Source organism: Bradyrhizobium sp. IC4059, assembly GCF_020193615.1.
GTDB lineage: Bacteria > Pseudomonadota > Alphaproteobacteria > Rhizobiales > Xanthobacteraceae > Bradyrhizobium > Bradyrhizobium yuanmingense.
The window spans coordinates 1-115343 of the sequence record NZ_JADYVH010000008.1; the positions used below are offsets into that span (position 1 = coordinate 1).

The window sequence follows — 115343 nt, forward strand, 5'->3', positions numbered from 1 at the left end:
CACGTCGCTGGGCCAGGCCCGAGTCGAACTCGGACATTGGCGGGCCGACTACAACGATACGCGACCTCACTCGCAACTCGGATGGAAAACACCATCGGAGTTCGCCTTCACCTGCAACCCGCGACGGAATCTGGCGCTGCGCTATGCCGATGGCTCCGCGCCAGCTCCCGTCGCTACCACCGCCCAACCGGGCCAATCCAACAGCCGGAGCGAACTCAGGACTGGATAAAACTTGGGGGCAAGGTCAAAGGTTATAGTTTCAGAACTAGGCGCAGACATAGAAGCTCACATCGGCTCATAGACTCCGCAACCCATAGCCGATCGATCGCCCACTCCGCCAGGTCGGATCTCTTTGCCGCTTACAGTGATTCGCGGCGAGATCAGATTGCTTCATAGGCGTGGTTCCTCGGGGCATTGATCCGTCTGCATGTCCTTTCTAATCGGAACGGCAGTTGTTTTCCTGCCACGCCTCCCCATAACCGGGCAGAAAGCAGCTTATTACTTGTTGTCTACGCATGATTTTTCAAAGTAGATGGGAAGCAGCCTCGGGTTAGCGACGGGTAGAACCAAGACGAGCCTTTGCTACCGACCTGGGCTTATGGAGCCGAGGGTGGAGAAGGTCTCCGCCCGGCCGGTCTCGCCGGGATCACGCCACCCCATTCGACTAGGTGCTTGCGAGGTCAACCTGCGACAGGAACATCAGACTCACGCAGCCGCTCGGAGCGTCGGCGCAGAAGTTCGACCGTGGTTAGCACGATTATCGAAATCAAGGTCAGTACCGTGGCGGCAGCCATGATTGTTGGACTAATCTCCTCGCGGATGCCGGAGAACATGACTCTCGGCAACGTACGTTGCTCGGCACCGGCCACAAAAAGTGCGATCACCACTTCATCAAATGAGGTAAGAAAGGCAAAGAGCGCACCCGAAATCATGCCTGGCAGAATGAGCGGCAGGACTATCTTGAAGAAGACAGTTATCGGGGGCGCTCCGAGTCCGGCAGCCGCCCGAGTCAGTGAGAGGTCAAAACCTGTCAAGGTAGCCGTCACAATAATGACGACGAATGGCGTAGCTACTGCCGTGTGCGCCAGGATAAGGCCCGTATAGCTGTTTAGCAGCCCGAGATCGGCATAGAAGAAATTCAATTTCGTCATCGTCGCGGGATTGTTTCACTTGCCATACCCATGTCGATTCTGATCCTGATCGGAGCGATACAAAACCTCAACCGCGCTTGACTGAAGCGGCTCGGTCACTTGGTGCCTCGGCGCTAATATCTCATCTCAAGGGAACAATACCTCTGTGCATCCGCGGAGTTGTCTCTGCGTTCTTGATTTCGATGACCCTTGGCGTAAGCGCCTTTGTGATACCTTGGGTCTTGGGGCGAGGACGCGTGCTATTCATTTCGAATCTCATCAACAGTCGATTTAGCGAAATCGCCAATTATCCAAGCGGCGCGGCGATTTCGATCGTCATGATGGCCCTTTCATTACTTCTGATTTTCGTCATGTCCAGACTGGCGACGTCACTTGAACGAGCGTCAGAATAAGATTCTCAACAGCAACGAAACGATCAGCGCGAAAACGGCGTTCGGGAAGAAAGACGTTGCGCGCTCGAAAGCGGTGCTTCGCAAGCGAACCCGCTGATGCCATTCTTGCCATCGGCGTAGCCGCCATCATCGTCATAACAGCACTTTTCTTGTTGTTCCCGGTGATTGCAACCATCTTCATGGCTTTCGAAGCGCGCGACTATATTGGCCCTTTCCCTCCGACAGAGCTGTCGACGCAATGGTTCGTCCAGCTGTTCGAAAACAACTATCTGTGGCGAGCATTCAATACGAGCCTGCTACTGGCAGCTACAACGACCGTCGCCGCAACTGTAATCGGAGCGTTGGCAAGCTCTCGCGATCAGCTGGATGTCTCCACGATGGCGCGACCTAGTGACGACTACGTTTCTCTCACCTCTCGTTCTGCCGGGAGTCATCATTGGCTTTGGCCTGCTCATGTTGCTTTCGCGCTTCGATCTGCTTCCGGTCTTTAAGAATGACGCTGGTTGGCCTTCCGGGCTTAGTGAGACGCTTCGTGAGGCACGCATTATCCCTTGGTGCGAACGAGCGTCAAGTGTTCTTCACAGTCACTTTGCCGCTCGCCAAGAACGGCATTGCCGCTGGTGCAATTTTTGCCTTTGCGACATCGATGGAGACGTGGCGATCAGCTTATTCCTGAGTGACTTCAACACGTACACGCTGCCCGTTGCGCTCACGAGTTTGATCAGATCTAGCTTTGATCTCACGATCGCAACGGCCGCCGTGGCGCTGATGGGCCTTACGCTTGTTCTGCTGATCGTGCTGGACCGCGTCCTCGGGCTCGAGCGAACAATTGGATATGGAACCTATCGGTCTCGGTGATGAATGTTCTTGAATTGAAAGACGTCCGGCGGTTTCACCGCGGTTGACGATGTGTCTCTGAATATCGAGCAAGGAAAGGTCCTTTCTCTTCTGGGGCCAAGCGGCTGCAGCAAGACAACGACCCTGCGCATCATTGCCGGTTTCACCGCGCCAGATGGCGGGACCGTCCGAATCGCGGGCGAGGACGTTGGGCAGTTGAGGCCTTATGAGCGGAATGTAGGGCTGCTGTTTCAGGATTATGCACTTTTTCCTCACATGGTGGTTCAGAACGTCGCCTACGGATTGCGGTACCGAGGATCTTCGGCTGCGGCAATACCGTCTCGTGTCAGGCAGATGTTGTCGCTTGTACAACTGTCCGGTATGGAGACCAGATATCCCAATCAGCTAAGCGGCGGACAGCAGCAGCGTGTTGCGCTCACCCGAGCGCTCGCAACGGATCCTAAAATTGTTCTTCTCGACGAACCCTTATCCGCACTCGATGCCAAGCTTCGTCTCGAACTGCGCATCGAGCTGGAGGAGATTCTCAGATCTGTCGGCGCCACCACCATCGTTGTCACGCACGATCAAGAAGAAGCCCTGAGCTTGGGCGACGAAGTTATCGTCATGCATTCGGGCAGGATCATTCAGCGTGGGACGCCGACGCAGATTTACGAGAGCCCGGCCGACAAATTTGTCGCCGAGTTAGTAGGAAGGTCAAACTGGTTCAATGGAGCGCGAACCGGCCGTTCGAATGAGGGCCTCAGCGTCTTCGTCACCAATGGTGGCGTTGAGATTCGACCACGATCGTCCCAATCGGACCACCACAGCACTGCCGATCTCTGCGTGCGACCGGAGAATATTGAGTTATTGGAGGACGCCGCACCAGAGCCGCCTCAAGACGCAGAGCACAACGTTTTGAGAGGTGTGGTGCTCGATGTGGCGCGTCTTGGAGCCGACGTGCATGTCGTGGTCGAGCTGCCCGACAAAGGCAGGCTGCTGGCGATCCGCAAGAATGCCGCGAGAACGCCGGGAGTTGCGCCTGGGCAACCGGTGTGTGCACGCTTTTCGGTGTCGGACGTTCTTGTCTTTTAGGGTGGATGGTCCTAACGGCGGCCACGGTCGCCACAGAAGCGCCGGCAGAGCCTTGGATGGGCCGGCCGCCTGCTGATTCAGGTGTCATTGTGGAATAAGGCGCCAGAGATATCTTGATCGTACAGATGCTACCGAGAATTAGTCATCCAGGTTGACAATGCGCAATGTGGGCGGATCCTGCAGGGTTTAGTTCGCACTTGAGGGAAATCTCTTCTGCATGAGCTTTCACAAGGTCGAAGCACGGTACGCCTACGAGGAATGCCGCCAGATTGACGCGTGCACGGCGAGCTGTATGTGATGGCGTTGGGTGAAGATCAGGCTGCTTGCTGATCGTCGGATTTGGCGGCTTGGCGCAGAAGCTTCCATCCCAGGGCAGCAGTTCATGCAGCCGTGATGTAGGAAGATCGGCGATACGGGCGAGGACGTCGGGAAGCCATGCCTTTGGGTCGACGTCATTGAGACGACACGTCGTGATCATCGTCAGCATGATGGCGGCACGGTCGGCACCACGCAGGCTGCCAGCGAAGGTACAGTTGCGCCTTCCCAAGGCGATGCCTCTCAATGCGCGTCAGCGCAATTATTGGTCAAGCAGATCCTGCCATCGTCGAGGAAGCGGGCGAAGCCCTCCCAACGCCTGAGTATGTAGTAGATATGTTTCAGGACTTGGGACGAGCGCGAGAGGGTTTCGCGCTCGCGCAGCAGCCAGGCGTGCATGTCTTCAAGAAGCGGTTTGCTCCGTTCCTGGCGGAGGGCGCGCCGGTCCTCAGCGTCACAGCCGTTGATGGCACGCTCGATCTCGAACAACGCGTCCAGCCGCCTGACCGCCTCCAGTGCGATCGGGGAGACCGGCTTTCCCTTCTTGTCTTCCCGAGCATTTTTCTCGATGTCGGCCAGCTCGAAGAAGCCTCGCCGGGCGTGGGCAAAGCAATACGCCGGTGTAATGGGCACTGTCTTCTTGTGCGGGTCGAAACCGTTGTAGCAATCGGGTTGCAGGATGCCGGCAAAGACCGCCAGATGCTTCTGAGGATGCTCGCCTCGTCGGTCGCTCGAGGCGTAATAGATCGCTGCCGGCGGCGCGGGCCCGGCGAACGGCCGGTCATCCCGCACATAAGTCCAGATCCGGCCGCTCGTGCACTTGCCCTTCGCCAGGATGCGGATGGTGGTATCGTCGCCATGAAGGCGCTCGGCCGCAAGCACATGACGCTCGATCATGTGGAAGAGCGGCATGACCGCAAAAGTTCCGTGGCCGATCTGGTCGGCCAGCGTCCATAGCGGCAAAGCGATTCTCTTGGCCTTAAAGCGCACGCTGTGGCGGTTGAGCGGGATATACCTGCCGAACTTGTCGAGCAGGATTGTCGCCAACAATTGTGGGCCGATGAAGCCACTCGGCGTGGCATGGAACGGCGCAGGCGACTGGCTGATCTTCTCGCAATCACGGCAGGTGAACTTCTCGCGTATCGTCTCGATGACCTTGAAGCGGCGCGGAATCTCCTCCAGCGTCTTGGTCACATCCTCGCCGACCTTCACCAGCCCCGATCCACCGTAGCAGGTGCAGGTCTTTGGAGCTTCAACGACGACGCGCTCGTGTTCGATATCATTCGGCCACGGCTTGCGCACCGGCCGCTTACGCATGAAGGGACGGACGTTCTGCGTCTTCGCCGCCGCCGCCTGTGCGGCAAGCTCATCCTCGCTCTCCGAGGTGACGAGTTCCTCGAGCTCATCTCCAACTGCTTGAGCGCCGTGCCGAGCGCTCGGATCGCTGCCAGTGCAGTTCGCGTTTGAGCTTCTCAATTCGCAGCTCAAGATGCGCGATAATCGCCGCGTTGTCCGACAGCTCCTCCCAGCGCGCTGGCAGCCATCGCCTCAGCTCGCAGCCCGGCCTCACGCTCGGCTTGCAGCGCCGCCAAGGCACTGACAAGATCGACGGAAGGTCGTCCGGATTCGATATCATGAAGCCATTGAATCAGATCAAGCAGCAGATTCAAACCAAAAACGGCTGTCCGACACGCGTCGGACGATGATTTTCTTGCGGGTTGCGCCAATCGATTCCGGACAACAGGTAGCTCATCTGAGCCGACGAGATCGTCACAGCTTCGCCCGCAACCGATGGCCAGACGAACCGTCCTCTCCCGAGTCTCTTAGTGAACAGGCATGCCCCAGGCCATCGTGCCAGATCATCTTCACCAGATTGCTGCGCCGACCACGGAAGACGAACAGATGACCGCTGAGCGGGTCCTTGTGCAGCACCTCCTGCGTTCGGAGCGCCAACGACGGAAAGCCTCGGCGCATATCCGTGTGGCCTGTCGCCAGCCACACTCGCGCGCCCGTCGGAACCGGGATCATCGGTGCACTAAAGCATCAAGAATACGACGGAGCGCGTCGCATCAACGTCGCCATCCACCCGGATGCGGTGCCCGGTACCAAGATTAATCTCGATGATGCCTTGGCTTTTCCCTCGATGCCCCGATGTCGTCGCCAATGGTGCTTCGGCTACCTCCCGCCGCGGCACAGACGGCCCAATCTCGACCGGCACGAAGGGCGCTATACTCGCTTCAGCGTGCTTGCAAAGCTCTTTGCGCCACCTGAACAGCTGGATGACATGCAGGCCAGCCACGCGAGCTAGCTCGGAAACACTCGCTCCGGGCTCCAGCGATGCTGCAACGAGCCGTTCCTTCTCCTCCTGCGACCACCGACGCCGCCGTTCGACCGATGGGATTACCTCCGCCCTCGAAATCGTCATAGCGCTTCTCCTAGGATTACACCTAGGACCTGAAGCGATCCCGCTCATCAGGCAAGGCGGCCCTCAATGGAGGGATACGAAGCATCGACGCGCAACAACTCGTCGCTCCCTTAGCGTCCGGTCTTCGCGATCAACGTCGCAATCAAAAGACAATGCTGAGGCCCATTTGGTCGCACACTTAGTCTATCGATACGGTCGCATATTCTTCAGCAATTCAAGCCGCAGCTTCAGCCGTATAAGGCAAGAAGGGGAGCCAAGCTATGCTACGATCCTCTTCCTTGCGCGCTTGATCGTGCCAGAGAAGGTAAACAAGGCCCGTCTTCTCCAACCGTCAGTTGATCGCGCACGAAGATCAACGAGCGGCCGGCTCGCGTGACTTCACCGGTACCGAGATGAGGTCGCCTTCCTGTCCGGGTCCAGAAACTGACAGGCGAAATCGACTGTTACGCCCGTCCCATGAAGCACGGGCGCGGCGACCGCAAAGAGGCAGTAGTCAGCGAACGTCATAACACAGCCGCTGCTAGAGGAGTTCAGATGCTTCTTCTGGGCCCAAAAGGCGCATCGAATTGAGCCGTCCGACTCGCTCCGATGCCAGAACGGGCCGCTCTGCATTTCGAAGGTGTCGTCGCTCCAGGTTCGCCACCCTGCGAATTCACCCTCAAAGCCGCTTAGATCAGGGGAACGATCATCTGTCCTGGCCGTGTGCAAGAATGTACACCTTCAAATTATGCTTCACTAGATTCGCGACCGACCTCTGTAAGCAATTTGCGGCTTAAACAGCTCGCATTCGAATGCGCCCCGTCACCCGAAAGCAGGCGAGACGTTTTGCCGCCTCGCATGGAGCAACTTTCTAAGGAAGGTAGCTTGCCCATCGCGGCGGCGCCAGAAGGCACACTTCTGCACTCACGAGACTTCCTATTTGTGAGCCAGCTCGTCCATCACCTGTTTGGTTGCTTGATAGGCCACCTCAACAATCTCATCAATCTCCGCCTCGGAAACAACCAGGGGCGGTGCAAAGCCAAGAATGTCTCCATGCGGCATCGCTCGTGCAATAAGCCCGCGATCGCGAGCCGCCTTCGAGATGCGGGCACCGACCTTCAGCTCCGGATCGAATCGCCGCTTCGTCTGACGATCGGCAACATACTCGATTGCACCGAGTAAGCCCACGCCGCGAACTTCTCCGACGATTTCCAATTGTGCGAAACGCTCTTTGAGCCGCTGCTGAAAGTGCGCGCCGACGGTTCTTGCGCGGTCGCTCAGTCGCTCCTTCTCGACGATATCGAGAACGGCATTGGCCGCGGCTGCCGCGATTGGATGGCCGGAGTAGGTATATCCATGCGAGAATGCTCCGACGCGATCGGCCGCCTCCTCCATCACCTTGTAGACTTTTTTGCCAACGATAGCTCCGGAGAGCGGCATGTACCCAGACGTCAGCCCTTTGGCAACTGTCACAAGATCTGGCTTGATCCCGTAGAGCGTGCTTCCGAAGTCCGCGCCGGTACGGCCGAAACCACAAATTACCTCATCGGCGATTAAAAGAACGTCGTATCGATTCAGGACGGCCTGAATCTCGCGCCAGTAGCCCGCAGGCGGCGGCGTGATACCGCCTGTGCCAAGCACCGGCTCGGCGATGAAGGCACCGACCGTTTCGGGCCCCTCCCTCACAATCAGCTCTTCGAGCTCGCTGGCGCGCCGCCGAGAAAAATCCTCTTCTGTTTCGGCCGCTTCAGCCCCCCAATAGTGATGAGGCGTGCCTGTTTGCAGAATGCCAGGGAAAGGAAGGTCCATGTGATCATGGTAGAACGACATGCCGGTCATCGAGCCGGAAATCACTGAACAGCCATGGTAGCCTCGCTCGCGCGAAATAATCTTCTTCCTCTTAGGCTGACCACGTAGGTTGTTGTAGTACCAGACGAGCTTGGCTTGAGTCTCGTTGGCGTCCGATCCGGACGACCCGAAGAACACTTTGCTTGCCTTACCAGGAGCCATTCGTACAAGGCGATCCGAAAGCGTAGCTAGTTCTTCGGTCGTGTGCGCCGCGTATGTGTGGTAATATGCCAGGTTGTAAGCTTGACGCGCGATGGCTTCGGCTACCTCGGTACGGCCGTAACCGATGTTTACACAATAAAGGCCGGCAAAGGCGTCGATATAGCTGCGGCCTTCTGCGTCCTTGATGCGAATGCCTTTTCCGCCAGTGACGATCGTCGGATCGCCGATTTTACCGGTGGCAAAGTCCTTGAGCTGAGTGAAGGGATGCAGGACGCTAGAGCGATCCCGTTCGGCAATGGTCTTGATGTCGGTCATCTTTTTTTCTCCTAAGCCGCCAGATCGCCGAAGCAAACGTATTTAAGTTCCATGTATTCCGCTAAGCCGTGACGAGAGCCTTCTCGACCAAGCCCCGACTGCTTCCAGCCACCGAAAGGAATAGGCGGCCCAGTGAATGAGGCTGTATTGATGCCGAGCATGCCGCATTCGATTCGCTCAGAAAGCCGCAGCGCTCGGCGCAGGCTGTCCGTGTAGACGTATCCTGCCAGTCCCATCTCATTTTCGTTGGCTCGGGTAATCGCCTCTTCTTCGGAATCAAAGGGAAGTACTGCTGCGACAGGCCCAAAAGTTTCTTCGCGAGCGATCAGCATGTCCTCCGTGACTTCGCTGAGCAGCGTTGGAGCAACGAAGTTTTGGCCTAGGCTTGAGTCATGTTTCGTCGCGAAAACTCGCGCCCCCTTCTTCATCGCATCATTGATTTGGGACCTGCATTTTCCGGCGACCGATAACTTCGTCATCGGTCCAATGTCCGTTGTGGACTCCAAACCATGCCCAACTCTGAGTTGGGCCATAGCAGCCGCAAATGTGTGAACGAAGGCCCCATAGATGCCTCTTTGCACATAGATGCGGTTGGCAGCCAAACAATCCTGGCCCGACGTTGCAAACTTCGCCGCTATTGCGCCCTGGACAGCCTTTTGAAGATCGACGTCATCAAAGACCAGAAAAGGGGCGTGGCCACCTAATTCTAGAGATACTTTCTTGACGCTATCGGCGGCTCCCTTCAGGAGCAGACGACCGATTTCCGTAGAACCTGTAAATGATAGAGCGCGTACCCTCGTATCGTCCAAGAGCGAGGCCGAAAGCTCTACCGGATCACCGACGAGCACCTGGAGCACGCCGGGCGGAAATCCAGCCTGTTCGGCCAATCTTGCGAGGGCCAGCGCAGAGAGTGGCGTTTCGGGAGCAGGCTTCACGATAATCGGACAACCGGCAGCAAGAGCCGCCCCCGCCTTTCGCGTGATCATGGCAATAGGAAAATTCCACGGTGTGATTGCCGCCGCGACACCTATCGGCTGCATTCGCACTTGAAGCAAACTTCCTGCCTTGTGGCTAGGAATCGTCTCCCCGTAGGCGCGCTCCCCCTCTGCTGCGAACCATTCAAGAAAGCTAGCGCCATACGTAATTTCTTGGCGCGCCTCGGCGAGGGGCTTCCCCTGTTCGCTTGTCACCAAGATTGCGAGCTCTTCGGCGTGCTCGAGCATCAATGAAGCCCAAGACCTAAGAAACGTCCCTCTTCTTGCCGGCAACAATGCTCGCCAGGCGGGAAACGACCGCTCAGCCGCGGCAATTGCCATCTCCATCTCTGCGGCACCGCAACGAGCAACATGCGCGATCTCCTCCCCGGTCGCGGGGTCGATCACAGGATCTCGTTGTCCTTCGGCTTGCCATTGGCCCTCGACAAATGCCGCCCCTGCGAGGAAGTCGCGCCGGCGCAGGTTTTTCAGATACCGAGTAGCAAGACCGGCCGACTGAGGGCTTTTGTGCCGAGTCGTTTGAAGCGTCATTTGTGGGTCCCGCACGGTCAAATGTTGAAATCGTCCATGCAATCAGGATACTGATAGTCTACAGAGATTTACGTCGCATTTCCCCGCGGCTCGGAGGATTTCCTGCGGCACTCACGCATCTTGCGACGGAATGCACCTGGAGGCTGGAGCACATCATGCAATACGACCGGATCGACGCTCGCATTCTTGAGATCGTACAGAAGAACAACCGTCTGACATCGGAGGTTATCGGCGAAATGGCTGGGCTTTCTGCTACGGCGTGTCAGCGCCGGCTAAAGCGACTCCGCTCGGACGGAATAATCGAAGCCGACGTATCGATCGTTTCAGCGAGAGCGGTGGGAAGGCCTATCCAGATGCTTGTGCTGGTGAGCCTCGAGCGAGAGCGTTCGGACATCATCGACAGGTTCAAGAAGGCCATCAAATCGTCGGCTGAAGTCGTCAACGGATTCTACGTCACCGGCGATGCCGATTTTGTTCTCTACATAACCGCCCGTACCATGGAGGATTATGAGCAGTTCACACGCCGATTCTTCTATGAGAACTCGGATATCAAAGGTTTCAAAACGATGGTCATCATGGATCGTGTGAAGACAGGTTTTGCCATTCCGATTGAGTCTCCGTCCAACGATTGACCCGACGCGTTCGTCCGCCTTGTGTTTAGACCAACGCGGTTTTTCATCGTTCACTCCCAGATAACGCCAAAAACAATCGCCGCGATGCTTTACCTTATTTGGTCACCCGCTCTCTTGGCCGGCTCCCTTTCGGATCGATCTTTCGAAGCAATCCAGCTCGATCAAGTGGCTTGCCAAGCGATCGCATGAGCCATTCACTGTAACGAGACGATGCAAAATACAAGAACTTGGCGGAAATTCCTTTTCGGTTCCCTGCACAAAGTGGCTCGACTTGCTCCGGCAGACCGTGGCGGCGGGGCGCATGCCCCCTGCTCGCCGACGCTATCAATGACTACGTCAGGATCGCGGCGACTGGACTATACCGCCACTGACGTGGGTCAGCTTACCGAGAGCGTGCCACATCGCTGCCTCACAGCTCTGTCAGGGGCATTGACAGCCAAGTGGCGCAGCTCGTTGGCGCTTACCCTCAAGTGGCGGCCGACGAGCTCCCGTGCACGAGGGGGGCGGGATCGTGATCCACGGCTATTTCAGTCGGCGTTGGCTGTTGCCTTGCGGCCTTCGTAGTCGAGATAAGCAAATCAGATCACGTGTCTGGCCGTTCGCCAGCGAAGCCTTTGTCCCGTTAACGGCTGGGTCGATCCTTCCGATGCGAAGCAGGGGCCGAGATGACGAATTCCTCCAAGCCGAAGACGTTTAGTGCTGATGGCATCACCGCGCCGCTTCGCTTTCCGACCTTTCGGCGCATCTGGCTGGCGAGCGTGCTCGCAAATCTCGGCGCTCTCATTCGGAGTGTCGGTGCTGCTTGGGCAATGACGCAGATGACATCGTCGGCCGACAAGGTCGCGTTAGTGCAGACAGCTCTGATGCTGCCGGTCATGCTGATCTCTATGCCCGCCGGGGCGATTGCCGACATGCACGACCGGCGGACGGTTGCGCTGGTCTCGGGCGGTATCGCGCTCGCCGGCGCGTCCGCACTGACAGCACTCGCTTGCCTCGACTTGATCACGCCGAATTTGTTACTGGCATTGTGCTTCGTAGTCGGCACCGGCATGGCCCTGATGGATCCGGCCTGGCAATCCTCGGTCAGCGAGCAAGTGCCCTTCGAAACGCTTCCAGCAGCAGTGGCGCTGAACAGCATCAGCTACAATATTGCAAGAAGCGTTGGGCCCGCCATAGGCGGCATCGTCGTTGCAACCGCGGGTGCGGTCGCTGCATTCGCGCTCAATGCCTTGCTTTATCTTCCATTGATCGTCGCGCTGTTCCTATGGAAGCGCACCGCTGCGCCGAGTCGTTTGCCGCCCGAGAGGCTTAGCCGCGCCATTGTTTCAGGTATGCGCTATATTATTAATTCGCCGTCGATCACGATCGTGATGATTCGCTCGATGGTGATGGCCGTGATCGGCGGCGGGGTTATCGCGCTCATGCCCCTTGTCGCTCGCGACCTGCTGCACGGTGGCGTTCAAACGTATGGCACCATGCTTAGCGCCTTTGGTCTCGGCGCGGTGCTTGGAGCACTCAACATCACGGAGCTGCGCAAGCGCATGGGTGGCGAGGCGGCAATCCGCGCCTGTGCGCTTTCGATGGGCGGGGCGATTACAGCAGTAGCCCTGAGCGGCGTGCCAGTGTTGACGGCGGTGGCGCTTTTCCTTGCTGGCGCCGTGTGGATGATCGCGTGGGCGCTGTTTAACATTGGGCTGCAGTTGGCGGCGCCGCGTTGGGTCGCTGGTCGATCGCTCGCGGCCTACCAGGCGGCAGGATCCGGCGGAATTGCCGTCGGCAGCTGGGCATGGGGCTATCTAGCCGATGTCACGGGGGTACAGACGACCCTCCTTATTTCGGCTGCTTTAATGCTGGTAACTCCGATCTTGGGCCTCTGGCTGCCCATGCCACGCATCAGAGCTCGTCAGCAAGAAGCCGAAATGTTGGCCGATCCCGAAGTGAAGCTCGAACTTTCCGGGCGCAGCGGCCCGCTTGTGGTCGAGATTGAATACCGCGTTTCGCGAGAGAATGCGCGGGTGTTTCACAGTGTGATGCAGGACGTACAGCTAGTGCGTCAGCGCACCGGCGCCTATGGCTGGTCTATTGCGCGCGATATCGCCGACCCCGAGCTTTGGACTGAGCGTTATCACTGTCCAACATGGCTAGATTATCTACGACAGCGCAATCGCCCGACGCAGTCGGAGCGTGCCCTAGATGGACAGGCAGCGGCCTTCCACGTTGGTCCCGAACCCATACGCGTCCGCCGCATGCTCGAGCGCCCGTTCGGATCGGTGCGCCGAAACGAAGATGAGCCTGATCGCGCTGCGAAGGAATTGGTGCGCGGCCAAGGGCTGATCGGAGTTGACGAGTTGGCCGAAGCGGACCCCGCGAGGAGCAAGTTTGAGCAAAAGCAAAGAACGCCGTAATCGGCGTGGTGGTCGGTCATCACTAATGGGCGGATTGCACCTCATGGGGAGGCCGACGAGCACGTCAGGAAGCCATAGTCTTTCTTGGCGTTCGAACTGTTGGCGTTAGAGTTAGAGAACCAGTTGAATACGGAACAAGTGGCGGTCGGCACGAGGTCTTTTCGGAATCAAGGGATCATCTCAAAGTTGGACCTGAGGATTTGGCACACGCCGGCGCGCCTCGAAATCGATGACGCGACCGCTCAAATGAGCGGGCCCCCTACTCGCATTGTGTCTTCACCGAGGTCCTTTGCGACCTGGGTGATGGTGGTGACGTGATGGAGTTTGTTGACGTGGGTGGTCATGCCGCTCGAGCGGAGAACGCATATGCCGGCGTCCAATTCCAGGGCAGAAGTTCGTCCAGCCGATGAGCCGGATGGGCGGCGATGCGGGCAAGGATATCCGTAAGCCATGCCTGCGGGTCGATGCCGTTCATCTTTGCCGTGACGATAAGGCTGTACATAGCTGCGGCGCGCCGCCCTCCGCGATCAGAGCTGCAGAACAGCCAGGACTTCCGTCCAAGAGCGATGCCTCGCAAGCCCCTTTCGGCGGCATTGTTGGAGAGGCACACGCGGCCATCCTGAAGGAACAGCGTAAAGCTCGCCCATCGCTTCAGGATATAGTTGAACGCCTTGGCCAGGTCGTGCCCCCGAGACAGCTTGGCAAGCTGCTCCCGCATATAGCCCTGGAGGTCCTCGACCACGGGCCGGCTCAGCGTCTGCCGCACCTCGAGGCGCTCCTCGGCACTCTTGCCGTTGATGGAGCGCTCGATCTCCAACAGTGCATCGATCCTCCGCACGACCTCGATCGCTATCGGAGAGAGCGGGATTTCCTTCTTGCCGCCGGCCTTGCGCCGGGCATTCTCTTCGATGTCGGCCATAGCAAAGAACGGGCGCCGTCCATGCGACCAGCAGGCAGCCCCCCGGATTGGGCCTGGCTGGCGTCCCGCCAAATAGAGCTGGTTATACCCGTCATGGGCGTCGGCCTGCAGGATGCCGGCATACCCCGCCAAATGCCCCTGAGGATGCTCGCCCTTGCGGTCGCGTGAGGAATAGAATATCGCCGCCGGCGGATCCGTGCCCCCAAATGGCCGGTCATCCCGGACGATCCAGCATCGTCCCGTATCGGTTTTGCCCTTGGCCAGCACCGGCACGGTCATATCATCGGCATGAAGGCGCTTGGCCCTCATAACATGGGCTTCCAGCAGGTGCAGCAGGGGATCCAGCGAGGCACAGACTGCGCCTACGGCATCTGCCATGGTCGACAGTGCGATCGGCACGCCTTCCAGCACGTAGCGCTCGGCCTGGCGGTTCAAGGGCTGATGCTGACCGAACTTCTCGAACATGATCATGGCCAACAGGCTCGGCCAGCCCATCCCCGGGGACGGCATGGAACGGTGCCGGCGCCTGGGTGATCTTCTCGCAGTTGCGACAGGAGAACTTCTCTCGGACCGTCTCGATCACCTTCCACTGGCGCGGCGCCTCTTCCAGCGTCACGTTCTCGCCGAGCTTGCTCGGGCGGCTGCTGCCGCAACATTCACAAGCCGAAGGTCCATCGATTACCACGCGTTCCCGGGGAAGGTGCTCGGGGAAGGTCTGGCGCTCGGCCCGCTTACGTGTAAATCCCCGCACCGTCGTCGTTCTGGCCACCGCCCGTTCCGCCGCAAGCTCGTCCTCGGTGGCGTCGACTTCCAGCTCCTCGAACGTCAGCGCCAACTGCTCGATCAGGCGCGACGAAGGCTCCGACCGCTGGCCGTAGATCTGATGCCTTAGCTTGGCAATCTGCAGCTTCTGCTGCGCGATCAGCGCTTCATCTTCCGACGCTTTCGCGCGGGCGACCGCAAGTTCAGCGGCGATCTCCAGACCCTTCGCGCGCCCGACTGCCAGCGCCTTCTTCAGGGCGGCAACGTCATCCGGAGCAGCGTCGCGGTCGGCATCCATGAGACGCAGTGAATCACAGATTGGACGCGATGGGACTCCCTAAAATGCAAGAAGCTTCAGATTCTGCGCTTAGCCAGCGCTTTGCGGCCGCCCGGTCAATTGCGGATTCCGCCAGTCGATCCGTCCGACGCCGACGGCCAGATGAACTTGCCGCGATCCAGGCGCTTGGCGTAGAGCGACATGCCAAGCCGGTCATGCCAGAGGATCTTGAGCAAATCGCCGCGGCGCCCCCCGGAAGATGTAGAGATCGCCAGCATGAGGATCGCGCTTCAAGCTCTCCTGGACCGCAAGCGGTAGGCTTTGCATTCCGCGGCGCATGTCGGTGTGGCCGGTGCCGATCCAGACCCTGACGCCGCTCGGGATCGGGATCATCGCCGTCTCAGAATCTCAAGAACCCGCTGCAGCGCCTCAACATCGACGTCGCGGTCAACGCGAACACGACAGCCGCCAAGCTCGATCTCGACAATGCCGCCCTTGCACGGTGCGCAGGCGGTGAAGACATTGGTTGTGGCGCGCCACTCGAGATCGGAGCCGCCGTAGGCGTGATCTCAACCGGAACAAGCACCGGCGCGGCATGGCCGCTCAACTTGCCTTCGCGCGCCAACCGGCGCCACGTGAACAATTGGCTTGTCGACAGCCCGTTACGTCGCGCAGTCACCGACACCAGACGCGACCCGCCATAGCTCTCGGTGAGGATCCGCTGCTTTTCTTCCAATGTCCAACGGCGCCGTGCCCCTGTCGAGACGACTTCAAGTCGGGAAACCTTCGGCATAGGCATATGGTCAGTCATACGCCTATGTCTTCATCCTCCATCAAACAGCGCAAGGCGGTCCTCGCCGGAGCGATACCTAGCAACTGACGCCGCCACCCAAACAACTGCTGCGGCGACAATCCCTGCCGTCGAGCCACGGAACCATCGAGTCGCCACTCGCCACGATCTGCCGAGCCTTGTCGCTCCACTTTCGCCGACGGCCGGCTCCGGTGAAGACCTCAAGCCGCCGCACCGGCTCCGTGATAGCAGTATGCACTGTGTCCATTCTAAACCTAACGGCGGAAACCGGACGGCAGACTCGCAGATCGTCGCGTCATCCGGCAAGTGGCCGCTGAACAGCGCCTACCATCTGGGTCTATGGCGTCGGAGAAGACGGCGTCTCGGCGTTCACCGACTTCGGCATCGACACCCTGATCGAGCTCACCAAGTTCTACAGTTCTACAAACAAAACCCTGAACTGCTCAGGCGGTGACGCTGCGGCCTACGCCGAACGGATACGGCCGTAATTCCCCTCTGTGATGGTTTAAGCTTATCTAAGGCAGGCAGGGCCAGCGCTATTCGCAAGAATGATGACCTTGACGATCGGTCCTCGCCGCGCCCGATCGCTCCTGATGCTGCCGCACTCGATCCTGCGATCGGGCGGGCGAACATCGCCGGAACAAGCGCACGGACCGATCGGATTCATGAGCAAGCCAATTGCACTCGGAAGAGCGGAAGAGCCCTCGCGGTCCGCTGATCAACAGACACTCCCGACCTTCAAGCAGCTTGTCAACTGACGGCCAGGTGATGCGGCAACCTCGGACGTGTCGACTTCATTTCCAGCCAACTATTGATCATTTAGGTCGACACACCTACGAATGTAGCCGCGACATGGCAATAAGACCACCGTCAGTCCAAGCCTGATCGCGCGCAAGCGTCCAATAAAGCTCGCGCAGATCTGGCAGCCATTACTCAATGTGCCGAGTTTGTGAGCAACGCCGCTCTTGGCAAATTGGGATGTTCAGAAGGTGTGCGCATGGGAATCCTGGCATGACCCCAAGTCATTCCAGTCATCATTTCGCGAGGATATTCGTTGCATCTTGTACTCAGCCTCAGGCTTACGCGTTCACGCACCCCCGGCTAAATTGCCCCCGCTTGCTTCAGCTTTGCAATTTTGGCATCATCATAACCAAGCTTGTCCGCCAGGACTTCCAGCGTGTTCTCTCCGAGCAGCGGTGGGACGCGGTACTCTGTGATAGGCGTCTCTGAGAAGGTCAGCGCATTGCGGACCAGCGACAGATCGGGCTCGAAGGGATGGTTCACCTTGACCCGCATGCCGCGCGACTGGACGTGCGGATCGGAAAACACCTGCTCGAAATCGTTGATCGGCCCCGAGGGCACGCCGGCCTCCTCCAGCTTCTCCAACCAGTAGGACACCTTTTGCTTCAGGAACAGGCCGGCGAAGATCGCCATGATCTCCTTGCCGTGCACGACGCGGTCGTTGTTCTTGACGAAGCGCGGATCGCTTGCGAGCTCGGGCGCGCCGAGCACGGCGCAGGTGCGCTGAAACTGGCCGTCATTGCCGACCACCAGCATCAGCTCGCCGTCGGCGCAGCGGAACACGCCGGCGGGCATGCCGCCATTGCCCCAGGTGCCGCGGCGCGGCGGCGTCTTGCCGTTGACGAGGTAGATCTGCAGCCAGTGCGACAGCGAAGCGATCACGGTGTCGAACAGGCAGACGTCGATGTGCTGTCCCTGCCCGCCATTGGCATCGCGATGGTAGAGCGCCGAGAGAATGCCGATCGAGGCGTTCATGCCGGTCATGTAGTCGACGATCGAGGGGCCGACCTTCATCGGGCCCTCGCCGGGCTCGCCGTCGATATGGCCGGTGACGCTCATCAGGCCGCCCATCGCCTGCAGGATGGCGTCGTAGCCGGCGCGCGGCGCGTAAGGTCCGGTCTGGCCGAAGCCGGTCACGGAGCAATAGATGATGCCGGGATTGATCGCCTTGATGGTCTCGTAGTCGAGACCGTAGCGCTTGAGATCGCCGACCTTGTAGTTCTCCATGAAGACGTGGGCGTCCTTGGCGAGCTCGCGGACGATCGCCTGCCCTTCCGGCTTGGCGATATTGACGGTGACCGACTTCTTGTTGCGGTTGGCGCAGAGATAGAACGAATTGTTGTTGTTGGCCTTGCCCTCGGGGTCGGCCAGGTAAGGCGGACCGAAAGCGCGCGCGTCGTCGCCCGTGCCGGGCCGCTCGATCTTGATCACCTCCGCACCGAGATCGCCCAGCATCTGGGCCGACAAGGGCCCAGCAAGCACGCGGGTGAGGTCAAGGATCTTGATGCCAGAAAGTGGCAGAACAGACATAAAAGGTGTCTCCCTAGAATTCTCCGCGGCGTTGCCCCGCCGATTCGTGCACTCTGATCGTATTTGGATCGGAGTGACAGCGAGTGTCCTCTAATTTGATTGCATCGTGAAGATCGCTTGAGCCAGTAAATACAGCCTAATTCGTGGTGTCGGCGCTCTTGGTTGTGGCATTCCGCAACACTACGAGTGCATCCACCGCCACCCCATTCTTGGTGCTGAGTAGAAATGGGTTGACGTCGGTTGAGTCGATGCGACCATCCGCATCGACGATCAGATTCGGAAGGCCAACGAGCGTTTTGATCACAGGCGTCTCATTCAACGCCGGCTTGCCGCTGTTGCCCTTCATTTTCGAGGCGGCTTTGGTGCGATTGATCAGTCTTCATGGTTCGAAGCTCGCGCTCAGGCCGGCTAGCAGCCGGCACCTCACGCGCTCATCTTATTGCAAGCTGAGGCGACGATGCCTGATAATCAAGAGCCCCTCGTTCACACACGCCGGACGGCAAACCGACTCTGCCGCCAAATCGGAGCCTTGCTTCCAACATCAGGCGCGGTAAAGGGCATGCGTTGTCTTGCTGAGCGGTGTGGCGCCACGTTCAGTCACGACGAGTGTTTCGCTGCACCCAAAGAGATACCCACTCTCACTGAACAAAATGATTGGCATGTGAAACGTCATTCCGGTCTCGACGACTTCGGTTGCGCCAGGCTCCAGACTGAGATTGCCCCGCTCGTTCCAAGGCGCGCCGATCTGATAACCCGTGCGATGCCGGAACGTTTCCGGGCGGCCGGACCGCGCGACGACTTTTCGCACAGCCGCATCGACCTCCCCCAAGGTCATGCCAGGCGTCGCCGCCCGCGATCCCGGCTTCGAGGGCTTCCTCCGCCAAAGCGTGCAAAGCTTCGGTTTCCGGATGTCTGCCAAGGACAGCGCTGCGAACCAAAGCGGCGGCGTAGAAATCCTTGTAGCATCCGACCTCGATCATCGCCGGCTGGTTGTTGCTTAAGCGGTGGCTAGAGGGTTTCCCGTGCTGCAGCTTGTTTCGATCGCCAAACCCCAACGAAACCACGTTGACGGGCGCCCCGCCAGCGACCCTCACCGCCTCTTGGACCGCCTCAGCCACTTCAATTTCTGTGATTCCGCTATGCAGTGCCTGCTGGAACGTACGGGCCGCCAAGTCCGTCATCGCCATAGCATCGCGCATGGCTAGCAACTCCAACTCGCTCTCGACCGTCGCGACAGCGGAGACGATCTTGCTTGGGTCGACGATCTCCAATTCAGGAAGTTCCGCTTGGAGCGCAATGACGTCGCTTGGCGCGAGATTCCAACAACCTAGCTCTAATCCCACCCTCTTGTTATGCAGTCCGTGCTTCCGCAGCACGTCGGCACAAACTTTTCTGAACTCACGCAGGTGCGTGTAGCCAACGACTGTCTTTACGCAGCCTTCGTCACGGACAGACTGGACTTCGTACTCTCGCACAACATACGTAGCAGGTAACCCCGGCGCTAAAATTAACGGGAACGGCCCAAAGTACCCACCGTAGCCGCTGTACCCGCTGAGGTAGCGAAGGTGCCCGTGCGCCGTGACCAGAATCGCGTCAAGGCCCGCTGCGGCCACCGCGTTCAGCACCCGCTGCTGGCGCCCCTCGTATTCCGACACTGGAAACGGAAGATTAGCTTGGGGAATCGCTGATACCTGCACGGTCACACCTTGCCTCCGAGAATCGTCAACATTTTGTCCCCACCGCTTGGGAGGCGAGTCGGCCGCCTACTGCACAAGCCTTTGCTCTGCCGCCTCATCTCACAGACGCGAGCATCAAACGACAGAGGTACGTGATGTCATAGACGGGCAATCTCTCCTCTCGGCGAAGGGAGGGCGCGGTTAACGGAAAGCTGGCGCATTCCAGCAAAATCGCCCCGATCTCCTGGTGCTCCGCGCGAAGGCTCCTAACTCGCGCAAGAACATCCCGCTCAATGTCCCGATCATCGGTTAGAGGTGGAGGGCGCCGCATCTCGTTCTGCCAAAAAATGCCCCCCTCGATACCTCCGATCACAATTCTATTGAGATCCTGCGGATCGTCTAGTCCAAGCAAATCCTTCCCGCAATGAGAAGAATCATAGGTCATTACAAGAATCTTGCCCCGCCGAGGCACAAGCCTCACCAAGCTGGGTAGCAGCAAGAGGCTCGACATCCCGACTGGCACATTGACGGAAGCCGCCACCGCCGGTTGATGCCGAACTGAGAAACCGCAGTTGGAACTGATCGCGACCGCACCGCGCTGCACGAGCCGTCGGGCAGCTGCAACGTAGGACGCCTCCAGGGCGGGATCCCCTCGAACTACGTTGTCAACCCACGCGCCAACGGCCGTTTCAATAATCACTGGAAAATCATAAGTGCTCGGGCTTGAGAGCGCCCCCGCCGGACGACGAGGCGAAGGAGCATCTGCTGACGCTCCACGCTCGAGACTGAGAATTCCGAGGCTAGGTGAGTTTTCTGATTTCATTAGTATACAGATAGGTTGGCGTTAAACCCACCATCCTCACGCCATTTCGCACATTTTTTCGACACTCTAAGGCCAAACACGACGAAATCCAGCGGCTGATTCATGCCTCCTCGGGCTAGAGCATCGGAGTACACCTCTCCCGAGGCGCGCTGGTCGGAAGGGTTCGCCGATTGGATCCCGTTGCAGTCAATGCCTGGGGCACGATCGACCGCCTAGAACGTGAGGGGACCACAACCGACGTAGCTCCCGCCGACAGCTGCGCCTCCTGCTCCGCCGTCCAGGTGCCCTAGCCTCGTGTCCGGTGAAATCCTCCAAAAGCGAGCGCACCGACTCGGGCTTAGATTTGCGCAAAAGCTCAGTGTCGGGGACGGCCTCTAACTGTTCGACTCAGCGGTCGGACTCCGAACGGCACTGAACGTGGGATCTAAGCGCCGCTGACGTTAAGGTAGTGCGACTTCAGATGGAGCTCGCGATACATTGCCTTATTCACAATCGCCACTGCGCGACTACCACGTCGAAAGCGTTCGCTGCCTGTTACTACCACAAAGAACAGCGGGATCGCTTTCGGTAAAAGTGCAGTGAGGACAATAGATTTTCAAACCGAGACAAACGCGCTCAATACAGGCGCGCACTGGGCCGGACTTAAAGTGCCGCCGAAGTAGAACATTGGGTGGCATTGGGCCTTGTTCGCGATGCGGCGTCAAGGACGGGAGTACGGGGCAAACAATTGCAATGTGACGCTTCTCAATGATCAGGAACTGATCCCCTATCGTCGCGTTCTTCAGAATCTCATTCTGTCATGTGATAGAGCGTGTGTAGATTGGTCACAGATGCGATGGTGTGCGCGAACTCACGCAAGACGCCCGTATCACCTTGATCGGTCGCCACGATAGCGGCTCTAGCCGACAGCGCAGGCAAGTTTGACCGGCGGCGTTCAGCCTCTTTCTAGTTCAAGGGCAGTCGCCTTCGCCAGTTAGTCGACCAGTCGAACCCTACATCGGTGCGGCAGTCCACTGGTGGCACGGGCACGTCCGCCTGTCTTAGCCGTTACGCGGTGCAACTCTCGACCGCTTAGCCGGCGTGCTCCCGAATGCCATGGTGATTTCGGCAGTCTGGACATACGCCACGTTACGCTGGCATGAAAGCCGCGTTTGGTTAAGCCTCACCCTGCGGAGTCGCGCCAGGAGCGACCTCACCGTCCCCGTTCTTCACGAGCGGTCACCATGGCGCCATGGACATCAGCAAGCCCTCAAATCCGGTACGCAGCGGACATGAATTCTTGATTCTTGCGAAGGCTTCCGCTCGCAACCCAGACACACCAATCGCGTACCCGTCAATAAAACGGCTTTGATGATTCGCGTTCCTCATGCATCTGCCTGCCTCTGCAACGCACATCATCTGTGCCGGGCAGAATGATCACATACCGCAATCCCGTTACAACTGAGCCAGCTCATGCCGTGAGTATGGAGAGAATTACGAGAGCCGCTCGAAATGGCTGCAAAAACCGCGTCTCACGCAGATTTTCTACGCGAGCACCTGAACGAAAAGAAACTATGCGTTCTCAGGAGGACATTGGTGTCCATCTCGGCCGGAGTTATCCTCCAGATGTAAGCGCCTCCATTGCCAGTCGATGCACTTGGTGCGATCTCCAGATAACCATCTCCTTCCAGTCTGGCCTCTGCGGATAAAAGTGCAGCTTGGTAGCATGGCGAAACTTGCGGCCCAGTTCGGAATCAGCGTCTTCGGGTCGATGCATGAAGAGCCAGTGGTCATTGCGCAGCACCTCCGGTTTGGGAGCGTAAGTTCCGAACTCGAGGCCAATATAGGTGTGACGATCGCCTAAACTGCGCTGCCAGAATTCGTCTTGCGAACCGAAGATAACTACCGAGGAAGAGGTCCCAAGATCGGGTGACGTAACTGAGGGTCCAAAAATATTCGATGCTCGCTCGTATCCACGCATCCCGGAGGGCTGCTCGCATTGCAGTTCGCCATAGCCGTAAGGCCCAAGTCCGGTGTGGTAGTCCACAATGATGACGTTATCGCGGGCGACGACATCGAACTCCGTAACTATTCGCTCGAGGGTTCGCCTAGCTTCACTGGGTCCCTTACCCCCGTAGAACAGACCGCCAGGCCTTGTGTACTGTCCCGAGGACCGCGCTATGCGCAGTTTCAGCTCACCGTGCGCTGACCGATACGCAGCGATCGCAGCTTCAGCACGCCGAAGTCCCTCAGGGGTAATGTCCGCCGGGACAAAATGTTCGGCCATCTCCTCATAGCCGGGGTTTGGAGGCAAGGGCTTAGAGAAATCGACGAAGTTGCGATTAAGATCGCATCCCTCGGCAGTCACACGGCGATCCCAAGCGAAACCGTAGCAATTCAGCGCGTGGATACAGAGCACCGCCGTGGAAGGTGGAAGCCCTTCGTGGAATCTCGCTTGCAAAAATGCAAGCTGTCCTGCGGACCCACAGTAACCTTCTGGACCGTGCGTACCGGAGACCAAAATCAAAAGCCTTTTCGCATTTGGGCGGCCGTAATATGCGGCATCTGTAAAGAGAGCCTCACCTGAAGGCCCATCTGTACTGCACTGGTATGCCCTCGAACTCGGCGCTGCCGCCAAAAACTTCTGCCTGGCTTCTATGTAACTATCAGAGAAAACGCTGGAAGAAAGTTGGTTTGCGCTCTCAAGATCCATGTTGCTGCGCCTTCTAGCTGATCATTTACACGCGTGATTTGTCTTTAGTAGGGTGACTTCGTCGCTGGACCACCGGCGAGCCGGAAATCGATCATCCATGTTTACCCCTCGCGCCGAATTGAATTTCAATCCTGCTAACGTCCTCGACTGTTGTCGAGCCTCGTTGAATCTTTTCAGATTCCATGCATCTTTTTCCCAAATTTACTCGATGCCTTGTGCCGAAAATCTGCGTGTAAGGTATTGCGGCCGCGCGATTTGCGCGTGCAGCTGGCGTTGGCCCAATATGATGCAAGGAGGCCGCAGCGGCTCATCCGACATCGACAATTTTCGAGACGATAGCCTCGCAATTTGAAAACTTGCGTGGGCTACTCGCGGAGATAAACCGCATCCCACGATTTAGTCCGCTTAAGGAGGCTGCCGATGATATTCTCGTGCCTAGCCAAGCGTACCAGCAGATCACGCCAATGCCATTTCTACCGCGGCTTGCACGTGCAACGCCATCGTGTCGAACAACGGTATCGATGGCCGATCGGCTTGTTTGACCAACAGCGGAATCTCGGTGCAGCCAAGAATGATCCCTTGCGCGCCCTGGGTGTGCATTCCGTCAATAATGTCCAGAAACACTGCCTTGGAGCGCTCCGTCAAAACGCCTTGATCCAGCTCATCGAAGATGATGCCGTCGATAGTCCTCATCTCGTTTACAGCCGGCACCAACACGTGAAGGCCATGCTGGCTCTCGAAACGACCGCGCATGAAATCGGATGACATCGTCGGCAAGGTCCCGAGTAGTGCTACCCGCGTCAACCCGGCGTTCCTGATAGCGGATGCCGTCGGGTCCGCAATGTGAAGAAAGGGAAGCTTCGTCGCGGCGGTGAATCTCGGCGCTGTGCAGTGCAAAGTGTTGGAAACGCAGAGATAGAAGTCGGCGCCAGCCAATTCAAGCGCCTTGGCTCGATTGGCCAGATACTCCCCCAGTTCGTCCCACTTCTCATTGCGCACGCAATATTCGCTGATGGCAAAGTTCATGGACGTTATCACCAGCTCCGCAGTATTGAACCCACCGAGGCGCTGTTTGACGAGCAAATTCAGCTGTCTATAGTAATCGGCGGTCGCTTGGTCGCTGGAACCGCCGAGTAACCCGATGCACTTCATTCTCCCGCTCATTGACACGGATTTTTCCTGTGAGACACGAGCCCCGGTATGGCCGCTGCCGTCGACGTAAAGGCGAGTGAAAACGTCAACCGGCAAGCACCGTTTCAACCAAGTTCACCCAATAGCCGATGCCATAAGAGAGGGCCTCGTCGTTGAAATCGTACGCCGGGTGGTGCAGGCCGGCCGTCGGTCCATTGCCGAGAAAAATATAAGCTCCCGGTCGCGCCTCAAGCATATAAGCGAAGTCCTCAGAGCCCATCCGCGGTTTGGTCTTGTCGTCCACGGACGCTGCACCTACGAGATTGCGGGCTGCCTTGATCGCCAGATTGGTTGCTTCTGTGCTATTGAAAGTAACAGGATCGTGTCGGCGGTACTTAAACTCGACATCCGCACCAAAACCACGCGCAATGCCTTGAGCGGCAGCGAGGATTTGTCGCTCGGCCAAATCCCGCAGGTCAGATTGCAGAGTCCTGACAGTGCCGCCCATTTCAACGTGATCGGGAATGATGTTGTAGGCCTGCGCCGCATTAAACTTCGTGACAGAGACCACGAGCGACTCAATTGGGCTCGTGTTGCGCGAGACCAAAGTCTGCAGACCAACGATGATCTGCGCAGCAATGACGACGGGATCGACGGTCCGCTGTGGCGCAGCTGCATGCCCGCCCCTGCCCTTCACGATGATATCGAACTCGTCAAGTGCAGCCATGATCGGGCCATGGCAGATGGCAAATTTGCCGACTTCCATGCCGGGCGAATTGTGCATGCCGAACACCTGGGAAATACCGAAACGGTTCATGATCCCTTCTTGGACCATCTTCAGACCGCCCAACGCCCCTTCTTCCGCTGGCTGAAAGATCAAGGCAACGGAACCCTTGAAGTTGCGGGTATTCGCAAGATACTTCGCGGCGCCCAGTAGCATGGCTGTATGCCCATCATGGCCGCACGCGTGCATCTGGCCGGGTACTCTCGACGACCAGAGTTTGTTTGACGCTTCGACTATTGGCAAGGCGTCCATGTCCGCCCTCAATCCGATCGTCGGCCCGTCTCCACCCTGGCCTTGAACCAATGCAACGATTCCCGTTTCAGCTATCCCGGTTTCGATATGATTGATACCGAACGACGCCAGCTTCTCGGCCACAAATTTCGCCGTATTGTGTAATCGATAATCGAGCTCTGGATTTTCATGCAGGTAGCGGCGCCACTCTGTTGCCTCGCTCTGCAGATCCCGAAACGTTTCCACGTTATGCATGTTGCTCCAACGTTATGTCCGAAGGGAGTATGCGATGGGCGGTTGAGTGCTTCCATGCCCTGCTCGCTCACCAGCTAATGCTCGCCCCCAAATAGGTCACTTGAAGCCTCTGCTCATGCCGGCGCTCGTGTTCGATCCTGGGAAACGGAGCACCGGCCAGAGGAATTGCTGCGAAAGTCATGGCAATACTCTTCGTTTCCAAGACATTAGACTAGCCTGGGCGCGCGCATGCTGCACATCTCGGGCAACTCCCGCAGTATTGCTGCAATCTGGCGGACGCGGCGCCGAGAATCGGCGACATCGATTGCCAACGGGTGTCAGAGGGCCGTCTCTTGCTTAAAGGAATGTGTTTTCGCAAATACCCGCGGTCCTATTGCAAGTTCGATTCCTAACCGCCAAACTGCTCAGCATTCAAACGACGATCCGACCCCTACGGCACCTGCTTGTGCAAAGGCAAGCGAGGCGATTGCAGTGTCTTGGATACCGGTGCCGGTGAGATCGGCTATTGTGATTTGCTTCTCGCTCGAGCGGCCTGTTTTCGTACCGGCGACGATCTCGCCTAGCTCCGAGAAGCTTGCCTCGGCCGCGACCGTTCTCGCTGCAATAGCATGATGCAATTCGCCAAGACTGCGCGCCTGCGCAATGCGGTCGGGAACATAGAGATCCGCCTGAGCGATCGCGTACGGGTCAATTTCGTTCTTGTGTTGGGCGTCAGATCCCATAGCTGTAACATGCTGTCCGGGTTCCAGCCACGCAGCACTCAAGATAGGTTTATCAGCAGGCGTCGTCGTGACGACGATATCCGATCCGGCCACAGCCTCCATCGGTTCCGCATGTGCGGTTATCGGAAATCCCAATTGCTGGGATAGGTCCTTCGCGACTGCTTCGGCTTTATGCGCATTGCGCCCCCAAATACGAGCCTGACGAATAGGCCGGACCAGCGTCAGCGCTTGGAGTTGCATTCTAGCTTGAATTCCAGCACCCAAAATTGCAGCAACGGAAGCGTCCTTGCGCGCGAGAAACTTTGCTGCGACCGCACCTGCGGCAGCCGTGCGCACGTTGGTCAAATAGCCATTATCTAACAATAACGCCTGCACCAACCCCGTATTGGAGGAAAGCAGCACCATCAAGCCATTTGTACTCGGAAGACCTATTTTTGGATTATCGAAGAAGCCGGGGCTGATCTTCACGGCAAAGCCGTCAACCCCCGGAACATAGGCGGTCTTGACGTCGACTTCGCCCCGATACTCACTAATATCAAGGCGCAGAATAGGCGGCATAGCCACTTTCTTCGTGGCGAGCGAATGGAATGCATGCTCGACACATTGCACTGCCACAAGATCGAGGGGCACGAGTTCTCGAAGCTCGCGTTCGGCGAGAATCTTGATTATTGGCATCAGACGTCTCCCCGAAGCGGATCGCTCAGTCCATTTACGACACGGCGATGCATTTCCATATCGACATTGCGGCCAGACAGCACAAGCGCGACCGGCCCCCGCAATCCCGCGATTTTATCGGCGAGCAGCGCTGCGATACCAACTGCACCAGCGCCTTCAACGATTTCGCCTTCTTTTTCGTACGCATGCCGAATGCCGGCCGCGATCTCGCTCTCGGTTACCAACAATAAATCATCCAGTAGACTTTGACACATTCCGAACGTCAGCTTGTTGTGAAGACCAATGCCGCCGCCCAACGCATCAGCGAAGCTTCGAACTTCCTCAACCTGGACAGGTCGACCAGCGTCGAGGCTCGCCTTCATAGCCGCGCCACGCTGCATGCTAACTCCTATGATTCTCACATGTGGCCGCATAGCCTTGATGGCCGCGGCGATTCCAGCGGCCAGGCCACCTCCGGAAACCGGCACGAGCACAGTGGCAACGTCAGGCATCACTTCAAGGATCTCGAGACCGATCGTCCCCTGCCCAGCAATAATATCCGGATGATCGAACGGCGGCAGCAACAAGAGCCCATCTTCATCTACCAGCCGATCGACCTCTTTCTCCGCCTCGTCCTGCGAATCGCCAATGATCCTAACGTCCGCACCAAGGCGCCGTATTTCCGAGACTTTGTTCTCTGGCACCAGCCGCGACATGCAGATCGTCGCAGATGAACCCACCGCGCGGGCTGCATAAGATAATGCGCGCCCATGATTACCGGTCGAGACGGCGACAACTCCTCGCGCCCGCTCGGCTTCCGTGAGTTTCAGAATAGCATTGGTTGCACCGCGAATCTTGAAGCTACCTGTCGTTTGATGGTGCTCGAGCTTCAGAGCTACCGGTACTCTGCAGATATCTGATAATATCGGCGAGGGCACGGTTGGCGTCGAGAGAATGTGCCCTCCGATACGACCGCGCGCATCCTGAATAACACCCAGATCAATCATAGATAGCTTCCTTCAAGTAGGCGACCCGATCGCCCATTCCCATCGACCGGCGATAAGGTATCGACCTGAGTGGGGACGGCGCGCTCGGTAGGCTTGCACAATCGAAAGACGGGCCGCGACTTGGGTCAAGCCGCTCTTGAGTTGACTGCTTGGTCTCAACCACGAGACTCTTACCATAGGTCCCCTGTATCTTTAGGAGATCACGCTCCTGTTCACCTCTTGGTAATGCCGTCGTCTGATGATCGCGACCGCAAAGAGGGGGCCTCACGGTTCCCGCTCGCGAATATGGGAAGGGTATCGCGGCGCGTTACCTGATTGCGGCGAAAAACGCTTTGAGGCGGAGGAATTCTGCATCGAAGCAGAAGTTATGCCGGTTCTTGCACATCTTGCGCGAATTTTCGGCACATCAAGCCACAGAGAACGGCACCTCGCGTCGATAGCCTGCAGTCCCTGCAAGCCATCATTTACGATGAGCTGCTGCGCTCGAAATTAGATTTCGAATATTACCCGTGGCAGCTTGGAGAACGTTTCGGCACCCACATCGGTAACGCGGAACGTTTCGCTGATTACATACCCAAAGTCTTCGTCGATCCAGTTTCCGAGCATTAAGTGGAAAGTCATGTTCGGCTTTAAGACAGTCCAATCACCTTCCTTGAGACTGGCCGTCGGTTCTGTCCAATCTATTCCGATGGCGTAACCGCACCGCGACTCTTTCTCTAAATCATGCTTCTTCATTGCGGCATTGAATGCCGCGGCGACATCGCCACAGAGGGCGCCGGGCTTGACGGCAGTGAGTGCAGCCTCCAAACCGGCCACTTCACCGTCATGGACTCTACGCAGCCGGTCTGATGGCTTACCGATTGAAAAACGTCCGCATGAGCGCCGAGGTATAGCCGTGACGCACCCCTCCAAATTCAAGGTTGATCTGGGAGCCCTGCCAGAAAACATCCTCGCTCCACCGGATATGGGCTGTGGCCGAGCGCTGTGAGGCGCACAAGAAAAATCCCGAAAGATCAGTGCTCGGCTTCCCATCGACGCCACGGATCAGCGCCGCGATTATCTCGGCGGCCGCATCGGCTTCTTTCACGCCCGGACGGATAACCTCTCTCGCCCGCGTCATGCCTGCATCAGCATTCGCGGCCCAGCCTCTCGCATGAGGGCGATTTCGAGATCGGATTTGATTCCCAGGATCTGGTGGACACCATTGGCGAAATCAACGATCTTTGCGTTGACCATTCTGGCCCTGAATTTTTCCGCCGTTTGAGCCGAGATGGACTTTATCTCGACCCCGACTCCCCCGCCAGCAAGACCGTTGTCATGCAAAAAGTCGATTATCGGGTCAAAACCGTCCCTGTCCGGATTGACGATGAGATCTTCCGCATAGCCAATGACCCGACTGGTATCGATGAACATTTGATGCATCGCCGCGGGCGCATCCATGCGCCGCGTAAAGAAGGTTGGCTCTTCCTGCTTTAAGGAAACGATCAGGCCTTGCGGGACATATGCAGATTTGCTGGTGTAACCTGAAAGATAGGTGACATTGGACGGACTTGTGACCACCAGGACATCGATCCCGCTTCGCTCCGTTTCCCCTTTAACGACCGTGAGCGCGCTGATACTCGGTTCGCGGAACGCCTGCGGTGCTTTTGGCATTGCCATGACTTAACTCCTCTGTTGGACTACTTACGTTCTTGCAGTTGCCGTTTGCTTCAATCCACTGAAGCGCTGCAATGCTAAGGATGGCAGGAGAAGTGCACTTAGCGCTGTGCTTCGCCTCGCAAGCTGCGGCAAGAGCTGCTCATTCCCGGGGTGACGGTGCATTAAAAGCAGGCCTGTCGGAGGATCGCGCGGACGGAAGCGTGTTCGCAACTTGCGCGAAAGGCACCAGACCTAAAAGGCGACTGCCGGCATCATCGCAGGTCATTGTCGCGAATACCGATGGCCCACTGAAAGAGAAGATGTAAAGCTGTCCCCCTCAACTCGACCAATGAGCTCCGATGGTCGACTACCTTTGAGGATTGTTAACTTTTGCTCATCCATTGATTTTCCTCAACCACTTCGATCAGAGCAGTCGATCGATTTGAGCGCTTGCCTTGCTGCCTTAAACTCATAAGGAAATCGGATCAGCGGGATCCGGCGCAGCAACAATCAGTCACCCTCTATGGCGCACTCATTCGTTTCAGAATACCGGTGTCGCAAACATGTTTACGTCGTATTTCGCTTGTGGCAGTCGAATTGCTGCACCACAGTCGCTCCGAAACAAATCGCCTCCCTGCTCGGGACGAGGAACAGCACGAGCTTAGATCCTGCAAAAATGAAAGTGAGCCAGGCGAGAGTCAGCTTGAGGTGAGTTGCTGGAATCGTCGTGCTGACTTCGGCTCGGATATGCGGATATCCGGGCTGCCTACCGCGGAACTTCTGAACAGCGGAGTCCAAATGTAGGTCCAGGCTCCGCTCGCCCTTGCGAAGCTCAGGGCGCCGCAAATAGCGCCTCCCGGGATGCTCGGATCACGACTAAAACCTTCGCTTTTCGCGCAATGGGCGCCGAATTTCAGCTATTCTACGCTCTATTACAGAGAAATCCCCTCCAGCGGAGGGTGCTATGCTGCTGGACAACTCAGCTATGCGCCTCTTCACAACGGAGAAACGAGCATGTTCACATCGCGCCGCGAATTTCTGAAAAGTGCTGCCTCAGCTGCGGCTCTTGGCACTGGGATGTCGTTAGCAGGCACTGTCGGAGCCCGTGCCGAAGAGACAATTACTGCCGTCGAGTGGGGTGGTAACTACGCCAACGAAATGAAGAAGCTTGCAGCCAAGCAGTCGGATGTCAAAATCAACTGGCAGCTGCATGCAGGCGGCGCCATGGCCATTCTGCCGAAGATCAAGTCGAAATGGCCCAAACCTGGCATAGATCTTCTAACTGGATGGGAGCCGTCCTGGCAAACAATTGCGCGGGAGGGCTGGGCAGAGCCAGTGACACTGGAGAAGGTTCCCAATCTAGCAGACATTCCGCAGAAACTGCTGGTCAAAGACAGCTCCGGAAATATCATAAATATTCCCCGTACAATTACAGCGGCAATCTGGTTTTATCGGGAAGACAAGGTCCCATTTCAGATCACAAATGTCGATGATCTCTTGGACCCCCGGCTGAAGGGTAAGATCTGTTTCCCCGTTCCCACCTTAAATTCCAATCTCCAAATGTTGATGCTGGCGCTGGATAAAGGCGGGGACGAGAGAAATATGGAGCCGGCATGGGAGTTCATGAAAAAGCTGGCACGAAGCGGAAATATCGGGCGTGTCGCCAACGCAGACACCGACGTCACCACTTCGATCACTTCCGGCGAGACCTGTATAACCACGCAGGGCGGCGCCGGTCCTATCAATCTGGCGCGCCAGTTTAAGATCCAATACCTGAGCAAAATGGACAAAGCATCAGGTTTCCGTACCTTCGTTTTTCACGAAGGATGGTGCGTCCTGAAAGGTGGTCGCGCGGACGCAGCATTCAAATTCGCGGACTTTGCAATCAATCCGGGAAACAACGCGGAGTTCAACGAAGCCATCCACGCCGTGCCCGCTAATGGGAAGTCGAAGATCGCGGACGAAATCAAGCCCATCTCGTTCAACAACGAGGAGATGGATAAATATGTCTATATTCCGGACTGGGCATATCTGTCCACGCAGACCGACGCCTGGATGAAGCGATGGGAGCAGGAAATTGCACCGCTGCTTTAGGCGGGCGCACTACTGGCTGGAGAGAACGAATGAAGGCTACAAGATCTAAACTCCTGCTCCTGCTTCCGGCAGTGACAGTATTCGTCCTCTTCTTGCTGGCGCCGATCTTGATGGTGCTAAATGAGAGTATCCGCACATTCGACCCTGGTCGAATTGGATCAGTCGCAGGAGCTCCGCTCACTTTTGCAAACTATGCAGAGCTCTTTCTACCGGTCTATTTGCAGTACTTCGCTCAGACGTATTTCTTGGCGTTCTGCGCATCACTCATTGCGGTCGTATTTGCGTTCCCAATTGCGTATTGTATTGCCAGGAGCGACTCTCCATGGGCTCGTAAAGCTTCGATTTCCGCTATCGTCGGGCTTATGTTCCTAAGCGCCCTCGTTCGGGTGTATGCGCTGGAGCTGACCCTCGGCGCCGCTGGTGTTCTCGCTCCGATCATGTCTAGCGTTGGCATTAACACCAACGGGCGCTCGTATATTGATTTCGTTATCGTCGCGGGCTTGCTTCACTATGCGATACCGATGTCGATCCTGATCCTGATCGGAGCGATACAAAACCTGAACCCACGATTGACGGAGGCAGCTCAGTCTCTGGGCGCGTCTGCGCTAACGGCTCATCGCACCGTAACCATACCCTTATGCATCCGCGGAATTGTGTCCGCGTTCTTAGTCTCGATCACGCTTGGCGTAAGCGCCTTTGTTATACCTTGGGTCCTTGGGCGTGGTCGGGTGCAGTTCATCTCGAATCTTATCTACAGCCGGTTTAGCGAGGTCGCCAATTATCCAAGCGGTGCGGCAATTTCGATTGTCATGATGGCACTCTCGTTGCTCCTGATCTTCATCATGTCCAGACTGGCGACATCCCTTGAACGGACTTGAGAATAAGATGCTCATCAAAAAAGAGACACTCAACGTAATAATGACGCCCGGCGCGAAGGCGGTCGCCGACGCAAAACCGGTGTTCCGCAAGCGAACGGCAGATGCCGTCCTTTTCTTTGGCACGACTGCTATCATTGCAGCAACAACGGTCTTCCTGCTCTTTCCGGTGATTGTAACCGTGTTCATGGCATTTGATGCCCGAGACTATATCGGTCCATTCCCTCCAACCGAGCTATCGATGCAATGGTTCGTCCAGCTCTATGAGAGTGACTATTTGTGGTCGGCATTCAATACTAGCCTACTGCTGGCGACGGCTACGACGATCGCTGCGACCGCGATCGGAGCATTAGCCGCGCTAGCGATTAGCTGGATGTCTCCGCGATGGCGCGATCTTGTCACCACGACGTTTCTATCACCGCTCGTTCTGCCGGGAGTAATCATTGGCTTTGGCCTGCTCATGTTCCTTTCGATTTTCGACTGGCTGCCGGTCTTTCCAAAACTATTTGCCGGACACCTGATCATCACGCTTCCCTTCACGATCAGGATGGCCCTGGTTGGACTTTCCGGAATCAGCGAAGCTCTTCGTGAGGCAGCACTGTCGCTTGGTGCGAACGAGCGCCAGGTCTTCTTCACGATCACCTTGCCGCTCGCCAAGAATGGTATTGCTGCTGGTGCAGTTTTCGCGTTCGCGACTTCGATGGACGATGTGGCGATTAGCCTTTTCCTGAGCGACTTCAACACCTATACGCTCCCCGTCGCGCTAACGAGCTTGATCAAGTCCAGCTTTGATCTGACGATCGCTACAGCCGCCGTGGCACTGATGGGCCTTACGCTAGTGCTGCTGATTGTGCTGGACCGCGTGCTAGGGATCGAGCGAGCAATTGGACATGGAACCTATAGGACTCGGTAGATGAATGTTCTTGAACTGAAAGACGTCACGAAGAAGTACGGCGGCTTCACTGCGGTTGATGGTGTGTCTCTGGAGATCGAGCAAGGAAAGGTCCTCTCTCTTCTGGGGCCAAGCGGCTGCGGTAAGACGACTACATTGCGCATCATCGCGGGCTTCGCCTCGCCAGATGGGGGGATCGTTCGTATCGCGGGGGAGGATGTCAGCCAGCTGAAGCCTTATGAGCGCAATGTCGGACTGCTATTCCAGGATTACGCGCTCTTCCCTCACATGACAGTGACCCAGAATGTCGCATACGGAATGCGGTTCCGGGGATCGCCAGCAGCGACTGTTCTTTCTCGGGTTGAGCGGATGTTGTCGCTTGTACAACTGTCGGGATTGGAGGACAGATGTCCCCATCAACTAAGCGGTGGGCAGCAGCAGCGTGTTGCACTTGCGCGGGCGCTCGCAACAGATCCCAAGATTGTCCTTCTCGACGAGCCTTTGTCAGCACTTGACGCTAAGCTTCGTCTCGAATTGCGCATCGAGCTGAAGGAGATTCTCAGATCGGTCGGCGCAACTACCATCGTTGTCACACACGATCAAGAGGAAGCTTTAAGCTTGGGCGACGAAGTCGTGGTCATGCATGCAGGTAAGATCGTTCAGCGTGGAACTCCGTCGGAGATTTATAAAGCGCCCGCCCACAAGTTCGTTGCCGAATTTGTGGGACGATCAAATTGGTTTCATGCAACGCGTAGTGGTCGATCGACTGTGGGCATCAGCTCCTTCGTTACGAACGATGGGGTTGAGATCCGCGCGAGATCGCCGCAATCCGATCATAACGACAGCGCTGATCTTTGCGTGCGGCCGGAACACATTGAACTCGCGGATAGCGCCGCTCCTGAGCCGGCTCAAGACGCCGAACACAATGTCCTGACGGGTGTCGTGCTCGACGTGGCGTCTCTTGGCTCTGATATACATGTTGTTGTGGAGCTTCCCGGAAAAGCTCGGCTGCTGGCGATCCGTAAGAATGCCGGGAGGATGCCAGGACTTGCCCCTGGACAACATGTGCGCGCAATCTTTTCGGCCTCGGACGTCCTCGTATTTGAGGTCGATTGACCCGCGGGGCAACGGTTGTCTGAAACAGACGGCAACGGAAGCCAGAGCAAGTCTTAGTCGGTTAGCGACTGCTGATGGTGCTCCATTAGACAAGCCGAGAACTTTTTGGATTCGTGCAGATCCGATCGGGAAGGAAGATCCACGATCCCACCAGAAGGGCCCAAGTTCCATATGTGCGCGAGCTTCGTTGCGATCCACGATGTCTTCATGCACGAAAGTCTTTGCGGCCGCGGCAACAACCAGTACGTTCGAATGGAGCCGGTTTGGACGCTGAGATCAGTCGCCGCGCCTCGATATGCGGCCGAACATCAGCGGTCGAGGCTTGTTTTGGCCATCAGACCAACCATGCTGCAAAGCTGCGGCCCCTATGAGGTTGAGCTAACCGGACCGACGCCCGACGCACTCATCAGGCGACGACAGCGAGCATCTTGATCGGCGAGTTCGTCGACTTCCTTCGTGATGGTCGCGACGCCGACGAGATACTACCACCCTTCGGCTCGGTCTTAGGTCCTCAATCATCCGAACCACTTGAGGCGACATGACAGATTTCACGAAACCTTGGGGGTGCGGGTTGGTTGGGAACTTGCGCTCGCGTCGGCCCTACGCAGCTCGGCATAGAACAATCGGATCCTGCAACCGGACGCGCGACTCGGTGAGCCGCTCAGGCCGAACATCAGGAGCGTGCCTAGTCGGGCGCGCCATCGGAACGGCGTCCTGACACGAGCATCACGGGAAGCGCATCGACCTACCTGGCTTTAAGCTCAGAAAGGACTTCATGGACAGATGGAGCTGGCGAGGCCGCGACCTCGAACGTGTCCGGCACATGCCCGACCCCAATAAATGTAACAATCACTTCGTTGTCAGGGATATTAAACTCTGTTCGGAATTTCTGGTCGTGCTTGTAATCTACAGACCAATTTAGCATGCAAGTTCCCAGCCGCGCGGAGTGTAAGGCGTATACGAGCGACATTGCGAACAGACCACCGTCGATCCACGCTTGATTGCGTTCAGCGATTTCGTAGAGCTCGCGTATATCCGCCGTTACAATGAGAAGCGCACCAAGGCAATCGCCAAATCCCCTGTTGCCATAGTGAAGATTTAGAACGCGATGACGGAGAATTGGCTCGTATACAACATAGACGCGTCGCATTTCCCTATTGCAGGTCCTGGGGGTCTTCATCGCGAGACCGACAGCTTGCCGAACCGCATCCGGCGAGACCCTTTCGCCGGTGAAATGGCGCACACTGTAGCGCGTGCCGACGAACTGCGCGTAATCGAAGTTGGTCGCTTCTTCGATTGCCCTTCGGGTCAACGTAATCGATCCGCCAAGGGCCGGCTTATTGTTTGCTTCAGCCGCAAAGACACGCAAGTCCATCTCGAATTGCGCCGGGAGAGGGAATCCGCGCGAATCGTGATAGCGTACGTAAGCTGCCAAGCAGCCTCGAGCCCCCTGTGTCGCGAAGCGCGCGTGTCCACAGTGCTCCAACTCCGCGATACCCGCCAGAACGATCGGAATGTAACGTTGTCCGAAGCCCGCGTACGGCTCCGCCATCGCTAATCCCTTTTCGAGAGCATGATATGCGGAGGTCAGGAACGATTCCACCACAACTGGATCAGGACGAATGCCGCCTGTGCTAGAGTACTTCAGGAACCGGTCCAGATCGTAGTCGTAGTTCCGCTTTGCCTCCTCATAGTCTGCTGTCGGAATAAAACGGTTGGCTCGGATGATGTCAAGGGCGGACGAAGAGGACATACGTGGGACCTTTCCTGTCACCTTATCGCTGGTTCAGGGGAAGCGATGTTGGAACGTTTGCCGGAATCCGTGGCTGCATGCCGTGGGCGCCATACCACGCTGTCGTTGAGAGCCGGGCTTCTCATCCACGCGGAGCCGGGCTCGATCATCGCCGCCCCTCCTGACGAGGGTTGGCCGCTTGGTGGCTATGACACTTCCGAGCGGGCGACGAGGGCCATATCGTCGTCGAAGCACTTCGTTGACGACCGAGATCATCGGCACCAGGCCGGAGACTCGGGCGTAGGGTTTTGAAGGTCTTGGTTTTTGCTTGTGGTAGTTGCGTCGCCCCCTGCGTCCGGCACCACCCATGTAGTCGCAAGGCCTCAACTCAGCACGCGACCACCGCTCGTTTAAGAGGTGGGCGTTGATATTGCGCGCATGTGTGGCGACGCCGTTGGCGGGCGCGACTCTACGCAGCTCGTCGATCGAGTGGCGTTGAAGCTGTCGAACGACGATAAGCGGCCGGTACATGTTAAACGACCCTGAATCCACGAATCGTGCGATGTCTTCGCGCGGCATATTGTAGCCTGTAGCATGGCGGCGCGCCGCGGCTTCGGGGCGACTTTCGTGGAGCGTCGGCGCTTGGCGCTCGATGCCTTTGCGCAGATCGTCGTCCATGTGATCCAGGTCTACGGTCTGCACGACGGTCGCCAAGCCGCAGGCTACACCCGCCTCCTGGACGAAGAACAGCGGAAAGTCGTCGCGCACTTCATCGCCGGACTGCATGGTCACGGCGCGGATAATCCCCGGCATGAGATGCCGCAATGACGTGCTCCATCTTAGTGGCTTAGACGACAACGACCTGCGCTTCTTCCAGCGCTTCATCGCCTTTGGAGATGCGTTGACCTTTGACGACTGCGCTTGGACCGGCGAAGCTCACCCAAGTTTCTCGAGCTTCGCAGTCTTTGGTGCGGCCAATAAGCTTCAGCGTCCCGTACACTTGAAAGGGGACTACCGCGGATTAAAAGGTGAGATTCTTCGATCTTCGAGCTAACATTGAGTATCTGCCGCAAATTACCCTACTAAGAGGAGAAATTCCTGCATGAACGCTCATTTCTGCGGAACAGTGAGGCGTTTCGAACAACAGCCAATCGCCGGCGAGCTCGGGTGCCTTGCCTCTCGATTGCAGACCTGAGAGCGGGAGACGGTTTTCACGGTGACGCAGGCGAGCGTCCGAGTGCGACCGCGGAGAATGCTGAAGCCAGGTCGCGGCCCCCATCTCCTCGCGACGGCGCATGCACGCCGACCTCCCCGGCTCGGCTATCGGCGGCGGGCGATCGACCGCAATGCGGAGAAGGCCCTTCGCCCTTGGCCAAACCGACGCCGTCCACGGATCGACATCGGCTTTCACGATGATCGAGATGCATTGTTTTCAACGCGTCGGGTAAGTCTCGGAAATGGTGACGCCTTGACGACCGACGACAGCTTTTGCAACGTCGTGGGCATCCTCCGCTCTCGGCACATGCCCCGAAGGCCTCCACGTCGTGGTCGCGCTCAACGGGATCAGCTACAACACAGCGCGCGGTTTCGGACCTACAATCGGGGGATGTGGCTGCGATCTCTATCGCCCTAGGGGCGTTTACGCTGAACGCCGTGCTCTAACTACGGTTGATGGGCATTGCTTCTTTGGAGCCGAGTGGCCGCACGCGCCACCTTTCGTGCGAACAGCTGATCCGGGCGATGATCCCGGATTTACTTCACTTCGGCCTGCACGCGGCATACTTGACCGAGGCGTACTGGGCCGTTTCGGGGCGGCAGACCAGCTCCTAGCGCAGCAATTCTATAAGCCACAGGAATAATCGAGAAAATCCGGCGCCGTTTCCAAGGCATGATGCTGGCATGTCGACCAAACCTGACGCCTCTATTGGCATCCTCTGCCTTGAACGTGGTCCGTCCGCGGACACCGAACTTCCGCCCCCTGCGCCGGGATCGCTCCGTCGAGCGGATACATTCGGGCTGCCCGTCATTTTCGAAACCGCCGAGGGCGCCTGGGGTGAAAATGTTGCTCGCGGTGATCCGTCACTTGAGCTTTCCTATGTCGCCGCCGCTCGTCGACTCGAGGCTAGAGGCCCGATCGCCATTAGTTCCAACTGCGGGTTTACCGTTCGGTACCAGGACGCCGTGTCTGCTGCAGTGGACGTTCCAGTCGGCATGTCCAGCCTTCTCCTGCTACCGACGTTGCTGCGCATAGTGAATACATCGAAGAAAATTGCTGTGCTTACTTTCGATTCTCGGATCTGCCGCGAAGACTTGCTTGGAATTTCAAACCCTCGCGAGCGGGTAAGAATTGTCATCGGAGGAGCCGAAGGCGGCGAGTACTGGCGCAATGAGAAGATGCACATCGAGAAGGTGCACAAAGAGAAGATGCCTCCCCCGCCACGACCACCTCCTGAATTGATCATATCAGATGTGCTAGCTTGCGCCCGGCGAGTTCGCTGTGAGCATCCCGAGATAGGCGCATTCTTGCTGGAATGTGCAAGTTTCCCCCTCGCTTCCTCCGAGCTGCGCCGTCGTGAGAAATTGCCGGTCTACGACCTCACCGACCTTGGTCGAATGTTGATCGCGTCGGTGCGCTGAGCTCTTGGGAAGACTCGGCTTCGGCCGCAATTCGTTGGAATAGTCTTGAGCCGGTGTGGTCATTGCGAGGCGCTAGCTGGGACTGCATTGCCCCTCCCAAGGAGTGGAAAGATCGCGCGCCGTGCGAAGGGCCGCGCACGCCGTAAGTCTCGTGGGGTGGCGCGCCGCGACGCACACGTGCGATGCAACGATGTCTTGGCGTACCACCGGCAGGGTTGGCTGAGATGGAGGTCCACAGATTTCTATTTTGCGTTGCGCTTGTGTGAAGTAACCGACTTGCCGGAAGACATAGGCGATCTTGGCCATTCGTCGGTCTTGTACTTCGACCGTCATCGCGTCGCGCGCCATCGAAAACGGTCCCCTCGGCGTGCGGCTTAGCTCCCAGCGAGATCAAATCGTGTTGCTCTACTGTACCCATCTAGTTTGGTAGCTGCGCGTGCTACGTAATCCATGATCTTGTCCGCTCAACCACGGCGATCCAGGCTGCCGTAGGTTTTGCGCAGGACAAACTCGCGAGGCGCCTAGGCGCGAGTCTTGTTTACTCGTATGGGCCGGATTGTTGCGCATTTTTTTCACGATGCAAGGGACACAATGAATGCACATCTAAGCCGGATCTCCAACGAACTGCCGGCCCTCGACGAGCATCTTCGGAATGCAACCCGAGCAGCTGAGCCTCGTGGGGAGCCGCGGGTTGCTCGACATCGGAACGTCCCTTCTACGGACAAATTGGCTGTGGAAGAAAGCCGATGCTGGCTTTCGTAGGCATCGCGACGATATCACCCGTCTATCAGACGCCCGATGATCGCTCCTGGCTAAGCTCAAGCAAACTTCCATGGCAGTCGTACGTTTGTCAACGAACGCTTTTGGTTCGACCATTTCTGATCTACGCGACCTTTGATCTAATCCGATGCCACTTGAGATGGAGGCCACTATGCGCATCTGCGGTGTTAAGCTGACGCACGACGGAGCCGTCGCTGTTGTGGAAGATGGAAGGCTGGTCTTTTGTGTCGAGCAGGAGAAGCGGGACAGTAATGAGCGGTATCAAGCCATCGACAATTTGGATTCGATTGTCTTAGCCTTGGCTGAACACGGCTTGGATGCGCGGGATATTGATGAGTTCGTCGTTGACGGTTGGATCGGAGAGGTGGAGTCGAAATTAGAGGTTCTCAATGGGGCTCAACCTATCACTCTCAAAGCGGCGCCCTACCTCGAACGCGGTGTGGGGAGCCTGCTCACTTCGAGCGACGGCCTAGGCCTGATGCTCGGGGGCAGGTCGTTCCCTTACAGAAGCTACGCTCACGTTACTGGCCACGTGGCCTCTGCATACTGCACCAGCCCGTTTGCCAAAGCCAGTCAGCCCGCGTTTTGCCTGGTGTGGGACGGCGCCATGCCGTCACGCCTCTATCATGTAGGAGGTCGCGAGGGTCGACTACTTGATAACGTAATCCCGATGATTGGGCGTGCCTATATCACGGCGGGGCAGCACTTCGGACCTTATAAGACCGCGAACCGTGGCTGGATGGAGCTGAGCATTGCCGGCAAGGTAATGGCTTTTATCGCCCTTGGGTCGGTGGATGAAAATATAGTGGCAGTATTTCGAGAACTCTATGAGGATCGCTTTGCGGCCGAGTTCGCCCGTTGCTACCATCCGGACCTGAAGGGCATGGAGTTGGCGCTTGCAGCTCTGCATGACTTTTTCGACGCTAGCGAGCTTCGATTGAAGGACGAATCACCCGAAGATGTGCTTGCATCGTTCCATTCGTTTGTTGAGCGTTTGCTCGTCCGGGAAGTGGCGGATGCTCTGCAGCGGCATTCGTCTGTCGACCGGCCGCGAAATTTGTGCATAGCCGGAGGTTGCGGTCTCAACATCAAGTGGAACAGCGCGCTACGAGCGACAGGCCTGTTCGATGCGGTCTGGGTACCGCCATTTCCAAATGACAGCGGCTCAGCAATCGGTGCCGCTTGCGCCGCAATAGCCGCACACGAAGGTTTTACGCCCTTGGAATGGTCTGTCTACAGTGGCCCGGTCTTGCAAGCCAGCGAGGTACCGAGCGAATGGAAGGCCGTGCCATGCAGTCTGCCTGAACTTGCGACCATTCTCGCTAGCAACAAGCCCGTGGTTTTCCTGGCTGGTCGCGCCGAGCTTGGGCCAAGGGCATTGGGTGGCAGAAGCATTATAGCAGCGGCAACGTCGGCGAGCATGAAGGATCATCTCAACGAGATTAAGCGTCGCGAACACTTTCGGCCGGTGGCACCGATATGTCTTGAGGATCGTGCGCCAGATATTTTCATCCCTGGAACGCCGGATCCTTACATGCTGTTTGACCATCAGACGCGGGCGGAATGGAGGAATAAGATCCCTGCCGTTGTACATCTCGACGGATCTGCGCGATTGCAGACGATTCCAAGAACCTCTCAGCATAAAATCGCCGAGGTTCTCGTCGAATATGAAAAGGTTACGGGGATTCCACTTCTATGCAATACGAGCGCCAACCTCAATGGACGTGGGTTCTTCCCGGACGCTGGAGCAGCCTGCCGTTGGGGCCGAGTTGAACATGTATGGAGCGATGGCCTGCTCTGGACCAAACGCTCGTAGGATGGCCATCCGAACAGCTTTTGTTCAGGTTAACTGGATCAATATCCAATCGGCCTAGGGTCGTAAAAACTATTTGGACGGATAGCTGTCGATGGACTGTCGTTCGCTGATCGTCGATAGAATCCCCGGCAGCCTGGGGACAGCATACATGAGCCCACTTAGAGTTGATTCCCAGTCGTTCGTAAACAGTCGATCGTGAAGAAGCTGCCAAGCCATTGAGCGGGAGTCGATTTTTCGAGCGAAGCGAGGTTTGAGCTTGCAAGCTCTTTGGGTTGAGGCTCGAAGCTTGCGATTTTATTGTTGCGATTCCCTCGAATCGCGGCTCGTGATTGCATCAGAGGGGACGGTGCGAGCGAAGGAACGACGGGACAGCGGACAAGCCGATCTTCTGCGCTCTCGGCTGGACGCGGTTATCGACATGGACCATGCCCTGGTGAAGCTTTCGCGGACGATCGACTGGTCGTTCCTCGAGGAGCGGTTCGGCGAAGGACAAGCCGAGCCGGCCGCCGCTGCCGACCCGCCTGATGGCCGGGTTAACCATCCTCAAGCACAACCTCTCCGACGAGGTGCTGTGCGAGCGCTGGGTGGAGAACCCCAACTACCAGTTCTTCTGCGGCGAGGGGTTCTTCCAGCACCACTTGTGTTCGATCGTTCCTCGCTGACACCAGCGCATGGCGAGGAGAAGTTGCAAGCACTGCTCCAGGAGCCTCTCGGTCGCCAGCAGGACCGAGGCGAGAAGCCGTCCGATCTCAATCGCGTTATCATCGACACCACGGTGAGGCCCAAGAACGTGATTTTCCCGACCGCTGCGCGGCTTCTGAACCGCGCCAGCGAGATGCTGGCGCGGCTCGCCAAAGGAGCCGGCATCAAGTTGAGCCAGTCGGGCAAGTTCGCGCTGATCAAGCACCAGCGCTATGCCCAAGCCAAGCAGTTCAAGCGTGCCAACCGGGCCTTGAGGACGCTTCGAACCTAGCCGCGTCATTCGCGACATCGCCCGCAAGCTCAACGGCAACGTCCGCTTGCTCGATGGGGTCGCGCTCGGCCGCATGCTGGCGCGGGCGCGATGCGCGTTCGATCAGAAACAGCGCCAGCGCAAGGTCTGCACGCACCGGGGGTGGAATGCATCGGCACGGGCGCACCGGCCCTACGAGTTCGAGGCCAAGGTCTCCGTTGCCACGACAGTCGCATCCCAAGGGCGGCCAGTTCGTCGCCCATGTGAAGGCGCTGCCCGCCCCCCTATGACGGCCATACGCTCAAGAATGTGATCCCGGATATGGAGGCGATGATCGGCAACACCATCGAGCGCATGTTGCTCGACAAAGGCTACCGCGGTCACAATGCCCCACCCGAATACAAGCTCAGGGTGTTCATCTCAGGTCAGAAGCGGCGGGTGACGCCACAGGTCAAGCGCGGGCTGCGCCGCCACTCCGCCGTCGAGCCGGTCATCGGCCATCTAAAATCCGAACACCGGATGGGCCGCAATTACCTCTGGCACCGCCAGGGCGACGCCGCCAAATGCCGTCCTCGCCGCCTCGGGCTACAACTTCCGGCGTCTCCTGCGCTGGCTCGAGCTCTTTTTGCCCCAAATCCTCACCCAGCTCATGCTCCGACTTCAGCTCGCCCTTAGCTGAAATCCAGGTTCTTCACGGAGGACTAAACAGCTTCTAACTAGGCGATTGGCTTTCTCTTCACACGCTTGATCTGCCCGACGAAGTGAACAGCGTCCGCTCTCCAGCCGTCAGTTGACTGCACGTGTGACTTCGCCTAAGCCCAGTATCAGTCGCCTCCCCGGCCGGCGTCCAGGAACTGAGAGCCAAAATCGAAGGTTACGCCCGCCCGCTGAAGCACTGGCGCGGCGATCGCAAAGAGGCAGTAGTCGGCGAACGCCATGAAACAGTTGCCATGCACGTTGTTAGAGGGGTTCAGGTGCTTCTTCTGAACTCCAAACGGGCAATGAATTGTGCCGTCCGGGGAGCCATTTTGCACTTCGAGGCGTTGTCGCTCCAGGTTCGCCACCCTGCGAATTCGCCCTCAACGTCGCCGTTGAGATCCGGGAAATGACTATCTGTTCTCGCCGTCTGGGGCAAGAATGTACGTCTTCAAATACTTACACTATCTCGATTCGTCGCCGGGTCGCTTCAGGGATTCAACAGTTCGCAGAGGACTGCCGGCCGTCATCGACCAACAAAGAAGACGCTTAGCGCGCGCCTTTCCCATGCCGCATCCACTTTTGGGGAGTTAGCTTGCCGATCGCGGCGTTCAGCCAGCACGGAAGGATTCCACGCTCATGAGATTGCCGATTCCTTTGCCAATTCGTCCAACACCTGTTTGGTTGCTTGATACGCTAGCTCAACGATTTCGTCGATCTCAACCTCGGAACAACTAGAGGCGGTGCGAAGCCAAGAATGTCTCCATGCGGCATGGCTCGTGCAATAAGCCCCCGATCGCGAGCCGCCTTTGAGATGCGGGCGCCGACCTTCAGCTCCGGATCAAATCGCCGCTTCGTCTGACGATCGGCAACATACTCGATTGCGCCTAGCAGGCCCACGCCGCGAACTTCTCCGACGATTTCTAGTTGTGCAAACCGCTCCTTGAGCCGCTTTTGAAAGTGCGCGCCGACAGTCAGGGCGCGATCGCTCAGTCGCTCCTTCTCGACGATGTCGAGCACCGCATTGGCGGCCGCTGCCGCGATGGGATGTCCGGAGTAAGTATAACCATGGGAGAACGCTCCGACGCGATCGGCGCCTTCCTCCATAACGTTGTAAACTCTCTCGCTGACGATAGCTCCGGAGAGCGGCATGTACCCGGATGTCAGGCCTTTTGCGACAGTGACAAGATCTGGTTCGATCCCGTACAGCGTGCTCCCGAAGTCCGCGCCAGTTCGACCAAATCCACAGATGACTTCATCGGCAATCAAGAGGACGTCGTCACGCTTTATTTCACGCCAGTAGCCCGCAGGCGGCGGCGTGATACCACCCGTGCCGAGCACCGGCTCAGCAATGAAAGCACCAACCGTTTCTGAACCCTCTCGCACGATTAGCTGTTCGAGCTCCGCCGCTCGCCGGCGAGAAAAGTCATCTTCCGTCTCGCCCGGTTCGGCGCCCCAATAGTGATGCGGCGTGCCTGTATGGAGAACGCCGGGAAAGGCAGGTCCATGTAATCGTGATAGAATGACATACCGGTCATTGAGCCGGAGATCACCGAGCACCCATGATACCCGCGCTCGCGCGAAATGATCTTCTTCTTCTTTGGCAGGCCGCGCAGATTATTGTAGTACCAGACGAGCTTTGCTTGCGTCTCGTTGGCATCCGATCCCGAGAGCCCGAAGAACACTTTGCTTGCCTTGCCAGGCGCCATGCGCACGAGTCGGTCCGACAGCGTAGCCAGCTCTTCAGTCGTGTGCGCTGCAAAAGTGTGGTAGTAGGCCAAGCTGTAGGCTTGGCGCGCAATGGCTTCGGCCACTCGGTGCGACCGTAGCCGATGTTTACACAGTAAAGGCCAGCAAAGCCGTCGATATAACTGCGCCCCTCTGCGTCCTTGATATGAATGCCTTTTGCGTAAGTGACGATCGTCGGGTCTCCAATTTTGCCGGTGGCGAAGTCCTTGAGCTGGGTGAAAGGATGCAAAACACTTGAGCGATCCCGTTCAGCAATGGTCTTGATGTCCGTCATGTCACTCTCCTATGCCGCCAGGTCGCCGAAGCAGACGTATTTCAGTTCCATAAACTCTGCCAATCCGTGTCGCGACCCTTCGCGACCGAGCCCGGACCGTTTCCATCCCCCGAACGGAATGGGTGACCCAGTAAATGAAACTGTATTGATACCGAGCATGCCGCACTCGATCCGCTCTGACAGTCGCATCGCTCGACGTAGATTGTCAGTGTAGACGTAGCCAGCGAGCCCCATTTCGCTAGCGTTTGCCCGGGCGATAACTTCTTCTTCCGAATCGAAAGGAAGCACGGCGGCCACCGGCCCGAATGTTTCCTCGCGAGCGATGAGCATGTTTTCAGTGACGTCGCTAAGTAAGGTCGGAGGAACGAAATTTGGACCTAAGCCAGCGCCCTGCTGCGGCGAGACAACACGCGCACCCTTCTTCACCGCATCGTCGATCTGTGACCTGCACTTCTCAGCGACTGACAGCTTGGTCATTGGCCCGACATCTGTTGTAGGCTCCAGGCCATGGCCCATTCTGAGCTGAGCTGCCCCGGCGGCAAACTGTTCAACGGAGGCGCCATAAATGCTTCTTTGCACATAGACGCGGTTGGCGGCCAAACAGTCCTGACCAGACGTAGCAAATTTTTCCGCCATCGCCCCCTTGACGGCCTTCTCAAGATCAACATCGTCGAACACTAGAAAAGGAGCATGGCCGCCCAGCTCTAGTGATACCTTTCTTAACGCTCTCGGCTGCCCCCTCAAGAAGCAAACGGCCCACTTCTGTAGAACCCGTAAACGAAAGGGCGCGTATTCTCGTGTCGCTCAACAGGGCTTTCGAAAGTTCGACCGGATTGCCGACGAGCACCTGAACCACACCCTGCGGGAGCCCAGCCTGCTCGGCCAGCCTGGCTAGCGCTAGCGCGGATAACGGCGTCTCGTACAATGATCGAACATCCGGCTGCTAGGGCGGCCCCCGCCTTCCGTGTAATCATCGCTATAGGAAAATTCCACGGGGTTATCGCCGCCGCGACACCTGCCGGCTGCATTCGCACGTGAAGCAGGCTTCCAGCCTTATGGCTTGGGATCGTCTCACCGTATGCCCGCTCTCCCTCTGCTGCGAACCACTCAAGAAAGCCGGCACCGTACGCGATTTCCTGACGTGCCTCAGCAAGCGGCTTACCTTGCTCGCTCGTTACGAATGGCGAGTTTCTCATCGTGCTCGAGCATCAACGAGGCCCACCTTCGGAGAAGCGCTCCCCTCGTTGCGGGCAGTAATTCCCGCCACATAGGAAAAGACCGCTCGGCCGCGGCTATTGCCAGATCCATCTCTGCGGCCCCGCAACGGACAACCTCCGCGATCTCCTCGCCCGTCGCGGGATCGATCACATGGTGCCGCTCGTCGCAGGACACCCACTGCCCGTCGACGAGGGCCGCTCCAGACAGAAAATCACGACGGCTCAGATTTTGCAGATGCCTGCTCGCCAGACCGCCCCACTGCGGACGTTTGTGCCTGTTACTTCGAAACGTCATTTGGGGGTCCCACGCAGTCATTCTGTTGAAATTGCCCATGCAATCAGGACTGATAGTGCGTAGAGATTTGCGTCGCATTTTCAGGCGGCTCGGACCATTTCCTGCGACACCCACGCACTTGGCGACGGAATGCACCTGAAGGCTGGAGCTCATTCATGCAATACGACCGGATAGACGCCCGTATCCTGGAGATCGTCGAGAAAAATAACCGGTTGACGTCCGAGATTATCGGTGAAATGGCCGGGCTTTCGGCCACGGCCTGCCAGCGCCGGTTGAAGCGCCTCCGGTCGGACGGAATAATTGAGGCCGATGTTTCTATCGTTTCCGCACGAGCAGTGGGAAGACCCATCCAGATGCTTGTGCTCGTGAGCCTCGAACGAGAGCGTTCAGATATCATCGACAAGTTCAAGAAGGCCATCAACTCCTCGGCTGAGGTCGTCAACGGCTTTTACGTCACTGGCGATGCCGATTTCGTTCTATACATTACCGCCCGAACCATGGAGGACTACGAGCATTTCACGCGTCGCTTCTTCTATGAGAACTCGGATATCAAGGGCTTCAAAACGATGGTCATAATGGATCGTGTGAAGTCAGGTTTTGCCATTCCGATTGAGTCTCCATCCGAGGAGTGAACGTGGCGCTCGTCCCTCGGGCTAAGGCTTCGCGCGGTTTTTCATCGCGCATTCGTCCAGAACGCCAAGAACAACCGCCCTCTTGCTCTACTCTGCTCGCTGGCAAGCTTTCTTAAGCGGTTTCCTTCCGGATGCTTCTCAAAGCAGCCAGTTCGACCAAATGGTGCGTCAATCGATCGCGTGAGCCATCCAGTCTGACGGGACGATGCGAAATACAAGGACTGGGCAGAAGCTCCTCTGCGGTTCACTTGGTGAAGTAGATCCACTTGCTTCGGCGTACATGTTGGCAGCGCCGATACCCCTGCTCACGACAAACAACATCAATCTCGAGGATTGGATCGCGGCGACACGGGTATGCCACCCACGAAGGCGCAGGTTATTGATAGCACGAAGCATCCGGGCCACCTCGCTGATCCGTCGCAGGTTGCACTTGCATTAGAAGAGATGGTTATTCGCGTCCGAGGCGAACAGGATCATGTTCCATGGGAATTTTCCGGAGGTGACCGTTGCTGCAAGGTCTTGGTGATCGAGCTGCGCCAATCGGACAAAGTGTATGGCTGAGTGCCTAGTGCTTTAGGCCAGCACTGGCCGCAACAATTCAATAATCGGATGCGAGGCAGGGACTGAGATGATCACGTCGTCCAAGCTGGGGAGATTGCACGCCGATGGAATCCCGCACCACTCCGCCTTCTCACCTTCCGTCGCATCTGGATAGCGAGCGTGCTTGCTAATCTCGGCGCTCTCATTCGGAGCGTCGGCGCCGCTTGGGCAATGACTCAGATGACATTCTCCGCCGACAAGGTCGCGCTCGTGCAGACCGCCCTGATGTTGCCGGTCATCAATGCCGGCCGGCGCAATCGCTGACATGTACGACCGGCGTATCGTTGCATTGGTCTCGGTCGGTATCGCACTCGCCGGCCCATCGGCGCTGACGACGCTCGCTTGGCTTGACTTGATCACTCCGAATTTGTTGCTGGCTTTGTGCTTCGTCGTCGGAAGCGGCATGGCACTGATGGATCCTGCCTGGCAATCCTCGGTCGGCGAACAAGTGCCGTTGGAAAGTCTTCCCGCGGCAGTGGCGTTGAACAGTATCAGCTATAACATTGCGCAAAGCGTGGGTCCGGCCATCGGCGGTATCGTGGTTGCAACTGCGGGTGCGGCCGCCGCATTCGCGCTTAACGCCTTGCTTTATATTCCGCTGATCGTCGCGCTGCTCTTATGGAAACGCATCTCAGCACCGAGTCGCCTGCCGCCTGAGACGCTTAGTCGCGCTATCGTTTCAGGTGTGCGCTACCTAATAAATTCGCCGTCGATCATGATCGTGCTGGTGCGCTCCATGATTATGGGTCTAATCGGCGGCGGGATTATTGCACTCATGCCGCTTGTAGCTCGCGACTTGCTGCATGGCGGCGCACAGACGTATGGTACTTTGCTCAGCGCTTCTGGTCTTGGCGCGGTGGTCGGAGCACTCAGTATCACCGAGCTGCGCAAACGCATGGCTGGCGAGGCGGCAATCAAAGCATGCGCTTTTTCAATGGGCCGAGCGGTTACCGCAGTTGCTCTAAGCGGAGCGCCGGTGTTGACGGCGGTCGCGCTGTTCCTCGCGGGCGCTGTGTGGATGATCGCCTGGGCGCTGTTTAATATCGCGGTGCAGTTGGTAGCACCGCGATGGGTCGCCGGCCGATCGCTGGCGGCCTACCAGGCGGCGGGATCGGGCGGAATTGCCATTGGTAGCTGGGCCTGGGGTTACCTAGCCGATATCACGGGCGTACAAACAGCCCTGCTGATTTCGGCCAGTTTTATGCTTGTAACACCGCTTTTGGGACTTTGGCTATCGATGCCACGCATCAGCGCTCGTGAGCAAGAAGCAGAGATGCTGGCCGATCCCGAAGTTGGGCTCGAACTTTCGGGACACAGCGGTCCGCTTGTGGTCGAGATTGAATATCGGGTATCGCGAGAGAAAGCGCGCGCCTTTCACAATGTGATGCAGGACGTGCAGCTATTCCGCCAGCGTACCGGGGCCTATGGCTGGTCCATTGCGCGCGACATCGCCGACCCCGAACTCTGGACTGAGCGCTATCACTGTCCAACATGGCTGGACTATCTGCGACAGCGCAACCGGTCGACGCAGTCGGAGCGCGCCCTAGATGGACAGGCTGCGGCTTTCCACGTTGGTCCTGAGCCGATCCGTGTCCGCCGCATGCTGGAGCGCCCGTTCAAATCGGTGCGCCGGAACGATGAACCTGATGGAGCGGCGAAGGAATTGATGCATAGTCAAGGTCTGCTCGGAGCTGATGAGCTTGCCGAGGCGGGGCGCCAGACAGACAAGCTTGAGCAAAGCAAAGGTTGCTCTAAAGATCGTGGTGACCATGATCAGGCATTCACTATTAGGCGGATTGTCCTTTGGCCCCTTCAAAACACTAATCAAGCTCATCGGGCGAGCGACGACTTGGCTCTTTCATGAACTTGTTGCCCAGCAAGCACGGTAGGAAGCGAATGTCCTTGTTGGTGCCGAACATGTCAACTTTGGAGAAGGACCCGAATGGCCGCTAAGCGGCAGACCGCATGCGGTCTCTGCTCTCGAAGCTTAGAATGAAGATGGGGAATCCGAAGGAGTGGCCCATCAAGTCAGGACGAAATGCCTTCCTTCCACCTTCAACTCGAATGCCTCAACAAGCGCTGTGGCCTGGCGTCTTCTGAGCTCGCCTGCGAGCAGTCGAAGCGTTTGGCTCGGTGCCAGGCCTACCAGGAAGGGTAGGTGCCACGGCAATCCCGACATGTGAAAGTTCTCTAGTGAAGAGGAGGCAAGCAAATGAACAGAAAGCAATATGAAGCCAGCCTTACGTAGGAGACGGCGACTCGTTGGCGACTTCCGGTCAACAGATGTACGCGGTAGTATTTTGAGGTATTTCGAAACCACGGAGCTGACATGCTGAAACCGTCGGACCTGATGATTCCGCGGAACGCTCGACCGACCTTCACACAGGATGACCTAACCGCACGTTCGATCGGACTGTAATGGCATGCACGCCAATGTCACGACTGAACAGCTTTTTCTGGCGATACGGGGCTGCCACTTTGGAGAATGCTACCATGAGTGAACTGAACGTCACAAGAAATGTCATTCCGCGCACCGACATTGTCAAACAGACAGCTCGCATTGGCGCCGAAATCAGGAACATCAAGCTTTCGGCCGATTTGCCGGAAAAGACTATTGTTGCGCTAAGACATTTGCTGCTGGAGCACAAGGTCATCTTTTTCCGCAAGCAAGATCATCTAGACGACGCCGAGCAAGAGCGCTTTGCTCTTCTTTTCGGTAAGCCTTCGCCTTATCCCGAGGGAAAGTTGCCAATTCTTGAAATAGATTCCGTACGCGGGGATATTCAAGCTGACGTTTGGCACGTTGATTGGTCCTGCATGGATGCTTATCCGAAGATTTCCATACTGCGAGGTGTTGTTATTCCGCTGGTCGGCGGCGACACAGTGTGGTCAAATACGGCGGCCGCATATCTCGAATTGCCCCGCCCGTTGCAGCGGCTTGCCGATGAACTTTGGGCTGTTCACAGCTTTCCGGGAGCCTTTAAGAAGCTTTATACGGAAACGCTTGCCAGACCTAGAATTGAGACCGAACATCCGGTCGTCCGCGTTCACCCCGAGACCGGCGAACGCGCGCTGGTGCTAGGGTCTTACGTAGAACGTTTTGTGGGAATTTCGCGGTCCGACGGTCAGAAGTTGTTCGAGCTATTTGAATCTCATATCACTGCGCCGGAAAACACGATGCGTTGGAAGTGGAAGCAGGGTGATGTTGCTATTTGGGACAATCGGGCCACGATGCATTGTGCGACGAAGGATTTCGGTGAAGAACGCCGGGTCGTTCGACGCGCGACCGTTGAGGGGGAGGTGCCAATCAGTGTCGATGGTCGCCACAGTGCCGCGCGTTTCAAGTTCATCCAGGGGCCACCTGAAAATGTCGTCTAACACCTCCACCAAAATCGGCGGAGATCTACCCGATGCAAGATCCGTCCCCGCGCGCAATTACTATTCACTCCCGAAGTCAGAAGAAAACAAGCGGGTGAGCCGTTGTTTTTGAGGCGCCGGTGTGCGGAACGTTCTGCAAAAATCTGAGAGGCGCAGGCTGGCGCATTAAGTTCGATCGACACGGAATCCATCCTAAAAATTGAACTTCACCCAGCCGGCGTCCTCGGCATCAGCGCAATCACCGCGGTGCCGAACGAACCTCTCGCGCAGCCAGCCTTGCAGGCGATCGAACCGCTGCTCCCGCTCACGCTACTTGAACGTCTTCACCTCACCCGCCGCCACGTAGTCTTCATCGTGGGATGGTTGCACCCAGCTGCCGCGCAATCCGCTTCAGACCCTCCCGCGCGCCCCAGGCACAACATTTCCGCCCTGTCACCCGGAGTGACCTTGCGCCAAGGTTTTGTTCAACCCTGAGTTCGCCCCGGCGGTTGGATCTGCCCGTTGGGCGGGGGAAGCGACGGTAGCAGACGCGGAGCCTTGGGAATAGCGCAGCGCCTGATCCCGGCGCGGATGACAAGTGAAGGCGAACTCCGGCGGGGTTTTTCATCCGAGCTGCGAGTGTGGTCGTGCATTGCTGTAATTGGCTCCCGAACATCCAAGCGTGATGCGGGCCTGGGCCAGCGATGTGAACTGCGTCTCGTTCAACCATTCTCCCGCGGCCGGCTGTTAGGCTCTCGGTAAAGGCGTTCTACATGGGCTCGCTCGGCGCGATGTAGGGCCATGCGACGCGGCTCTCTTCGGTCCAGGTCAGATGGCATTGCCGGTAAACTCGCTACCGTTGTCGCTAACCACCATTTTGGGTTTGCTCCGCTTCATCACCAGCCGGTCCAGTTCCCGCGCGACCCGCCCCCCCCGAGAGCCAGGTGTCGTCACAAGCGCCAGGCCCTCGTGTGTGCAATCATCTACCACGGTGCGGCGGCCATCGGTGAGTTGATCGTGAGACGAAGTCGAGCGACCAGCGGTCGTTCGGCGGCATCGTCTTGGGCACTCGGGGATCGTGTCCCTGAGCGTGGTGTAACTGGCGGTGGGACACCGCGTTCGCCGGCAAGAGCCGGACTGGTCAGCTGGCGATAGCCGGGCGGCGGACGGTTGGATCATCGCTCAACGGCGCGATGGTTTCCAGCGTCATGTAACGGGCGCGCTGGACGGCCCATTCATCGTTCTGTTCGAGCAAGATCGCGCCGATGAGGCGGACGATGGCGTCCTCATTGGGGAAGATGGCGACGACCTCGGTCCAGCGCTTGATCTCGCCGTTGAGGCGCTCGATCGGGTTGGTCGAGTGCAGCTTGGTGCGGTGCTGCGGTGGGAACGCCATGTAGGCCAGCACATCGGTCTCGGCCTCGTCGAGGAAGCTGGCGAGCTTGGGTAGCTTGGGGCGGAGCTGATCGGCGACCTTCGGCCATTGCGCTCGTGCGGCCTCGGCATCGTCCTGGACAAACGCAGTGGCGATGGAGGCGGAGACGACACGCCGTCCGCTTTTGCCGGCATGGGCCAGCGCGTTGCGCATGAAGTGCACGCGGCAACGCTGCCAACTGGCGTTGAGCACCTTGGCGACGGTCGCCTTGATGCTCTCGTGGGCGTCGGAGACGACCAGCTTGACGCCGCGCAGGCCGCGGCGGGCGAGCTTGCGCAGGAACACCGTCCAGAATGTCTCGGCCTCCGAAGGACCAATGTCCATGCCGAGAACTTCGCGCCGGCCATCGCTGTTCACGCCGACCGCGACGATCACCGCGACCGACACGATGCGCCCCTGCTGGCGCAGCTTCACGTAGGTGGCGTCGACCACAGATAGGGCCAATCGCCCTCGATCGGGCGAGCGAGGAACGCCTTCACCTTGTCATCGATCTCCGCGCACAGCGGCGAGACCTGGCTCTTGGAGATGCCGCTCATGCCCATCGCCTGCACCAGATCGTAGACGGAGCGGGTCGAGACGCCCTGCACATAAGCTTCCTGCACCACGGCGGTGAGCGCCTTCTCGGCCATCCGGCGCGGCTCCAGAAAGCCGGGGAAGTAGGAGCCTTTGCGCAGCTTGGGAATGCGCAGCTCGACCGTGCCGGCGCGGCAGGTCCGGTCGCGGTAGCCGTTGCGCTGCGCCAGCCGCTCGGGGTTCTTCTCGCCGTAGGCGGCCCCGGTCTGGCCTTCCACTTCCAGCTCCATCAGGCGCTGGGCAGCAAAGCCGATCATCTCGCGCAGCAGATCCACATCAGGGGTCTTCTCCACGAGCGTGCGGAGGTTCATCATCTCATCGGTCATCGGTGGTTCCTCCAATCAGGTTGGTGTCAGCAACCCGACCCTACCGGCGAACTTCCGGTGACCACCGCAAAGCCGCCCCGCCCGCTACGGCGCCATGGGAGAGCGCGCGTGCGGACGGCTTTGCTCTACCGAGCTACACCATCACTGGGGACACGACCCGCTCGGGATCGCTCGCTTGCCGCCGCCACGGCGACGAACCGCGAGCGTCCCTTCCACGTAGAGCCGGGAGGATTTCTTTTAGTTGATCGGGTAGCCCTCCCGCTTGAGCAGAACATGCAGGCGTCGATAGCCGAAGCGGCGACACTCCTGGGCTATCGCACGCATGCATTGACGCAGGCGGCATCCGCCCGGGGACGTTTGCTGATAATCATGAGGCCACAGCCGATGGCCCCTGTCGTTCGCTCACCCGTCGGCACCCGGAGCGCGCTTGACCTCTTGGCGCACGGAGATGCGGCCTGGGCGGGCGCGAATGAGATTGATCGCGTTCCGCCGGAGGGTGGCAAAGTTCTCGGGACGACGGTTGTTGGGCCTGATTCGGCAGGCGTCCTCGCCGAAGACGACATCGCGCACCCAGTGCAACTGGTTCTCTACTCCAATGGCTTCGGACGACCTGCAAAAATCGCTTTGCAGGCAGCGCTCGGACAGCACGTAATACACGAGCGGTTTGCCTGAGGGTTTGCTAGGCAACCGTCGGCGCGAGGTGATGCGGCCGTAGCCGCAACTCCGGGAAAGCGGTTTGCCATTTCCAAACTGCTGTTGCGTATGAAGGTAACGCGCCTGGATTCGTATCGATCGTGAGTGCTCGGCTAGAGCTGTTGTGAAAGGCTGCGCTTGCCCGAGCGGGCAAAGCAGCACTCGACCTCGGCAAACAATTTCCTTTGGTTTTCCTTGAAGAGCCGGCAAATAGTGGGCGCCGCGTGCGAGCACCTTGCTGGCTAAAGGGCGAATGCAATGCAGAGCGTCGGCCGTAGCGATGCAGCCTTCGAGCGAGAGCATCTGCAGCCCTTTCGGCGCCCCTCGCGCCTCGGCGCCATGCGCTAGGGAAGCGCCTTGCGCGCTTTGGTAGCGAAGACATTGACCATCAGCTGCGCAGCGCTGCGGCCTCGTTCGTAGGCCCCTCCATGACCTTGCCATCGACCGCCACCACAGGGTGAGCTTGATCCCGTTGGCCTCGGCGAAAGGCTACCATAGGAGATCGGAAAGGCTTGCCCGAAGGCCACCCGATGTAGCGCGTTCAACACGCGGCTGGAGGTGTCATGACTGGGCACTCCATGCTGTAGTCGAAGGAACTGCCGCGGTTTTGCTGGAACAGCTGGTCGGCGAGCGCAACCCTGCTCTTGGTACTTGCAATCTCTTGGACGATCGCGGGCACGTTCCAGCGGGTTGCGGCTTTGCGCGCTAGTCACGTGAATCTAAAGTTCGCCACATAAAGTCTGCAGGGCTTTGTGGCAGAAGCGTTTGACGGAAGCCAAGATCTGGTCTGCGGACTTAGTCCATTTGAAGGGCTTCGGGTTAATGTTGTGCAGTTCGATGAAGGTACGGGATGTCGGCCTCGAGCTGTCTGATGGGCGTGTGAACACCGCGCTGGATCTGCTTTCTGGTGAGTTCAGCGAACCAGCGCTCGATCTGATTGATCCATGACGCGGAAGTCGGCGTGAAGTGGACATGATAGTGCCGGCGGGCGGAGCCACGCTTTGATATTAGGTGTCTTATGGATGGCGTGGTTGTCCATGACGATATGGACAGCGAGCCCTCAGGGATTTGAGCGTCGATCTCTTTGAGGAACTTCAAGAACTCGACCGCCCGATGGCGCATTTGCCAATGACAAAGCCGGAAGCGACATCGAGGACTGCAAACAGCGTGGTCGTACTATGCCGCACACGCTGTGGGTGCGACGTTCCGGCACGCCCGGCATCATCGGCAGGACCGGCTGCTCGCGATCCAGGGCCTGGATCTGGCTCTTCTCGTCGATGCTGAGGACGAGGGCTCGGTTCGGTGGGGACAAGTAAAACCCGACAATATCGCGCACCTTATCGACGAATAGGGAACGCTCGACAGTTTAAATGTCTGACTGCGGTGCGGCTGCAAGCCAAACGCCATCCACATTCCGCGGATCGTGGTGTGAGAAAAGCCAGTTTCCGCGGCCATCGAGCGGATCGACCAGTGTGTCGCGTCGCGCGGCGTCGCACGCAATGTCCGCTCGATTACCTCAGCAACCTGATCGTCGCTGATGGTTCGAGGACGGCCAGGGCGGGCTTCGTCAAGCAGTCTATCACAGCGATCCTTCAAAAATCGGCGGCGCCACTTACCAACAGTGTGTTCGTGGAGACCGAGTTCGGCAGTCACCGACCTGCTTGGCAAGCCATCCGCACACCGCAGGATCGCGCGGCAGCGCCCAGATAGCGATCGGGCAACGCGATGACGATGAACCTGCCTCTCCAAGTACGCACGCTCCTGCGACTAAGAACCAGCGGCGCGATCGGCCGGCCTCGCTCACCTGCATTCGCCACGAGCACTCTCCTCGGTAGAGATTCGAGCTATCAACTAATGTGACGAACTTGCGTTCCAGAAGACTAGTGTCTTGGTGATCAACTCATCCTCTATCGTGCAGAACCTGCCGCTACGTATCTCATCATAGAGCTCCTCGCTCCGATTGACGATGAAGCGCTTGCCCCATTTACCGATCGTATAGGCCGGCGCCAAGTCGCGTCGATAGCGTGCTGCTTTGCGCTCACATGCCACCACGATCTTTGCCGGCCGAGGTTGATGGAAGAACTGGACTTTCCCCCGGGCGGCCTCCCTTCATTCGCGATGAGACTTGCTAAGTCGGCCCTGAAGAAGCAGGTGGGTCCGAGCGGTGAAATCGCCATAGAGCACATCATCTGGTCGCAATCGAGTTCGGTACGAAAGACAACCGGCATATTCTTAAGGTGCCTCCATGTTTGTCTCACCATCCATGTCCAGTTGATGACGACGATGTCGCGCACCTGACGAAGCGTCCACGCCATTCCACCGGAATGGTTACACTTATGTGGAATTAATCCTCTTAAGCAAGCGAGGACCATATTCGCGAGTGGCACGTGGATTGCTACGATGAGGAGCAAGCGGCCCGGCTGTGCTTTGAGCGTTGGAATGAGGACGAGGTTTGAAGCCACAAGCAGCATCTGCTGAAGCTGAGCAATACTCCACCTTCCATAGATAATATAGGTGCACTAAGGAGATAGATTATGAAACTTGCTTCCGGATGTAAGGCCTTTTGGGAGGCCGCTCACAAGTACTACCCCGATCAAATGACGACCGGAGGGCGCCTTGATCAGCTAAGCGGAATAAAAAGCGTCGTGGATGCTGACCACTCTGGCCGCTTTGCAAAGCCTTCGGCGCGAGGATGGAGAGCGTCTATGGACCCCAGAACTTTTAACAAGCGATCCACAGCCATCGGAACCTTGGCGCTGACCTACAAGGGGTTAATAACCATCAAAACTCCCTATGATCTGGCCTTATATACAAGGCTCATTTGGGAACTTCAGCCGAGAACAATTTTGGAACTAGGGTCCTTTCAGGGAGGCAGCGCACTTTGGTTTGCCGATCATATGTCCATGCTGTGTGACACTCCAGGCGAAGTTCACTCCTTCGATCTGCATACCAAGTGTGTCCATGACGACGCAAAGCATCCACTGGTTACCTTTCATCAGATTGACCTTACGAACGTTGCGACTTTCGATGAGGACCTGCTGACGAGACTACCTCATCCTTGGCTTGTGACTGACGATGCACACGTGCAGATATTCTCGGTGTTTTCTCACCTGAACCGCTTCATGTTATCAGGAGATTACTATGTTATTGAAGACGATCCGATAAGGGCAGATAAAGAAATCATCGATGGGTTACAGTTGGTCGAGCAGTCAGGATTCTTGGTCGATACCTATTACACTGATGCATTTGGGGACAATCTTACTTGCGCTCCAAACGCATGGCTTCGAAAGTCGTAAGCGGTGGCTGCTGCCGATTTGAAGGACACCGAGATCAGGCGTTTCATAAAGCCGGAAGTGGGCGATGATAGAGACCGAAGTTCAGTCGCGAGTTCAAGATCTAGGCGATCAAGGTGGTTAGCGAGTGTCGGTGGCGCAGGCCGGGCGCGGCTTGGATGTTCATGAGAGCGTGGAACGTCCACAGAGATGTTGTCCGTCCCGGTAGACGAAATTCTCTGAGCCAGAGAAGGAACGAAATTGGGGTAGTCCCTGAAACGGGCTGTCTACGTTGATCGAGGGCTAAAGAGTCGCCCGTGAAGAGCTCCCAAGCCGTTGACTTGGAATCCGGAATTTGCCGTGACTGGATTCCGGAAAGTAGGCGCTTCAAGCGGGATGCACTGCAAACTTGACGTTCGATTCACTTGCAGGATCTTGATCAGGTCATCGACATGAAGCATGTGCTGGGAGAGCTGACCCGCACGGTGGATTGGAGCTTCTGAAAGAGCGGTTCGGCGGGGTTTATACCGATGATCCCGGTCGGCCGCCGCTGCCGACGCGCTCGATGGCGGGACTGGCGATCCTCAAGCACACATAAGACCTCTCCGACGAGGTTCTGTGCGAGCGATGGGTCGAGAATCCCTATTACCAACACTTCTTTGGCGAGGAGTTCTTCCAGAACCGGCTGGTGTTCGATCGCTCATCGCTGACGCGCTGGCGTAACCGCATGTGCGAGGAGCGGTTGGCTGCGCTGATCCAGGAGAGCCTGTCAGTTCCACCAAAACCAAGGCGATCAAACCCTCCGAGCTGTCGCAGGTGATCGTCGACACCACGGTCAGCCCAAGAACGTGACGTTCCCTACGGATGCGAATCCTCTGAACCGGGCGCGCGAGAAGCTGGTACGGCTGGCGCAGCGTCACGGGATGGCTTGCGCCAGTCCTATGCGCGGGTAGGCAAGTTCGCTCTGATCTAGCATCAGCAGTATGCCCACGCCAAGCAGTTCAAGCGCGCCAATCGGAAGCTCAAGACGCTACGGACCTATCTCGGCCGCATCATCCGTGACCTCAGCCGCAAGATCGATGATGATGGCGGGCTCGAAGCGGCGCTCGCAAAGTTGCTCGCGCTGGCGCGGCGCGTGCGCGAGCAGAAGCAGCATCAGCGCGGGCCGAGGGTTTATTCCCTGCACGCGCCCGAGGTCGAGTGCATCGGCAAAGGCAAGGCCCATCAGCCTTACGCGTTCGGCGTCAAAGTCTCCGTCGCCACCACGATCGGCCACGCCAAGGCAGCCAGTTCGTCACCTATGTGAAGGCGCTACCTGGCACTCCCTATGACGGTCACAGGCTGGCCACCATGATCCCCGTCATGGAGGCGCTCGTCGGCAACATGATCACGCGCATCCTCGCCGACGGGGCAAACCGGGTGCGAATTTCACGGATCGGGAGCGTCGAATTTCGGACGATCGTGAGCACTGAATTCAGACGATCGTGAGCAGCCCGCTACGGGCGATGGGGAGATAGAGTCAGGGTTACGGCTGCCCGTCAAGGGCGATGGTTTTGGCGCTGCGTTTTCGCATGCTTTCACCGGAGAGCTGGAGGCGGTGGGCGTTATGGACGAGGCGATCGAGAATGGCGTCGGCGACCGTGGGGTCCCCGATGGCTCCATGCCAGGTGTCCACGGGGAGCTGACTTGTGACGATTGTGGATGCGCGGCCATGGCGGTCCTCGAGGATCTCGAGCAGGTCGCGGCGTTCGGCGGCAGTGAGCACGGACAAGCCCCAATCGTCCAAGATCAACAGCTGAGCGCGGCCGAGACTTTTGAGGAGCCGGGGGTAACGTCCGTCCCCGCGAGCGAGCGCGAGGGCTTCGAAGAGCCTCGGGACGCGATGATAGAGGACGGAGCGATTGTCGCGGCAGGCCTTGTGGCCGAGGGCGCCATGCTTCAGTCCGTCCCAGCCCGAAGTCGAGTTCTTCACGGACGACTGATTCCTGACTGAATGTGCCGGTCTCCGCGTCTGAGCTTAGCGAACTGGCGCAGGATGACGAACAGCGACAATTCCAGCGCCTAGCTCAGCGATAGCTTGGCTGGCCAACACTCCACTGAAGCCTGAAATGAGAGGGAGTAGAAGTACCGCCGGTATGAAGAGATATCCCTGCCTGGCAAAAGACACCACCGCACTAAGGCGCGCTCTCCCCTGCGACTAAAGCATTGTCGTCACAAAACTCTGAATACCGTAAAGCCCAAAAAACAGGTGAAAGACGATGCAGGTCGAAACGGCAATTTCGGTGACCTTGTCGCTGTCGCTGAATAACCTGACCAAAGGCCAGACAAAAAGCATAACGGCTACGGAATACGCAAAGGAAAGCGCAACGGTGGTAGCGAGCATAAACTTCGCAACCTTCATTACACGAGCAAAGTCGCGCGCGCTCCAACCGAACCCCAAAACGGCTTGCGAGCCGATACAGAATCCGGTGACAGGCAGCGCGCCGATTGTCAAGATTCTTGCAGCTATTCCCACCGCCGCGATAAAATCGTCACCGAACCGCGCAGCAGCTCCGTACAAGAACATGCTGCAAAGAGCGGCTAAGATACTTGTCGTCATCGCCGGCGCCCCGATGAGCGCCAGCTGCCTGATGTGATCTACCCGCAACGAGACCTGAGATATGCTGACGAGCACAGTGCCGAGCCGCTTGGTAAAATACAGGATGTGTAGAGGCTTATAGCGGCTATCTGTGATATCAGTGTCGCTAAGCTGCACCCGCACACCCAAGCCTAACAAGAAAATGAGAATGGGATCAAGCAAGGCGTTCAATGTGAAAGCGGTCAGCATCGTCCACATACTATATCGTGTATTGCCTTCAGCTCTTACGATGAAGCCGCTGACGATTTTTAGGAGCATTATAGTAGATCCCGGCAAGAGGATCGTGGCGTAGTCAAGCGCAATGGCCTGGATGGTTGGACTTGCCCCAAGCGCGACGAAGATGCCTCGTAGTGTTACAAGCAGGGCGATGGTCATAGTCACCCCGATGGGAGTGGCGAGCGCGAGCGCCGTACTCGCACCTCGGTTCGCCTCTAGCTCATTACCAGAGCCAAGATGACGAGATATGAAGGATGCAGCACCCACACCAATCCCCTCTCCCACCGCCCCGATCAGGATAATGATGGGCACAGTCATGCTGACGGCCGCGATCGCCTGCGCACCAAGTGAGCCAACAAAGATAGCGTTGAGGGCCTGCTGCAACGAGTTAATCGACAACCCTATAACAGATGGAATGGCAAGCCGCAGAGAAGCCTCGGGAGTTTTTGGTCCGAGAGATTCACATACCGGCTTTCCTTTAGCATCGCATTGCGCTCATTCATGGTTCACACGCGTGAGCGCAGAGAATTCATTGATCGTCTGCATCAGCTCCTGTTGGAAGACCGCGCAAAGATGGCGGGTCACCTCATAATCGATCACGCTCGGATCATACGTGGTGTCGATCTGTAGACGACCCGGTTGATTCCCGACCTCGAACCAGAAGAGGTGGATCGCCGCCGCTTGATGCATGTGTTCGCCGATCCAAAGTGGACAAGGGTCCTTGTCTAGAAAACGGCGTGCGAAATGACGCTGCAAACCGGCGCGATAATTCACCCCAATTCTGGGAAGTGGCAGGCGATCGAGGCGACACTGCGGATTCCGACGAAGTCGCCCAGGCGTACCGATATGAAGTCGCCCGTGGATTCCGAGACGATGTCGCCCACCTTTCCGATTTGATCTCGCCCAGCGGCGAGGCGTTCTGGCCGGCTGGTTCTCTGGCATCGGTCAAGCCGCGCGGTCAATCTGGAATCGCGACTTCAACCTTTTTTCTTCTTCTGTGGTTGCTGTGGGCATGTGGGCAACGCGATTGCGTTGTCCAAGCGCAGCGGCATGTCCACAGCGCTCAGGTCTTTCGGGCGGATTGCCGGGTTCGGCGCAGGCTCTCACCGGTGAGGTCGAGCCGATGGGCATTGTGGACGAGGCGATCGAGCACGGCGTCGGCATAGGTGGGATCTCCAATGAGCAGATGCCACTGGTCCACGGGGAGCTGGCTGGTGACGATGGTGGAGCGATGGCCGTAGCGATCTTCGAGGATTTCCAGGAGGTCGTGACGGGCGCCGGCATCGAGCGGCTCGAGCCCCCAATCATCGAGGATCAGCAGATCGACACGGCCAAGGCTGCGCAACAGGCGTAGGTGACGACCGTCGCCGCGGGCGAGCGCCAGATCGTCGAACAGGCGCGGGACGCGCTGATAGAGCACGGAGCGATTGTCGCGACAGGCCTTGTGGCCGAGCGCCGAGGCGAGCCAACTCTTGCCGACGCCTGCCGGGCCGCAGATCAGGAGATTGACGTGGTCGTCGATCCAACGGCCCTCGACAAGCTTGGCGAACAGCGGGCGGTCGAGACCGCGCGGGGTGCGATAGTCGATGTCCTCGACGCATGCCTGCTGGCGCAGCTTGGCGTAGCGCAGGCGAGTGGCGAGCCGTTTGTCGTGCCGCAGCGAGGCTTCACGTTCGAGCAGCAGAGCAAGCCATTCGGCGTGACCGAGGCTGCCAGCCTCACCGGCGGCTTCAATGTCGGCGAAGGCCTTGGCCATGCCGTGGAGGCCGAGGGCGTTGAGGCGGTCGAGGGTCGGATGGGTGAGCAAGGGACGGTCTCCTAATTGTAGTAGCGCGGTCCGCGGATGTTGGCATGCAGGATCGGCGCATCGTCCGCGGAGCGCTGGTGAGCGGGACGCCGATCGAGATTGTTGGCGAGGATCGACTTGACCGAGCCATAGGTGCGCGCGCCGATGTCGATCGCCCGCGCAGCCGCCGCGTCCAGCCGTTCGCGCCCATAGGAGCCGGCGAGCCTGAGGATGCCGAGGCAGGCGCGGAAGCCTTGTTCGGGGTGCGAGCGCTCGTCGAGAATGAGGTCGCACAATGCGCTGGTTGCCGGCCCGATCGCGGCGGCGTCCTGACGGATACGCCCGATAGTCCAGCCGGCGTAGCGCCGATGGCTGGAGGCCATGTGCTCCGGCACGGTGGTGTGCTTGTGATTGCCACTCATGCGCTGATGCGCGGCAATCCGCTCGCCCTTGTGGAAGATCTCGACGGTGCGGGCGGTGAACCGCACCTCGACCTCGGCACGCGCGAAGCGATGCGGAACGCTGTAATAATGCTTCTCCACCTCGACGTGGTAGTCGAGGCTGACGCGGCGGATCCGCCACTCGGCGAGCACGTAGGGGCTCGCCGGCAACGGCTTGAGCGCCGGCCGGTCGATCTCCTCGAGGAGCCGGCGGCGCGTCACGCCGAGCCGCCGGATCGGTCGCTCCTCGTTGAGCCTGGTGAGCAACTCGCCGATCGCTGCGTTGACCTCGGCGAGGCTGTAGAAGACGCGGTGGCGCAGGCGGCCGAGCAGCCAGCGCTCGATGATGAGGACGGCCTGCTCGGCCTTGGCCTTGTCGCGCGGCTTGCGAGGTCGCGCCGGCAAGACGGCCGTGCCGTAATGCGCGGCCATCTCCGCATAGGTGCGATTGATCTGCGGGTCGTAGAGGCTCGCCTTGATGACTGCGACCTTGGTGTTGTCAGGCACCAAGAGCGCCGGGACGCCGCCGATCGCCGCGAAGGCGCCAACATGGGCGCTGATCCAGTCGGCGAGCCCCTGCGTCCACGTCGCCTGCGCGTAGGTTGTAGAAGTTTCGACTTAATCTGACGGCAAGGTTTGACTGGCAGGGAATGGAGCTGCGGGCGAGCAGGAGCGCTCACCCAAAGGGCGCTCCCGCGCAGCCCGCAGCGTCTCACAGGAGACGTTACCATGACCCAGGAACAGAAGGTCATTCGCGCGAAAGTCGGAATGCTGGAATTGGCCAAGCAGCTCGGCAATGTCAGCCAGGCTTGCCGGATGATGGGCTATAGCCGCGACAGCTTCTACCGGTTCAAGGAACTGTACGACAAGGGCGGCGAGCTGGCGCTGATTGAGATCAGCCGCAAGAAACCGATCCTGAAGAACCGGGTCGCGCCGGAGGTCGAGGCGGCCGTCGTTGAGCTGGCGATCGACCAGCCGGCCTGGGGCCAGGTGCGAGTCAGCAATGAGCTCAGGAGCCGCGGCCTGTCGATCTCCCCGTTCGGCGTGCGTGCGGTGTGGCTGCGCCACGACCTCGCCAACGTCAAGAAGCGGCTGACGGCGCTGGAGGCCAAGATGGCCCAGGACGGCCTGGTGCTGACCGAGGCCCAGCTCGTTGCGTTGGAAAAGGCCAAGTCCGAGAAGGAGGCACACGGCGAGTTCGAGAGCGAGTGCCCCGGCTATTGTGGTGCGCAGGACACCTTCTATGTCGGCAACATGAAGGGGGTCGGGCGGATCTATCAGCAGACCTTCATTGACACCTACAGCAAGGTGGCGTTCGCCAAGCTGTATGATCGCAAGACGCCGATCACGGCGGCCGAACTGTTGAATGATCGCGTGGTGCCGTTCTTCGATGCGCGGGGCATCCCGCTGAACCGGATACTGACCGACCGCGGCACCGAGTATTGCGGCAATCCGGAGCATCACGAATACGAACTCTACCTCGCCGTCGAGGACATCGATCACACCCGCACCAAGACGAAGAGCCCACAGACCAACGGCATTGTCGAGCGCTTCCACCGCACCGTGCTCGAGGAGTTCTATCGCGTCGCGTTCCGCAAGAAGATCTATCCGACTATCACTGCGTTGCAGAGCGATCTCGATGACTGGATCGCTGCTTACAATGAGGTGCGCCCGCATCAGGGGGCGCTGGTGCTACGGCAAGACGCCGATGCAAACCTTGCTTGACGCAAGTGCTCTGTCGAGAGAGAAAGTGTTGCCGGCTGCGTGAGGTTGGACATGAAATCTTTGTCGGACACCTGCCGCGACAAAGCAACCACTGTCAGCTCAAGTCCCTTCTTTTACACACTGCACGTTTCTAAGGCCAACAGACAAATAGAAGGTATCTCAAAGCCAGCCTCCGTGATATTCGCGTGAATCAAGAGCTTTGCCCGACTATCTCGCAGGATATATTGGATCCGATCACGCGGATAATCCGGCGCTATCGGCACAACAACAGCATCCAAACCTCGCGCCGCGAGCGTGACAGCGGCAACGTCCGGCGATCGGTCAACAAGCATGGCGACCAGATCGCCTGCCCCCCACCTTCAGATCCCGCAGTAACGAGCGGATAGCTGCTACGCGCTCACGCAGCTGGCCAAACGTGACACTTCCCCGAACTCGCCAAATTATGCTACTTTGCCGCGATTAGAGACGCTGATCTGCTCGAAGGCTTCAACAAGCGGACATTCAGATTCATATCCCATCCAGCGAATGCGGTATAGTGAGATCTGAATAGTGAGGTCTGAGGCGCTAAGGCAGCTTAGTTCTTCAATGGGCATTTATCAAGCGCAGGCGGCAATAAGACAGCGCAGATTATTGGCCATACGAACAGCCAAATCACCTGAGATTACGTCTTCCGCATACGCCAGCTGGAGCGCAATTTCATCGCCGTAATCTTGCGCGTACAGGGTTAAATCGAATTTGACATAGCCGGTGTCATACTCGCGGAGATCCAACTCGTCCCGACCGACTGGCTCCGCGGCTTCGGAGTACATGTTTGAACATGACGTGGAAGATCGGTGATCGACCCGGTTTCGCGAGATAACCTTGTCCCCTGACCATCCATCCGAATGGATAGGCCGCATTTGCGATGGCATCGCTGACGAGGCCCTGGATGCGCCTGGCATGAGCAGCAAAAGATTGAATGTCATCGATCGCGGCACGGATCGGCAGCATATTCAGAAAAGAGTCGATGATGTCGGCGCTATCTGGTTGATCCAGTACAGCGTGCGTCATGCCGACGACAATATCGTCCTGACCGCTATACATTCGCAGCAGCAGCTGGAAGCACGCCAGTAATGTTGTCGACGTGGTGCAGCTATTTTGGCGCGCGAATTCTCTTACCCGACTCGAGAGATCGCTGCCAAGCAGCACTGGATGCGAGGCGCCGCGGAATGAAACTGTCTGCGTGCGCGCCCTTCCAAGCGAAAGCACCGGCGGATCATCACCAATCTGACGACGCCCATAGTGCCGTTGGCTCTCCAACGCCTCTGGAGAAATGTGTTGTCTTTCCCACGTAGCATAGCGCGAGAGTGACGCAGGATTTTGGCCAAGGCGCCGCGGCATCTAAATATTTCTGCTGAACTGAGCAGAACGGAAATCGACCAGGCATCGAGGATGATTTCGTGAGCGGTGATCAATATGAGATGATTGTTAGGACCACCGGACCATGCGCGCGCGAAACAAGCGGCCTTGTGCGAGATCGAAATCATCTTTCAGCTCCGTTCGCCGAGCCCGTGCGATGAGCTCCTCAGCCTCGGACGGGGTGAGATGAGATGCATCGATCAATTCAAGATTGATGCATGGCAGAGCATCAAAGCATTGAACCGGACCAGAAACCAAAGCTGCTCCTGGAGTCGCGTCAGAGGTGATCGGTTAAGCTTTCGGTATGTCAAGGCTACGCATGGATTGGGCTCGGCGCGAGCCTCGATCCACGCGGCAAGAGATCGAATTGTCCCATTCAGAACCAGTCTGAAATTCACTCTTACCCGAGCAAGGTTTCCAACTGTGCCAATGTAAGCATTGCGAGGAGCGAGTCCGAGCCTTGTGGATTTGTCATTCACACCTACGTTCTTGATACGCAAAATGGCCGACCAGATTTTACGTAGCCGGACCTCGAGATCTGATTGCGGCTCCTCGAAGGATGCGGAGTGAAGGGAACGTCATCGCGAGCTTCGAGCATATCTCACGTTCAAGCGAGCCATCGGCGAGCTCTTCTGCCCAATCACAGCCTCTTGCGGACTCCATCTCGTCGCTGCCGTCCCACGTGAACTCCACGGCATCGCCTTCGCAACGGCCATGTATTGCCCCGGAGAGGCAATACAGGGCGAACTCGCCGCCTTCGGCCACGAATCGGACGTAAGAGCCTGGCCCAGCCATGTCGTGATCGGGCGTTTCCACCACACGCCAACTGCCCCGCACGCTTATGCACCATCAGCAGCTTGGGTGGACGGATCAGATTGGATTCCCGAGCGCCAACGTGAGTCGGCGTTTACGCGCTCGCGCACCCGTAGCTTCACCTTGGCCAGTCCGGCGCGACTCTTGATCCACCCGAACACCTCCTCGATCCAATTGCGGCAGCGTTGGCTGGCGTGGCGGGTGATGCGGGCGTCGACCGCCGTCCTGCGCAGGGTACCAGGCTTGCTGATGTTTTCCGCGGATCGCGATGTGCGTCGTCACCGATCGTTCTCTCAAGTCGTGGACGAACTGCGTGACGTTATAGGCCTTGTCCGCGCCGAGCGTGGTCCGCCGGACTGTACGATCACGCCGAACGACAACGCCGGCGCCGTCTCTCGTTCGGCCGTGCTGGGGCCTGGCTGACGGCCCCGCTGACCGCCAGACCATGCGGTTCTCCATCAGAGCTTGCCCCATGTAACAGAGCTCGGCTGGTTGCCCATCCCCTTTTCTTGTACAGCCGGGCCTCTGGATCGCTCTTACTTTGGTGCGTCTCGTTTGAACGCTTCTCCTTGTGGAAGCTACGCTCAGCGTTGCGTCCCGGACCTTTGCTGTCGGTGCGTCTCCGTCCTTTCTGCGGAAGCTCTTGATCGAACCCCACGCCTCAATCAGCGTGCCGTCGACCGAGAAGCGATCGCTCGACATCAGCCGCTTCACCTTCGGCTGAGCCAGCACCGCCGAAATGAACTTAAGGGCGATCTCTCCCTCTTACCGCCGGTCGGGGTTCTTGGAAAAGGTCGAGTGGTGCCACACCGGATCGTCCACGCCCAGACCGACAAGCCAACGGAATAGCAGGTCAAATTCCAGCCGCTCCATGAATTGTCGTTCCGAACGAATGCCGTAGAAGGCCGGCAGCAGCGTCGCCCGAAGCAGCCTCTCCGGTGCTATCGAGGGCCAGCCAAAGTCCGTGTAAGGCCCCGCAAACGCCTTCGATAGATCGCCCAGCACATCTCCCGGATCGTCCGCAAGTGATGGTCCGGACGACACCGCGCTTCAAGATCCACGGCCCATGCTGCAATCCAATCTCGCCCATCGTGAAAGGATCGTGACAGAATTCCTCAAATAGAAGAGAGTAGATAGCGGCAGCTAATGGGCGTTGGGCGTGGTCGTGTCTCAAGGAGTGGTGTAGGTGATTAGCGAAGCCGATCGCGAAGCGCGCCTCAGATAGCGCCGTAGCGAGCGAGCGGCTTTGCGGGTGGTCACCCATGATTCGTCGGTAAGGTTTGGATTGCGACAGCCAACCTGATTCGAGGAACCAACGATGACCGACGATATGATGAAGCTGCGCGCTCGTAGAGAAGACCCCCGATGCTGATCTCTTGCGCGAGATGATCGGCTTTGCCGCCTACCGGCTGATGGAGCTGGAAGTCGAGGGCCTGACCGGGGCCGGTGACGGCGAGAAGAGCCAGGAGCGGCAGGTCCAGCGCAACGGCTACCGCGACCGGAGCTGGGAGACCAGAGCCGGCGCGGTCGAACTGCGCATTCCCAAGCTGCGGAAAGGCTCTTATTTCCCCGGCTTCATGGAGCCGCGGCGGAGAAGGCGCGCACCGCCGTGGTGCAGGAGGCCCCAGGGCGTCTCGACCCGCTCGGTCGACGATCTGGTGCAGGCGATGGACATGAGCGGCATCTCCAACAACCAGGTCTCGCGGTTGTGCGCCCAGATGGATGACAAGGTGAAGGCGTTCATCACCCGTCCGATCGAGAGCGACTGGCCGTATCTGTGGATCGACGCCACCCACGTGAAGGTGCGCCAGAACGGGCGCATCGTGTCGGTCGCGGTGATCGTAGGGTCGGCGTCAACAGCGATGGCCGGCGCGAGCATCTCGGCATGGATATCGGTCCCGCCGAGGCCGAGACGTTCTGGACGGCATTCCTGCGCAAGCTTGCGCGACGCGGCCTGCGCGGCGCAAAGCTGGTCGTCTCCAACGCCCCATGAGAGGATCAAGGCTGCGGTCGGAAAGGTTCTCAACGCCACCTGGCAGCGCTGCCGTGTGGGATCGTTGAAAAAGCTGCAATTGGCTGATTCCGTTCTCGTCGGCGATTCGCGATCGGCGGAGCAAACGAGATGCTGGGGCGCAAGAGTGGGATCAGTTGGAGCTCTTCATCACGGGCCCGCTGAAACAGCTCGTCCCAGATGGGCACGTGCTGGCGCGTCGATCGTGTGCTCGACCTGTCTGGCTAAGGGAAGAGGTCTCCGACTGCTATTGCGCGAACGACGGTCGGCCAGGCATCGATCCGGAAGCCCCGGTACGGCTGATGCTCGCGGGTCTGCTCACCGGCATCGTACACGATCGCAAGCTGATCCGTGAGGCTCAGTTCAACATCGCCATTCGCTGGTTTGCTGGTTATGGCCTGCACGAGCAGCTACCGCACCATTCAAGCCTGACGCGCATCCGCCAGCGCTGGGGCGAAGAGCGATTCTTAGGATCTTCAAACGTACGGTCGAGGCCTGCCTGAAGGCCAAGATCGCAACAGCGGGGCTGGTCGCTGCATCGCGCGAAATCTATTGGCCACTTCTTCAACGACCCCCGCGTCCAATTCATGCGGAATGCGCTGGCGCATGTAGGCAAGAGCGGACAGGCGCGTCGTCTCCGCCTTCATCGCCACCGCTTTTGCCCAGGACGATGCGGAGGCAGCACGGGCGCAATGGCAGCGCATCGCCGACAAGCTCCGCTCCAAACCGCCCGAAGCTCGCCGGCTTCCTCAACGAGGCCGAGATCGACGTGCTTGCCTATATGAGCTTCCCGGCCGCGCACCGCGCCAAGCTGCACTCGACGGATGAGATGGACAAGTGCCGCGATGACCATTGCGGAAATCGCCCGCGTCCATTCTTTTGTTCGGCCGCCGCGGGCCATTCTTGCGGCCCAGCCAACAATCTCGCGGCCTCCGCGCGCAGGGTCGGTCAAGGCTGGCCGCGTTTGCGGCCACCGTGAGGCTTGGCCTTGACCGACCTGAGCACGGCGGCATGCTGGCGTGGAACGGGACTGCATTCCCGGCTGGCACTTGCCGTCGTGGGCGGTTATGGTTCTCGGGCGCGGGCGACCTCGTGGCGAAGCGTGACGCGTCGGCTGCAAGCGTCACCGGACTGCTTATTTTGTCCTGCCGAGCTGTGGGGCTCGCGCGCCGGGTTTTGGCCGCCGCAGTTTCCCTTGCGACACCAATCGTTCGTAGCTTCCCTCCGCCTGGGCGGCGATCAACATCTCGCGGTTGCGCAGGTGCCTTGATGTTGTAGGCATAGGCTCGTCCGCGCCGGCTAACTTTCTATTGCGGATGTCCGGCTTGAAGTTGCATCGCGCGGGTCTTGTTGGCCAGCGCCGGGCGTGCCCACAGGTAATCCTCGCCTTCGTCAGCAAATGCCAGCAGAGCACCGTGAGCTTGCGAGCCACGGCCACCGCGGAGACCTGATGCCACGCCGGGCGCGGATCCGCACGAAAAACGCATGCAGTGGACTGGGCGCCTTGGCCGCGGCCCAGCCCGCCTCGACCAGCATGGCGCGCGCGTGACTACGGCCGATCTTGCTGATGCGACCGTAATGGGCGGCTCCCAGTCCCGACTGCCGCACCCGCGGGTTCAGCCCGAAATAGCTCACAGATACTGCGGGCTGTCGAACCGGCTGATCTCGCCGATGGCCGCCACGATGCCGGCGGCGACCGCCAGATTGATGCCAGTGATCGTCATCAATCTGTTGACCGCGAGATCGTCGATCGCGTCTTGCGCGATCTCGCGGTCATGCAGAGCCAGGTCTTCCACCAGCCGGTCAAGCTCACGGACGGGCCGATCGATGGCCGCGCGCTCATCGGCCGGCAGTTGTTGGGCGGCCAACTAAGCCCCGCCGCTGGCGTTGAAAAGATCGGCGTGCGGGCACTTCGGGATCAGGTGGGCGTGTAGGATCGAATGCACCTCGTTCTTGAGCCGCGTGCGATACCGTACGACCTGGTAGCGCCGCGCCACCAGCCGACGCTTGCGTTCGGTCTCCCGCGTCAGGCGTACAGATCTGCGGCAGGTACCCGGCCGCCTGCAGACTGGCGAGCGTGCCGGCATCGATCTTGTCGGTCTTAACGTGAGCCTGGGCGTTCGCCTTCACCTGCAGCGGATTGGCGATAATCACTCGTGCCACGAACGGCGCCAGAACCCGCGACACCGCCATGCTGTTGGCAGTCGCTTCGACCACCACCTCATCACTGGCCAGCAGGGTCTTGGCCAAATCCCGCCAGCGCAGTCCGAGTCCTATCGATGCGGCACGCATGTCGGAGCCTGCTCTCCTCCCAAAACACCACCTCGCCGAAAAGTTCGGTGGACGTCGATACCAATCACCCGTCGCATTCGCACCTCCTGCCAGATACATGACCATGACGGGAGCCGCGGGCGACACGACAACTACGGATTCGCGCTCCCAGCGCAACCGGGCGAGTCGCAGAGGCGGCCAGCTACTAACTCGAGCTCACGGCTCATCGAATAACATCGGCCTGCCCACACTTCGGGGCCACCTGCTCGAACAGGACGACGAGTGGGCGGTCCAGCGCGGCCGCTACATGGCACTGGAAACGATCGCGCCGTTGGGCGATGATCCCGCCGTCAGCTTCCCGGTAATCGCCAGCTGACCGATCCGGCCATGCCGGGGAACGTGGTGATCAAAACTCACATACACCACGCCACGGGGCACGATCATGGCCCAACCTTAACACCCTTGTCGGTAGCGAGGCAATTTGCTCGTTTCGTCAAATTCGGGACGCTCATTACAGAATTACCTATTCTCGCAAGTCGTTGGCAGACGATTCAGCCGGCGAACATTGCCAACGTCGAGCGCACATTGCCAATTTGGCTGACGCGCCATCGTTGCAGAATGACCACTAACGACGTTTTCGCCTCCCCCGGGCCGCATCCAGTCACTCGCTCGCCACAATGGACCTCGCCCCGGCGGCAAGTTCGGCCGCTGTGGAGCGGCGTCTCTCGCTGGATCGCATCGACTCAACAACAGTGCCTCGAGGCCATCATCAAGGTGCGAGTGGTGCGGCGGATGGGCCGCTGGGCGCGCTGGCCGCTCTGTGGGTTATCTCCGGCGCGATAGCTAAAGCAGCGACGGACGCGAGGACGGCTCTTTGATGCCCCAGGCGATTGATGCCGGTAGTCGCTACGCAACGGCTTGTCTGCAAGTGTCGGCTTGATACTCCGAAATGTACGATTGTCTCTCCAAGGTTCGACCGATTTGAAGAAATAGAGCTTCACATGTCGTTTAGGCGCAGAACTACTGCTGTGGGATGGCGATTTTGCTTACAAATAGGACTGGGGACTCCGGTACTTCTTGGTCCAGGGTAGAGCCAGCATGTGACAGCTCATCGAGCAGTAGAGGTTCGGGAGGCTGGGGGCGAAGCGCTGACCTGCCCAACTGCCTGCCACAGCAACAATGGAGCGCCAATGAGTCAACCCGCCACGGTCCGTAACGAATCTTTCACTGTTGAATCGCCGGAACTTACAAGCCTCACTGTCGTAGAGGCCCAGGTCAGCTTTGCAAGCGGAGCGCTCACGGTCAAGCGCTGGTCGAGGCGAGCCTCGAGAGGGTGGAGCGGTACAACAGGAAATACAATGCAATCATTTTTATGAATCCATCGGCCGTCGACGACGCGAAGGAAATCGATAGACGCCGCGCAGCCGGGGAGTGCCTTGGTCCGTTGGCGGGCATTCCGGTCGTCGTGAAGGACACTATAGATATGGCCAACTTTCCCACGACGGCGGGTTGGTCGCTGCTATGTGGTATAACGGGTGGGGTTGATCTCATACCGGAGCGGGACGCCCCGGTGGTGGCCCGCTTGCGGGACGCGGGAGCCGTCATCATTGGAAAGGCAAACGTTCCCATCCTCAGCTGCAGTGGTAGCCATGCCAATGACAGTTGGGCCGGGCCAACACTAAATGTCGTAATGCCCGACCGCGTGCCCGGCGGCAGCAGTTCAGGCACGGCGTCGGCGGTTGCTTCGGCCATGGTTGTGCTGGGCTTGGCTGAAGAGACCGGTGGTTCCATTCAAAATCCTGCTTCGGCACAGGACCTCGTCGGAATCAAACCGACTATCGGGCTGGTGTCCAACGCGGGCGTCATGCCTCTGTCGGCAAATCGAGACGTCGTTGGCCCCATTGCGAGATGTGTGCGTGACGCGGCCATTTGTCTAGATGTGCTCGCCGGCTACACGTCAGAGGATCCCAAGACCATCGCAGGCGTCGGCAAGAAGCCAATTGGAGGTTACACCTCAAAATTCAGCGTAAATGCCCTCAAGGACAGACGGCTTGCTCTTTACGGCAGCGGTTGGCTCAATCAGCCTCTTTCATATGAGGCGAAGCAACTCTACGAAAGGGCAAAAGAAGAACTTGAGGGACTCGGCGCGGTTCTGGTCCAAGATCCCTTCATCGGCTCGGGGTTTGCGGAGCTCCGCAGGCCGACTCCTCGCTTTGAAAGTTTCGACTCGCGTGGCCTCGAGTCCGTTCCTTATGACCTTCACAAATATCTCGAACGGCTGGGCCCTACGGCCGCGCTAAAGACCTTTGCGGAATTCGCTAAGGCGACTGAGAAGCAAAACCCGTTCGGACCAGAGGGTTTACTGAACTTCCTGCACGATCTGCCGCAGTTCGCGGCGACCCTAGCAAATCCGACGCTACCGCCGGACATCAGTGATTTCATTGCTGCCAAAGAGGAATATCTCGCGACGTTCGAAGAAGTGTTTGCACGCCATCACCTAGACGCCTGCGTCTTTCCTCAGATGCTTGAGGAGCTACCGCCACTGCACGGGAAAGAGCGCATTTGTGCGACCACGGTCGACCACATCAACATTGCCGGGCTTCCGGGCGTCACTGTTCCTGCGGGCTATTACGCATCGGGCTCACCATTCGGCTTGATATTTGTGGGCAGAATGTGGAGTGAGCGTGAATTGTTAGCGTACGCCTACGCGTATGAGTGCGCAACGCGCCACCGCAAGATACCCTTCATCGGCAAATAGGAGGGCGCAGCAAGGGCGGTCGCAAGCATCGTGCGTGATTGAGGCTGGAAGAGTAATTTGAACGCGGCCGACGACCCCATGACAAGCGATGCGTTCCGAGTCTATATCGAGAGGGTGCTCGTGCCCAACTGCCTAACCCTCCAAGGCGATACTGTCGTTATCGACCCTAGCCAGCCACAAATTTGCCAGTGTGCGCGAAGCGATCGAGGACGCCCGTGCAAAGCTTCTGTGTCTGCCGCCCTATTGACGACTTCTCGCCTCTAGAATGCCAAAACTGCTTCCGCCACGAAGGATGCGCGGCGCTTCGCTTAAGTGACGGATGCTCTAGCAACGCGATCGTCACATCACCGGAAAGTTCCCAGCGCCGGTGGTCGACAAGTCGCGCGTCCCCCGACTAGGAAGCGAATCAGACGAGGCAACTCGGGAACATCGCTATATGCGATGGAGACCACCGCTCAGAGCGGCCGTTGCGGCCCGTGTAGCGTCTGAGACCGTTTCGCCCGCCGAAGCCCATTCACGCATCACAACCTGATGGCGGCGGCGATATCAGCGCCAGTTTGGCTAACGCATGGGACGCACGCAATGTTTCAGCGGCTGTTCAAGCTCTCGAACACTTAGGGGCCCTGAAGAGCCAGCCTGCCCGCCAGCAGCAGGAAACGCAGTACGAGGAGTACCGCATAGATAGTCGTCCCGGCTGCCAAACCTATCCAGATACCAATGGCGCCGAGACCGGTCTCTAAGGCAAGCACGCAGCTGATGGAAAAGCCAATCAGGCAGTAACCGGTTGCAGCAAATAGAAGGGGTACCCAGGTATCCTTCAGCCCACGCAAACTGCCCAAGGCAATGCTGTACGTTGTCGTGGTTACGAAACAGCTTGCGCCAATCAAAAGGAGGTCCGTGGCGAGTCCGATTGTCCCCTCGGTCTCGCCGGGCAGAAAGAATGCGGCGATCTCAAAACGCGCGGCTATTACCATAATTGTCAGTACTACGGCGGTAACAGTGCCAAACAGCATCGCGACCAGACCAACCCGTTTAATGCCGGGACCGTCGTTGCGGCCCAGGGCGTGGCCAACGCGAACGTTCGCCGCCATGCTGATGCCAGACGGGATTATGTATAGGATCGAGCCGACATGGAATGCGATCTGGTGGGCGGCAAGCGCTTTGAGGCTGATCATGCCTATCAGGAGCGCTGCGGCAGACCAGATCGAATCCTCCATTAGAAAAGCGATGGAGATCGGGGTCCCGACCACGGTCAGCCGGCGCATCAGTTGCCAATCGAAGCGCCAGAAACGTGCAAGCACATGGTAGTTCCGGAATGGGCGGTGCACAGTGGCGAACCACAAGGCAGCCAAAAACATCGCAAAATTTACCAGCGTAGTCCCAAGACCTGCCCCGAACAACTCCAGCCGAGGCAAGTACAGCTTCCCATAGATCAGCAGATAAACAAGCAAGGCATTGCAGGGAATGGCCGCGAGCGTGATCCACAAGATTGGTTCCGGCCGAAGGACAGCGCTCATGAAACTACGGATGGCTAGAAACCATAGCGAAGGCACCAGGCCCCAAGCAAGTCCAAATAGATACTGCTGGGCGAGCTGTGCCGCGTCCGGCCCCTGGCCAAGAGCGAGCAGTATTTGCTCGCCGCGCAACAGAACCGACATGATAGGGAGCGACAGCAGTATCGCCGTCCACAGCCCCATGCGCACCGTACGCCGTACCGCAGCTAAATTACCCGCCCCAAACGCCTCGGCCGCGAGCGACGCCACGGCTGCCATCAGGCCCATACCGAAAGTGACACTAACGAAATACACCCTGCCCCCCAGCGCTGCCGCGGCGGCGGCCTCAGCGCTGATGCGCCCGATGAAGGCGAGATCTGTCGTCAACATCGCGACTTGCCCGAGCTGCGCCAACACAATCGGCAACGCGAGTTTTGCGATTTCGCTGAGCTCGACAGCAAAGTGATGACCAGCCGCTCCACTCCTCGGCCTCTGCCGCGAAGCCGCCTTCAATTTTGTTTCGGCAATCTTAATCACGGAAATGATCCTGCCCTGTTTCCTCGGAAGACGATTAGCTCTTGTCGACTGAGAACATCTCCTCCGAGCCTGATTTCGCGATCGCGCGCCTACTCTCCTTGGGACTCGTTCATCGGTGTCAGTCTCGAGTTGGTCGACGACTTAGTCAGACGACACGGCTACGTCGGTACGCTGGACGTCATTGAAACGTGATGCCCACCATCGTGGGCCTGAAGCTGGCAGGCCGTATCATTCGCATCCACCAGCATGCTGTTGTCCTTGCATATTGCGGTGCGTTTAAGGAAGCCGAGGCCGCGATGGTCCGCCTGTTGCCATACGAGAACGGCGCTCGATCCACGCGGCCGAAAGGAGCTACACGGTCAGGGAGCTTATTGCGAAGTTGAAACTGAACCCTCTCGCTTCGGGGAATTTGCAGCAGCGAGTTTCGCCGTCTCAAAGCCTGAGGTTCACGTTGTAGTCGTTCAGGAAGTTCTGAAGAGCCAGAATACGCTCCACCCCTCTAATGTTGTCGGTCGCGTTGAGCAAAATGCGGGAGCCGTCAATCGACAGGAGTGGTGCCACTGCCGCGTTGCGGTCATGCAGCAGCGCAGTGAAGCGAGTGCGGAGCAGTCTGTCATAGGTCGGATCCTGGATAGCCGGATAGGCACTCTTGACCCGCTGCACCACAGACTGCGGTAGCAGGTCGGCAGTGGCGGCACGCAGAAGGCTCTTCTCTCGCCCGTCGAAAGTCTTATGCGACCATGGGGTGCCAAACACGTACTCAACGAGACGGTGGTCGCAGTAGGGAACTCGCACCTCGAGACCCGAAGCCATGCTCATCCGGTCCTTGCGGTCTAGCAAGCCCGGCAGGTGTCGCGTGAGATAGAGATAGGAGACCTCGCGCATGCGACGCTCTAGCGGATCGGCGGAGGCTGGCCCGTTCAGGGTAGGTACTTCCGCAAGTGCCCTACGATACTGGTCGTCAATGTAGCCGGGGAGATCGAGCTGCTTGAGGAGGAGGGGCTCTAGATATTGTTGGCCGGTGTCTTGGTATAACCTGCTGACAAGCCACGGAAACGTGTCGGCCTGAACGTTCGCGGGATCGTGGAACTCCGGGTAGCCGCCGAAGACCTCGTCGGCCGCTTCCCCCGACAGGGCCACTGTCGAGTGTTGCCGGATGGCCCGGAACAGCAGAAAGAGCGAGCTATCGATATCGCCCGTTGTCAACGGCAGGTCGCGGGCGTGGAGAGTGGCGGCCCGCACGCTGGGGTCCATGAGTTCGTCAGCGGACAACGTGATGTCCGTGTGGGAAACATCAACGAACTTCGCGACCTCCTGCACGTAGGGCCCGTCGGGTGTAGGGCGCATCGGGCCGGGGGTGAAGTTGTTGGTGTAGCCGACAAAATCGACCGCGAAGGACCGGATCCGTTCGTTGCTGAAGTGGGCCGCCAGCCCTGTCAGCGCGGAGGAATCAAGCCCGCCCGACAAGAGCGTGCACAGCGGCACGTCAGCAACGAGTTGCCGTTGGATCGTGTCCTCGAGTAGTTCTCGGACGCGCCGAACGGTCGTAGGCTTGTCGTCGGTATGCCCGCTGTCGGTGAGCTGCCAATAGGTCACCTGCTGGATGCCATCGCGGGTTACACGGAGGATGTGGCCGGGCGGTACCTCACGCATGCCGCGGAACACGGTGTTGTCCCGGTCGTCGATGAATAATAAAGTGCGACGAAGCCCGTCGGCGTCCATGACCCGTTCCGCGAGACTATGGGCGAGGATCGCCTTCGGCTCGGAGCCGAATAACACGCCGTGCTCGGTGGGGTAGTAGTAAAGCGGCTTGATGCCGAGCCGGTCGCGTACGAGAAGCAGTTCGCGCTTGGCTGTGTCCCAGAGTGCATAGGCGAACATTCCGTTGAGTTCGATCACGGCGGTGCGCGGGTCGCGGCGACCCCACTCGCGGTGGGCGTGCAAGACCACCTCGGTGTCACTGTTCGTCTCGAACTGATGGCCTAGGGTGACGAGCTGTTGACGCAGCTCACGGTAATTGTAAGTCTCGCCGGTGTAGACGAGCACCAGCGCGGGTCGCCCCTCCTCCTGGAGTAGCATGGGCTGTGCACCACCCTCGATGTCGATGATCGCAAGGCGGCGATGTCCTAGCGCCGCAGGCCCATCGATCCAAGTGCCCTCGCCGTCCGGCCCGCGGTAGGCCATAGTGGCCGTCATACCGGCAAGCTCCCGTTGAGCGTCGGGACCTCGTAAGTCACGATGGAAATCAATCCATCCACAGATGCCGCACATATGTTGCTCCTAGCCTTGCCAACTATCGCGCAACTTTGCGGCCCTACGCAGGCACCGCACCTTGCAAACACGTGATGATCATTGATGGCTGCTCATTTGCTCGAGTAAACACCCGATGAACCGTGAAGACCACTCTCAATGCCTTAGCACATCACTTGGCAACGCTGCACCGACCTGTTCTGGTGGTAGTGTTGTGGAGTCCGACTTTAAAAAAGATGGTAACAAGTGATTCCCCAGCCTTAACTCGGTCGGACTGACAGACCAAGAGATAGATAGTTCGCCTCAGACTCTTCAGATGCCGAATGCATGTCCGCGGGAAATCGATCTGCTCCAAGTCAGATTAGTTAGCTGAAACGAAAGTTCGTCACATTACATGACGGCGCGAATCTCTATAGAGAAGGGCGCTTGTGGCGAATGCCGGTGTGAGGGCCGGCTGATCGCATCGTTCGCGCTGAGTCCGCAGCATGAGACGTCGTGTCATCGCGTAGGGCCTGGAGGTGAGCACAATCGCTGTGGAAAGGCGCGGAGGGCATATTCCCGGGCGGCGCTTGCCCTCTGCAGGGACGAATGGCTCACCGAGACTTCGATCGGCAGAGACGCAGCCTGCCACGGGCATCTGCCTGAGGATTAATCGATCGCAATGCGCTCGCTAGACTTGCTTGATGAGCTGCTCGACCAATATCCTGGCCTTGCGGACCCGGGCGCGGCATACTCCTTTTTCATCCACTTAAGATCACCTGGCGAAACGCGAGCGTCGGGTCTTGCTTCCGATTGGCAGCGGATTTTGGCGCTCTTTGCTCCGCTATTCGGGCCCGTCAATTCAACGACGCTGGACGCATGAGCAGCATCATCCACGGCACAAATCTCAGCCTGCTGACGGTGCGGACGGCGACCACTCGTTCGGCCTGTGCGGTCTGCTCACCTAGTTCCTGCCTTATGTGCCCCCGGAGTAGTCCGCCGGTACTAGATGTGATTGCAACGTTAGTGTGCTAGGTGAGACATGAGAGGTTTGGCGTTAAGCTGAGATTTTGCCTACCAGCCAACGCGCAACCTGGTGGCAGGTGGGGCATGCCGGCGCTCGCACGAAAGGTGGCCGATGTCACGAGCCGAGAATGCCGCAGCGGGATCTCTCCTGGGCGATCGTGACCGCCGCATGCCCAACATCACGTCGCGGTTGATACCGAAATGAGGCGATAGAATCATTGCGCAGCACTGGTCGAAATCGAAGAGTGCCTCAGCGAGCTTTATTGCTGCGCGCGCTATTGGCTTCATGACACGTCTCGTTTGGAAACCTGAACGTCTCGGGACCAGTGCTCTAAATTTGTTGGTCGGTGACGGTCCGCTGTCACGCGCATGCGTCGGCAAAGGATTGGGAGCTGCGATTCATGTTTGCCATGGCTGCGCGCGCTGATGGGGTGATCAGCGGCCGTCAGTGAGCATGGTCCGCAATCCGCCACAGCAGCTGCTGTTCGTTTGTGAATTGCCGCACAGGTTTCGTCAGTTTTTCGAAAGCTGGCGTGGGTACAGAGCCGCTCGGGTTAGCGAGGCGTGGTCGAGATAGCGGCATTACCAGAATGGGACAGCGCCGATTCACGTTCCTGCTAACCTCAATGTGCAGCGCAGGCGCGGCAGGGACAGCGCCGATCCAGTCCCAAAACCGACCGGCGCCCAGTCGCGCCCGCGCTGCTTCCGGTGTCGGCGAAACGACCCTGGTAACCACTGTCATACCTTTTCAGCCACGGACACCCGGCGCGCTTGTGCCGAGGGAGATTGGCGCGCTAAATTTTGCAACGCGTGTAGTCTTTCAAGCGATCGCTTCCATGCCTCCCGTCTTACCCCGCCAGCATTTAGGCTCTGTCATGAACGGCGGTGCGCGAGCCCTTTTTATGCAGCAGCGCGATTTCGTATGCTGGGGCACCTCCAATTTCTCCGTGAAGGTAGGGACCAGCCTAGAAAGTAGCAGACGAGCCAACCAATTCAAGTCGGTGACTTGCAGTCGTACTAGGCCTACAACTTCGCGGCACCTTAGAAGGATAAAGTGCCATCGCTTTCGTTCAACTCGCTTCCGTATGAATTTGGCTTCGATCAAATGAGTCCGCACCCTAGTACAGGTAGGCGCCCTGCAGTACCTCGCGGCAATACCACTTGGTAGCACCGCGAGGGGCTTGCCCCTCGCGGGAGCAAAGGCGGCTAGCGACACAGAGGCCTGCGGCATCGGCCAAGAACAGCGCTTTCAGGTTTCACTGCTCGATCGCCGACCACCCGCTCGTTACGCCAGCATAGCAGCTAGCAGGAGCAGCATTGGATTCTTTCCATGGCGCCAGTCGCGTCTGCGCCGTTCTCCGTTTTCTGCACCAACTCTTTCCTGACAACCTGGTCGCTCTTGGGACCGCTGGGCAACATCGAAGTCCTTCAGCTGATGACCAAAGGGGTATGCCCGCCCGCGGCCTCCGAATGGTCGACCAGGCCCAAAGCCGAAACCTCTCAGCTAGTCTCAACCGCGCCGACCGGCTCGTACATCATGGCTAACATACACTGGCCAATGTTCGATTTAATAGTGGCGGATCCAATTCGCGACGTATAGCCGCTTGCCCTCGCACTATCGCCTGCGCATCCCAAGTCTACACTGCGAGAGCTTGCTCTCTGGACGCCACTCTTGTGCAGTCGGTGGCTGCTGCCAAAACAGGTTGCGACTGTATCGCGTTTGGTTTGAACTGGTCGTTATACTCGATAACTCCACCGGCGCGCTTTCCTTGAGCCTCAGCTAAGAGATTTGGCCGTCGTGCCTCTTGAGCGGGCGGGAGAGCCTAATATTCCGTATCATGGCTGATGGGTGTGTGCGGAATGTTCACAAAGGTGTTGTACCGGTAGACGAAATTCTCGCAGTCCAGAGAATGAACGAGATTAAGGTCCCTGAAACGCCGTCTGCGCTGATCCAGGGATAAAGACAAACTACTATAAAGATGGCTGAACAGCTGTCGCTGCGATCGCGATAGTCAGCGTCGGCTCATTTCATCAGAGCTGCAACTCCACTTCGATGAATGGAGGATCATCGCCCCGCTCAGTCGGCATCTTTGCCTGCCTCGAGGCCGTTCGTGCGAATTGGGCAGCGGACTTCGCGACGACGATGGCGAGATAGGGGCGCTTCTTGAGCCGCCACCACATGTGCGGCACGGTCTCCTGCAGCCCAAGGCGGTCGGCGAAAGAGAAGCCCGCGCGCCATGGGCCGGGATGAAGCACGCCGGCCGAGCACCGGGCCTGGCGTGACGGGGTCTACGCGGTCATCCAGGCGATGACGATGACCCCGCGGCAACCCATCAACCCGCCCAGGCGCTCGGCTCCTGTCCCTGATTACCGTGTCTCACATGAGGGGTGCAGTTCAAGCCGCCGCTCCTCATTTCCTCGACACTGGCCGGCCGACGCCCTGATCGTCGGGCTACAGGATGGCAACTTCCACAGCAAATAGAGAAGCCCTGCAATGGCTCCCCAGAAAAGTATGCCGCGGACAATGAAAGCGAACGCCATGTTAATCGCGGTCTCGCTCAAGCCGCCGCGCCGCGCCGGACGGACAGCAGAACGTTGCGTGGGCCGATATGTGCTGGCGATCCAGGACACGACTGTGCTGCGCTCTGAACGCGGCAGGGGTGAGTATCTGCATGCCGTATTGGCTCTGGATTAAGGCTTCGACATCGAAGCCGTGCAAATCGAGGATAAAGCGCCCCGTAACCGACTGATAACTGCCACGTTGATCGCGGCTGTGTGTATCCAGCAAATGGTGCACGCCCGTGATGGTGGTCCGGGACCTCTACGGCCTCTAAGCGATGCATTCGAACCTGAGGACATTCCGCTGCTCGAAGCCTGCTGTGCTCAGCTCGAAGGCAAGACGGAGCGGCAGAAGAACCCTCATCCGAAGGGGTCGTCCGCTCATGCAGGCCTGGTTCTGCGCGCGTCTCGGTGGATGGACCGGCTATTACGGCAAGCCGGGTCCGACCGTCACTGCTTCAGGGATGGCTCGAGTTCGAAGCCATGAAGCCGTGTGTTAGCGAGGAGCGCTATCGCTACTACGGCAGTTCAGTTCGACTTCGGCGCCGGCGCCGTGGCCGCGGGTTGCGCGGCGGCCTGCGAGGTGCGGCCGACGACGACCGTCAGCAGGCCCTGGCCCCAGAGCCGCTTGGCGGCGGCCTTGGCATCATCCAGCGTCACCGCATCGACGATGGCATTGCGCCGTTCGATATAGTCGATCGGCAGCTTGTCCTGCTGGTACTGCAGCAGCGCCTGCGCCAGCTTGGATGAGGTGTCGAGCGCCAGCATCTGGGAGCCCTTGAGGTAGGACTTGGCCTCGTCGAGCTCCTTCTGCGTCGGGCCCTCCTCGGCGATACGACGCACCTCCTTCTCGATGGCAGCGATGGTGTCGCCGGCGCGGTCGGCGCGGGTGCCGGTATTGCCGATAAAGACCGCCGAATGCTCCATCCAGAGCAGGGATTCGAACACCGAATAGGCAAGGCCCCGCTTCGCGCGGACCTCGCGATAGAGCCGCGACGAAAATCCGCCGCCACCGAGGATGTGGTTGACGACATCGGCCGCCATGAAGTTGGGGTCGCTGCGCTTCACGCCGGGGCCACCGAAGGTGATGACGGTCTGCGGCACGTCCAGTGGAACGAAGGCGCGCTGCGGCGGCTTGGCCGCCTCGACATCGGCCACCGGCCTCAGCCTGGCGTTCGCCGGCAGGCTGCCAAAGGTCTGGTCGAGCAGCTTGCCGAGGGTCGCCGGATCGACGTCGCCGACGACCGCGACCTTCAGGGTGTCCTTGGCGAGCACGCGGCCGACATAGTCCTTGAGGTCGGCGACCGTGATGGTCGGCACGCTGTCCAGCGTGCCGTTGCTCTGCCGACTGTACGGATGATCGCCGAAGGCGACCTCGAGGAATTTGCGGCTCGCCAGCGATGACGGATTGGTGATCTCGCGGCGCAGACCGGAGAGAACCTGCGAGCGGATGCGCTCGACATCGACCGTGTCGAAATGCGGCGAGGTCAACGCCATCCTGAGCAGGTCGAAGGCTTCGTCCTTGTTGTCGCGCAGCATGCGCAGGCTGCCGCGGAAGCTATCGCGGCTGGCGCTGAAGGAGAGCTCGATGGCGCGGCGGTCGAGCCGCTCGTGGAAGGTCTTAGAGTCGAGATCGCCGGAGCCTTCGTCGAGCAGGTTGCCGACCAGATTGGCGACGCCCGACTTGTCCTTGGGATCCTGGGACGAGCCGCCGGCAAAGGAATATTCCATAGCGATCAGCGGCACGGTCGCGTCCTGCACGAACCAGGCCTCGATGCCACCGGGCGAGACCAGGCGCTGGATCTTTGCCGCCGCCTGCGACGGCGCGACCGTGGCGAGGGCTAGCGCCGCCCCGGTGGCGATGGAGAGGACGAAGTGCCTTGCGCGGAGGAAGGGATAGGTCACGAACGCTTCTCCTCGCGCTTGGTGGCACTGGTGTCCTTGATCAGGTAGCCCGTCACCGAGCGCTTCTTCTCGAGCCATTTCTGCGCGACGGCGCGCACCTGCTCGGCGGTGACCGCGCGAATGCGGTCGGGCCAGCTCCTGATGTCCTCGATCGACAGGCCCGTGGTCAGCGCGCCGCCATACCAGCGCGCCAGCACGGCCTGATTGTCCTGGGCGTAGATCGCTTCGGCAATGAGCTGGGTCTTCACGCGCTCCAGATCCTCGGCGCGGATCGGGTTCTGCGCGATGTCGGCGATGACGCCGTCGATCACCTGCTCGACCTCGGCGAAGCTGACGCCGGGTTTGGGCGCCGCTGAGATCGCGAACTGGGTCGGGTCGAGCGAGATGCTCGAATAGCTCGCGTTGGCGGAGACGGCGAGCGGCTTGTCGACCACGAGGGCGCGGTAGAGATAGGAATTGCTGCCGCTGCCGATCAGCTGTGCCAGCACGTCGAGGGCCGCACTCTCGCCGGCTGCGGCCGTCGTTGCGGAAGGCGCCAGATAGTAGCGGCGCAGGCTCGGCTGCTCGACGCGCAGGTCGGCCAGCGTGACGGTGCGCGGGGCGGCCGGCTCGGGCTCCTGCGGGCGAACGCGGCGCGGCGGGATCGCGGGCTGGGCGGGAATCGAGCCGAAGTTGCGCTCGACCAGCGGGCGGATTTCGGCAGCGTCGACGTCGCCGGCGATCACCAGGATCGCGTTGTTCGGCGCGTAGAAGCGACGATAGAAGGCGAGCGCGTCCTCGCGATCGAGCTTCTCGATCTCCTGATGCCAGCCGATCACCGGCCGCCCGTAGGGATGGTTGAGATAGAGCGCGGCCATGATCTGCTCGTTCAAGCGCCCATCCGGATTGTTGGCGACGCGCATGTTGTACTCTTCGAGCACGACGTCGCGCTCGGGCAGCACGTCCTCGTTCTTGAGGATCAGGCCGGTCATGCGGTCGGCCTCGAACTCCATCATGGTCGGCAACTGCTCCTTCGGCACGCGCTGGTAGTAGTTGGTGTAGTCGACCGAGGTCGAGGCGTTCTCGTTCCCGCCGACGCGAACCACGCTCTGGGAGAATTCGTCGCCCAGGTGCTTCTCCGTGCCCTTAAACATCAGGTGTTCGAGAAAATGGGCGAGCCCGGATTTGCCCGGCTCCTCATCTGCGGAGCCCACTTTGTACCAGATCATCTGCGTCACCACCGGTGTTCGATGATCAGGGATTACGACCACCTGCAGGCCGTTGCCAAGCGTAAAGCTGGTGAGGGGCTTCGCAAGAGTCTCGGCTGAGGCGCCATCTATTAAGAAGGCGCGCATCAGCACTAGTGCGAAAACGCAAACGACCGTTCGAGGTGAGGACGTCGGCAGCATTGACAGCAGTCGCTGTCGAATTTTCGAAACGAAAGACCGATCGTGCGGCCGATTGGACGCGGCATCATTATCAATATCGTTCGTCAGCTGCGCGATCGGGACGGCTTTTTGCAAGCTACATTGCATTTGGGTCTGGATGAGGAATGAGGTCATCATCGAAGTCATCTATAGGATGCTCCATGCTTTTGGCTATCAATCGACAGATCGCGCTTGCTCTAGGGGAATACCCTCGGCCGGCGCGTCGCCGGCTAACCCAAAAGCATCAGTCGTGCCAAAGAAGAAACTGTTTAAATTACAGCGTGGTCACCCGAAGCACTCTGTCCGTATCTTTACACATCGTCGTACATCAGACACGGTGTGGCTATCTAGAGACCCTCTCTTTTGCGGACCCGCTTAGCGCGTTACTGGTGCCGACCACCATGCGTATCAGGAGACTCTCGAATGGCATGATCGAGTGAATGGGTGGCCGCGATCAGCGCTAGTCCGAGAACTTGTGCAAGGTCCCGTGCAGTGCCGCTGTTCAGTTTGCGGTGATCTCGGCGATTAAGGCTGCAGAAAGTGCGTTGCCGGTCTTGCTGATGGTTCTACGTCATCCGTTTTCTCGCCATCGCCTCCTGCCGCTCATCTGATGTCCTCCGCCACCGTAACGGGCGATGATCGCGATCGTGGGATGAGCAGCGAAACAAGCCTGGGCGGTCGCAGCTCCGCCTCCCACAACGGAGTGACGGCTCATTTGGCGCATACTGGTCGAAAAAAGCCGCTGGCATTTCAGCGGGTCGACGGCGCCCAGCTGATCCTTGTTCAACGGCTGATGTCGTCTCCGTAACCATCATGGCTGCCGTCGCATCGCGCAGGCGGTGGCGGTCGGACGCCAGCGCGAGGTGAAAGCAGCAAGCCAAGTCTGCCAGACAATATTTGCGACACGGAGGCGAGCCACGCCGGCATTAAGGCAACTACGATCAGCGGCGGAAAGCCAGTCGCCTCGAGACCCCATTGTAGCGCCGCCACCTCCTTTTCGGGAGAGAGCCGCTCGCGCCTTACAGGACGCAACCGGGCCGACCCGAGCGCCCCGTGAGATAGCGCTATAGCCGCTCGCGCTCATAGCGAAGCCCGCCCATCGCATTCGCATAGGGTGCTCGATCTTGCGACGCATCAAACGAATCTAATGAGACCGGACAGGACTGGCGGACAGGCAAAAAAGCGTGTCACGCGGGGCGCAGCGTGCCGATGAGGTTCTGCGCGAGGATCAATCCACGCGCAAGGCGCTCGGCCGAACCTTCCTTGACGAGCTGGTTCGAAGCATTCCCAAGCGGTCCGATTTTGGCGCTCGCTGCTGTCAGCTCAGTACTGCTTACAAAACGCCCACATCTGGTAGTGACAATTGACCAGTGATAAGCACGCGCTCGCGATCCCACAGCTACGCAAAGCACCTGCGCCACTTGCCAGTGGCTGGGGCTACCCGAACTTGCTGCCACCCTCCTTCAGAAATACCTCCGCGCCCGCCAAGACTATCTGGGGCTCGCACCGGTAGGCCTACGCCGTTTTCCGAGGGGCAGCCTACGCCATCGACTTCGGCCGTTTCAAATCGCTCAGCATCGGGGCCTGCCAGCTGTCGCGCGTCGAGTGCTCCATCGCGACTGTCCCGAAAGACCTCGCACAGCGTTGCCGCTCTAGCTTTCCATGTCCACTCAGCCCTCGCTCTTTCTTTGCCGAATGTTGAGGCCACGAGCTCAATGTTGAAGATTGTAGCAGTCGGGGTTTTCCTAGGAGCAGCGCTTCGTTAATCGCGGAGTTGGTCGCCTCAAAGAAGCTTAGATACTCCGGCGCGCATCGACAACAGTTCTGATGATGTTCGTGCCGATAACGGTCGGCTGCGTCGTACTCGTCTCAGCCACAAGCGCGCGAGTTTTCATGCGCTAGACTAAGCATGCGATAGCAATTCCTCGTGACGTCCAGGGACAGTTTTCCACGGCGCGCGACACCAAGCATTCACGTGTCGAAAATAGTCGCGAGGTATTTCTTCTGTTAAAAGCGGCGGCATTTGTGAATGCGGTCGGTCAGGCGCCCATGCCCTCGCGTAATTCTGGATTTATTCCCGCTGAGACAATCGATTGGCGCCGGCGCTTCGAGATTCTTGGTGTGCGATCGTTCTTAGGTCCGCCTGCCGAAGAGGATGCAGCTGTCCCCACCAGATGTTCGACATGGACTGGAAAACTCACTCGAATGAGCAAAGCGCGCAAGGTTTTCCTCCGGCCGCGGCGGTCCTCTGCCATACGCAAAGCCCGCCGACATTCGACTTCTAGCGCCCCCTTACCTGTTCTGACCACCTTACCTGTTCTGACCACGTTGGGCGGAAGTCGTTAGGGTCCCCTGCGCCTGGGCAGAAATCACATGCGAACTTGACTGAAGAACTCCTAGTGCCGGTGAGGCATGCTCATGCGCGAGCAGCTCGGGCAGGCGGGCATGTGTGATGTGCAGGCTTGCCTCGACGGCGGTGCGGTCAAGATCGAGCCGCAGCGGCATGGTGTTGATGAACAGGCCCATCGTGCGGCGGCACCGGCGCCGCCAGCATGCGGCCGAACAGCACCGTGCCGAACACCACCTGCTCACGGCCGCTGCTGCGCGCCACCACCTCCCCCACACGAGGCGGCAGAGGCTCGCCAGCGTCACACCAAGCCGTCGCGCCTGGCCGCGCACCCGCACATCCTGCGGCAGCGTCCGCCGTGCCTCCGTGATCCCGCTGCCGTCGCCGCGGACCTCGCTTAAGCCGAACGGCCGGCCCGGCTCAACCATATCTGCGAGCCACGTCTGGAGGACTTTTCATGCGCCCTTGCATCAACGCTCACACTCGCCTCCGTCACCAGATTGCCAAAGGGATGTGGGATTACAGGCCATGCTCATGTCCCTCCAGCACGGCCAAATAGCACGAGGGCTACGGAGACGTGGCCAGCCATGTTTTAGGCTGGCCTTCCGCCGAGAGCGGACCGAACTCGACGGCCTGCCGCTCGAACAGACTGCGATAGATGCCGCCGGGTTGCACGATCAGTGCCGGATGCGTGCCCTGCTCGACGATCTCGCCGCGATCGAACACCAGGATGCGGTCGAGGCCGCGCACCGTCGACAGGCGGTGCGCGATTACGATCGAGGTGCGGTCCTTCATCAGCCGTTCCATCGCCTCTTGGATCAGCGCTTCCGATTCCGAATCCAGGCTCGACGTCGCCTCGTCCAGGATCAACACTGGCGCATCGGCAAGGAAGGCGCGCGCCAGCGCAACGCGCTGCCGCTCGCCGCCCGACAGATTTACGCCGCGCTCACCCACCAGTGTGCCGTAGCCCTTCGGCGATCGTATGATGAAGTCATGCGCATTCGCGAGCCTCGCCGCCTGTTTGATCGCCGCCATGCTGGCGCCGGGTCGGCCATAGGCGATGTTTTCAGCCAGCGAGCGGTGAAACAGGATCGGCTCCTGCTCCACGATCGCGATTTGGCTGCGCAGCGACTGCTGCGTGGCTTTCGCAACGTCCTGGCCGTCGATCAGGATCCGGCCGCCGGAGACGTCGTAGAGCCGCTGAAGTAGCTTGACGAATGTGGTCTTGCCGGAGCCGGAGCGGCCGACCAGACCGATCCGCTCGCCGGCGCGGATGTTGATCGACAATCCGTCGTAGAGCGGCCCGCGATCGCCGTCATAGAGGAAGGTGACGTCCTCGAACGTGATCGTCCCACCGTGAATGTCGATCGGTTTGGCGTCGGGGGCATCGACAACGCCGATCGGCTCGCCATAGATGGTAACCAGCTCCTCCATGTCGTTGACCGAGCGCTGCAGATTGTTGATGTGCATCCCTACTTCACGCAAATAGGCGTGGATGATGTAATAGCTTGTCAACACGTAGGTGACGTCGCCCGGAGAGGCGCGCCCCGCTATCCACAGCAGGATGGCGCCGCCGATCACCGAACCACGAAAGCACAAGAGCATCACGAGCTGCACCGTACTCGTGCCGTTGGACCGCAGCCAGGTGCGCTGCACCCGCGCCCGCCAGCGTCTGACGACACCGTCAAGCCGCGCATCCTCACGCGCCTCAGCACCGAAAGATTTCACCACAGTATTGCAAGTGAGCGCGTCCGCTAGCGTGCCGCTGACTTTGCTGTCCCAGGCGTTTGAGACGCGCGCCGCCGGCGCGATGTAGCCGATCGTCAATGCCGTCGTGATGGCAACATAGATCACGGCGCCGAGGCCGATCACGGCGCCGAGCTCGGGCCAATGCAGGCCGAGCAGGATCGTCGATCCCACGAGCACCGCGAGCGACGGCAACAATGCCATCAGGATCGTGTGATTGAGCAGGTCGAGCGCCCACATGCCGCGTGTGATCTTGCGCACGGTCGAGCCGGCGAACGAGTTAGCGTGCCAGTCGGTTGAGAAGCGCTGCACGCGCATGAAGGCCCCACGGGCCACATCCGACATGGTCTTCAGCGTGAACGGCACGATCGCCTGCAAGCCCGCAAACCGCAATATACTTGAGAGCAGACCAAGCGCGAGGGTACCAGCGAACGCAATCAGTGCCGCATGTCGCGCCGCTTCGTCGGAGGGGACCGACGTCAATGCATCCACCAGACGGCCGGAATAGACCGGCATGAACAGGTCGGCGACCGTCGCCCCTAAGAAGCCGACGAGGATAATCGTGGCACGGACTGGCTGCTTCAGCCAGTGCTCTAACGCAAACGGGAGGACCAAGCCGATTGCGACGGGTCGTTTGTCATCTTGACTGGTCATGGTGCTATGGGTTTGTGGCACACGCGGCGTAAAAACCGTTCAATCCTTGGCGCGCCGTGCTAGGATGCGATAAATGCCCGGAGTCTGGGGGCTGCGGCCGAACTCTTCTACCCATTTCACCCACTCTTCGCGTAAGCGCTTAGCTGAAGCGCCTCACGCTTTGCGAGCTCCTCGGGCTGAGAGCATCGATCTGAGACATCGGCCAGCCTTGCGCGATCCGAGCTTGTGTGAGCCAGGTAGGCGGGATCGGCGTCACTCATCTTTGCCCGCCTGCAGAAGCGCGGGGATGTCCAGCTAGCTCCGGCCTCGGCCATGGCTGGCAAAGTGCATTTTGATGAAGGAAGTTTTCAGCATATGACCGCGAGAGACTTTGCGTGATCGGATCGCGGCGCGACTTCGACTTCACCTGGAAGATCACCTCCGCGTCAATCCGGATGGAGGTCATGGCAATCCGAACTTCCAACGTGCCACAAACGATCCACCGCCGTGCTCGCGGATCTTAATTGCCGATGGCCCACCGGATAAATGGACGAATTAACCAGTGAGCAGCTCAGATCGTTACCCTTTTTCATCTCCTCTCCTCCGGCGCTTGCGCTTTGGTACTTTGCCGAACTCCGGGTTGCGGAGTCGCACAAACAGACCCATAGCAAGCCTTCTCATCCTTGTAGTTGGCGAGCGTTTGGACCAATACCGAAATAACGTGCTGTTTCAGGTCGTCCGGGGCAGGTGCTGGGCCGTCCAGCGACTTCAGCGTCACCTCGATCAACTCGATCGCGCGATCCTTGTCACCCCTCTCGTAATAGTACTGAGCGACCGCCGGATAGGACATGAACTTAGGGGCCTCGTCCCGTTGCGGAGGATTTACGGCCAGAATGTGTTCGGATAACTCATCGCCCATCGCAAAGCGCTCGGCCTGCGGCAAATGAGAGTTGTCATTCGCCGGATCAAAGAGTTGGCGCAGCGCCGCGGCCATCCACATCGCGGATTTTTTGTTGATCGCGTCACGAACCAATTGCCGCATCACCGGCAGGCCGGCCTGCAAGTCGCGCATTTTATTAAGCAACAGATCCGCCTGGAGCACGCGGAAGTTCACGTCATCCGGCAGGACAGCGACGGCTTCTTCGACCACCGAAAGCGCCTTCGCCCAATCCTGCGCCTTCATCGCCGGCGTCAGTTTGGCGAAGATCGGCATTGTGCGTTCGCCCTCGGCGATCCGCTCTGCATCGGCGGCTTTCGCTTCATCGCTGATGCGCCAGCTGCCGGTCAGAATCTTCGGCAAAACGTCATCGAGTTGCGTCGGGGAACCGACAAAGGCGATGTGGCCGTCACGGTCGACGACGAAGGAGGTGGGAATCCCAACAGAAAAGCTGGAATCCATCCAAAGCTTGTCCATTTCGCGTGTGTAGTCGAGCCCGACCCGATAGTTGAGATTCGGCAACTTTTCGATCAACCATGCGTCCAACTTGCTTCGGGCCTCTTCCGCTGTTTGAGCGCGCTCTCCGGCAGCTATTGCGACGACCTCAACTCCGCTATCTCTGTATTTCTCTTGCAGCTGTACCAGATCGGACAGTGCCGCCACACACGGTGCGCACCAAGTTGCCCAAAATTCGACGATGTACACGTTCCCGGGCTGGAAGCTCGTGAGAGGCTGACCACGCAGCCAGTTCTCCACCTTGATCGGGGGAGCTGGGGAGTCTAAGCCCAGCGCCATCTTACGCTCCAAAGTTATTGTCAGAGACTGCGCGACGTTTTGTGCTAGCTGATCTCCGATCGCGAGCGCGACCGAGAGGTGTGGTGCCTTGGTGTAGACGGGCTGCCGAGCGAGAGCCGTAGCGAATGTCGGTGTCGCAGCGCTAAGCGCGACGACACACAAAGTGACAAGGCACAAGCTCGTCGTCTCACAAGCAGGCCACATCGGTTCAAGGAAGGAAAGCATCGCTCGACTCGCATCTGGGTGTGCTCAGCACTTTCAGTACTGCTGCACCTAGTAGCAACGTCCGTGCCAGCATCGTCTGCGCGCATTAAGGCCTAATTGCGCATGAATAGCTCAACGGCAGGTCACGGCGACCAGTGTTTGAGCCCGACGGGCTTTGTGCCACTGTCGGAGTTTGAACACGAATTGCGCACTTCGCGCCGCCAGAAAACTGATTTGATGTTGTGAGCCGCCGAACGGAAACTTGGTAATGCCTGTCCCCTAGCAGACAGGATTAGAGGCGAGCGACGATTGGACTCGAACGAGTTACCGGGACACGTGTTCTGGTCGATGACGACGGAGCCATTCGCGGGGAACGGATCAGGGAGGCTTTGAAACTGTCAGTGCTCGCCATCGCCCCAAGCGGTTCCTGCACCAAGAGCAGGTACTTCGACTAGTTTGCTGGCCAGCCGAGTGTACCAGGAGTCCCTGACGCCCCCACCCACTTCGAAAACCGTTTCCCTCGTATCGAAACAGATGCCGCCGATCGCTCGATGGAGCTAAGGCTTATACAGGCGTTCACCTCCAGGTTTCTGACCAGGAGGCCGGCTGGACCCACCCGCTGGCGGCGCGCATCACTTCCTTGCCGGCATGAAACTCTTTGGCAAGCTGCGGACCTTCAAGACCCATCGTGTTACAGCTGGATGACAGGTATCGAAATAAGTAGATGGAAAACCCTGCAATATGCGATGTGGCCGACATCGACACAGGCTATTGCAATGCGATCAATGTCATCCATGCGATTGGCGCGTATGAAAGGGCCGGCGCCAGCGCCGTTGTCATCGAGGACAAGACATTTCCCAAGGTTACGAGCCTTGCTGCGGGACGTCCAGATGATGATTTATGGCAATTACGGGATCCGGGCCTCAAGCACAGCCTTGAAGGACAGCTTCCGCCGTACATCGCTGATGGTGGCGTCCAGAACGTCCACAAGCATATTGTAGCGGTAGAGGAAATCTTCAACTGCAGAGAATGGGCGAGATTGAGGTAGCTGAGACGCGCTTTCTGCGCTGATGCAGTGAAGGCCAACTCTAATCTGGCCTGAACGGCTGTCGCTGCAATCTCGATGGGTTGGGGCGGCACGTTCGTCGGGGCCACGACTCCATTTCGTTGAATGGAAGACTATCGGGCCCTCTCAGTCGGCATCTTTTGCGTTTGGCTCGAGCTATTAGCGCAAATGGGGCAGCGGAATCGAACACTGCCGAGCCAGCGTAACGACGGAGCTCGGGTCAGCGCCGGCAAAACCCGCGCCGCACAAATTGATGACGATCGACATACCAGCGCTGGTGCGGCCCGCCCCAATAGCGTCGGGGAACAACGATTCGGTGACACGCATCGGAACAGTTCGATTCGAAACCTCCAGTTTTGTGATGTTTTTATGTAGGTTATAGCCAGTGGTTTGATGACCATCGAAATGGCTGCCTTCGCGCATGAGAGCTCGTGCGCTTGTGGCATACAATGTGCGCCGGATCCGCGTCGAGCGCGGTATTCCGCAAGAGCAATTGGCCTACGATGCAGGTGTTGATCGCTCCTATATGAGCGGACTTGAGCGCCAACAGGCGAACCCGACAATCGATCTTCTCGATCGCCTTGCCGGGACGCTCGGCGTTGCTGTCTCCGAGCTGTTTGTTCGGCCATCCAAGGGGGCGCCGCCACCCGTTACCTTACGTAAAGGTCGCAAGCCGAAGCCGGCACGCCGCAAAAGGACCTAGCCCCCTGACAGCACCGAGCCATTGACGCCGATCTTGTGCGGTGACCAAGTATTATGCGCTCCCAGGCGGATTTTGCGCGCAGCCGACCCCTGATTCGCGGCAATCCCGCGATGGACATCGAATAATATGATGGATGTTCAATCTGGCGCCGGAGCGGACAATGGCGGCTCAAGACGACGAAGTTCCTTTAAATGCCATCCGCGCTTTTGTGACCGTCGCACGCGAAGGCAGCGTCACGCGCGCCGCCAGCAGCTTGGGAACGACGCAGAGCTCGGTCAGCCGCTATTTATCCGTCCTGCGGGACTATCTTGGTGCGGACCTCATCGCGCGGCGCGGCCGGCGCAGTGATTTGACTGAGTTCGGAAGACTATTTGCTAACGCAGTCTCTGAACCGCTCGAGACAGTGGGCTTCACCGCCAAGAGAATGCGGCGGCGGGCGGCCGCGGGCACCAATCGGATCGTCGTCCGCACATCGCTATCGACTTTTGCTTCCTCGCTTCTGATTCCAAATCTGCAAGCGTTCTCTGCTGAAGCTGGCGGCGTTATCGTGGACGTCATCAGCTCGCTCTCGCCGCCGACATCTTCGGATGACTTCGACATATTGATTACACGTGACCTTTCCGTCATCGAACCCGCCGACAGTTGGGAGATCTACAATGAGGAACTGGTATGCGTCGGGCCGCCAAACCTGGTCGCGGGCAGAGAGCTCTCGATCGTTCGCTCAACTCCGATACTGAACATCACATCACGACCCGACATCCTGCCGACATGGCTGAGGGCCATGAACCTGTCCTCAAACGACATACGAGCGGGCGCGCGGTACGATCACAATTATCTTGCTCTGCCGGCAGTCATGACAGGGAAATGCCTTCTTGTCGCACCGGAAATCATCGTCAGTGATCTAGTGCGAGGGGGCGCCTTGCAAATCATCCCCGGCTCACGCGCTCCAAGTGGCATGCAATATCGCGCCTATGCGGTGGATCGCAGCGAGCATCCCGAAATCGCTCGTTCTTTTTGCCGATGGGTGGCTCGTCTTTGCAAAAAGGCAGCACTTGCGCAAGCTGCCTGACGCCTAGCAGGCCCCCCTCAATACGGTACAGTGGGAGATCGATGCATTGCCCGCTATTCAAGTCGAGAGCACTCAACTTGAGAAAACCATCGGAGCAGAGTCGTCAAACCCTTACGAAGATAGCGCCTCTCTGTCGCAGCAATCCAGACGCCAAAGAGTGAGAGACCGGAACGCAAAGATCTCATTCTATCCGCGATCGTGCCATGCCAGAAGAATTGCTGCACGGGACGGAGGTATGCCATTGATCGCCCAAGAGCTCATGAACTGTCATTCCTGCGTCTGCCCTTGTCGAGCAATGCGCGGCAGCGAAGGCGCATGAGGCGCCGCGCCAGCTTAACAAGTCGAATGGTTCGGCTGCGCAAATCGTCTGTTTTCCAGCCCCGCTCGCCAATACGATGGCTTCCAAACAGACCTTGCGCAATTTGGCGATAGCTATTTCCTTCCTGCCATGCATCCAGTGCGCGCAGCGCGAGGATCAGCCGACGCCGCTTCAAAGCCGGCAAAGTAAGAGGGGGCGTTCCGAGTGGCCGATGCTCAAGCGCGAGCCAAAATCGACGTGCAGCCTGCAAGCGAAGCTCGAAATTAGCGTCGAGCGGCAAATCGAGCACGACAGCAGACCCGCTCGCCGGAAGGCTCTTCAGCCAAAGGCGATGCCTCGCGCCTCCGAGCGGCACGATGGCATGCCAGCCATCCGGCGCGCGACGAAGGCCGCTGCCCGGCAGATTGCCGAAATCGAGCTGGTAGCTTTTGGGCGCCACGCAATTGGCCGCCCGCATAGGTAGTACGGTCGACAGCACTTCGGGTGCCCAGAAGACTGCTTGCTTATCGAATGTCTTTTGCGGATCAGCTGGAAAACGAGAGCCCCCACTTCCGTCGCAACTGGTCCGTGGTTGCGCTGGATCGTTGGCGGCGAGACAACCGCCTGTAATCCTCTTGGTAATCGGGATCCCGGCGCAGCCACTCCCAGGCCAGGTCGGCAGCATCCGCCTTCTTCAGGCCGCTGTACGCTTCCTCAGATCTCCAGTCAGTATCCGGCATCGCACCATTTCCCCGCAGGATTTCACACGCGGCGAAATGCAGCCGATGATTGTGGCCCTTTCCGGTTACGTGCGTACCGCGTGCGAGCCTTGCACGCACTTAATCGATGGAATAATCATCTTTTGCGATTGCTGGGAATTCCGCGGATCCTGAAATCCGCCGTGTTCATTGCTTTGGCCAACCGTCACGCAGCAGATCACGATAGCCGCGGCCCGCTAGCCACTTGGCCCGCGTCAGATGGCTTTCAAACGTGCGTCGCGCACGATCGGGTTCAACGGTCGTCTCAAGCCCAAGCACAATGCGCGCGATTTCGCGCCAATCTGCCTTGTCAGCGTCGGCATCGAGAAGTCGCATGTAGGTGATAGCGTGCTCCTTGTCATATGACGTGAGCTCGTGCGCGGTGGGCGCCAATTCTGCGATCTTCGGGTCGGCCGGCACTGCCTGACTCCTATCAAACTGAAAAATCTATCGAATTCCGTGCAATGATAACCAAATTGGGGGCGTTGTGGTACGGCCGGAATCGTCGCAGCGCCAAACTCATTTTCGCACCAAGACCGCGATCGCATATCGGCTCACAATGACCTGGTGGCTCCATCCTGCGCATTTCCTCTTTCAACGCAGTACATACCGGAACTGATCGGAGATTTGCCATGCAACTAGGCTGTTCTTGCTCTTTCATGCCGGGAGGTGCCCGTGGTGACCGGCCCGCGCGCATTGGTGAAAGGCCGTGGCCAGACCCAGCCCTTGGAGAAAATTCGTTTCCCTTTTCGAGCTCCAGTTGAACGGTTGTCCTATCTGGTCGCGGTGCCCGGAAAACGCCGCAGTACCTCTGAGCGGCCATTACTGCTCTCCGGCCAGTGGCGGGCTATCGCACCGCGAGAACGCTTGTGATGATCGACGACATTCGAAGACGACAAACGTTACGGCGTCTGCATCTCACAGTGACCTGCTTCCTTGAAGCAAATTGGACGACAACCAACTGCTTAGGTGTGAGCTTATCGTAATACTCTGGCTATAACCAGTGGTTTCATAATCGTCGGAATGGCTGCCTTTGCGCATGAACGCTCGTGCGCTTGTGGCCTGGAATGTGCGCCGGATCCGCGTAGAGCGCGGCATTCCGCAAGAGCAATTGGCCTATGATGCCGGGATTGACCGCTCGTATATGGGGCGCATTGAGCAGAAGAAAGAGAACCCGACCATTGATCTCCTGGATCGTATCGCCGCGACCTTGGGTATTCACTTGTCCGAATTGTTCGCTCAGCCGGCGAAGGGTGCGGTGCCACCCAAGCCGATGTCCAGAGGACGCAAGCCGGCACGCCCGTGTCGGAACAGGACGTAATTATGGAGAGAGCCATGTTTGCGGCTAACCACGGGAGCGAAACGAGCCGGAGCGGCTCACGTCCTCCCCTTCGAATCTGCGGCGGCCGAATCCGATCTCCTGCTCCAGCCGATGTTGCGACAGCAGGGTTCGGCTTAAAGAACGCCCAGAGCGGCCCGTTATAAAGCCGAGATCTTGGGTGATCCTCACAATCTATCGAGCCAGAGGAACGAAGAGGCCGCCTGCCTCATCGCAGGCGCCGGCGCGCACCTACTATTCCTGCCGCCCTACAGCCCCGATCTCAAGCCGATCGAGATGGAATTCGCCAAAACCAAAGTACTGTTGCGGCGAGCCCCCGAACCGTCGACGCCTCCGGGATCTCGTGGGACGCACACTGAACATGTTCACTCCTGAACGATGTGCCAACTACGTCTGTCATTGCGGATAGAAACCGCTTTGATCGCGACCGGCTCCAGCGAACCGCCCAGCATGCCTAACGTATGCGACAGGCGCGTCCACGCCTTCTGTCCGAACAAACACGCGACCCGCCTCATAAGCGAGCGTGAGCGCGATCCCCAATTGCGAAGGACACTCTTGAAAGGCCTTCATCGATGATCAGGACCCTGGTGTGCCTGGGCCCACATTCATGAGTTATTTCCGCAGTGCGCGAGCCCGCTTTTAAGTTGGATAGCGCCTCGACCATCGCCCGAGCTCGATCCGCTGCAGCTTTTCAATGCCCAGCCCGATAGCCAAGAGCCGGCTCGCATTGTACCCGGCTCTCACACGAGAATGGCACCGCCTGCTCGCGCTTCTCAGCAATTCTTATGGACAAGAAAAGAAGCAGGTTGGCCGCGCGGGTTAGCCGATCCTGGCGGGATAAGCTCTAAGGCCCGGCTCCGCTCGACATCGCAGGGCCACAACTCAGCCTTGAACCGCCAGCGTCTTACGAAAACCCGACGTGCCGACACTGCTAGGCAGCCTCAGTGGCCCGTGATTTCAGCCTCCTCATGTGCGGTACGCCGGCGTCAATCGCAAGCTGGTCCATGGCCAAATGAGGACTGCCAATTTTGTTGACGGGGTACGGCTCAGTCGCGCGATTATCCCAGATTGCGACGTCACCTGATTTCCAGTTCCAGCACAGGGTGTTCTGCGGCGCGGTGAGATAGGATTGCAGCAGTTCGAACAGTCTTTGGCTGGGATAGCGCTGCAGGCCGACAAAGTTCTGCACAGACCGACCGAGCGAGAGCATGCGTTCGCCGGTCTCGGGATGAACACGAACGATCGGATGTGTCGTTTCGTAAATCGTTCTGGCGGATACGTCGTCCAATGCTCTCTTGTCGGCTTCGGTGGCCCCCTCCATCGCAATGTGATCGAATGCGGCGCAGCGCACAGCCCAGAGGTTATCGGCGAGCATCCGCAGGGGATTGGGAAGATCAAGATAAGCGGCCGCCGTGTTCGACCAAGCGATGTCCGCGCCAAAACGCGGGACCGCTGCCTCCCGCAGCACTGAAATTGTTGGGCGGCGGGCACTGAAGACGTCATCATCGTTCATCTGGTCGACATGACTGCAGGCGCGATCAGGGAGCGCCTTCCGGATTGTTAGGTCTCCCCCTGTGTCCAGCATTGTGGGATTCGGTATCAGTGAGCCGAGCCGGAGCACCAAACGCTGTTGCTGGGCATCATCGAGATGTCCCTGATCACGGAAGAGGATGACCTTACGCTCTAGCAGCAGCCGGTTAATGGCTATGATGACCTCGTCAGACAAATCGTCCGACAGCCTAATGTTCTTGATTTCGGCACCAAGCCGGTCCGCATGTTCGACGATGTCTGCTCGCGGGATGACGTTATCAATTGTCATTGTGCCACTCATGCCGGTGCCTCTCTCTGTGAATGTCTAAACAAAGCTCCGCGATTGGTGGTGACGCGTGGCAACGAACGCGACAAGGCCGTCTTGATGACACGCATCCGAATTGTCTGAGGGGTGACCCACACCGCGCAATTCGCCGGCTGATTTTGATACAGACCACCATCATCTTAGGATCTGACTCCCTCTGCGGTGCGGACACAGCCAGTGCGGTTCGAGTCAACTCGCGTATAACGCGAGCAGATCGATTTGCAGCCTGATCAACAGTACAAATTATAGAGGCCGTCTATGTCCAGTCCATGAAACGAAACCAGCTTTCTTTTCGATCTCGAGTAACGTTCGCCTCGTCTGCGAACTCGTTCTTGGAAAATCCTCGAACAACGATTGCATCGGACTCATGCGACTGGCATGGCCTCATCCGCACGACAAGAATCGAGCTCGTTAGCGGCCTGCGCTCGCGAAGCGGATATGACAGGACGCCTCGCTTCGGTAAGTTACTCTATCTTAAGCTGTATATTTTATACATAGCTACCTACACGGTCCGCAATCACTTCCTCGCGACTTGGAGTTGTCCAATGCGGGGTGTCTTTCGTCGGCTGGTTTATTGTGTTGTTCTTCTTGCCGAGCAGGAAAGCCGCGAAAAATTGAACGCTGCAACTCCCATTGCAGCTAAACAACGGACTCAATCCCTCGATTTGCGAAATCTGCGCTCGCACCGAATGCAGGTCTTCGGGGCTGTGACCTACGTTCTTGGCTCTGTCCGGAGGCGTAGATTTTCCTTACGGAGCGCAGCTCGTTTTAGCTTCCTGGCAGTTGACCGCACAAAATAGAGACAGAGCGCGGCCCCCGCAGGAATACCGTGCGCCCCCGAGACAATGCAGCGACTTCGCGCTCTCACATTGCTAGCCGCAAATTCTGGCGGGCTATTTTTGCCCCCTATTGGCAGCACGAGGCTGAAGGCAGCGCCCGATCTAAGATCAGAGCCAGGATTCATCTTCCTAAGATCGCCCTGTCTTTCCTCTAGTACCTTAAGGCGCGTGAGCATGATCACACACGCACCAAAAATGCGGGATTTCAGAGAAGACAATGAAAGAATGCACCAGCAGGGTAACAACGCATCCACGCGGCCGAGCCATCGTGCAAGATGCGCATCGCCGCAACAAAGCCCCTTTCAAAACCTAAGGCTCGTCACAAGCCGCAGTAAACTCCGTTAAGCTTACTTGCATGTGCAGCCAAAGCTGCTTGTAAGCAGCTCGCGCCCCGCGAGATTGTGCTTTGAGTCTTGCTGGTCCGCTTGGCAGAGCGGCCTCATCAAGCCGCCGACCGCCGGTGACGGCCCTCCGGTCGGCTCCGCCTCCCTCCGGCCCGTCACCGGCGGAAACAACCTTCAACCGAGATCATAATGCCGATGGTGGGGGCAGTTCTTCATGACGCAAAGGGGGCAGTTCCGGATGGCGTTTGACACTCTGCGCAATGAAGAAGGACGCGGGGCAAAGTAGCGTTCGATGTGGGCGCTCTCATAAAATTGAACGACGCCTGTTGATGGGCGGATGGATCGTGGTCGAGTAGCTCGGCCATTCGGCTTTGCCCTCACAGATCCGGGCGGGCGGCTTTCCCGCACCCGGCTCTTCCCGAGAGTAACCCGCGTCATATCCGCGCCTGCGCCCATGTGCGAGTGATGCGTGGAGTTGGCAGGCGGAAGCGTGCTGTCAGGGTCTCGAACTCCGGCCAGCCCATGCGCCGACTTTTCTGGCTACGCCGTCTCAGACAACGCAGCCAGGTCCGACGCACTTCGCGGTAGAAGCCGTTGAGCGCTGGATAATTGTGCGGCCTGCCATAATAGCCATAGTGCCCGCGCAGCACGGCGGCGAGCCACTGGTGCTGCGTGGCCAGTGGCGCGTGCATGTGCCGCCAAGCCTCCTGGCGCAACGCCGTCAGCTTGCGCGTCAGGCGTTTCCCTTCCGTCTTGTGCTTCACGATGAACCGGCCATCTCGGGTCCGCCCACAGTAGTGGGTGAAGCCGAGGAAGGCGAAGGTCTCGGGCCGCCGCTCGCCGCGCTGCTGACGCGAGACGGCCGCGAACCGGCCAAACTCGATCAGCCGCGTCTTGTCCTCATGGAGCGTCAGGCCAAAGCTGGCCAGCCGCGCCTTGAGGGCCAAGAGCATTTCCTGCGCATCTGCCTTGCTCTCGAAGCCCATGACGAAGTCGTCCGCATAATGCACGATCACGATGCGACCGCGTGCGCGGCGACGACGCCATTTCTGGACCCAGAGATCGAGGATGTAGTGCAGGAAGACGTTGGCAAGGAGCGGGCTGATGCCTGCCCCTTGCGGCGTGCCCCTGTCCGTCTCTTGCTTCTCGCCGCTCTCAAGAACGCCAGCTCGCAGCCACAGCCCGATGAGCCGCAAGATGCGAGGATCGGCGATCCTGTGTGCCAGCATCCGCAATAGCCACTCGTGGTCGACCGAGTCGAAGAAGCTGCGTATGTCGGCATCGAGCACCCAGTTCACATGCTGGCTCATGATCGCCGTATGCAGGGCATCAAGCGCCATGTGAGGATTCCGCCCCGGCCGGAAGCCGTAGGAGAACCCGAGGAAGTCGGCCTCGTAGACGGCGCTCAACACCTCAGCCACCGCGCTTTGGACGATCTTGTCCTCTAGCGCCGGCACACCGAGAGGTCGCTTACCGCCATCGGCTTTGGGGATATAGACCCGCCGCACCGGCTGTGGCCGGTAGCGACCGGAGTGGACCCGTCCGCAGAGGTCGCGGAGGTTATCCGTCAGCCTCTCTTCGTACTTCGCCATCGTCACCCCATCGACCCCCGCGCTGGCCTGCCGCTTTTGCCGTCGAAACGCCCGAAGGAGAGCGTCTTCGTCGACATGATGCAGCAAGGCAGTGAATCGGGTTTGGGCAGCTTGCTTGGCTGCCGCGTTCACCCGCTCGAGGTTCGGCGGCAAGGCAACCCGGCTCTGCGTCCGGACCCTGGCCTCCTCGCGCAGGCTCCTCTCAGGCTGGTCCCTTCCCTCCATCCGTCTCGTTACCTTCGACGACTTCACAGGTAGTATGGACCAGTCCGACTCCCGACCTCAGCTCGGACAACGGCTCTGGCAGTGCCTTGCCGCTGTCCCCCACTGGAGACCAATCCAATGGACCCGGTCGGGCCTCTCATGTTCCGATGATTGCCTTCCATGCGTGATCCGGCCATCGACCCCGACGGAGCGACATCGTCTCGCATAACGACGATGCTCATGCAGCCTTCGTGACTAGGGAACACACTCGGCCTCCGCGAACATCCACCTTTCGAGGCTCATTCCCGCACCCCGCATGGCTCCTGTCTACACTTCAGACCCCGCGTTGCCGCGATGCCCGCAAGACTCGGTCCCGGCTTGCCTGCTACAGCTTTGGCCGGATGGGACTTGCACCCACAAGCAATCATCAGCTTGGCATGACGTACTCCCTGAGCGTGGTGTAACTGGCGGTGGGACACCGCGTTCGCCGGCAAGAGCCGGACTGGTCAGCTGGCGATAGCCGGGAGGCTGACGGTTGGATCATCGCTCAACGGCGCGATGGTTTCCAGCGTCATGTAACGGGCGCGCTGGACGGCCCATTCATCATTCTGTTCGAGCAGGATCGCGCCGATGAGGCGGACGATAGCGTCCTCATTGGGGAAGATGCCGACGACCTCGGTCCGGCGCTTGATCTCGCCGTTGAGGCGCTCGATCGGGTTGGTCGAGTGCAGCTTGGTGCGGTGCTGCGGCGGGAACGTCATGTAGGCCAGCACATCGGTCTCGGCCTCGTCGAGGAAGCCGGCGAGCTTGGGTAGCTTGGGGCGGAGCTGATCGGCGACCTTCCGCCATTGCGCTCGTGCGGCCTCGGCATCGTCCTGGGCGAACGCAGTGGCGATGGAGGCGGAGACGACACGCCGTCCGCTTTTGCCGGCATGGGCCAGCGCGTTGCGCATGAAGTGCACGCGGCAACGCTGCCAACTGGCGTTGAGCACCTTGGCGACGGTCGCCTTGATGCCCTCGTGGGCGTCGGAGACGACCAGCTTGACGCCGCGCAGGCCGCGGCGGGCGAGCTTGCGCAGGAACGCCGTCCAGAATGTCTCGGCCTCCGAGGGACCAATGTCCATGCCGAGAACTTCGCGCCGGCCATCGCTGTTGACGCCGACCGCGACGATCACCGCGACCGACACGATGCGCCCCTGCTGGCGCACCTGCACGTAGGTGGCGTCGATCCACAGATAGGGCCAATCGCCCTCGATCGGGCGAGCGAGGAACGCCCTTCACCTTGTCATCGATCTCCGCGCACAGCCGCGAGACCTGGCTCTTGCAGATCCCGCTCATGCCCATCGCCTGCACCAGATCGTCGACGGAGCGGGTCGAGACGCCCTGCACGTAGGCCTCCTGCACCACGGCGGTGAGCGCCTTCTCGGCCATGCGGCGCGGCTCCAGGAAGCCCGGAAAGTAGGAGCCCTTGCGCAGCTTGGGGATGCGCAGCTCGACCGTGCCGGCCCGGGTCTCCCAGCTCCGGTCGCGGTAGCCGTTGCGCTGCGCCAGACGCTCGGGGTTCTTCTCGCCGTAGGCGGCCCCGGTCTGGCCTTCCACTTCCAGCTCCATCAGGCGCTGGGCAGCAAAGCCGATCATCTCGCGCAGCAGATCCGCATCAGGGGTCTTCTCCACGAGCGTGCGGAGGTTCATCATCTCATCGGTCATCGGTGGTTCCTCGAATCAGGTTGGTGTCAGCAACCCGACCCTACCGGCGAATCATCGGTGACCACCCGCAAAGCCGCTCGCCCGCTACGGCGCCATGGGAGGGCGCGCGTGCGGACGGCTTTGCTCTACCGAGCTACACCATCACCGGGGACACGACCGGCGGATGATCGGCTCCTTATGGAGCTCGATGGATTGGACCAATGTCGCAGGAGGCTTGGATATGACCCGGCGGATGCTTTGGAGTGGGGACTAGTGACTCCGGCAAAGGCGCAACGTTGGGACCTGGACCAACAATATGGCTGAACACTAACCATCAACAGCTTTGACCAGAATACGGGCGCGATCTCCGCCACTTATACAAACAATGCAAGCAGCTGCTGCGACGAACCCTCAAGCAGTAACCGGTTGGCTTCCTCAGACCAATCAAGGCGCAGCCATCAGTTTTACCGTGACTTTGCCGGATGCGGCTCGACGACCCTTTGGAGGGGGCAGGTCAATACCGCGGTCGGGCTTTCAGGGCCTATGGCTGCCCGCACTCGCAGAGCCGGTTGTATGGAATGGTATCAGCGCCGGCGCCGACACCTCACATTCAAGGCTGGCGATACGTTCCAGTGGCGGCGTAGTGACTGAGAGCAGCGCAGGCGAGAAGCTCTCGAACACGAAAAAGAGCCCGAAGTGACATCAAACTCGAATTGGTTAGCTTCGATACTGAAGCAGACAGCCACCTATGGTTCACAAGCAATCGTGCGGCCGACCGGAACGATCCGCCCGGTGCATACGCGCGAACTGACTGCTGGTCGCTTGTCAGTTGCGCGCCGCCAAGCTCGCTGACGTCATGCGCGACCGACGACGCAATCGTCTTGACGCACTTGCTCGTCAAAGCTGCAGAATGCGCAAGCTATGCGACAAACAGGATGAGAGCGAAGTCTCTACCTGTCCGCCGCCGCCCGGCAGGCTCTGCGATGCAAGCAGCCGACGCTTTGCGGGTCTTCTGGTCCTGTCCGTTCGCCCTGCTCTGGGCTGTGTCGCTGATCATGTCGGCTGCAGCGCATTGTATCACGAGACCCTTCGCGTTCGATCACCACGAGCCTCAGCGCCCGCGGCGGATGATCTTCGGCGAGCGTCCATCACTCTCCGCGCGAGAAGACACCACAGCGCTGCCCGTAGCAGTCGAAGGATCTCACTCCGGCCGGAGTGATAGTTCGCAGATTGCTCAGGGGTTCTAATCGTCGAGGCGACGTCATCAGGCCTGATCTTTTGCCCTTGAGCCTCCGGCGCACTTCCGTGCCATCTTATTCAGCTACAATAGTTTACTCGAACTTGCGCTGGTCGCCGTCTCTGCGCACCAAGCCGCCATGTTCCTTGCCGATTGCTTGGTCAGTCGTCGGATTGCCACTATGATCCCGCTTGGCGAGACCCGCTGGCCAGTCCCCGACTTGAATCGGTTTACGGCGACCATGCCGTCTCGCGCGCTTAGCCGTTCCGGATCAGCTTCCACGACGACGCGCTCCCTGAATGCTTCCAGCTCCGCGGTGAGTCGGGATCGGCGTGCTTAATCCTGGCTGGTTGAGCTACCGGCAGGTCACCGGCACCGCTACTTTCGAGTGAATATCGAAGATGATCTTGCTGAAGCCACATCGACGGAGCGCTGTTTAGCGCTTTTTGTCCGACTTGCCGCAGAACTTCGACGGACGTCTCGCCTCGAGCGGCGGCTTCTAGAATTTTGGACGCCACATACGTTCGGGTGCCGGTCTCCTGACCGGATAGCCTTTGCGAACCTCATCCAGAACTCGACGGAGACAGGCAGTTGTTTCGGAGTCGAGCATAGTAAGGTCTCCTCCAACGGAGCGGTGCAATGACCACACTGCAAGCGCGAGTTTCACGACATAAATATTGTCAGTGGCCGGGTGTAAACGGGAAGGACCTGGCCTTCTGAACACCTTACTTAAGGTTGCGCGATCATACAGTAAACGATGTCGCGTGTCATCAACCCTGGTGTCTTGGCAAGATCGCCGACACATTCGGACAAGTCGTTCGATAGCTTGACGGTCTTTTCGGCGCCAAGCAGGGTCTCGCGGCTGAAGATATCCGCTCGCGGCGCGTCAACAATGATCGGCGATTTATTCAGTGCCGTGAAGCGACCAGCTCCGTCGATTACGCTAGACTGGCCCGCGTTCGCGATCCAGTTCACGTTCCGAGTAGATGTCTGCGTAATCTGCATAACCAGCTCGAGCGCAGGAACACCTCCTGCGTTGGCAGCACCAAAGAACATCACGACTCTACTCCTGATCAAGGCTCTAGCCCTGGCCAGAGTTCAGCCTTGCTCTTGATTGATCAGCCAAGTCTGGCGCGCCCCGGCAGGACTGGCAATCGAATCAAGGAGCGCCGCCGTCCTCCGATCCTCGGAAGGAAGTCCGGCAACTCCCTTTCAGAACATTGAGTAACCTGTCCTCAACACGCGGATGAGTTTACGTCGATTGTGTTCTTCCCAAAGATCGGCCTTGTCTGCCCTCGGGCGACGAGCGCTGAGCTTCCAGGGTAACGGCTTCCTTACAGCGTCTTCAAGTACTCTAGAAGCGCCCGCCGTTCGGTGTCGGTCAATTCCGGCCCGATGACCCCAGGCGGCAGCTTCGTTATATCGGTTTCCTTGCCCTCAAAAGAATGCCCGCGATTGCTATTCCCAAGCAAAGATACGTTGAAGTCCGTCAGGCCGGCCGCGCAGGCGTCATTCGCTCGTACTTTCGTAACGAGCCCGACGTTAACAGGATCGAATTTGCGGCTGCCGACGCAGAAAGAACTCGGCCGGCGGCCCTGCGGCAATAACATGTCCTTTAACGTCGGCACGGACCCGTTGTGCAGATACGGAGCTGTCGCCCAAACACCGTCCAGCGGACGCGCCCGGTACTGAGGTTCAACAGCAAGGACATCTTCGTCCTTGCTGTTACGGCGCACCCGCGCTCCAATGTAAGCTCGCGGATTTTGGCAGTTCTTCCTCGGTCCCCACATCTGCTGCTTGGTTTTTTCGGAAGAGTTGTTCGCGAGGTTCCATTGATCGATCGTCTTGCCCACGACATCCATCAGCGCGAGCACAAATAAGGGATTTGCCGCCCGATCGGCCGGCAGGCCGCACCCCCAGGCCTTGTTCAGGTCATCGATCGGATTGAGGCCGAGTGATTCGGGTAAGTGAACACGCCGCGTCGTGAGGACATTGGATTGTTGACGATCGGTGCCGATCACGTTCACCGGCAGCTGAGCGACGTTGAAATAGTAGCGCCCGCCGATCTCCACCCAATTCTTCTCGCCCTTGGCAGAGCGATCTGGGTTTTCCGGCTTCCAGAACGAATCTTCCGGCCACTTTGCGTCGAATGCGGGATCATCGACCGGCCCTCGATGGCATTCAAAGCAGTGCGAGCGATAAAGATCACGACCTTTCTCAACGAGCTTTTCGTCAATGGTCCAGGCCGGGTCGCCTCTGAACCTGTCCTGCGCATCCTTCCATCGTGGCGCGACAAGGCCGTTGAATTTCCTGCCGCTTGCCTCCGCCGACGAAAAGGGATCGGTACCGCGCAAAAGCTCCTCGAAACGCGCAATGTCCGACAGATGGATCGATGATTCAAAGAGCGGCCGTCCTAGCGCGGGTGCCCTCATATTGATTTTCGCGCTGACGCCGAGCGCTTCGCCAGAATTGCGAACAAGCTCGTTGAGAACAGAGGCGTCATACTGCGCCCAAAGGAAGTACGGCGTGTCCCAGATTGGCGGAAAACTCACAGGAGCGTCGTTGCGCGCGAAGTTGCCCTTGAGGAGCGGATCTGGGAGTTCTCCGGTCGCTGGATCGAGAAAATTTGTGTAGAAGACCTGGTTGCTGATCCGGTTCAAGGCATCAAGCCGACCGAAACCCTCGTCAAGATTCGTCACGCCCTGCCTCGTCAAAAGGCTATCGTTTGCGGCCTTTTGCTTCTTGATCTTTTGAAGTGCGAGCTCCAGATCACCTCGAAGCTTCTTGCGGTCGACGCTTCGGCCTTCAATGCTTTCCAGCCGGCCGGCGAAGCGTTCAAACCGCCACGGCAAGATCAGCGTGTACCCGATCGATAACCCAATGACCCTTTCAACCTCGCCAAGGTTGACCATCGCTGGCCCACCATCGTAGCGAATGCTGACATTCTTGTACTCGAGATAACCTGTATGACAGGCGGCGCAGGTTAGTCCGATCTGATCTTCGTAGAAATCTCCCGTTGTCGGGTCGACGCCACCTTTCAGGATCGCGAAACCCACAGGCAAACCATTTGCATTGTCAGGTGTGCTCGCTGTCCAAGTGGAGCTGGCGCCCTTGGAATCCTCCTGGTACCCGTACGTAGATGAGCTAGCGTCAAAGTCCTTTGAGCTCGGACTTGGGATGAAGCCAAGGCGTCGCAGATAATCGTTGTCCGTCAGGCTCGTGTAACGGATCGACAACTCAGGACGTTCCAGAGCCAGGAACCACTTATAGGGGACAGGAATAGTCGCCGTGCCTTGGGACGTGTGGTGGAACCAGTAACGCTGCCGCGAACTCCAGTTCTGGGGCAGCCAGTATGCGCTATCGATCTTCGATGGCGCGGGCAGTGTCGCTGGCAGCAATTGGGCAACCAGATTTGCGTCATTCTTGACCTTGAGCGCCGCATCGCGAAGCTTCTCCGGTACGAAATACGCCATCCCTATTGACGCCGCCAGGACAAACACCATCGCGAACAAGAGACCGACGACATGGGGCCACCGCCTCACCACGCCACCCACCCAAGAGCTGAACGAACGTGCCCCCATCTCAAATTCTCCTTAATCTCAAATGCGCCTGCCCCCGCGCGAGCGCGCCAGCCAGCAACGGCGCTTATTACTTGTTCAGCAATTGGCTATTGATGAAGGTGACGACGTCAGCGGTCTCGGCTGCCGCGCGTCGCGTTATGGTCGCGGCCGCTGGGCCACCATGCAGGAACGAGGGGAACCAACCGAAATTGCGAACATTCCAGTCTTCTTTCGGTAGAACGGCTCGGTTCACGCCGGACACCGCGAAGCCTTGCACTTTCCTAGCCAGCGGCTGCGCGGTTTCGGTGTGACAGCTCACGCAGTCCGTATTGAAGAAATGACTCTTCTTCGTATCGGCAATGACATTGACGATCTCGAGTACGCGGCTATTGGGGACGTTGGCATCGATGAAATCGGCTGTCGAAACACCCTTACGATTGGCAAGCGGCAGAGGAGGATCCTGTAGCGCCGCGTGCCGGCACGTCGTTGGATTCTGGTTGTTCGTGACAGGCCGCGGGACCACGTGCGTCTGGCCTACGATGCTAAACATCTGCGCGGCATGAAGCCCATCGAGCGTCGGGCCGGGCACTGGTATCAACCCGGCCTGCGGGACCCTCAGCATCGAGACGAAAACCCAGGGTTCGGGCGGTGAAATCCCCATAACAGCTATGGTGTTGAGGCGCTGCGGCGAGAGATGCTTTTCCAGCAGAGCTTTGACGGCATCACGAAACGGTTTTGCGGATGCACCGATAAGGCCCGGGTGCACGTTCATGTCACCGGAAGTCGAGACCTTGACATTGGCGAACTTTCCCGCCGCAAGTTGATCACGCAATGATGCAACGTCACGAACGATTGCCTTGAAAGCTTGATCGTCAGGTTTAAACCGTGGGAATGGCGCACAACCATCAAGAGGTGAATCAGGCTCGAGGTTGAAACTGAAGATAAGATGACCGGCAGTGTCATGGACCTTGAACCCTTCGGGTCCATTGGTCACTGGCTGAATGATCAGGCGGATTTGCGGTTGCCGGCCAAACTGGGCGATGACATCAGCAGATAATCCCGGGGCACCCGGATCGATCCGGATTCCCGCAACGAACCAGGCATCGATCTTTTTCACGATATCAGGCAGCTGAATGCGGCGTGTGCCCGAGTCCGGCACGCCTTTGCGTTCTGGATTTTCGGCGTTTGTAATAAAACGCGAAAAATCCTCATCGGACAAAAGCCGCTGCGGAGCCCCGGTGGGGCCGGCGAGATCGGAAACCGCGATCAGATTGACGAGGTCTGCCGGCGCTTTCGGTGGAGGAAACAGGATGGACACGTCGTTGGCCGAAAGCGGCTTCAATGGCGTCTCGGCCCGGGCTGTTCCTGCTCCCAAGGCAACCGCGACAATCAGCCCCGCTGCGGACAGACTTGTAAACAGCCGACCGCGTTTTGACCGGCGGATTTCACCTTTTGCCATCGTCAGCAATTCCCCTGTAAGATTGAAAAATCGAAAGCCCGATGTAGACCACTTTCAGTCACATGATTCCCGCCCGCGACCGGGGATCAGGGTGCTTACTCGCTGCCGTAAAATTTGCTCTGCAATGTCTTGAGTTGCGTCGGATGCAACGCCTCTTCAATGCAGCCGAGAAACATCTGGCTTCTTGCATTGACGCGCTCCCTATCGGTTGGGCCATGCTCCATGTCGGTTTGCAGCGCGCGCACGGCCATCCAGTCCTTCGAGGAATCCTTGAGCAACTCAAACAGCGTTCGGTTTTGATAGGGATGAAGCCGAAAGTGAGCAAAGGCGACCTTGGCTGAGATCTTCGCATCGCGCAGTGCGTCGGGAAGCGTGAGGAGATCAAGCCCCGCCAGTTCTCCGAGCTCTTGCATTTGATTCTGCGCTTCCTGATATTGCTCGCGTCCCACCAGTTGATACATTCCTCGTGGACGAAACAGCCAACCGTCGTCCGTCCCCACCTGGTTTCCGAACGGGTTGCCCTCGTAACCAAGAACAAAGTTGGCCAATTCCTTCGGATGGTTGAGCAACGCCTCCATGCCGACGGGCGATTTGTTCGCGGCCGCTAGGTCGGCGTTGTTCTTTTCTATTCGATCGCGCCATTTGCGCGGCAGTTGAGAGACCGCGCTGTAGGAGAAGTCTTCGCTGCTGCGTGTAAAATCGGCGCTGTCGTAGGAGATTGCCCCGAGGATATAAGCCAGGATCCGTAGATCGCTCTCCTCGATGCGGTCCCATTCCTGCAGCAAAGCCTTGACCTGCTCGGCCTGGAAATACGCCATATAGCTCTTACGATATGGCGGCACGGGTGCAGGAACTGGCGAATGATTCTTGATCGATTCCGCCAGCTGGTGCTCGTACGCAGAAACTTTATCCTGGTATTTCTGATAGCCACGCTCCTGCAACCACTTGCTCTCATAGCAAGCAAGTAACGGCTGCGGCTTGATCTTTGAGGCGGGCCTGTATTCCTTCTCCAACTCATCGGCGTAAGCAGCCTTTGCAAGCTTGGCGTCCCTAAGCGCTTCAAATGCAGATGCGACGGATCCGTTCAAGAGATGAAACAATTTCACTTGCAAGCAATCCGCGTTGCTCTGCTTCTTGCGGGATTGATCGAAGTCATCCTTCGGCACACAATCCCAAAAGCGGCCGCTGCTTAGCGAGATGATGTCTTCCGTTTTCTGAGATAGCGTCCAACCAAGCGGCAGGTTGTAAAACGAACCTGTTATGTCGATTCGGCCGAACGTTGGAAAGCGTTGCACGCTGGGCCTTACCTCGCTCTCCGGCCGACGATCGATATTGGTCGCGTGGTTCAGCGCAACATAGGTCCGAGAGCTTCGCGTGCTCAAGAGCGCGCGCACTGGCTCCATGAGCTCAGCGAACATGAAGGAACCGTGGTCTCCGAACTGACCGCTCACCAGCGACAACAGGTAAAATCCGGAATTTTGGCGCGTCAGAGGTGCCCTTGATGCTGTTGAGTCGCTCAATCAAATCGAGCGCGGTCTCTATTCCGGAATTCTCAACATATTCGCCGTCCACCAGGCGCGCCTGCGGATTGGCGGTCATGCAATCATTGCGCAAGGAGACCGTCGCTGCCGGCGTCACCCATGGAAACCGCGCGCTCGTAAAGGCCGCGGCGCTAAGCGGAATCCGCAGCGAGTGGCTCTTGACAGTTTGATCGGCTCCGGTGCCGGCACGATCAAGCATCGAGAGAATGCAGAGGTCTTTGTCTTTCGCGTGGAGCGGGTCGATATTGAAGGGAGAGATGACAACGCGTTTGCCGCTACCGGCATCTGTCGTGTTCAACAACAGCGCCGGCATATTGTTGGAAGGTGTCCAATGGGACTGAAAATCGGCCTTTAGCAGGTTGGATTGGTCGCCGGTGCCCTTTTGGCTCTTGAGCATTCTATCTGCAGCATTCTCCAGCGTGTATTCCAGAAAGCGCGCGCGATCAAAACTCGGGATAGCGAGCGGAGAAAACAGCTGGGTGAAGTCGGTAAATAGAAATCCGGCAACCAAGGGCGAGAGAAAATCCGTCTCCAAGACGCTTGCAACGCGCTGTTCTATCCTCCCAGGGCATCGATGTCCTCGGCCCGGCCGACGCCGGCCAGAAAGTCGGCGATCTTCGGGCATGTCTTTGCGTCGGGAGTGACCACATCAAGTGGCGCATTGTCGGCATGAAGCGCAGCTGCAAAGATTGCCGAGCCGACGCTCCCTCCGGAGACGCCGCTTATCGCAAACAGATGCTGCCGAAATGCCGGACAGAGATCCTGCATCCTGGCAAGAAAGCGCGCCGCATTGTTGGCTGCGTAGATGCCTCCGCCCTGGGCAGCCACAATGAATACCGGATATTCTCCAAGCCTCTCGGCCTCAGCCAGGCGCGGTTTTTGCCGAAGCCAATCCCGAAATGCTTCGGCTGCAGAAATGCGCATCTCTTCTGATGGGCCGGTTGCTCCGGCCACGCTGCGCAGCCCGTGGTCATCGCCTCCGAATAACGAGGCAACCACGAACAAGCCGCCAAACACAACCGGTATAAAAGGAAAATTGAACCTGATCGTCAGTAGAGCAAAGTGGGTGGTGAGACCGGCCACGCACATCCCAAAGAGAGCGATTACGCCGAACGATCCGACGAATTGTGCAAGCCTGTCAGGAAACAAAACGAACCCGGTCGTCAACAGGGCGATGCCGCCGATCGTGAGCGCGAGAAATCTATAGCGGATGAAATAGGCGATGTTCGCCCGGTTCGCGAGTGCGGCCGAGCGATCTTTTGATCCCATCCGCCAAGCGAATACGACAAACGAGGCGAGCAGGATCAACATGGCAAGCGCAAGAACGAGCAGCATGTTCCGCTCGAAGGCGAGCGCTTGGTCCTGAATGCGGAAGATGCTTCCGACTTCCTCGACCTCACCGATCTTTTCAGTCGGCCGCGAGGCGAGTTGACCTGCCGTCGCGGCGATGATCGGCAACGCTCCGAGGACAATGGGTGCAACTTTGATATAAAACGCCACGGATCCCCTAGCGGGCGGGATATGAGGCAGGGTTGCGGCGCTAAGCTGAAAAGCGGCCGCCCAGATCGTTAGCGCAATCACGCCCACGGCGACGAACTCCTTGAGCGTTACCCACCCAATATCGTCAGCGGCTATCCGGTAGAGTTCCTGAATCTGATCTGGCAAGTATAGCAAAATTGAAATGAACACCGAAAAGACAGCGATCCACCGGAGGTTGCGCGACAATGTAAAGAGCTGCTCGCGCACAGTCACCGCCTGAATTTCCCATTCTGTCATCGGAGATAGTCCTGAGCGAGCAAATAGGCTTGCATTTTAGAATTCGTACGAGCCCTCGTCGGAAGGCCTGCGCGGTAGATAGCGGGCGGCCTGCAACAAATTGACCGGAGATCTCCTATCGGACACCGCCCTGAAATTGAGAACGTAACCTATAGTAGCGGCGCGATTTATCGAATATTCTCTTGAATCGTCAAGAGATTTTAGATGCCGGGGATCAAACCTGTGATGTCGACGTTTTGTGCTCTCGATCCGCCACCTTGCGCATTTTTTCTTCACTCATTTGCTTAGAACGCAATAAAGCCGCATGCCCGCACCTCACTGTCGTGATCGGTCGACCGCAGGTCGTCACCACCGGACGCGGGCTTCAATGCTTGCGGACGCGCGGACCGCGTCAGGCAATCCGCTACTTTATTGAAGCTTTGCGACCTCACGCCTGCGAGCTCACCGATCTGCAACCTGCTTATCCAGCCACTAGGGACATGTGATCTCGGCTCGTCTGCGTTCGTGCCGGCGCTATCAGCACACATCAGCAGTGCCACATGTCGGATATGTCTCGGCCACTGCTCAACTGAACGTTCGAGACTGTTCTTGACGTGCCGTCGTAGGCTGCCAAGTCGTCGGTCCAGCACTCCTGCGGAACGAGATCGCGGCCGGACGAAGTCCGCTGGACCCTGCTGCACGCCTTAATTCCAAGAGCAGATCGCAGTCGAACGCAATCTGGAGGACCGAGCTGCCCCTTCTCTCTCGCGCGAGCTCGATGTCGGCCACTCCAAGACAAGATACCAAGTCGGATAGACTTTCGCTCCGAGGGAGTCCGCACAAATGCGGTATTTTCTCGAAGATTTTTCCCGCGATCATTGATCTTACCCACACCAGACGATTGGGGTTGCTCGGTGGACGCGTCCGGCCGCTCTGTTCTGTGGCGGCTGCGGCAAAGCCCCAGCAATGCCGCAGCATACGGTTTGCTGATGCTTCTCTTGTGCGTGGCTTGTTGATTGCTCGCTGGGCTGGGGACTCGCCAGCTTCACGGGGTGCCAGTTCGTTTCCATAGGGGCGCGTCCTACATCATGGGCGCCCCGCACGCGCGGAGCTCTGCCGAACCGGCTATATCGCCTAAAAACCCAACAGCTGGGCTATCAAGAGCATCGCGAACAAAAGGAAACCAGCGAGTTTCGGAAACGGCCCGTCATGGCGCGCAGCCCCCGACAGCTCAGCCCCTCACCGTGGCACAGGCTGCTCTCGGCGGTCCTAGGGCTTGAATCCTGGCCAGCCCGCCCGGTCCTCGGGTTGCTGTTCCCCGGGCCCCCGATGGTAGCGTTCGCGCATCGCCTCCGCGATCGCGATATCGAGTGCGGCTTCGCTATCGGGCGGCGTCTGCCCGGGATAGAGATCGCAGAACTGTTCCTGTTTGCGCTTTAGGCCGGTCATCATACGCCAACTAGTTTGCCGGGCGGCAAATGGTCACTCGGAAGGGCAGCGAGAAGGCCTTTAGCGCGGCCGCTGGTCCACGATAACCGGGGATTACCGGGGTTGACAAGCCGCCGCTCCTCATTTCCTCGACACTGGCTCGGCCGACTTCGTGATCCTCGGGCTTCAGAATGGCAACTTCCACAGGAAATAGAGAAGCCCAGCAATGGCTCCCCAGAAAAGTATGCCGCGGACAATAAAGACGAGCGCCATGTTAATCGCCGTCTCGCCCAAGCCGCTGCGCCATAGTGATTCCATCGATCGCGCCTGCCAGACCTTCTAAGAAGCTCGATGCCACGCATCATCGTCGGGAATCTCCCAGTCACGTAGGCTGCCGACGTAACGGGTCAAAGCAATAACGCCCGCGATCGTGGTTCGTTGAGCGGATGAGCACATTCGCATGCTCCACGAGAACTTGATTCCTTTGGACGCTGATTTCGTCGGCGGCATTAAATTCGGCTTCCTCCTCGAGCCTCGCCTATCGACAGGGCCGCATCATAGTACGCCGACAGCTCGCTATGACGAATCGATCACTACGAAGATCCGATCCCGATCGGCTGCAGCGATCGACTGGTGGAAATTTCATGCGAAGACGTGTTGAGCCCAGACAAATAGCGGGGCGATACTAGCAACTCAGCCGCGGTGATAATCGGCGTAGAGTGGCTGTGATCCGCTGTCTTTCTGCTCATCAGCCTGGGATCAGACGAGGTCCATGCTCCCATCGGCCGGCAACATGGCCGGTAGTACCAATTTCCGCATTGCCTGCAGCAGCTTAATTTGAGCTGCGGATAAAGAGGCATTCGAGGATAAGATAGATTGCCTTCGGATCAGTCTGCCGCGACACGAGATATGACAGGATATCGTGTCGCAGC

72 protein-coding genes and 24 pseudogenes (1 of these 96 running past the window's edge) are annotated in these 115343 nt (G+C 58.6%); 28 read left to right on the forward strand and 68 right to left on the reverse strand.

From position 1 onward, the window contains the following. Positions 1-229 (forward strand): transposase (locus I6F12_RS24210; RefSeq protein WP_225157377.1); only part of this gene is annotated, 229 nt, incomplete at its 5' end. 451 nt (positions 230-680) lie between these two features. Here the strand turns inward: I6F12_RS24210 and I6F12_RS24215 are convergent. Together I6F12_RS24215 and I6F12_RS37180 are read right to left on the reverse strand one after the other, a co-directional pair. Next, positions 681-1142: pseudogene (locus I6F12_RS24215) on the reverse strand (ABC transporter permease subunit); the annotation flags it as partial. Between the two features lie 357 nt (positions 1143-1499). Continuing rightward, on the reverse strand, positions 1500-1724 hold the full coding sequence (locus I6F12_RS37180; protein WP_249787045.1) for a hypothetical protein: 225 nt from the start codon (positions 1722-1724) through the stop codon (positions 1500-1502). Between the two features lie 209 nt (positions 1725-1933). On the opposite strand from I6F12_RS37180, the gene I6F12_RS37185 reads away from it, so the two are divergent. After that, complete coding sequence (locus I6F12_RS37185) at positions 1934-2401, forward strand: hypothetical protein (protein ID WP_249787046.1); 468 nt, start codon at positions 1934-1936, stop codon at positions 2399-2401. Between the two features lie 51 nt (positions 2402-2452). Further along, a complete protein-coding gene (locus I6F12_RS24235) occupies positions 2453-3472 on the forward strand; it encodes an ABC transporter ATP-binding protein (RefSeq protein ID WP_225157381.1) in 1020 nt (339 codons plus the stop codon). 364 nt (positions 3473-3836) lie between these two features. Here I6F12_RS24235 and I6F12_RS24240 read toward each other — a convergent pair. From I6F12_RS24240 to I6F12_RS24265, 7 genes and pseudogenes are all read right to left on the reverse strand, one after another. Beyond that, a pseudogene (locus tag I6F12_RS24240) lies at positions 3837-5418 on the reverse strand (IS66 family transposase); the annotation flags it as partial. Positions 5419-5453: 35 nt separating this feature from the next. Further along, positions 5454-5645, reverse strand: coding sequence for an IS66 family insertion sequence element accessory protein TnpB (tnpB, locus tag I6F12_RS37495; protein WP_345944186.1), 192 nt, complete (start codon positions 5643-5645; stop codon positions 5454-5456). Further along, complete coding sequence (tnpB, locus tag I6F12_RS24245) at positions 5558-5815, reverse strand: IS66 family insertion sequence element accessory protein TnpB (protein ID WP_345944177.1); 258 nt, start codon at positions 5813-5815, stop codon at positions 5558-5560. The genes tnpB (I6F12_RS37495) and tnpB (I6F12_RS24245) overlap by 88 nt, the downstream gene beginning before the upstream one ends. 7 nt (positions 5816-5822) lie before the next feature. Next, positions 5823-6212: a transposase gene (locus tag I6F12_RS24250; RefSeq protein WP_225157382.1), complete on the reverse strand. Its 390-nt coding sequence runs from the start codon at positions 6210-6212 to the stop codon at positions 5823-5825. 258 nt (positions 6213-6470) lie between these two features. Beyond that, positions 6471-6920: pseudogene (locus I6F12_RS24255) on the reverse strand (PaaI family thioesterase). Positions 6921-7127: 207 nt separating this feature from the next. After that, entirely contained in the window at positions 7128-8516 is a 1389-nt protein-coding gene (locus tag I6F12_RS24260; RefSeq protein ID WP_225157383.1) for an aminotransferase, read from the reverse strand. A gap of 11 nt (positions 8517-8527) precedes the next feature. Beyond that, the gene (locus tag I6F12_RS24265) at positions 8528-10042 is read right to left on the reverse strand and encodes an NAD-dependent succinate-semialdehyde dehydrogenase (protein WP_225157384.1); all 1515 of its coding nucleotides are present in this window, start codon (positions 10040-10042) and stop codon (positions 8528-8530) included. Positions 10043-10197: 155 nt separating this feature from the next. Here I6F12_RS24265 and I6F12_RS24270 point away from each other — a divergent pair, with 155 nt between their 5' ends. Together I6F12_RS24270 and I6F12_RS24275 are read left to right on the forward strand one after the other, a co-directional pair. Beyond that, positions 10198-10674 (forward strand): Lrp/AsnC family transcriptional regulator, encoded by a 477-nt coding sequence (locus tag I6F12_RS24270; RefSeq protein ID WP_225157385.1) that lies wholly within the window; start codon positions 10198-10200, stop codon positions 10672-10674. 665 nt (positions 10675-11339) lie between these two features. Then, positions 11340-13079 (forward strand): MFS transporter, encoded by a 1740-nt coding sequence (locus I6F12_RS24275; RefSeq protein WP_225157386.1) that lies wholly within the window; start codon positions 11340-11342, stop codon positions 13077-13079. 340 nt (positions 13080-13419) lie between these two features. Here I6F12_RS24275 and I6F12_RS24280 read toward each other — a convergent pair. The 14 genes and pseudogenes from I6F12_RS24280 to I6F12_RS37510 form a co-directional block, all read right to left on the reverse strand. Beyond that, positions 13420-15058 (reverse strand): IS66 family transposase gene (locus I6F12_RS24280; protein WP_225157387.1). Its coding sequence is split into 2 segments (ribosomal slippage): positions 13420-14497 and positions 14496-15058, totalling 1641 coding nucleotides; the frame shifts between segments, so codons are not numbered across the junction. A 95-nt stretch (positions 15059-15153) separates the two neighbouring features. After that, positions 15154-15315 carry a transposase gene (tnpB, locus tag I6F12_RS37190; protein WP_249787047.1) on the reverse strand — a complete coding sequence of 54 codons (162 nt, stop codon included), beginning with the start codon at positions 15313-15315 and terminating at the stop codon, positions 15154-15156. A gap of 1634 nt (positions 15316-16949) precedes the next feature. Further along, positions 16950-18179, reverse strand: a complete 1230-nt coding sequence (locus tag I6F12_RS24295; RefSeq protein WP_225157388.1) for a CaiB/BaiF CoA-transferase family protein — start codon at positions 18177-18179, stop codon at positions 16950-16952. Between the two features lie 136 nt (positions 18180-18315). Then, entirely contained in the window at positions 18316-18555 is a 240-nt protein-coding gene (locus tag I6F12_RS24300; protein WP_345944187.1) for an acetate--CoA ligase family protein, read from the reverse strand. A gap of 165 nt (positions 18556-18720) precedes the next feature. Beyond that, on the reverse strand, positions 18721-19014 hold the full coding sequence (locus I6F12_RS37195; RefSeq protein ID WP_249787048.1) for a M24 family metallopeptidase: 294 nt from the start codon (positions 19012-19014) through the stop codon (positions 18721-18723). A 76-nt stretch (positions 19015-19090) separates the two neighbouring features. Beyond that, positions 19091-19882 (reverse strand): annotated as a pseudogene (locus tag I6F12_RS37200) (aminopeptidase P family protein); the annotation flags it as partial. A gap of 2390 nt (positions 19883-22272) precedes the next feature. Further along, complete coding sequence (locus tag I6F12_RS24310; RefSeq protein ID WP_225157389.1) at positions 22273-23370, reverse strand: DUF2817 domain-containing protein; 1098 nt, start codon at positions 23368-23370, stop codon at positions 22273-22275. A gap of 456 nt (positions 23371-23826) precedes the next feature. Beyond that, positions 23827-24522: an amino acid racemase gene (locus I6F12_RS24315; RefSeq protein WP_225157390.1), complete on the reverse strand. Its 696-nt coding sequence runs from the start codon at positions 24520-24522 to the stop codon at positions 23827-23829. An 85-nt stretch (positions 24523-24607) separates the two neighbouring features. Then, on the reverse strand, positions 24608-25771 hold the full coding sequence (locus I6F12_RS24320; protein ID WP_225157391.1) for a M20 aminoacylase family protein: 1164 nt from the start codon (positions 25769-25771) through the stop codon (positions 24608-24610). Positions 25772-26175: 404 nt separating this feature from the next. Continuing rightward, positions 26176-27168, reverse strand: coding sequence for an ectoine utilization protein EutC (gene eutC, locus I6F12_RS24325; protein WP_225157392.1), 993 nt, complete (start codon positions 27166-27168; stop codon positions 26176-26178). Further along, positions 27168-28154: a hydroxyectoine utilization dehydratase EutB gene (gene eutB, locus I6F12_RS24330; protein WP_225157393.1), complete on the reverse strand. Its 987-nt coding sequence runs from the start codon at positions 28152-28154 to the stop codon at positions 27168-27170. Before eutB ends, eutC begins: the two co-directional genes overlap by 1 nt. A 489-nt stretch (positions 28155-28643) precedes the next feature. Beyond that, on the reverse strand, positions 28644-28970 hold the full coding sequence (locus tag I6F12_RS37500; protein ID WP_345944178.1) for a M24 family metallopeptidase: 327 nt from the start codon (positions 28968-28970) through the stop codon (positions 28644-28646). 37 nt (positions 28971-29007) lie between these two features. Then, complete coding sequence (locus I6F12_RS37505) at positions 29008-29274, reverse strand: M24 family metallopeptidase (RefSeq protein WP_345944179.1); 267 nt, start codon at positions 29272-29274, stop codon at positions 29008-29010. Next, on the reverse strand, positions 29271-29813 hold the full coding sequence (locus tag I6F12_RS37510) for an aminopeptidase P family N-terminal domain-containing protein (protein WP_345944180.1): 543 nt from the start codon (positions 29811-29813) through the stop codon (positions 29271-29273). Before I6F12_RS37510 ends, I6F12_RS37505 begins: the two co-directional genes overlap by 4 nt. Before the next feature lie 993 nt (positions 29814-30806). On the opposite strand from I6F12_RS37510, the gene I6F12_RS24340 reads away from it, so the two are divergent. Genes I6F12_RS24340 through I6F12_RS24355 form a run of 4 tightly spaced genes read left to right on the forward strand, consistent with a single transcriptional unit; the run spans position 30807 to position 34769 of the window. Then, positions 30807-31886 (forward strand): extracellular solute-binding protein, encoded by a 1080-nt coding sequence (locus I6F12_RS24340; RefSeq protein WP_225157394.1) that lies wholly within the window; start codon positions 30807-30809, stop codon positions 31884-31886. Positions 31887-31915: 29 nt separating this feature from the next. Next, complete coding sequence (locus tag I6F12_RS24345; RefSeq protein WP_225157395.1) at positions 31916-32764, forward strand: ABC transporter permease subunit; 849 nt, start codon at positions 31916-31918, stop codon at positions 32762-32764. Between the two features lie 7 nt (positions 32765-32771). After that, the gene (locus I6F12_RS24350) at positions 32772-33674 is read left to right on the forward strand and encodes an ABC transporter permease subunit (RefSeq protein WP_225157396.1); all 903 of its coding nucleotides are present in this window, start codon (positions 32772-32774) and stop codon (positions 33672-33674) included. Then, the gene (locus I6F12_RS24355; protein ID WP_225157397.1) at positions 33675-34769 is read left to right on the forward strand and encodes an ABC transporter ATP-binding protein; all 1095 of its coding nucleotides are present in this window, start codon (positions 33675-33677) and stop codon (positions 34767-34769) included. Between the two features lie 745 nt (positions 34770-35514). Here I6F12_RS24355 and I6F12_RS24360 read toward each other — a convergent pair. Both I6F12_RS24360 and I6F12_RS24365 read right to left on the reverse strand, forming a co-directional pair. Continuing rightward, positions 35515-36522, reverse strand: coding sequence for a nitroreductase family protein (locus tag I6F12_RS24360; RefSeq protein ID WP_225157398.1), 1008 nt, complete (start codon positions 36520-36522; stop codon positions 35515-35517). A gap of 33 nt (positions 36523-36555) precedes the next feature. Next, complete coding sequence (locus tag I6F12_RS24365; protein ID WP_225157399.1) at positions 36556-37326, reverse strand: hypothetical protein; 771 nt, start codon at positions 37324-37326, stop codon at positions 36556-36558. 1074 nt (positions 37327-38400) lie between these two features. On the opposite strand from I6F12_RS24365, the gene I6F12_RS24370 reads away from it, so the two are divergent. The 3 genes and pseudogenes from I6F12_RS24370 to I6F12_RS24380 all read left to right on the forward strand — a co-directional run bounded on the left by I6F12_RS24370 (position 38401) and on the right by I6F12_RS24380 (position 43365). Beyond that, positions 38401-39138, forward strand: coding sequence for a hypothetical protein (locus I6F12_RS24370; protein ID WP_225157400.1), 738 nt, complete (start codon positions 38401-38403; stop codon positions 39136-39138). A 931-nt stretch (positions 39139-40069) separates the two neighbouring features. Further along, on the forward strand, positions 40070-41734 hold the full coding sequence (gene nodU / locus I6F12_RS24375) for a nodulation protein NodU (protein ID WP_225157401.1): 1665 nt from the start codon (positions 40070-40072) through the stop codon (positions 41732-41734). Between the two features lie 346 nt (positions 41735-42080). Continuing rightward, positions 42081-43365: pseudogene (locus tag I6F12_RS24380) on the forward strand (IS5 family transposase). A 145-nt stretch (positions 43366-43510) separates the two neighbouring features. Here I6F12_RS24380 and I6F12_RS24385 read toward each other — a convergent pair. From I6F12_RS24385 to I6F12_RS24395, 3 genes and pseudogenes are all read right to left on the reverse strand, one after another. Continuing rightward, positions 43511-43750, reverse strand: coding sequence for a hypothetical protein (locus tag I6F12_RS24385; protein WP_225157402.1), 240 nt, complete (start codon positions 43748-43750; stop codon positions 43511-43513). A gap of 269 nt (positions 43751-44019) precedes the next feature. Further along, a pseudogene (locus tag I6F12_RS24390) lies at positions 44020-45405 on the reverse strand (aminotransferase). Between the two features lie 9 nt (positions 45406-45414). Next, positions 45415-46917, reverse strand: a pseudogene (locus I6F12_RS24395) (NAD-dependent succinate-semialdehyde dehydrogenase). 155 nt (positions 46918-47072) lie between these two features. Here I6F12_RS24395 and I6F12_RS24400 point away from each other — a divergent pair. The 3 genes and pseudogenes from I6F12_RS24400 (at position 47073) to I6F12_RS24410 (ending at position 51527) form a co-directional block, all read left to right on the forward strand. Then, on the forward strand, positions 47073-47549 hold the full coding sequence (locus tag I6F12_RS24400; RefSeq protein WP_225157403.1) for an Lrp/AsnC family transcriptional regulator: 477 nt from the start codon (positions 47073-47075) through the stop codon (positions 47547-47549). Between the two features lie 628 nt (positions 47550-48177). Next, positions 48178-49815, forward strand: a pseudogene (locus tag I6F12_RS24405) (MFS transporter); the annotation flags it as partial. An 827-nt stretch (positions 49816-50642) separates the two neighbouring features. After that, the gene (locus I6F12_RS24410) at positions 50643-51527 is read left to right on the forward strand and encodes a TauD/TfdA family dioxygenase (protein ID WP_225157404.1); all 885 of its coding nucleotides are present in this window, start codon (positions 50643-50645) and stop codon (positions 51525-51527) included. Positions 51528-51959: 432 nt separating this feature from the next. On the opposite strand, the pseudogene I6F12_RS24415 reads toward I6F12_RS24410, so the two are convergent. From I6F12_RS24415 to I6F12_RS24435, 5 genes and pseudogenes are all read right to left on the reverse strand, one after another. Then, positions 51960-52578, reverse strand: a pseudogene (locus I6F12_RS24415) (integrase core domain-containing protein); the annotation flags it as partial. Positions 52579-52647: 69 nt separating this feature from the next. Beyond that, a pseudogene (locus I6F12_RS24420) lies at positions 52648-53840 on the reverse strand (IS256 family transposase). A 165-nt stretch (positions 53841-54005) separates the two neighbouring features. Beyond that, positions 54006-54176: pseudogene (locus tag I6F12_RS24425) on the reverse strand (IS3 family transposase); the annotation flags it as partial. Positions 54177-54242: 66 nt separating this feature from the next. Then, on the reverse strand, positions 54243-54974 hold the full coding sequence (locus I6F12_RS24430) for an ISAs1 family transposase (RefSeq protein ID WP_225157405.1): 732 nt from the start codon (positions 54972-54974) through the stop codon (positions 54243-54245). A 278-nt stretch (positions 54975-55252) separates the two neighbouring features. Continuing rightward, positions 55253-56350: pseudogene (locus tag I6F12_RS24435) on the reverse strand (IS630 family transposase). A 717-nt stretch (positions 56351-57067) separates the two neighbouring features. On the opposite strand from I6F12_RS24435, the gene I6F12_RS24440 reads away from it, so the two are divergent. Then, positions 57068-57829: a CmcI family methyltransferase gene (locus I6F12_RS24440; RefSeq protein ID WP_225157406.1), complete on the forward strand. Its 762-nt coding sequence runs from the start codon at positions 57068-57070 to the stop codon at positions 57827-57829. A 395-nt stretch (positions 57830-58224) separates the two neighbouring features. Then, positions 58225-59212, forward strand: a pseudogene (locus I6F12_RS24445) (IS5 family transposase); the annotation flags it as partial. Positions 59213-59330: 118 nt separating this feature from the next. Here the strand turns inward: I6F12_RS24445 and istB (I6F12_RS24450) are convergent. The 5 genes and pseudogenes from istB (I6F12_RS24450) to istA form a co-directional block, all read right to left on the reverse strand. Further along, a pseudogene (gene istB / locus I6F12_RS24450) lies at positions 59331-59735 on the reverse strand (IS21-like element ISFK1 family helper ATPase IstB); the annotation flags it as partial. A 267-nt stretch (positions 59736-60002) separates the two neighbouring features. Next, positions 60003-61043: an MATE family efflux transporter gene (locus I6F12_RS24455; RefSeq protein ID WP_249787050.1), complete on the reverse strand. Its 1041-nt coding sequence runs from the start codon at positions 61041-61043 to the stop codon at positions 60003-60005. 111 nt (positions 61044-61154) lie between these two features. Then, entirely contained in the window at positions 61155-61433 is a 279-nt protein-coding gene (locus I6F12_RS24460; RefSeq protein ID WP_225157408.1) for a hypothetical protein, read from the reverse strand. A gap of 289 nt (positions 61434-61722) precedes the next feature. Beyond that, complete coding sequence (istB, locus tag I6F12_RS24465; RefSeq protein ID WP_225157409.1) at positions 61723-62466, reverse strand: IS21-like element helper ATPase IstB; 744 nt, start codon at positions 62464-62466, stop codon at positions 61723-61725. A gap of 11 nt (positions 62467-62477) precedes the next feature. Continuing rightward, a pseudogene (istA, locus tag I6F12_RS24470) lies at positions 62478-63497 on the reverse strand (IS21 family transposase); the annotation flags it as partial. A gap of 117 nt (positions 63498-63614) precedes the next feature. Between istA and I6F12_RS24475 the strand changes: the two are divergent. Continuing rightward, positions 63615-64653: pseudogene (locus tag I6F12_RS24475) on the forward strand (IS481 family transposase). Between the two features lie 70 nt (positions 64654-64723). Here I6F12_RS24475 and I6F12_RS24480 read toward each other — a convergent pair. The 4 genes and pseudogenes from I6F12_RS24480 to I6F12_RS24495 form a co-directional block, all read right to left on the reverse strand. Next, a complete protein-coding gene (locus tag I6F12_RS24480; protein WP_225157501.1) occupies positions 64724-64951 on the reverse strand; it encodes an AMP-binding protein in 228 nt (75 codons plus the stop codon). A gap of 255 nt (positions 64952-65206) precedes the next feature. Then, positions 65207-65419 carry a hypothetical protein gene (locus I6F12_RS24485; protein WP_225157508.1) on the reverse strand — a complete coding sequence of 71 codons (213 nt, stop codon included), beginning with the start codon at positions 65417-65419 and terminating at the stop codon, positions 65207-65209. Further along, positions 65361-65990, reverse strand: a complete 630-nt coding sequence (locus I6F12_RS24490) for a condensation domain-containing protein (RefSeq protein WP_225157410.1) — start codon at positions 65988-65990, stop codon at positions 65361-65363. The genes I6F12_RS24485 and I6F12_RS24490 overlap by 59 nt, the downstream gene beginning before the upstream one ends. A gap of 868 nt (positions 65991-66858) precedes the next feature. After that, positions 66859-67897 (reverse strand): annotated as a pseudogene (locus I6F12_RS24495) (IS5 family transposase); the annotation flags it as partial. 242 nt (positions 67898-68139) lie between these two features. Here I6F12_RS24495 and I6F12_RS24500 point away from each other — a divergent pair. The 3 pseudogenes from I6F12_RS24500 to I6F12_RS24510 form a co-directional block, all read left to right on the forward strand. Beyond that, a pseudogene (locus I6F12_RS24500) lies at positions 68140-68884 on the forward strand (IS256 family transposase); the annotation flags it as partial. A 34-nt stretch (positions 68885-68918) separates the two neighbouring features. Further along, positions 68919-69349, forward strand: a pseudogene (locus tag I6F12_RS24505) (transposase); the annotation flags it as partial. A gap of 58 nt (positions 69350-69407) precedes the next feature. After that, positions 69408-69667 (forward strand): annotated as a pseudogene (locus I6F12_RS24510) (transposase); the annotation flags it as partial. Positions 69668-70224: 557 nt separating this feature from the next. On the opposite strand, the gene I6F12_RS37350 reads toward I6F12_RS24510, so the two are convergent. The 3 genes from I6F12_RS37350 to I6F12_RS24520 are packed head-to-tail and all read right to left on the reverse strand — an operon-like array spanning position 70225 to position 71124. Then, positions 70225-70467 (reverse strand): transposase, encoded by a 243-nt coding sequence (locus tag I6F12_RS37350; RefSeq protein WP_345944181.1) that lies wholly within the window; start codon positions 70465-70467, stop codon positions 70225-70227. Next, the gene (locus tag I6F12_RS37355; RefSeq protein ID WP_275970503.1) at positions 70464-70700 is read right to left on the reverse strand and encodes a transposase; all 237 of its coding nucleotides are present in this window, start codon (positions 70698-70700) and stop codon (positions 70464-70466) included. The genes I6F12_RS37350 and I6F12_RS37355 overlap by 4 nt, the downstream gene beginning before the upstream one ends. Then, entirely contained in the window at positions 70672-71124 is a 453-nt protein-coding gene (locus I6F12_RS24520) for a hypothetical protein (RefSeq protein ID WP_225157411.1), read from the reverse strand. The genes I6F12_RS37355 and I6F12_RS24520 overlap by 29 nt, the downstream gene beginning before the upstream one ends. Positions 71125-72293: 1169 nt before the next feature. Here I6F12_RS24520 and I6F12_RS24525 point away from each other — a divergent pair. Together I6F12_RS24525 and I6F12_RS24530 are read left to right on the forward strand one after the other, a co-directional pair. Then, positions 72294-73861, forward strand: a pseudogene (locus I6F12_RS24525) (amidase). A 102-nt stretch (positions 73862-73963) separates the two neighbouring features. Then, positions 73964-74105 (forward strand): annotated as a pseudogene (locus I6F12_RS24530) (IS630 family transposase); the annotation flags it as partial. A gap of 370 nt (positions 74106-74475) precedes the next feature. Here the strand turns inward: I6F12_RS24530 and I6F12_RS24535 are convergent. From I6F12_RS24535 to I6F12_RS24565, 7 genes are all read right to left on the reverse strand, one after another. Beyond that, positions 74476-75891 carry an MATE family efflux transporter gene (locus I6F12_RS24535; RefSeq protein ID WP_345944182.1) on the reverse strand — a complete coding sequence of 472 codons (1416 nt, stop codon included), beginning with the start codon at positions 75889-75891 and terminating at the stop codon, positions 74476-74478. A gap of 432 nt (positions 75892-76323) precedes the next feature. Then, the gene (gene asnB / locus I6F12_RS24540; RefSeq protein WP_225157412.1) at positions 76324-78162 is read right to left on the reverse strand and encodes an asparagine synthase (glutamine-hydrolyzing); all 1839 of its coding nucleotides are present in this window, start codon (positions 78160-78162) and stop codon (positions 76324-76326) included. Between the two features lie 4071 nt (positions 78163-82233). After that, positions 82234-83610, reverse strand: a complete 1377-nt coding sequence (locus I6F12_RS24545; protein ID WP_225157413.1) for a pitrilysin family protein — start codon at positions 83608-83610, stop codon at positions 82234-82236. Continuing rightward, complete coding sequence (locus I6F12_RS24550) at positions 83607-84944, reverse strand: pitrilysin family protein (RefSeq protein WP_225157414.1); 1338 nt, start codon at positions 84942-84944, stop codon at positions 83607-83609. The genes I6F12_RS24545 and I6F12_RS24550 overlap by 4 nt, the downstream gene beginning before the upstream one ends. Before the next feature lie 2382 nt (positions 84945-87326). Beyond that, a complete protein-coding gene (locus I6F12_RS24555) occupies positions 87327-87542 on the reverse strand; it encodes a hypothetical protein (RefSeq protein ID WP_225157415.1) in 216 nt (71 codons plus the stop codon). A gap of 388 nt (positions 87543-87930) precedes the next feature. Next, positions 87931-89763, reverse strand: a complete 1833-nt coding sequence (locus I6F12_RS24560; protein ID WP_225157416.1) for an ABC transporter ATP-binding protein — start codon at positions 89761-89763, stop codon at positions 87931-87933. Positions 89764-90331: 568 nt separating this feature from the next. Continuing rightward, the gene (locus I6F12_RS24565) at positions 90332-91474 is read right to left on the reverse strand and encodes a TlpA disulfide reductase family protein (protein WP_225157417.1); all 1143 of its coding nucleotides are present in this window, start codon (positions 91472-91474) and stop codon (positions 90332-90334) included. 928 nt (positions 91475-92402) lie between these two features. On the opposite strand from I6F12_RS24565, the gene I6F12_RS24570 reads away from it, so the two are divergent. Then, positions 92403-92726: a hypothetical protein gene (locus tag I6F12_RS24570; RefSeq protein ID WP_225157418.1), complete on the forward strand. Its 324-nt coding sequence runs from the start codon at positions 92403-92405 to the stop codon at positions 92724-92726. A 177-nt stretch (positions 92727-92903) separates the two neighbouring features. Here I6F12_RS24570 and I6F12_RS24575 read toward each other — a convergent pair whose 3' ends face one another. Further along, on the reverse strand, positions 92904-93167 hold the full coding sequence (locus tag I6F12_RS24575) for a hypothetical protein (RefSeq protein WP_225157419.1): 264 nt from the start codon (positions 93165-93167) through the stop codon (positions 92904-92906). Here I6F12_RS24575 and I6F12_RS24580 point away from each other — a divergent pair. Continuing rightward, positions 93166-93447 carry a helix-turn-helix transcriptional regulator gene (locus tag I6F12_RS24580; RefSeq protein ID WP_225157420.1) on the forward strand — a complete coding sequence of 94 codons (282 nt, stop codon included), beginning with the start codon at positions 93166-93168 and terminating at the stop codon, positions 93445-93447. The two genes, I6F12_RS24575 and I6F12_RS24580, sit on opposite strands and share 2 nt — an antisense overlap. A 160-nt stretch (positions 93448-93607) precedes the next feature. After that, complete coding sequence (locus I6F12_RS24585; RefSeq protein ID WP_225125765.1) at positions 93608-94516, forward strand: LysR family transcriptional regulator; 909 nt, start codon at positions 93608-93610, stop codon at positions 94514-94516. Positions 94517-94773: 257 nt separating this feature from the next. Here I6F12_RS24585 and I6F12_RS24590 read toward each other — a convergent pair whose 3' ends face one another. The 3 genes from I6F12_RS24590 to I6F12_RS24600 form a co-directional block, all read right to left on the reverse strand. Beyond that, a complete protein-coding gene (locus tag I6F12_RS24590) occupies positions 94774-95274 on the reverse strand; it encodes a DUF2285 domain-containing protein (protein ID WP_225157421.1) in 501 nt (166 codons plus the stop codon). 85 nt (positions 95275-95359) lie between these two features. Then, on the reverse strand, positions 95360-95554 hold the full coding sequence (locus tag I6F12_RS24595; RefSeq protein ID WP_225157422.1) for a DUF6499 domain-containing protein: 195 nt from the start codon (positions 95552-95554) through the stop codon (positions 95360-95362). A gap of 165 nt (positions 95555-95719) precedes the next feature. After that, positions 95720-95992, reverse strand: a complete 273-nt coding sequence (locus tag I6F12_RS24600) for a DUF2285 domain-containing protein (RefSeq protein ID WP_225157423.1) — start codon at positions 95990-95992, stop codon at positions 95720-95722. Positions 95993-96611: 619 nt separating this feature from the next. Between I6F12_RS24600 and I6F12_RS24605 the strand changes: the two genes are divergently transcribed. Both I6F12_RS24605 and I6F12_RS24610 read left to right on the forward strand, forming a co-directional pair. Next, a complete protein-coding gene (locus I6F12_RS24605) occupies positions 96612-96893 on the forward strand; it encodes a helix-turn-helix transcriptional regulator (RefSeq protein WP_225157424.1) in 282 nt (93 codons plus the stop codon). 237 nt (positions 96894-97130) lie between these two features. Continuing rightward, a pseudogene (locus I6F12_RS24610) lies at positions 97131-97226 on the forward strand (IS630 family transposase); the annotation flags it as partial. 616 nt (positions 97227-97842) lie between these two features. Here I6F12_RS24610 and I6F12_RS24615 read toward each other — a convergent pair. The 12 genes and pseudogenes from I6F12_RS24615 to I6F12_RS24670 form a co-directional block, all read right to left on the reverse strand. Next, entirely contained in the window at positions 97843-98730 is an 888-nt protein-coding gene (locus I6F12_RS24615; RefSeq protein ID WP_225157425.1) for a TauD/TfdA family dioxygenase, read from the reverse strand. Positions 98731-100383: 1653 nt separating this feature from the next. Beyond that, positions 100384-101793 carry a group II intron reverse transcriptase/maturase gene (ltrA, locus tag I6F12_RS24620; RefSeq protein WP_345944183.1) on the reverse strand — a complete coding sequence of 470 codons (1410 nt, stop codon included), beginning with the start codon at positions 101791-101793 and terminating at the stop codon, positions 100384-100386. A 458-nt stretch (positions 101794-102251) separates the two neighbouring features. Next, positions 102252-103452 (reverse strand): annotated as a pseudogene (locus tag I6F12_RS24625) (IS256 family transposase). A gap of 1945 nt (positions 103453-105397) precedes the next feature. Then, positions 105398-105727 (reverse strand): hypothetical protein, encoded by a 330-nt coding sequence (locus I6F12_RS24635; RefSeq protein WP_225157427.1) that lies wholly within the window; start codon positions 105725-105727, stop codon positions 105398-105400. 275 nt (positions 105728-106002) lie between these two features. Further along, complete coding sequence (locus I6F12_RS24640; protein ID WP_225157428.1) at positions 106003-108249, reverse strand: di-heme-cytochrome C peroxidase; 2247 nt, start codon at positions 108247-108249, stop codon at positions 106003-106005. Between the two features lie 67 nt (positions 108250-108316). Beyond that, entirely contained in the window at positions 108317-109687 is a 1371-nt protein-coding gene (locus tag I6F12_RS24645; protein WP_225157429.1) for a hypothetical protein, read from the reverse strand. Positions 109688-109782: 95 nt separating this feature from the next. Then, a complete protein-coding gene (locus tag I6F12_RS24650; protein ID WP_225157430.1) occupies positions 109783-111147 on the reverse strand; it encodes a hypothetical protein in 1365 nt (454 codons plus the stop codon). Next, complete coding sequence (locus tag I6F12_RS24655; RefSeq protein WP_225157431.1) at positions 111095-111763, reverse strand: hypothetical protein; 669 nt, start codon at positions 111761-111763, stop codon at positions 111095-111097. Before I6F12_RS24655 ends, I6F12_RS24650 begins: the two co-directional genes overlap by 53 nt. Before the next feature lie 20 nt (positions 111764-111783). Beyond that, positions 111784-113004: a hypothetical protein gene (locus I6F12_RS24660; protein ID WP_225157432.1), complete on the reverse strand. Its 1221-nt coding sequence runs from the start codon at positions 113002-113004 to the stop codon at positions 111784-111786. Between the two features lie 1248 nt (positions 113005-114252). Beyond that, positions 114253-114435 carry a hypothetical protein gene (locus tag I6F12_RS24665; protein WP_225157433.1) on the reverse strand — a complete coding sequence of 61 codons (183 nt, stop codon included), beginning with the start codon at positions 114433-114435 and terminating at the stop codon, positions 114253-114255. Positions 114436-114597: 162 nt separating this feature from the next. Then, positions 114598-114729 (reverse strand): hypothetical protein, encoded by a 132-nt coding sequence (locus tag I6F12_RS37360; protein WP_275970512.1) that lies wholly within the window; start codon positions 114727-114729, stop codon positions 114598-114600. A 514-nt stretch (positions 114730-115243) separates the two neighbouring features. Further along, positions 115244-115343, reverse strand: partial view of a hypothetical protein gene (locus I6F12_RS24670; RefSeq protein ID WP_225157434.1) — the 3' end only. The gene runs 473 nt beyond the window's last position; the window shows 100 of its 573 coding nt (coding positions 474-573); the start codon falls outside the window, past its right edge; it ends in the stop codon at positions 115244-115246.

Excerpts from the sequence above, each read along its gene's own strand:
- I6F12_RS24555 (WP_225157415.1), bottom strand. The coding sequence starts at position 87,542 with ATGGGCCTGTTCATCAACACCATGCCGCTGCGGCTCGATCTTGACCGC.
- I6F12_RS24565 (WP_225157417.1), bottom strand. The coding sequence starts at position 91,474 with ATGGCGCTGGGCTTAGACTCCCCAGCTCCCCCGATCAAGGTGGAGAAC.
- I6F12_RS24585 (WP_225125765.1), top strand. The coding sequence starts at position 93,608 with ATGGCGGCTCAAGACGACGAAGTTCCTTTAAATGCCATCCGCGCTTTT.
- I6F12_RS24400 (WP_225157403.1), top strand. The coding sequence starts at position 47,073 with ATGCAATACGACCGGATAGACGCCCGTATCCTGGAGATCGTCGAGAAA.
- I6F12_RS24560 (WP_225157416.1), bottom strand. The coding sequence starts at position 89,763 with ATGACCAGTCAAGATGACAAACGACCCGTCGCAATCGGCTTGGTCCTC.
- I6F12_RS24550 (WP_225157414.1), bottom strand. The coding sequence starts at position 84,944 with ATGCGCGCCTTCTTAATAGATGGCGCCTCAGCCGAGACTCTTGCGAAG.
- I6F12_RS37510 (WP_345944180.1), bottom strand. The coding sequence starts at position 29,813 with ATGGCAATGCCAAAAGCACCGCAGGCGTTCCGCGAACCGAGTATCAGC.
- I6F12_RS24275 (WP_225157386.1), top strand. The coding sequence starts at position 11,340 with ATGACGAATTCCTCCAAGCCGAAGACGTTTAGTGCTGATGGCATCACC.
- I6F12_RS24640 (WP_225157428.1), bottom strand. The coding sequence starts at position 108,249 with ATGGGGGCACGTTCGTTCAGCTCTTGGGTGGGTGGCGTGGTGAGGCGG.
- I6F12_RS24260 (WP_225157383.1), bottom strand. The coding sequence starts at position 8,516 with ATGACCGACATCAAGACCATTGCCGAACGGGATCGCTCTAGCGTCCTG.
- I6F12_RS24250 (WP_225157382.1), bottom strand. The coding sequence starts at position 6,212 with ATGACGATTTCGAGGGCGGAGGTAATCCCATCGGTCGAACGGCGGCGT.
- I6F12_RS24490 (WP_225157410.1), bottom strand. The coding sequence starts at position 65,990 with ATGCCGCGGCGCCTTGGCCAAAATCCTGCGTCACTCTCGCGCTATGCT.
- I6F12_RS24580 (WP_225157420.1), top strand. The coding sequence starts at position 93,166 with ATGAGAGCTCGTGCGCTTGTGGCATACAATGTGCGCCGGATCCGCGTC.
- I6F12_RS37505 (WP_345944179.1), bottom strand. The coding sequence starts at position 29,274 with ATGACGCGGGCGAGAGAGGTTATCCGTCCGGGCGTGAAAGAAGCCGAT.
- I6F12_RS24315 (WP_225157390.1), bottom strand. The coding sequence starts at position 24,522 with ATGAAGTGCATCGGGTTACTCGGCGGTTCCAGCGACCAAGCGACCGCC.
- I6F12_RS24485 (WP_225157508.1), bottom strand. The coding sequence starts at position 65,419 with ATGTACTCCGAAGCCGCGGAGCCAGTCGGTCGGGACGAGTTGGATCTC.
- I6F12_RS24370 (WP_225157400.1), top strand. The coding sequence starts at position 38,401 with ATGTCGACCAAACCTGACGCCTCTATTGGCATCCTCTGCCTTGAACGT.
- I6F12_RS24665 (WP_225157433.1), bottom strand. The coding sequence starts at position 114,435 with ATGATGACCGGCCTAAAGCGCAAACAGGAACAGTTCTGCGATCTCTAT.
- I6F12_RS24430 (WP_225157405.1), bottom strand. The coding sequence starts at position 54,974 with ATGGCAAGGTCATGGAGGGGCCTACGAACGAGGCCGCAGCGCTGCGCA.
- I6F12_RS24265 (WP_225157384.1), bottom strand. The coding sequence starts at position 10,042 with ATGACGCTTCAAACGACTCGGCACAAAAGCCCTCAGTCGGCCGGTCTT.
- I6F12_RS24270 (WP_225157385.1), top strand. The coding sequence starts at position 10,198 with ATGCAATACGACCGGATCGACGCTCGCATTCTTGAGATCGTACAGAAG.
- I6F12_RS24440 (WP_225157406.1), top strand. The coding sequence starts at position 57,068 with ATGAAACTTGCTTCCGGATGTAAGGCCTTTTGGGAGGCCGCTCACAAG.
- I6F12_RS37360 (WP_275970512.1), bottom strand. The coding sequence starts at position 114,729 with ATGGAATCACTATGGCGCAGCGGCTTGGGCGAGACGGCGATTAACATG.
- I6F12_RS24320 (WP_225157391.1), bottom strand. The coding sequence starts at position 25,771 with ATGCATAACGTGGAAACGTTTCGGGATCTGCAGAGCGAGGCAACAGAG.
- I6F12_RS24350 (WP_225157396.1), top strand. The coding sequence starts at position 32,772 with ATGCTCATCAAAAAAGAGACACTCAACGTAATAATGACGCCCGGCGCG.
- I6F12_RS24645 (WP_225157429.1), bottom strand. The coding sequence starts at position 109,687 with ATGGCAAAAGGTGAAATCCGCCGGTCAAAACGCGGTCGGCTGTTTACA.
- I6F12_RS24340 (WP_225157394.1), top strand. The coding sequence starts at position 30,807 with ATGTTCACATCGCGCCGCGAATTTCTGAAAAGTGCTGCCTCAGCTGCG.
- tnpB (WP_249787047.1), bottom strand. The coding sequence starts at position 15,315 with ATGCTGGCGATCTCTACATCTTCCGGGGGGCGCCGCGGCGATTTGCTC.
- I6F12_RS24570 (WP_225157418.1), top strand. The coding sequence starts at position 92,403 with ATGGAAAACCCTGCAATATGCGATGTGGCCGACATCGACACAGGCTAT.
- I6F12_RS24345 (WP_225157395.1), top strand. The coding sequence starts at position 31,916 with ATGAAGGCTACAAGATCTAAACTCCTGCTCCTGCTTCCGGCAGTGACA.
- nodU (WP_225157401.1), top strand. The coding sequence starts at position 40,070 with ATGCGCATCTGCGGTGTTAAGCTGACGCACGACGGAGCCGTCGCTGTT.
- I6F12_RS37180 (WP_249787045.1), bottom strand. The coding sequence starts at position 1,724 with ATGAAGATGGTTGCAATCACCGGGAACAACAAGAAAAGTGCTGTTATG.
- eutC (WP_225157392.1), bottom strand. The coding sequence starts at position 27,168 with ATGCCAATAATCAAGATTCTCGCCGAACGCGAGCTTCGAGAACTCGTG.
- asnB (WP_225157412.1), bottom strand. The coding sequence starts at position 78,162 with ATGTGCGGCATCTGTGGATGGATTGATTTCCATCGTGACTTACGAGGT.
- I6F12_RS24310 (WP_225157389.1), bottom strand. The coding sequence starts at position 23,370 with ATGGATCTTGAGAGCGCAAACCAACTTTCTTCCAGCGTTTTCTCTGAT.
- tnpB (WP_345944177.1), bottom strand. The coding sequence starts at position 5,815 with ATGATCCCGGTTCCGACGGGCGCGCGAGTGTGGCTGGCGACAGGCCAC.
- I6F12_RS24660 (WP_225157432.1), bottom strand. The coding sequence starts at position 113,004 with ATGACAGAATGGGAAATTCAGGCGGTGACTGTGCGCGAGCAGCTCTTT.
- I6F12_RS24595 (WP_225157422.1), bottom strand. The coding sequence starts at position 95,554 with ATGCCGGATACTGACTGGAGATCTGAGGAAGCGTACAGCGGCCTGAAG.
- I6F12_RS24615 (WP_225157425.1), bottom strand. The coding sequence starts at position 98,730 with ATGACAATTGATAACGTCATCCCGCGAGCAGACATCGTCGAACATGCG.
- I6F12_RS24360 (WP_225157398.1), bottom strand. The coding sequence starts at position 36,522 with ATGTCCTCTTCGTCCGCCCTTGACATCATCCGAGCCAACCGTTTTATT.
- I6F12_RS37195 (WP_249787048.1), bottom strand. The coding sequence starts at position 19,014 with ATGACCTTGGGGGAGGTCGATGCGGCTGTGCGAAAAGTCGTCGCGCGG.
- I6F12_RS24575 (WP_225157419.1), bottom strand. The coding sequence starts at position 93,167 with ATGCGCGAAGGCAGCCATTTCGATGGTCATCAAACCACTGGCTATAAC.
- I6F12_RS24520 (WP_225157411.1), bottom strand. The coding sequence starts at position 71,124 with ATGCGTGCCGCATCGATAGGACTCGGACTGCGCTGGCGGGATTTGGCC.
- I6F12_RS24410 (WP_225157404.1), top strand. The coding sequence starts at position 50,643 with ATGAGTGAACTGAACGTCACAAGAAATGTCATTCCGCGCACCGACATT.
- eutB (WP_225157393.1), bottom strand. The coding sequence starts at position 28,154 with ATGATTGATCTGGGTGTTATTCAGGATGCGCGCGGTCGTATCGGAGGG.
- I6F12_RS24605 (WP_225157424.1), top strand. The coding sequence starts at position 96,612 with ATGAACGCTCGTGCGCTTGTGGCCTGGAATGTGCGCCGGATCCGCGTA.
- I6F12_RS24295 (WP_225157388.1), bottom strand. The coding sequence starts at position 18,179 with ATGTCTGTTCTGCCACTTTCTGGCATCAAGATCCTTGACCTCACCCGC.
- I6F12_RS24355 (WP_225157397.1), top strand. The coding sequence starts at position 33,675 with ATGAATGTTCTTGAACTGAAAGACGTCACGAAGAAGTACGGCGGCTTC.